Raw genomic sequence first — 107,685 nt, forward strand, 5'->3', positions numbered from 1 at the left:
ACGCCGCCTACGAACAACTGCCCCTCGGACACTTCAAAGCCGCGCATCGTCTCTCCAGCGTTGACGGTCAAACTTGCCATTCGGGTTGCGAGGTAAGGGCGAGGCCACCCACAGCACCTCCCTCGGCACCATGTAAGCGGGCACCTGCTGCCTGAAATGACTCAGTAAAGCAGCAGTCTGTGCACCGTTGTCGTCTGCACCACATTCACCGTGTACCACCAGCCGGATCACACTGCCCAAGGCCTCATCGGCCACCGGCACAGCCACGGCCTCACGGATGCCTGCGTGCGCCATCGCCACCTCTTCCACCTCGGTCGGGCTGACCCGGTAGCCCGACGTCTTGATCATCTCGTCACGGCGGCCCACGAAGTACAGAAAGCCCTCGGCGTCACGGCGTACCGTGTCACCCGAGAACACGACCATCTCCTGCGCCACAGCCACCGGCCTCATCCCGCTCAAGCCAATTGGCAAGGGCTTGAAGCGCTCGGCCGTGGCCTCGGGTCGCTGCCAATAGCCCAGGGCCACCAAGGGGCCACGCTGCACCAACTCGCCCGGCTCATCCACGTCGCACAGGCTGCCATCGTCTCTGAGCACCAGCACCTCGGCGTTGGGAATGGCCTTGCCAATCGAATCGGGCCGACGCAACACCTCTTGTGGCGGCAAGAAGGTCGCGCGAAACGCCTCGGTCAAACCGAACATCAAATACGGCGATGCCGAGGGAGCGCGCGCCTGCATGGCCGACAAGACCGAGCGCGGTAAACGCCCCCCGGTGTTGGCCCAATAACGCAGTCGCTGCACAGCCTCTGGAGGCCAATCGACGGAGCTCAGTTGGGCATACAAAGGCGGCACCGCCGTCAAGCCAGTCACGCGGTAGCGCGCCATCGCGCGCACCACATCCATGGGCAGGAGGTAGTTCAAGAGCACGACCTGCGCCCCCACCAGGAAAGCCGTGGTGAGTTGACTGAAGCCCGCGTCGAAGGACAAAGGCAAAGCCGCCAGCAAGACGTCATCCGCATGGTTGCCCAGGTAAGCGGCCACGCTGCCGGCACCGGCCAGCAGATTGCGGTGCGACAGCATCACACCCTTGGGCAGACCGGTACTGCCCGAGGTGTAGAAGATCGCTGCCAGATCGGTTTCCAGGGCCCGGCCGGTCGCCTCGTCATCGGCGACCTGATGGGTGGTGCACGCGGTGTCGGCCGAGGTATGCGCCACATGCCGCAGAGCAGGACAGCATTCGCGCAAGGCCGCCCAGCTTGACTGACGATGGGCCGGGCCGATCAGAACTGCCACACCACAGTCGCTCAAAATATGCTGAACTTGGGCTAGCTTGAGCAAGGGATTGACGGGCACCAGCACCCCCTGAACCCGGCTCACCGCAAACATCGCCGCCACCGTTTCGGGGTGTTTGTCGGCCACCACGGCCACCCGTTCACCAGCTTTCAAACCCCAAGCGCGCAAGCCCTGCGCCCAGGACGCAATGCGGGCCTGCAGGGCAGCATATTCCCAGCGGGTATCTCCGGATGCCAGCGCCACCTGCGCAGGCCAGCATTGAGCGGCACGCGCCGGCAAATCATGCAGCAAAACCGGAGGAAGCCCCCCCCTGAAATCGGGCGCCAAAGTCATGAATTGATGTTACGGCAGAAACTCTAGAATGCAGGCATGGATCTCTTGAAACACGTACTCAGGGTGCTCGACGAAGCCTTGCATTTGCAGGGTCAGGCATTGGCCTTTGATGTCAATACCCCCTTATTGGGGAGTTTGCCGGAATTGGATTCCATGGCGGCCGTGGCCCTGATCACCGGTTTGGAAAATCATTTTGGTGTCACATTTGACGAGGCCGATCTGAATGCGGACACCTTTGCCACGGTCGGCAGTTTGTGCCGCCTGGTTCAGGCTTATGTGAGTCCACCCTGAACATGGCCGACCTGCCCGACGCCTTCTTCCTGCCCACGCGCAACGGATCGCTGTTTTGCCTGTACCACGCCCCTCAGGGGCCTGTGCGGCGCGGGCAGGTGCTGCACCTGCATCCGTTTGCAGAAGAGCTCAACACCTGCCGGCGCATCAGCGCGCAGTTCGCGCGGGCGCTGGCTTCGGCCGGCTTCGCCGTGTTGCAGTTCGATATGTTCGGATGCGGCGACAGCGAAGGCGATTTTGGCGACGCAACCTGGACCACCTGGCTGAGCAATGCCCACGAGGCCCTGGCTGAACTGCACCGACGCGCAGGCGAACCCACCGAAGCGGCCCCTTTGTGGCAGTGGGGCGTGCGCAGCGGTTGCTTGCTGTCAGCCGACCTGCTCAAAGGCATGGGGGCGCCTTGCCACATGCTGTGGTGGCAGCCGGTGGTGAGTGGGCAACAGGTGTTGCAGCAGTGGCTGCGCCTGGATGCGGCCAAAGAGTGGTTGAGCAAAGACAAGGAGCGCCCCGAAGCCACCCTGCCCCTGAGTGAACAACTCAAACGTGGACAAGATGTGCATGTGGGCGGCTATCGCATCTCGCCCGAACTGGCACACGAACTGAACGCGCTGCACTTGACGCCCCCCAGTCCGCAATCAGCCCAACACGGCAAGCTCGTGAGCATGGACATCTCTACATCGTCCTCCACGCCGCCCCCCGGCATCACGCGCCAGACGCAGCTCTGGCAAGGTCAAGGCTGGCAAGTACATCTGCAGAGTGTGACTTGCGGCACCTTCTGGCAACAGCTGAGCAACACCGACCCTTCGGACCTGATCGACGCCAGCATGGCGTGCGTTCAATGAATGCGATCCATGCCAGCAACCGAAATGCCCCCCCTCAACGAAACCCCGGTTCAGATCCTGACCGAGGACTCCGCGGCCTGGGGCATCGTGTCTGCGCCTCAGGGCTCAGCCTTTGAGGCAGGCGTCATCATCGTCACAGGGGGCCTGCAATACCGTGCCGGCGCCCACCGTCAGTCCGTGCTGCTCGCCCGTCAACTCGCCTCAGCGGGCTTCACCACCTTGAGGTTTGATCTGGCAGGCCTCGGCGACGCAATCGGCACTGCCCATGATTTTGAGAACCTGGGGGCACAACTCACCGCAGCGATCAATGCCCTGATCGCGCAGAATGCCGGCGTGAAACGCGTGGTGCTCTGGGGCTTGTGCGATGGAGCCTCTGCAGCCCTGCTGCACTGGCGCACCACCACCGACCTGCGCATCGTCGGGCTCTGCCTGGTCAACCCGTGGGCGCGCTCCGACACAGGACTCGCGCGCACGCACATCAAACACTACTACGGTCACCGACTGACCGAGTGGTCGTTCTGGCGCAAACTCCTGACCGGCGGCGTGGGGCCCAGCGCCATTGGGCAATTGATGAGCAACCTGAAGACCAGCCTCCGCCGGCAGGACACCTCGCAGAGCTTCCAACAAAAAATGGCGACGGCTTGGCACAACTTCGCCGCCCCCATCCTGCTGTTGATCAGTGAACGAGACCTGACGGGGCAGGAATTCATGGATCACGCCCGCACCGACAAGGCCTGGCAGGGCTGCTTGCAGATGCCCAACGTGCAGCAACACATCATGCCGGGTGCCGACCACACCTGCTCCACCCAAGGCGGACATGAGCTGCTGGGGCAGCTCACCCTGCAATGGCTGCTGAGCCGGTTCAGAAACTGAGACTCACAGAGTGGCCTCACGGGCCACACACCGTCGGTAGAGCTTGCCCGCATGATGGCGCGCCCAGGCCAGCACACCGCGTGGGCGGGATGTGTCGAAAGCGATCAGCCCCACACGCTCGCGTCGATGCGACATCCAGTCCTTCTTGTAGTTGTCATCGCCGGTAAGGTAGTCGACCTCCCGCACCCCGTCCACATCCATCACGTGCTGCATGAGCGCTGCCGTCAACACGGAACCCACCGAGAAGCGCTCGAACCCTGATTGGTAGGCCAACTTGAAAATGTGCGCCTTGCCTGCGGTGACGACCCAGACTTGGGCGGCGACGGCCTCACCATCCAGCCATAGCAGCCCAAGGCGCAAGCTTCCCTGATCAGCAGCCATACGAATCAAGCCGGGCATGAAGGCCGGATTGGGCTCTGGTTCCTTCCAGCTTTGTGCATACACACGCTGGTAGGCGGCGATGCCCTGCTCCAGCGCCGGCGACGGGGCCCTGACGATGTCGATGCGCCACATGTGCGACCGGTCGAGTCTGCGCCGGGCACGCTCGACCGTGTTGCGCAACTGTGCGGGGCGCTGCCGCCAATAGGCCTCAAAGCCTCCAGGTTCGGTAGGCAGGTACCAGTTGCCGAAGCAGAAAAACCGGTCAACGCTGTACCCACAGGCGTGCAGGCCCGCTTGCATGCCGCGCATGAACACGCCTTCGACATCCAGAGGTTGCAGACGGATCACACTGGCACCCGGCAAACGCCTGATGCGCCCCGCCAACTCGCACCAATCAGCTTGCTCCGTGACACCATCAATCCATGTCGGGCCAAAAAGACTACTGTAATAGTTGCTCACCCCCAGCAGAGGCCCTTTGGCGTCCCACCTCATCAAATGCAGCCGCCCGACCGGCTCGCCCCCCCCGGCACGATACATCTCCATGACATGAAGCGCCTCGGGCGGTCTGGAGAGGCCGCGAAGCTGCAAATTCTCAAACCAAGCTGGAGTGTCAAACACTTGTTGGGTTTACCGTGGATATGGACGGATTGTGCAGCAGAGTGTGCTTGCCTATTTCAGCGGGGCAAGCGGCCTTATCTGACCGCCCCCCACCAGAGGGGGGTGCCTCCCCCCTCGAAAACCCCCTACAGTGAGGGAGAATGGTGCTGATAGAGCTCATTGAGGATGGGCACGCAATTCAGGCATCCGCATGCAACCCACAAACGGTTTCAGACTTGACATCAACGGACTGCGCGCTTGGGCCGTTCTTGCCGTCATCCTGTACCACTTCGAAATACCGGGCTTCGACGGTGGATTTGTGGGTGTCGATGTGTTTTTCGTCATCTCTGGCTTCCTGATGACGAGCATTATTCAGAGAGGCCTGCAAAAAGGCTCATTCAATTTTATTGATTTTTTGACAGCAAGAGCGCGTCGCATCATTCCCGCCTTGCTGGTTTTATGCGCCGTTTTGCTGACACTCGGATGGTTCACCCTTCCACCGACCGACTACAAGTCCCTGGCCAGCCATGCGGTCTACAGCCTCATATTCTCATCCAATATAGAGTACTGGCTTAGCGCGGGATATTTCGACACAACCTCTCATGAAAAGTGGCTTCTGCACACATGGTCGCTTTCGGTGGAGTGGCAGTTTTACCTGATCCTGCCATGCATCATGTGGGCATCGTGGAAGATTCGCCCATCAATGCCATTTCAAGAATGGACACTGAGTATTTTCATACTCATTTCCTTCTTGGCCGCATTGATCCTGAGCCCTCGCGACCCGGCCGCATCATTTTACCTGCTGCACACACGTGCATGGGAGTTAATGGCCGGCGGGATTTTATCCTACGTCAGCCTGAATCATATATCTAACGCGCTCAAGAAAATCCTGACCCTCACGGGTCTGGCTTTGATCTCCGGATCCATTTTGTTTTTTTCACCAGAGACAACGTGGCCGCATTGGGAAACACTTGTGCCAGTGGTCGGCGCCATGCTGGTCATTGCCAGCGACCAGTCAACAGCGCTCACGCATCACCGCTTGGTCCAGTGGGTTGGTGAACGCTCATATTCTTTGTATCTTTGGCATTGGCCCGCCTATGTCGTCTTGGTCACGCTGGAATGGCGACACCATCCGTGGGCCATTCCCTCCGGTCTGATGGCATCCGCCATACTGGCCACGCTGTCCTATCGTTTCGTCGAGCTGCCTAGCAGGAAGTTCCTGACCGACCGCAGTGTCAGGTCCAATCTGCTTCACATTTCTACTGCGACGATGTGCGTCAGCCTGATGGGCGTCATGGTATGGAAAGCGCAAGGCGCTCCCGGGCGGCTGCCTGCCGCAGCGCTGGCGATCATGGCAGAGCAGCAAAAGGAAGCAATCCGCGCCGAAGAGTGCCAAGGCACGTCTGGTGTGGTATCACCGATGTGTGAATTCGGTCAGTCCCCAGCGAAAATCCTGGTCATAGGAGACTCCCACGTCCAACCCTTGATGTCTGCCGCAACCAAAGCACTGCCAGACTTGACTTGGGTTGCCATCAGTTATGTCGGCTGCCCCTTGATAAAGGGCCTCAAGTCAAACACGTACGCCGTTCTGAAGCGGCCCCCTGACTACAACTGTGAGGCCCATAACCAGTGGGTTCACAGCACAGTCTCCAAGCTGCCATCGCATTACCCTGTTCTGCTCGTGGGACGGTACGCCATCCAGGCACTGGGGTTGAATGAGTCAGGACGGCACAAAGACGCGCCTCTTGGCTATATCACTCAGCCGAGCCTACAGGCCACGCCAGAATCCATACATGAAATGGCGAACGCCCTGACCCACACAGCCTGCGAGTTGGCCCGCCACCGTAAAGTCTTCATGCTCCGACCCATCCCGGAAATGCACGCAGATGTCCCAGAGACGGCCATACGCCGCATGATGTTCGGTGCGCCATTTGACATACAGACATCCCTGACTGAGTACATGGCACGTAACGAGTGGGTCTGGCGCGCCCAGCAGGAAGCCCAAGAAAAATGTAATGTTGTGATTCTGGACGCAACCCCAGATTTTTGCCCGAATGGACAATGCCAAGGAATGGTCAAAGGCCTTCCCATTTATCGAGATACCAATCATCTCAGCGAACACGGGAATCAACTGCTCATTCCTACCCTGCAGCGCATTGCCAGCCACCTCCACCGACCGGGCATGCCCCACTGACCCCCAATGCCGAGCACACACACAAAACGCAGGCGCATGCCCAAAGCCTGGTTGACCTTGGCCATGTTGCTGGTTCTGCTGGGGATCAGCGCACTCATTCTGATGCGTGAGTCCAAGACCGGATATTCCGTATGGGAAGAGCTCAACTATCGCACCCCTGGCGAATTGATCCGGTACACGCTTGAGCGCCTGGAGGGGCATCCAACGCTGGAGAATGTGGCAAACCCCATCCTTCATGCAGCACAACGGCGGATCGAGCGACCGGAAGTGACCCCTCGCTCGCTCATTGACACCCTGGGCAAAGGGCAACAGGCTCAAGCTTTGCCTCGGCAGATGTACGACGGTAGCGGCCACCCTCTACCTCTTGATGCTGCCAGCCTCCGTCTTCACAAGCAGGCTCAGACAGTGACACCTGCGACTGGCGAAACGCATTGGGTGCGTGATGCAGCGGAATTGAAGGCTGCGGCGGCACGCGCACGCGCTGGTGATGTGATCCTTCTCACGCCGGGCCGCTACCTGTTGAGTGGCTGGTTGCAACCCAAGAACGACGGCACGGCAGAGCATCCAATCATTGCCCGAGCAGAGACACCGGGAACTGTCGTCATCGAAATCAACTCCGGCGCGATTCACCAAGACCGCGCTCACTGGATTTACGAGAACCTGGTCCTCGAAGGTCACTGCGGCGGAAGAGATGTGCCATGTGAGCATGCATTCCACGTCGTAGGTGGGGCACACGACGTGGTCATCCGCAACAACCTCATTCGCAACTTCGCGGCGCACATCAAGGTGAACGGCGAACACGGTCAGTTTCCAGACAGTGGCCTACTGCAGTTCAACACGCTGACCAACGACAACGTCTATGGGCATGGCTCTTTGACGCCATTTGACCTGGTCGGCGCCAGCCACTGGATCGTCTCCGACAATCATGTCAGCCACTTTGTCAAGGAATGGGGCAAGAATGCATCCTATGGCGTGTTCATGAAAGGTGGCGGCGAAGGTGGTCGCATCGAACGCAACGTTCTGATCTGCACCACCGATGGGGATATTTCGCACTTCGGCTCGCGCGTTGGCATCTCCCTTGGAGGCGGGCTGACCGAGAAACCCTTCTGCCCGGACAAGGAGTGCATTTATGAGCACAGGGGAGGTGTCGTCATCAACAACGTGGTCATGAACTGCAATGATTTCGGCATCGATAACAACCGCTCGATCAGGTCCCTGATTGCCCACAACACCGTGATCAACACCTACGGCATCGGTGTGCGCGGCATCCCATCTGATGCGGAGGTCTATGGCAATGCGGTCGACGGCGCCATCAATGCACGTCGCGGCGGCACGCTGGTCAGCAGCCGCAATCTTCGTCACGGTGTGCCAGAGCGTTTGCAAGACCCTTATCGCCTTGATTTCACCTGGCGTCACACGCCGGACCTGATACCCACACACCCGCTGGTCCATGATGACTTCTGCGGGGTGCCGCGCGCCGCCCAATCTTTGCCCGGCGCATTTGGCGGTCCCGACGCCTGTAGCGTCCCCGCGCCCGCGAGACATCAGTAAACATGAACCCGCTACTTCATCGACTTTTCATCACGGCATCCGTGCCGCAGCGCATTGCCCTCTTTCGCCTGATGCAGTCCAGGACCGGCTGGACTCCAGAGCAGATTCGCGCCTTTCAGGAGCAACACCTTCGGGAGATCATCGGATACTGCTGGCAGCACGTCCCGTTTTATAAAGATCACTGGCGCGGTGCGATTGACGACCCCAGAGAGATTCAAACCATCGAGGATCTACGGAAGCTTCCCATCCTCACCAAAGATCACGTGCGTGAGCACCTGAGCACCTTGGTCACAACCGATGCCCGGGTAAAGAGCACCGAAGCGCGCACAGGCGGCAGCACGGGACGTCCCATCATTTTCCGGATGACCTATCGCGATGAGCAGCTGGCATGGGCTCATATGTACATGGGCTGGTCTTGGGCGGGCTATCGCGTGGGAGACCCGTTCCTGATCGTGGGCGGCGAGTCCGTCGGCATTGGCTTGGGTGACAAGCGCACGCTGGCAGACAAGGTCATGAATCGTTGGGTGACCAGCGGCTCGAACCTGACGCTGGAGCGCACTCGCGCGCTGACTCAACAGCCCCACTTTCATCAGATCCGGCTCATCTACGGCTACCCGAACTCCATCAAGGAGTTGTGTGAATACCTGGTTCAGCTGAACATTCGGCCCCGGTCGCTCCGGGGCGTGGTCTGCACGGCCGAGGTCATGCTGCCCGAGGTAAGGCAACGCATCCAGGAGGTGCTGGGTGTCAAGGTGCTGGACCAGTATGGCCTCAACGATGGGGGACTGCACGCCTGCGAAGGGCCTGAGCAAGATGGACTGCATCTGTCCTTCCACCGTGGGATTCTCGAAATTCTGGATGACGCTGATCAGCAGATTCGCACTTTGAAAACCAGCGGTCGCGCGGTGGCAACCTTGTTCTCCAACCCGGCCATGCCCTTCATCCGCTATGAAACGGGTGACCGGGTGCATTGGCACAGCTTCGAGCCATCACCGTCGGGCGTGCACTGGCCACGCATTGGCCCGGTGGATGGCCGCACGGGTGACGTGCTGCATTTCCCCAGCGGGCGCAAGGTGCCAATGCCCGGGCTGACCCTGGTGATGCGCTGGCTGGACGGCGTCAGCAGCTATCAGTTCATCCAGTCCGCGGCCGATGTGATCGTCGTGAGGCTGGAGCGCGGCCCGTCCTTCACCCTGAGCGAAGACGATGTGCGCCACTTTCTCAACGAGAAAATCGGCGCCGAAGTCACCTGGCAGATTGAATGGGGCAAGCCCGAACTCACCCAGAACGGCAAGCTGCTGATCATTCGCAATGACTGGCTGAAGCGTCAATCCCAACCAAACGAAGCCCTTTGAGATGTACCGCCCCTTCGTTGTTCTCAAGCGCCCTGCCGCATCCGTGAGCATGCCGTGCCTGCCTCCCCTGTCACGCTCGAATAGGTTGATGGCCGACAGAAGGCGAACGCCATGAGCGCTCCGCCCCCCGCTGTCGTCAAGGACGCCAAGGCATCCCTGATCAAGGGTGCCCTGTGGTCACTGGGCATGCGCTGGTCCATCAAGATGATCGGACTGCTCAGCACATTCATCATGGCGCGCTTTCTGGCGCCTCAAGACTATGGGGTCGTGGCGCTGGCTTTTCTGGTCGTGGGTCTGGTCGAGGCCTTCCTCAACGCGGGCTGCAACGAGGCATTGGTGCGCATTGGCAACCCCAACCACGCTCAGATCAACTCGGCCTGGACCTTGCGTGCGCTCCAGGGTCTGCTGATGGCCATCGCGCTATCGGCACTCGCACCCTTTGCCGCGCAGTACTTCCACGAACCCAGGGTGCAAAACGTTCTGTGGATCGTCGCGGCAGGGATGGCCTTCATGGGATTCTCCAATATCGGCATGGCCCTCGCCTACCGCGACTTGCAGTTCGGGGTCGAATACCGCTCGGCCGTCACGACCAAGCTAGTATCGGCACTGGTGACGCTGGCCTCGGCCTTGTTTTTTGGTGACTATCGCGCCTTGGTCGCCGGCATCATGGCTGGATATGTGTGTGAGTTCATCTTGAGCTACCGACTCCACCCCTATCGACCACGCTGGCGCACCTCTCACATTCCTGAAATATGGGCAATCTCAAAGTGGCTGCTGACCGCCGGGATTGGCAACTTTGTGCTCCGGCGCACCGACCAGATTGTTGCGGGACGCGTCGGCACCACCCGGGAGTACGGGCTTTACACCGTGGGGGCCGACATTGGTCAGCTCCCGACAGGGGAACTCGGTCCGACCCTGACGCGTCCACTCTTCCCGATCCTGACGTCCATGAAGGATGATCTGGAGCGCGCAAAGAGTGCCACCTTGCGTACGCTATCCACGGTGAACGCCGTCACCATTCCGCTGGGTTTTGGTCTGGCAGCCGTAAGCCATGAGGCCACACTCGTCCTTTTGGGTCAGCAATGGCGGGAGGCTGCACCGTTTGTGGCCGGCTTCGCCATGATTGGCGTCGTGCAGTATCTGACTGGGCCGCTCAGCACCCTGATGAATGTCGTGGGCCACGTGAAGGTGCACAGCAAGGTGATCTGGTTGGAGTTCGTCGCCTTTGCGCTGCTCGCTGCGGCATTGACACCTGAGTACAAGCTGATGGGCCTGGTCGCCGCTCGACTGCTCAGCGGTCTCCTCCATGCACTCATGGTGATCGTGACCACAAAAAAATACCTTGCCCTGCCTATGCGTGCAGCGCTATCGACCTACGTGCGCCCTGTCATTGGCAGCGTCGCCATGTACTTCATGCTGATGTCATTCAGCGTAAGCAGCATCGCGGCCATTGACCTGATGGTCAAGGTTGTCATCGGCGGCATCTTTTATGTGGGCTGGATGCTGTCCACCTGGACGTTGACTGGCAAACCGGATGGCCTCGAAACCATGGCCACCGCCCTGCTCTCCCACGTCTTGGGCAAGTGGAGGACACAATGAACACCTACGGTTTCATGCTGGTCAAGAACGAGGCGGACATCATCGGCCAAACCCTGGAGTCGTTGTGTCGCTTCGGAGGATTCACACACATCTTTGTCTTCGATAACGGCTCAAGCGACGACACCTTGGCCATTGCCCGCGGCTTCATCGGCCCAGACCTGAGCGTTGAATCCCTGCCCACGCCGTTCAGCGACAACCTGAAGTTTGAAACGGTGTACCGGCATCGCCACCTGATGCAAGACGGCGACTGGTTTGCCATCCTGGATGCCGACGAGGTTTATGCCGAGGCGCTTCAGCCTGTTCTGGACGCCGCCGTCCGCGAAGGCGCCAACTACGTCGAGTGCAAGTCAGCGCAGTTCTACTTTACCGACGCCGAGGAAAGCTACGGCTTCGACCCCGCCAAACCAGCCATCGCACAGCGCCGGCATTACCTGGTCAACTACGGCGAGCCTCGCGTGTTCCGCTATGCATCGAACACGACACTCACGGCTGACGCCATCAAACAGCGCGCCCCCGGTCTGATCAAAGCATCGCGCCAGTTCTTGATTCACCATTTCCAGTTTCGGTCTGATCAGCAGACCCAAAAGCGCATCGACATCCGCAGGCAGAACAACGCGCACTCAAACAACTGGGGACACATCAACTCCGACCAATGGCGAGATTACCTGGTGCCGCATCAGCACCTGCACCGCTACGACGGAGAGATTCGCCATGGTCTGCCAGCCGGCGCGGACCTCTACAAGATCAAGGACAACGCTGCGTACACCATGGCCAACCTGAAATGGTTGCAGCGACATGCCTATCTGACTCCCGCTCAGCAAGGCTTCATGTCTGCCGGCCTGTTCAAAAGGATCATTCACAAGATATGGTGAACACACAGCGCAAACGGGTCTGCATCAGCATCCTGAACTGGAACAATGCGCCGGAAACGATGGAATGCATCCAGTCTCTTGGCACGTTCGCTGACATCGACGCCGAGGTCATCGTGCTGGACAACGGCTCAAGCGATGACTCGGTCGAGGTTCTGTCACGCACCGCCGGCATCACCTTGATGACGTCAGATGTGAACCTGGGCTTTGCCGGGGGGCACAACCTCGTGATGCGCCACGCCCTTCAGCACGATTTTGACTACGTCTGGCTGTTGAACAATGACGCGTGTGTCGATCCCGGCTGCCTGCCTCGCCTGCTGGCGGCCATGGAGTCGGACCCCAGCATCGGTGCAGCCAGCCCCGTGATCCGGGACAAGGCCGCACCTCATCAGGTGCAGCACGCCCTGAGCCTGCTCAATGACACCGGCACCGGGGTGCTCGAGTACCCCGATCTCGACCGGGCAGCCGTCATGCAACAGAACCATCCGGACAGGATCATTCTGTGGGGCACTGCGCTGCTGCTCAAACGCAGCACCATCGCGCAGGTGGGTCTTCTGGACGACAAGCTCTTCGCCTATTCTGAAGACACCGATTACTCCTTGCGCTGCATCCGCCACAAGCTGAAGAATCATGTCGTGCTGGAGGCGAGCATTCGGCACGACGCGCCGCCGCATCCCCGCAAGCCTCATTACTACTACTACACGCAGCGCAATGCCATCCTGATGTGGCGAAAGTACGTTGGCCTGGCTCAACTGGCTCGCGTGATTCGCTGGAACGCCAAGCTCGCGCATGACCAACTGCAAGGTCTGCAAGGCAACCCTGCCGCGCAGACAGCCATCAAGCTGGGCATCTGGGATGGGCTGACAGGCCAAGGCGGCGCTTTCCGACCCCAGCGGGCGCTGCGCCCTCACCAGCATTTGGTGATTCAAACCTTGTTGACGCTCGCATGACCAAAGTACTGATCAGCATCCTGAACTGGAAAGCCGCCGACAAGACGCTGGACTGCGTGCAATCGGTACGACGCTCCATCCTGCCGGACACGCTGCAATGTGACATCCGCGTGGTCGACAACGGCTCCGGGTCTGCGCAGGTCGACATCTTGAAAGCGGGCCTCCCGCCTGACGTGGCCTTGATCGTGAATCCGGAAAACACCGGCTTCACCGGTGGGCAGAACCTCAACATTGGCCATGCCCTGAACCACGGCTACGACTACGTTTTTCTGCTCAACAACGACACCGTGGTGGACCCCAGGGCCATTGCCAAAGTCATACATGAGATGAGTAGCGATCCCCGCTGCGGTGCTGCATCACCCGTGATTGCCCGCCTGGGCAACCGCGACATCGTCGACTTCTGCGGCGCCATTCATGAGTGGCGCAACATCGACACACTGCGACCGGCCTCCTTGGCCGAGGCGCCCCGTTTCCTGACAGATCACGCCGATCAGGTCTGGGCTGTGGGCACCGCCTTGATGCTCAAGGTCACCGCGCTGCGTGAGGTGGGCGTACTGGATGAGCGCATGTTCGCCTACTACGAAGACGACGACATGGGCGCGCGGCTCATCGCGGGCGGATGGCACACGCGCATCGTCTTGAGTGCGGTCGTGGAACACGCCTGTTTCGACGGGGACATGTACCAGCGTCAACCGTACTTCTTCTACCTGATGACGCGAAATGCGATCTTCTTTGCCCTCAAACATGTGCCGCGTGGCTACCGGAAGGGGCTACGACTTCGCTACATCGACCGCTCTCTGGTGATGGCGGAGAAGCTCTTTGCCCAAGGACAAGCAGACAAGGCTCGTGCATGCATGCTGGGCCTGGCCGATGGCCTGGCCGGACGTGGCGGCGCCCCGGTGCTGGACCGGCCCGTTCCGCTGTGGGTGCGTGCGCTGAGGCCGCTCAGTCGCGCGTGGAACGCACGTCGCTGAGGGAACACCATGCTCGTATCTGTGGTTGTCGCCACCCGTAACCGGCCGGAGCTGCTCCGTTCAACGCTGCTCGCCCTGAAGGCGCAAACGCATCAGGCGCTGGAGGTGGTCGTGCTGGATGACGGCTCCTCATCGGCCACGCGTGCGCAGTACGCCCAGTTGTGGCGGGAGCTCGATGATCGCTTCCTCCTGGTGGTCCAAGGGCAGGATGGGCAACGTGGCCAGGGGCCTTCGGCCTCGCGCAACCAGGCCATTCAGGCGACGCACGGCGAGCTCGTGGCATTTTGCGATGACGACGACCTCTGGATTGACGCCGAGCATCTGAGTCGCGCCGTGGGCGCCTTTGGGGCACACGCCGACTTGGATCTGTATATCAGCAACCAGCGCGCCGTCTATCCCGACGGCTCCGTGTGTGAAGACTGGCTACCCCCGTTGACCAAGCAGTGGGCCGCCATGCCCGCGCTCACCACAGACTGCCACCGCGTCAGCCTTGCACAGCTGAGCCAATGCGGGGGCTTTGCACACCTCAACATGCTGGTGTTGCGCCGCAAGCTCCTGCTGGACGCGGGCGGATTCTGGGAAGGCGTCAACTACGAAGAAGACCGGGACCTGTTCTGGCGATGCGTGGACCGCGCCCGTGGGTTGGCTTACACCCCGAAGGTGACCGCGCAGCACCATGTTCCCGACCGTGCCAAACAGAACAACGTGTCCATGACCGTGCCCCCCACCGATCGGTGGTTGATGGCAGCCATGGTCTGCCGTCACATTGCCATGTCGGTGTCCAGCCCTTACATTGTCAAACTGTGCCTGCGGCATGAGGGCGACCTGCTGCGTCACCTCTCTGAGCACAGCAGTCAGCAGGGGCGTTATCCCACCGCGAGACGTCTGGCGTGGCAGGCTCTGGGAGCGAAGTTCACCTGGAAATGGGCGCTTTATTGTGTCTGGTTGCAAGCAAGGTCCCTGATGTCCCTCTCCCTCCCGTCCCGGTAAACGCATGGCGCAAGCAGCAAAGAAAGTATTGGTCATCGGCGATGACACGCGAAGTTTCCTGGCCTGTGTGCGCTCACTGGGGCGCCAAGGCCTGGAGGTTCACGTCGCCCCCAATACGCTGACGTCACCGGCCCTGGCCTCGCGCTACATCAAGCAGGTTCACATCCTGCCCTACTACCTGGGCGACGGCCAGGAGTGGCTGGCGGCCACGCGCACGCTATTCGAGCGGGAGCAGTTCGCCCTTGTCCTGCCCTGCGAAGAGCGCAGCCTGCTGCCCCTGATTCGGCATCAGCACGAGTTCCCGCCTGAAACGCGTCTCGCCGTGCCGGACGAACGGGCCCTGGATGCCTTTTTCGACAAGGTTCAAACGCGTGAGTTGGCGACGCGGTGCGACGTGCCGGTGGCGCAATCGCATCTGTACCAGGCCCAGGGACCGCTGCCACAGCACTTCCCCCTCGTGGCGAAATACCGCAAGTCGTACAGTTGGCCAGACCTGTATGTGCGCACGCAGGTCAAGGTCGTGAAGTCGCCGAACGAGTTGACGCAGTGGCTGCACGTCCACCAGCCAGCCGACCAGGAGGTGTTCTTCGAGCACCTCGTTCCCGGCGTTGGGGTTGGGGTGTCGGTGCTCTGTGACCGCGGCGAGGTGCTACAGGCCTTTGAGCATCAGCGCGCGCACGAGGTGTCGGGCAGCAGCTTCTATCGCAAAAGCATGCCTTTGCACCCCGAGCGCCTGGCGGCCGTGCAACGCATGGTGGCTGCCATTGAGTACACAGGCCTCGCCATGTTCGAGTTCAAGGTCGATCAGCCTACTGGGCAATGGCATCTGCTGGAGGTCAACGCGCGCCCCTGGGGCTCCCTGCCTTTGCCCGTGGCCTGGGGCGTCGACTTCCCCCATCGCCTTTACCAGTTGCTGGTCCTGGGTCAACGCACACCCTCCGTGACCTACCCGGCACCGCGCTATGCCCGCAACTTCATGTCAGATCTCTGGCAGTTCAGGATGACGAGCAGCGCACTGCGCTCTCAGCCCTTGACGTTGATCCGGCACACCGCGGGGTGGATGGGCGGCTTGCTGCGCATTCTGATCAATCGGGAACGCCAGGACACCTGGGTGTGGGACGACACGGGTCCCGCTCGACTTGAATTTCAGCAACTGCTGGCAACGGTCAAGCAAAAGCTGCAAGGCACCCAGGCACACGCGCCATCTGAACGGCCCTCCCTCCCCAAGGAGCGCCGACCTCGCCTGCTCTTCCTGTGCCAAGGCAATATTTGCCGCAGCTCCTATGCCGAGAGAAAGGCGCGCCAACTGATTGAGCACGCCAAGTTGAAGGTGGACATTGACTCCGCTGGCATGCTGCCGCGCAACCCTCGGCCAGCGCCTGTGGTCGCGCAAGATGCCGCACACCAGATGGGTGTTGATCTCAGCACCCACACGTCGAAGCATGCCTTTGAACCCTTGCTGCGCCACAGTGACTGGATCGTGATTTTTGACGACATCAATCGGCAAGCCGTGATCGAGCGCTACCCGGATCTGGAAAGCCGACTGGTGTATCTGGGCGACTGTGCGTCCGCCCCAGACAGGCTGATTCCAGATCCCGACGGCAAGAGTCTGGACACCTTCCTGCAGACCTATCGCCGCATTGATGCCTGTCTGCCCCCTCTGTTGCAACAGGCACATCAGGCCTCCTCTGAACGCGACTCAGCATGCTGAACCTCCAGTCCCGCCAAGCCATCTCGCCGCCGCCCTCCACTCGCCCGGTGCTGACCGTGGTGGTGGACACGGAGGAAGAGTTCGATTGGTCCCAGCCCTTTGATCGTCGCAACGTGGGCGTGAACTCGATCGCAGCCCAGCCTTTGGCACACGAACGGGTTTTCGACAAACATGGGGTCGTGCCCACCTATGTCATCGACTGGCCTGTGGCAACCACCCCATCGTCAATTGCGGTGCTGAAGAAGTTGATGGATGAAGGGCGTTGCGAGATTGGCACCCACTTGCACCCCTGGGTATCACCTCCCTACACCGAGGAGGTGAACAACTTCAACTCCTATGCTGGCAATCTGCCCAGAGAGTTGGAGTTCGAGAAGCTGCGCCTGCTGACCGAGGCGATCACAGCCAACTTTGGCCGCGCTCCCAAGGTTTTCAAGGCCGGCCGCTACGGGGTCGGCCCCCATACAGCCGAGATCATTGCGGAGTTAGGCTACACGGTGGACGCGAGTGTGGTGCCGCACACAGACATGTCAGCAGACGATGGCCCCGACTTTTCGGCGCATGGTCGTGACCCGTACTGGTTTGAGGTCAGCGGCCAGCGCCTGATGGAGCAACCTGCCACGGCGACCTATGCGGGACTGCTGCACAAGCAAGGCCCCTGGCTGCACCCGATGCTGCTCACCGCACCGGCAAAGGCGATGCGACTGCCGGGCATCGCCTCCAGACTGGGCATGCTGGAGCGCGTCAAGATCACGCCGGAAGGCTACAGCCTCGAAGAATTGAAGCGTGCGACCCGATGCCTTGTAAGCAGTGGGGGGCGATTCGTTGGCTTGACATACCACAGCCCATCCTTACAGCCCGGCAACACGCCGTATGTGCACCATCCAAATCACTTGGACCAATTTCTTCAAACACTCGACAAATACATTCATTTCTTCAAAAACGAAATGAATGGGGTGGTGATGTCATCAACAACCTACATTTCACACATCAAGACGCTCTCGCTTGAAGCAAACATGCGTTGATATCTTCAATCGAAACCAAATCAGCCTCACCCCCGCAAATGATCGCAAATGCATAGCGACGGTTGTCACCCATAGATCAGACCCATCAAACAAATCACTCAGGAAGTCAATCCATGAAGAAAATTTCTGTCATCACGAGAACCAAGGATCGAGCAGTTTTTCTGCGTCGCTGCGCAGACGACCTCATCAATCAAAGGTTCCCCGACATGCAATGGGTGATCGTTAACGATGGGGGCAATCCAAAACCGGTAGATGAAATATCGGCCTACGCACGCGGCCAAGGCTTGGACTGCTTGGTGGTGCACTTGAAAGATAACGTTGGCCTGCCCGAAGGGTCCAATACAGGCATCAGAGAGTCCGCATCCCAATACATCCACCTTCATGACGATGACGACAGCCTCGAACCGGGCTTCTATGAAAACATGTGCGGATTCCTTGACAAAGACGTCAAAGGCCATTTCGGTGGGGTTGTCTGCTCGACCAACAGGATTGACGAAAGAGTAACAGAATCCCGAATTGAGCAGCTATCAAAACGCCCCATACATCACAGCAAGAATGCGACACATATTGCTGACATCCTCACAAAGAATCAGTTCAGCCCTATTTCATTCGTTTACCGACGCTCCTGCCTGGCGTCAGTCGGCCACTATGACACCAATCTCCCCGTGCTAGATGACTGGGATTTCAACATTCGATTTCTGATGCAATTCGACATTGCATCCGTATACGACTACCTTGCCAACTATCACTTCAGAAGCATCAAAACTGGCCCCCTGGCACAAACCGTCCAGAGCTCCCTTCAACACGAGCTATTTGCAGCCGTTTTGAGAAACAAATACTTCAGGGAGGGCACTGCCTCCATTGGCAATGCAATGCCCGGACTGCTCATGAATGTGGGTCGAAACTTCCAGATCCAACATGGCCGCACACTTGAAATCCAAGATCATCAGCGATCCGAATGGACCCTCAAGCGGGCGCTGAAAGCAATTGCCAGCAAGCTAAACATGACTTGAAAATGCGAATGCAATATTAACGCCCCTGACTCAAGGTCAAACAAAACGGCGGACCAGATCGCATTCATCAACGCCTGCACCGTCATGCTCTGAAGCAAGGCCGGCATACAAGACATGGATTCGTCTGCCGCCTTTAAAGGTCATGTCCTTGACATTCAGCGATCGCATTAATAGCATGAAGCACCAACATCATAAAATCAGGCAAGCATGAAAATCGTTGAATCCCTGCACACAGTCGGTCGCGAACTTCTGTGGAAGTACCCCAGCATTGAGCGGGGGCTTAGACGACTCCCAACCCCCTGGGGTTCGAAGATGTCGTCATTGACACTGTCATCGGGTCAAAACATCACACTCGCCCATCGGGAAGTGCACATTTCTGACATCGGATCGAGAACCTTCCACTACCGCCCAAACAGTGTCGGCGATGTGGGCGTGATGAAACAGATTTTTGAGCAGAAAGACTACGCTCTACACCACTGGCCACAAGGCAAAGACATCATTGATTTGCTAGGCTTGCTGAACAAAAAACAGCGTTTAAGTCTGATCATGGACATGGGCGCCAACATCGGCGCATCGTCCGTTTTCTTTTGCGAGAGCTTCCCTGGGGCAAAGGTGATCTGCGTTGAACCAGACCCCAGTAATGCAGACATTCTCACCAAGAACATGGTCGGCCTGAAATACTCACTCTTTCGAGGCGCGATATCAAACCGCCGAGGACAGCTGTCGCTTTTAGACCCAGGCCATGGTGACTGGGGATTTCGAACCGCCCCCCTTGGACTGCAAGACGGTGCATCCAAGTGCATTGAAGCTGAGACGGTTCAAAATCTGCTGGCTCGTTTCGGAGAAGATGGCATCCCAGTGATCGCCAAAATTGACATCGAAGGCGGAGAATCCGACCTTTTTTCCGATGACTGCGAATGGATGGACATGTTCCCCTGCGTCATCATCGAATTGCACGACTGGATGCTGCCAAGCAAGGGCACCTCTCGAAACTTCCTCAAACAAGTCGCTGCCCGAGAATTGGATTTCGTCCATCGCGGCGAAAACATATTCATCTTCAACACAATGCTGACAAGAAAGCTCATTAAAGAGTACGCCCTCCTCTCCTGAGATCGCTCTTGCCAAAGCTTTCTAGAAGAGATGCCTCATTCTTTCTCAGTTGTGCATACCACCCACGATTGCAGTCACATTTGAGAGGCGCACCGCAAGTTGGCGAGCGCCTTCAACGGTAAGATGCCCTCCATCGTAGGACAACAGGCGCCCGTCCACCCCGAAAATGCGACAATAACCTGAATCGCCACACATAAGAGCCGACAAATCAACAAAGCGACCAGAATCTACCTTTTCGGCAATTTGACGATTGATACCCAGACTGACTTCAGAAACTTTATTTTCTGTCTCAACCCGCCTCTGAGGGGAAATATTGATCAGCTTCTTGATGCTGATCGAGCCAAAATTCTTGGTACCAAAAACTAAAAATTTATCCCCAAAATCACGACGCAAATTACCCAGACTTTCTGGAAGCAAGGCGGCGTCCCAAGTCTGCCAAGCGGATGCAATCCACACCCGATCGCTCTGTCGGATCAACTCCTTGACCCTGGGCGAGTTGTACCAGTCATCTTGACGACACAGTACCGGCTGAGGGTTGGTCACTTCTGACTCAATGCTGCGCGACAAGTACAAGTTCCCACACCCCACAGAAATCTGATGTGTCGAGACTTGAATACGCTCAGCGAGGGGACCTTCGTGAATGGCATTGACCAAGTCTTTGGCAAAGCTATCCCCGATGACCAATACCTTGAGTCGCGGATCTTGATCTGAGAACGAAGTGTGATGTAGCGCATCAAATCTCTTGCGCACGTATTCGCCCTGTACCCCAGGAGATATGGATGCCAAATACCGGTCCTCCGGTTTAAGCCGGTCCACGAACCCGTTCATGACATGCCCCGACACGCCTGAAAGCAGCATCAACAGTGACCCGACGCCAGCTGCGAGAAAAATGAACTTTCGGGAAAGCGTACGGTTGTGACGTATGGGCGTTTCCACATACCGCCAACTGAGGTACCCCAACACCACAGACAAGATGGCCAGTGCGATCAAGGGCAGTGCATCGGCCTGCTCCAAGCCCAGGTGTCGCGCAAAGGCAAAAATTGGCTGATGCCACAGGTAAGTGCTGTAGCTGATCAAGCCAATCGATACCATGGCTGGGTGGCCGAGTAGGCGCCCGACCAGGGTTTCAGGCCTCGCTCCCATGATCATCAAGGCGGCCCCCAGCGTGGGGACTAGCGCATGGAAGCCTGGGAAGGTGGTCTGCGCGTCAAAGCTGTAGATGGCGTAAGCCACAGCCAATAACCCGATCATTGCCGCCAGATTGCTCCACCCCAGAGGCACCTGTCGATGTGTCGCCCGGCCGAGGCAAAGTGCAACCAAAGCGCCTAGCAATAGCTCCCATGCCCGAGTGGGCAAAAGAAAAAAAGCTGCAATGGGCTTGTTCAGCGCGCCCCACTCAGCCAAAACCAAACTGGCCAACCCGGCTGTCGCCACAAGCGTAACAACCCACCTCTTTCCCCATGTTCTTGTCGCGACCAGAATGAGTGGAAAGAACAAGTAAAACTGCTCTTCTACCGACAAACTCCATGTGTGCAACAGCGGTTTCAACTCTGCTGCCCCCTCAAAGTAGCCGCTCTGGGACCAAAACAACACGTTTGAGGAGAAGGTGGCCACGGCGATCAGGCTCTGACTGAACTCCTTCATTTCCGAGGGAAGCAAGAACAGGTAAGCCAGGGGCGTACAGACCGCCACGACAAGAAACAATGCCGGCAGGATTCGTCGGATGCGTCTCTCGTAGAAGTCGGAGAGTGAGAAGGTGCCTCGATCAACATCGGCCATCACGATCCCCGTGATCAAGTAACCACTGATCACGAAGAACACGTCCACACCCACATAGCCGCCAGCAAACAGGCCAAAGCCGGCATGAAAAAGAATCACCGGGATGACAGCCAGCGCCCTCAGGCCGTCGATCTCTCGTCTGTAGTTCATCATGCGCCCACTTATGAACGTTCAAGCTGCATGGACCGGGTCTCAGCCGACTCGGCCGCCAAAACGGAAGGCAAGACCGACAACATCACAATCAGAAAGTAGACCAGTTCAAAATAAGCAAGACTGACGCCACCACCGGCGGCCATGAAGGCGACCAACGCCAGACATCCTGCATTGCTGAGATCTAACGCCCACCACCCGCGTCCAGCCTTCACGACGATGGACTTGACACGAGCGCGCGCATAAAAGGCTGAGGCCAACAATGCCAGAAAGATGGACAACCCGACGTAACCAAGGTCCCCCAACACCTGAAAATAGATGCTGTGAGCCGCTTTGGGCGTGTATCTGCTCATGTCGATGGTAAAAGGGCTGGGACGCTCCTTGTACTCATCCCAGATCCAGAAGTTTTGCACCGCATTGAACCCTCCGCCCAAGACTGGGTGATCATTGGCGATCGACATGCTGACGCGCCAAGCTGCGACGCGGTTCATGAAAGAGTCATCTTCGCTTGCAGTCTGGATGGACTCAATGCGATCAAACCAACGGTCTGGCGCGACCTGCATGGCCCCAAACGCCAAGGCAGCCACCAGCAGCAGCGAAACCAGCTTCCGAGGACTGATCATCCAATACCAGAAGCCCACCACCGCCAAGGCCAGAAAGCCACCCCGGGAGTTCGTCCCGATGATGGTCAAGATCGTCAGGACAACCCCCGCGGCGGCAGCCCACTTGGCATACTTGACGGAGCTATACCGATACAGGTACATCAGGAGTGGCAACAGCATGGCCATGCCTAAGGCGTAGAGATTGTTATCGGTCAAGCTCGAGTTCGGGACGCCGATCACGTTGTGAGCACCGCCTGAGGCCAGCACTTTCAGTCCATCCACCACGGCATGCAAACCCAACCCTAAGGCCAACACCACCAGCGTCAGGTGAATTCGCCAACGTGAACTGAGGAAAAACGGGGCCATCAACGCCAGCGCCATGCCCTTCCAGAACGTCTCCACGCGGATCTCGAGCAGTGGATTGGGCTGCAATGCAAATGCGGCAGACAGCATCCCGTGCATGACAAACAAGAAAAGCAATACGGTGCTGGCGTTCCATTGAAACTTGCCACGGTCCTTCACGCGCCCCAGCATCAGCAGCAGTACGGCGATCCCGGCAAAAACAAACACATACCGGAAGCTCAGCATGAAGCCGTACAGGTAGTTGCCCGGCGACATCACCGTCGTGAAGATCCACAGCAAAAAGGCGACGAAGCCGTCCATGAACGCCATGGGCACCAGCCCCAGCGTGATGACGAACATGAAAAGGTCTCTCACTTCTTGCCCTTGTCGTTTTCTTCTTCGTAGGCAAACAGCCCCAGGTCGGCCGGGGTTCTGCCTGGCTTCTTGTTGAAGCGCACGATCACCCAGCAGCAATACGTCAGCAAGAGCACGTCCAGCGCGAACAGCAAAGACTCCATCGTCAGTTCACCCCTTGTTTGTCTGTGGCCATGCTGCGGAACACCTCCACCAGCACCTGCACCCGATGCGGCCAGGCATTCTCCTGAGCGTATTGCCGAATACGTTCGGCGTGCCACGGCGCCGTCAAGGCCGCCTGCAGGGCCTGTACCAATGCCTGCGCATCACCAAAGGGCACCACCTCGCCCAATTCTGGCTGGCACACCACCTCGCGGTTCCCCCCCACATCCGTGGTCACCACGGGCAGCCCGCAGGCCATCGCCTCCAGAAAGACATTTGCCCAGCCTTCGGCACGGGTCGCCAGCACGAAGACATCGGCCGCGCTCAAAACTTCGGCCAACGCCTCATGGGGCTTCGGGCCCATAAACCTCACATGGGACCCCAAGCCCAGATCGGCCACCATCTTCTCCAACTCGGCCCGGTTGTTGCCCTCGGCACTGGCGCCTCCCACGATGAGGTAGACCAGATCGGGGTAGGTCTTCAACAACTCCGGCAGCAACGGAAGCACGCGATGAAAGCCCTTGCGTTCGACAAGCCCCCCCACCGAAATCAGCACCCGTGCATGAGGTGCAATGCCCAGCTTGGCGCGAGCCTGGTCTTTGGGGTGCGGCTGAAACTTGCTGATGTCCACACCATTGCCCACCACCATCGCACGCGCCGGGTCAGCGCCCAGTTGCAAGGCCAAGCTCTTCAATTCGGACGACACTGCGATGAGGCGCGTGGCACCTCGCAGCGCCTTTCTCAAGAGCCCAGCCAAGGCCGGGGTACGTGCATGCCGTGCCTCGGTGCCCCGCAGGGTGATCGTCACAGGCAACTTCAGCCACCGGCCCAGCAAGGTCGCGGCATAGCCGTCCGGGTACGCGAAATGCGCATCGATGATGTCGGCCCGGCCAGCCTGCTTCAGGCGCCTGACCATCGCATACGTGCTCAGCGCCATGAACAGGCCGTCCCACTGCTTGAAAACACCCGGGATGGAAAAGTAACGCGGGTAGCAGACGTCCACGCCGTCTTGTTGCTGATGCGCAGGGGGCATCGGTCGGAAGTGCGGTTTGAACAGCCGCAGGAGCGACTGGAACGGGAACCAGGGCGTGGGCGCGACCACCACGATGGGCAGGTGTGCTCCCACCCTGAACATCCGCTCGCGCACAAAGACACCCGCATTCGGTTGCACAGGGCTGGGGAACAGGCTCGAGTACACCAGCAAGGCTGGCTTCTGGCCCTGGCTGGACATCAACGCCACACGCCCTTCGTGTCGATCACCACCTTGTCCTTGATCAGCTCACGATCCAGGTCCATGAATTCCTCATGGTCGACCAGCAACAAGAGAATGTCGGCCTTCTGGAGCGCCGACTTCAGGTCGGTCAGGGGGAAAGGCGCCTTCGCCGGATCCACATTGGGATCACAAGCGAGGATCTCGCCAATCTGCGCTTCACGCAGGTGCTGCACGATCTCCAAGGAGGGCGACTCTCGCATGTCGTCGATGTTGGCCTTGAAGGTCAGGCCCAGGCAGGCGATGACAGGCTCCTTGAAGCGCGCAGCCTTGGCGCGCACCCGGTCGATCACCCAATGCGGTTTGTCGTCATTGACTTCGCGCGCGGTGCGAATGAGGCGCGCCTCTTGCGGGGCGCTGGACACGATGAACCAGGGGTCCACCGCAATGCAGTGCCCACCCACGCCAGGGCCGGGCTGCAAGATGTTGACACGCGGGTGGCGGTTGGCCAGCGAGATGGTTTCCCACACATTGATGCCCAGCTTGTCGCAGATCACGGACAGCTCGTTGGCGAAGGCAATGTTGACGTCGCGGAAGGAGTTCTCCACCAGCTTTGACAGTTCTGCCGTCTTGCTGTCGGTCTCCAGGATCGCGCCGTTGCAGAAGGTCTTGTACAGCGCCTTGGCCTTGGCGACTGCGGCCTTGGTGGTGCCGCCAATGATGCGGTCGTTGTCCACCAACTCGCGCAAGATGTGACCAGGCAGCACCCGCTCGGGACAATGGGCCGCATGCACCTTGCCCGCCAACTCGGGGCGCGACTCGCGCACGATGCGCTCGATCAGCTCGGTGGTGCCCACGGGCGAGGTGGACTCCAGGATGATCAGATTGTCTTCACGCAGATACGGCACGATCGCGCGCGTCGCCGCCTCCACATATGACAGATCGGGCGCCTTGGGATTACCGTCCTCGACTTTGAAGGGCGTCGGCACCGCGATGATGAAGGTGTCGCCCTCTTCCGGCACCAGCGAGGCGCGCAGGTTGCCGCTGTTGACCGCCGAACGCACGAGGATGTCCAAGTCCGGCTCGATGATGTGGATGCGGCCTGAATTGATGGTGTTGACCGCCGCCTCGTTGACGTCCACTCCCACCACGGTGTGCCCCTTGGTGGCCAGCATCGAGGCCGTGGGCAGGCCGATGTAGCCCAGGCCCATGACGATGATCTTTTGCAGTTCGCGTGCCATTCAAACTCTCCCTTGCATGCTCTGTAATGTGTTCACGATGCGTGCCACGGCCTGCCCGTCCCCATAGGGGTTGTGTGCACGTGACATGCTCTGATAAGCCTCTGTGTCGGTCAGCAGGCGCTCGCATTCGTGCACGATGGCTTCGCGCGACGTACCCACCAGCTTCACGGTGCCGGCGGCCACCGCCTCCGGTCGTTCGGTGGTGTCTCGCATCACCAGCACCGGCTTGCCCAGCGAGGGCGCCTCTTCCTGCACCCCGCCCGAGTCCGTGATGATCAGGTGGCTGCGGTTCATCAGATAAACGAAGGGCAGATAGTCGACCGGCTCGATGAGATGAACGTTCGACAAGCCCCGTGCCGCCAGGATGTCGTTGACGGGTTGGCGCACATTCGGATTCAGGTGCACCGGGTAGAGGATCTCGACGTCGGCATGGCGCTCCGCCACGTCAGCCAGGGCATGACAGATGTTCTGAAAGCCATCGCCAAAGTTCTCGCGCCGATGCCCGGTGACAAGAATCAGCTTCTTGGCAGCATCCAGAAACCGGAAGCGGTCGGCCAGCTCCGACTGGAGCTGCGCACTGTTGTTCAACTTGTCGACCACGGCCAGCAGCGCGTCGATGACGGTGTTGCCTGTCACGTGGATACTCGCCGCAGGCACCCCTTCTGCCAACAGGTTGGCTTGGGAGGCAGAAGTGGGCGCAAAGTGCAGGTCCGCCACCGCGCCGGTGATCTTGCGGTTGATTTCTTCCGGAAAGGGCGCGTACTTGTCGCCCGTGCGCAGACCGGCCTCAATGTGCGCGACGGGGATGCGCGCGTAGTAGGCGGCCAGTGTGGTGGCCAGCGTGGTGGTCGTGTCGCCGTGCACCAGCACCCAGTCCGGCCGCTCTGCGGCCAACACCGGGCGCAGTCCCAGCAAGATGTTGCTGGTGATGTCATAAAGGTCCTGACCGGGCTTCATCACATCCAGGTCATGCTCGGGCGTGATCTCGAAGAGGCGCAAGACCTGGTCCAGCATCTGGCGATGCTGCGCGGTCACGCACACCACAGTCTGCAGACCAGCTGCAACTTGCAAGGCTTTGACCAGCGGCGCCATCTTGATCGCCTCAGGTCGCGTGCCAAATACCACCATCACCTTCATGCGTGGCCCCCGTTCAGAACGTGCTCATACGCGGAGCGGTAGTTGGCAACGCTGTTGCGCCAGTTGCGCACCGACTCGACGAACTCACGACCGTTGGCCTTCATGAGCGGCCAACGCTCAGGGTGGGCGAGCATCTCCACGATCGCCTGCGACAACGCAGCCCGGTCATCTGCTTTGAACAGCCAACCGGTCTTGCCGTGTTCGATGAGCTCCTTGTGACCGCCCACGTCGGACGCCACAAAAAGGTGCCCCTGGGCCATGGCCTCCAGTGGCTTGAGCGGGGTGACCAGCTCGGTCAGCCTCATGGAGTGGCGTGGATAGGCCAATACGTCGATCAGGTCGTAATAGCGGTTGACCTCGGCATGCGGCACCCTCCCGGTGAAGATCACGTGCTGCGACAGGCCCAGGGACTGCACCTGCGCCTTCAGCGCCGCCTCTTGAGGACCGCCACCGACCAGCAACAGGCAGGCGTTGGGGTGCGCTTTGATCACCTCGGGCAAGGCGGCCACCAACAGGTCCAACCCTTCGTAGGCATAGAACGAGCCGATGAATCCGATCACCGTTCGGCCTTTCACGCCCCACTTCTCCTGCAATGCCGGATCAGCAGGCTGCGCCAGCTGAAAGGTCTCCACGTCCACCGCGTTGGGAATCACCGTCACCTTATCTGCCGCCACGCCTCGCGCCACGATGTCCGCCCGCAGGCCTTCGCAAATGGTGAACACATGGTTGGCCCGGCGGATGGCCGAGGTCTCCAATCCGCGTGTCAGGCGGTAGCGCAGGCTGCCCTCGCGTGTGGTGCCATGGTCAACTGCTGCGTCTTCCCAGAAGGCCCGGATCTCATACACCACTGGAATTTCCAGCTTGCCGCCCACGCTCAAGGCGGGCATGGCGTTCAGCACGGGCGAATGCGCGTGGATGATGTCGGGTTTGATCTGTTCTGCCACCTCTTCGATGCGCGCCTCCAGCGCCCGCATCAGTTGCCACTCACCCATCACGGGCCAGTTTGAGCCTCGCCCGTGAGCGGGTTGCGTGCGGTAAAAGGTCAGGCCATCGATCGTTTCCTCGGCCACCGTGGCCGCGCCCTGCTTGGGCGAGGTGACGTGGAAGGTCTCCCACCCCAGGGCACGCTGCTCGCGCAGCAAGGCGGCCGTCCGGAAGGTATAGCCGCTGTGCAAGGGAATGGAATGATCGAGGACGTGAAGGATGCGCATGGTCAACTGCTTTTGAACAATCTGTCGTAATGGCCGACCATGGCATCCATGCCAAAGTCGCGCTGCGCCTGAGCGCGTGCCGCCAGCCCATGCTGTCGAGCTTGGGGCGGGTTCAGCATATAGTGCATCAAGGCCTGCGCCATCGCCTCGACGTCACCCGACGGCACCAAACGACCGGTCAGGCCTTCGGTCAACAGGTCAGGTGTGCCACCCACCGCGGTGGCCACCGAAGGCAAGCCGCAGGACATGGCTTCCTGCAAGGTGCATGAGGTGCCTTCCGTTTCGGAGGGCAGGACAAAGCAATCCAGCGACTGCAGCAACGTGGCCACATCGGCACGCGCGCCCGGCAGCCAGGCCAGATGGCTGACACCCGCCTCCGACAGGATGCGCTCGACCTCGGTACGCAAGGGCCCTTCACCGACGATGACCAGGCGCGCCTGCTCGCGTGCGGCCGGGTAGAGCGCCAACAAGCGCACAAAGGCACGCGCCAGCAGCGGCTGATTCTTCACCGTCTGCAAACGACCCACCGTACCGATCAGCCAGTGTTGCCCCGGCTCGAAGGGACAGCCATCCGGCCTCACCTTGCCGTCGGCAGGCAGTGAAAACTGCGCGGTGTCCACCCCGTTGGCAATGAGCGTGCGACGCGCTGCGGGCACCCCGATGCGCTGATCCAGATACTGATCCAGATCCTGTGACACCGACACATAGTGGCTCACGAACGGCCGGTACAGCTTGCGCAGGCGCTGGAGCTTGACGTTCAGTCCCTTGGGGTCACAGGCATCCCAGCCATGCTCGGCATGGATGCGCACCGGCACACGCGCCAACCACGCCAGCGGCACCACCTCCAGAGCGGCCAGGTTGCAGGTGTGCAGCACATCGGGCCGGTAACGGCGAAACAGGCGGTACAGGACCGGATACAGCGGAATCGCGTGTCCAGGCGGCTTGTGCAGAGACACGCGCTCGACGCCCGGCGTCTGGATGCGGTCCACGAAGTCGCCCATGTCGGTCAGCGACACGAGGCAATGCTGGTACCGATCAGCGGGTAGCCGGTTGATCAACTGGATGACGACGTTTTCCAGCCCACCCATGTGGAAGCTGTAGACGAAGTGCATCAGACGGATGGGGGAAGACGTGGGTTGCGCGCGCATGATTCAACCCACCGTGCGCGCTTGACGACCGGGCCGCACAAAGGTCAACAGCCAATACGCCCAAAGCTTCGGGTGCCAGAACGAATGAGACAAAGCCTGTGCGAAGGCGCGCCGAGCATGAACCGCCTGTCCATGCCAGAAGTGCAGGTAGCCATGCCCGAACGCAATCCCGTAAAGGCGACGCTGGATTTCGAGCTCGGACACCGAACGCCCATCGGCCCCGCGCGCGCCGTACTGTGCCAGCGTGCGCAGCAAAATCGTGTACTCGGCGTTGTGTGGCCAAGGTTGACGGGTGATGCTCTGCGCATGGATGCGATACCAAGCTACACAGTCATCGAGTTGGTCAATGCGATGCGCGCGAGACAGGCGCAACCAGAAATCGTAGTCTTCGCCTGTGTTCAGTCGGGCATCGAAGCCATGGACCTCGTCCACGGCCGAACGCCGCACCAAAGCCGTGATGATATGCACCACGCTATCGAGCAGCAGGTCGGCATACAGATTGCCTTGCAAGGCGGTGGTCCGGAACGGCTCTGGCTGCTCTCGCCAGCGGGCCGCTGCCTGCGCATAAGCGGTCTGATCGGGCGGCACGGAAAATCGGCGCTCGCCTGGCAGGGTCTCCCAACGTCTGAAGCGGCCAAACACGGCCGATACATCTGGATGGGCTTGCAGGTAAGCGACCTGCCTCAGCAGCTTGCCAGGCAACCACACGTCATCGGCGTCCACAAAGGCGATGTACTCTCCTCGGGCGTGTTGCAGGGCAAGGTTGCGCGCGGCAGCCGGACCTTGCTTGCTTTGATGGAGCACGCGCACAGCGTCACCATAGGTCGCCAGTTTCTGGCGTGAGTCATCGGTGGAGCCATCGTCCACCGCGATGATCTCGATGGCCCCATAGCCCTGCCAGAGCACGCTGTTGAGCGCCTGCGCCAAAGTGGCCGAGGCGTTGAACACCGGCATGATGACCGTGACCAGGGGTGACGCCGACATGTGCTGCCTCACGCGCTCTGGTGGCTGACGCGCAGGAACGCATCAAACATGATCAAGGCCCACAGCGCGTCCGAATGGTCGGCCTGACCCTTGAGATGCCCCTGCACCATGCGCTCCAGGGCGTCACGCTGGAAATAGCCGCTGTCGAGCATGCGATCGCTCAGTACCGACTCGCGCATGCGCTGCGCCAGAGGACCGCGAAGCCAGCGCGCCAAGGGCACCGAGAACCCCATCTTCGGACGGTACAGCACGTCGTGGGGCAGCAAGGGCTCAAACGCCTTCTTGAACACGTACTTGCCCTCCCCGCCCTGGATCTTGAGCGAACTGGGCAAGGTCGCCAGCCATTCGATCAGCTTGTGGTCCATCAAGGGCTCACGCACCTCCAGCGAATGCGCCATGCCGGCCCGGTCCACCTTGGTGTTGATGTCGCCCACCAACCAGGTCTTGTAGTCCAGGTACTGGATCAGGGCCAGCGGGTCATCCGTGTTCGCTTGGGTCGCATGCTGGCGGAACAGGTCAACCGTCTGGTAGCCGCCCAGACTCTGCTGAAATGACTCGCTGAACAACACGCTGCGCTGCTCCGTGCGCAGGCGCGACATGCTGTGCTGATACGCCTCAGCCGAGTCCATCGCCAAGGCCTGGAAGGTGGTCTTGGCGCGCAAAGGACGCGGAGCCCAGTCAGCCTTCGGATACCAGCGCCCCAGGGGGCCGAACACCGATTGACGCACCCCCAGTGGCAAAGACTGGCGTGCCCGCTCTTCGCCCAGGTGCATGCGGTAGCGGCGATAGCCGCCCATACTCTCGTCACCCCCGTCACCAGACAGCGCCACCGTCACGTGCTTGCGCGCCATCTGGCACACGCGGTAGGTGGGCAAGGCCGAGCTGTCAGCGAAGGGCTCGTCGTACAGGCGCGCCAGGGTGTCGATCAGATCGAAGTCGTCGCTCTGCACAATCTCCAGCCGGTGGTCGGTGTGATAGCGGTCGGCCACCATCTGCGCGAAGGCTGACTCGTTGAACTGCGGATCGTCAAAGCCGATGGCGCAGGTGCGCACCGGCAGCTTCGACAAGCCCGCCATGGTCGCCACCACCGCGCTGGAATCGACCCCGCCCGACAGGAATGCCCCCAGCGGCACATCCGCGATCATCCGCAGACGCACCGATTCGCGCACCCGTTCTCGCAGCTCGGCTTGGGCATCGGCCAGCGAGATGGGGTTGTCCAGCGTGAAGTGCACGTCCCAATAAGGCTGCGGCGTGGGCAGACCAGTCTGGCCGCGGCGCCACGTGAGCGTGTGGGCCGACGGCAGCTTGTGGGCTTGGCGGTAGATACAACGCGGATCGGGGACATAGCCCAAGGCGAAATAGTCTTCGACGGCCCGGGGATCTATCTGGCGCTCAAAGCCCGGATGTGCCGTGATGACCTTCAATTCCGAGCCGAACACCAAGGTGTCGTCGGGCAGCAGCGCGTAATGCAGGGGCTTGACGCCCATGCGATCACGCGCCATGAACAGCGTCTGCTGCTTCTGGTCCCAGATGGCGAAGGCGAACATGCCGCGCAGGCGGTCCACGCAGGCGGGCCCCCAGGCCATCCAGGCCTGTACGATGACCTCGGTGTCGCTGCGGGTGCGGAACACATGCCCCAGGGCTTCGAGCTCGGTGCGCAAGGACTGGAAGTTGTAGATCTCGCCGTTGAAGACGATGCCCACCGTGCCATCGGCGTTGAACAAGGGCTGCTGGCCAGTGGCCAGGTCGATCACCGACAGGCGGCGATGTCCCAACATCAACCCCGGCTCGAAATACAGATCGGCCTCGTCCGGACCGCGATGGGCCTGCACATCGTTGATGCGCTGTGCCAGCGCAGGGTCGAACGACCGTCGCCCCTGAGTGTCAAACAGGCCTGAAATACCGCACATGGTTCACTGTCGAGATTGGGTGGCGCGCAAACTGCTCAGCAAAGCGGCGCCTTGGTCGCGAACGAAAGACTGGAGCACCGCATCGGCAACATCGGCACGCTGACTCGCCGGGGTGTAGAGCACCACGATGGCACCATCATCCCCCAGCCCTCTGATTTTCTGCCAGGCGCCCCACAGCTTGGCCTTGGTGGGGCTGGCTGTCACACGGCCGTCAACCCAGAAAAACTGCCAGGCCGCAAGACGCTGCAAATCGGCGTCCAAGACCGAGCCCTGCGCACGCAACTCCGCGCGCTGTACGGTGAGCGGCTCCGATCCCAGTTGGGTGCTCGCTGCCCCACCCGACACCTGCACCCAGGTTTCATCCGTGCTTCGCACCAGTACGTTGGTGGAACTGACCAGCTTGCGCTCGTAGTTCTGAGCACGGTAGTACGCCACGTGCATCCCGACGCGCTCGCCCGACGGGCCCACCCAGCCCGCATGCGACATCGCATTGGCGGCTTCGTAAGCTGGCACCCAGTTGGCCGGCGGCGGCGTGGACTGCCAGCCGGCTTGCGCTGCCACTGGCTGCAACTGCACCACGCCTTGGTGGACCTGCCCTTGCAACTGCCAGTTCAGCGCATGAGGCACCCCCAGCACGACGAGGGCCAGCACGACGCTCACAGCCCAGCGCGCACCGGCAGTACCGATAGCGGGGGGCTGCATCCAGGGTGTCGCGGGCGCACGATCGGCCCAGCGGGCGCCAATCATGAACATGATCGTGATGACCAAGCCAAAAAACACCCAGCCGTAGACCAGGTGATCCACACCCGTGGCCAGCGTGTTGCCCGACAGGTGGCCGAGCATGACGATCATGTAAGCGCGCAGCCAGTTGGCCACCAAGGGCACGAGAATGGCCACACCCACGAACAGCAGCCGCTTGCGCAGGCTCTGGTAGTTGATGTACGCAAACAGGCACCCCACCGTGAAGGACGCCACCAGGTAGCGGATACCGCTGCAGGCCTCGACAACCGACCAACTCCCGCTGGGGATGATGAACTGCAAGCCTTCCCGGTAAACGGGGATGCCGCTCAGGCGCAGTGCCGCCACCGTGAAGTCGGCCGTCCATTCCATCAAATGGGGCAGCATGAAGTCGCCCACCGGCACGGCCAGGAACAGATAGAGCAGCGGAAACAGCAGCAACCGCGTGACCTGCCAGCCCAGCAAAGCGGGCACCGCGCACACGATGAGAGCCATGAAGGCAAACTGCGTGACCGCATTGACCGCCACCAGATCACCGGCCAACCACAGCAAGGCCGCACCCAGCATGCCCAACAGGCCCAACACCGTCGGGCTGGGCGTCACGGTTGCCAACTGCGCGCGTTTGCGCCACATCAGCCACAAGGCGGCGGGTGGCACCACCAGACCATGCGCATACGTGTCCGAGCGCCACCAGATGGCTGCCATGGCCGACGCCGTGGGCCAGTAGAGCACCAGCACGAGCCCCCACACTACCAGCAGCGTCAGCAAGGGCACTCGCCACACCGGGTTCTTCATCATGCGCTCACCCTCCTGTCGGAGCCTTGCGGAGACAACCAGGCATCCAGGGCCGACAGATGTGCCTCCCAGCTGAAGTGCTTGAGCACAAACTGCCGGGCAGCGCGCCCCATCTCGGCGGACTGCTCGGGAGACTGCAAAAGCAAGTCGAGTGCCTGCACGAACTCGGGCGCGGACGCGGCCCGCACCACACCGAATTCAAATCCGGCGCCAATGGCATCCGCACACGACGGCACGGTGACCACAGGCTTTTCCATGGCCATGGCCTCCAGGATCTTGTTCTGGATGCCGCGCGCCACACGCAGCGGCGCCACGACGGCGGCAGCGTGCTGCAGGTATCCGCGCACATCCGGAACCGTGCCCGTGACCACCACGTGCGCCCCGGCCAAAGCCTTGACCTGCGCCGTAGGATTGCGCCCTACGATGTGGAAACGCAGTCGCGGCCAGCGCTGCACCAACTCGGGCAACATCTGCTCGACAAACCAGCACACGCCGTCGATGTTGGGCCAGTAGTCCATCGCCCCGGTGAACACCACCGGCACCTCGTCAGGCTCGAACGGCGACACACTGCCTGCCTGCGGGCTGAAGTAATCGGCGTTGACACCGTTGCCGATGGCTTGAACGCGATCGGCCACCTCGGGTGCCAGCGACTGGAACAAGGCCGTCTCGTTCGGGGTCACGAAAAACGACTGGCGGGCCTGACAGGCCACCTCGCGCTCATAGGCCAGCAAGCGGGCGCCTTCGCGGCGGTAGAGCCAGGACAAGGGCCAGCGGTGATTAGGGGCGTACTGTGCCCACTTGGACGAGTCGACATCGACGAAGTCCACCAACATGGGCACCTGGGGCAACAAGGGGGTGGCGAACTGCGCCATGACCCCCGAGAACACCACGGTGGCATCGAGCTTGTGCTCGGCCTGCACCTGGCGCACCCAGCGATGCAGCCCCGCATGGCGGTAATAGGTTTCTGACAAGGATCGGCCCGTCAACAGCCCCCGAGCGCTGAGCACCTTCGTGCTGCGGGGATTCAACTCGTCGATGTACAGATCGGGGCACAAGGCCTGCAGTGCCGGCACGTGCGCAACATCGTCCGGATCGTCGATGAACGTGCCCAGGAACACCCGGTGATCGCGCTGCAAGTGGCGCAGCAAATGGTAGGACCGCACCTTGTCGCCCTTGTTGGGCGGGTACGGCATCCGGTGCACCAGGTACAGAATGTTCGCCATGTCAGCCCAGGTTGCGCACGATGAACGGGCCCAGCCAGTTGGCCAAGCCCAGGGGCATGCGCCGCCAGGTCTCGATCAGGAGCTTATACTTGGCGTTGGACGGGTTGTTCTGCGGAATGCTGTGACGCTTGTAGAGCTTGTACTCATAGCACAGCGGCGTGGGCTCGAAACCCCAGTTCTTCTTGAACGCATAGGGCCCGGTGCCCTGTTTGCTGCGCCCGTAGTCGAACACCTTCAGGCCCCGCTCACAGGCCCGGCGCATCAACTCCCAGTACTTGAAGTCATTGGCTGCCAGATCGCGGGCCGCCAGGTCGTCGCCCGCATAGTAAGGCAGCGCCTCGTCACGAAAGTAGAAGGTCAGCACGCTGCTGAGGGGCTTGCCCTCGGCACTGGACACCGTCAGCACCTCGCAATCTGGCCCGAACACGTCCATCAAACGCTGAAAGTAGCGTTTGGACAGCGCGGGCGTGCCGTGACGGTGCACGTTGTCGGCATATAGGTCAAAGAACCGGTCGACATGCGGGTCGACCTGGGCCGTCAGCCCATTCTTGATACCCTTGCGCACCATGGCGCGCTGCTTGCGCGGGATGGCCAGCATGTTCTCCTCTTCTGTGGGGAGAATCTCCTTGCGGAAAGTGACGTACAGGTCTTGCGCCGGCCAGTCGGGGTGACGCCCGGACTGCAGGTAGCGCATCTCCAGGTGGTCCACGTCGAGGCTTTGCGCCAGTCGCATGGCCTCGGCTTCCAGCGCCTCGGCGGCTGCATCGGACTGGGCCACAACGCCGCCATACACCGCAAAGGGCAGACTGGTCAGCGCATTGCCGAACAAGCGACTTTTGACCTGTGCCAGCGGCAACACACCTTCGATGACATCGCCCCGGTGGGCGTACAGGAAATGGGTCGGGTGGCGAAACACCTCGGCCATGATCTGCTGCCAGCCAGCCCGGTGAAAGAACGTGGCCTTCGGGTGCGCAAACACGAACGCATCCCAACGCTTCACCCAGTCGGCCTGTCGCGCATCCAGGCGCGACACCTGCAAGCTTTTCAACTCAGACACGCTGAACCCCGCCGTGACCCTGCTTCAGGAAAATGTGGTCCATGCGCCCCCATTGAAAATCTTGCAAGAGGCGCTGCAGACGCTGCTCCATGCGCGGGATATTCACGTAATGGCGGAAACGGGTGCGCGCATCGATGCCTGCCACACGCGGCTGCGCGGCGTCGATCTCCCACGGATGAAAATAGAAGATGGCTGACTGCTGGTCATTCTGGTTGACCTGGCGCAGCATCCAGCGCGACAGCGCATACGGAAACAGGCGGAAGTAACCGCCCCCGCTGGAGGGCAAGTTCCGGTTGAACATGCGCAAGGTGGTCGGGGGCACCTCGATCAGGTCCGGGCGAATGCGGTGCGCGAAGCGGGGCGCATCGGGCATGCCGTAGTGGTCATGTTGAATCGGGTAGATGCTGGAGCTGTAGCGATAACCTTCTTGTTGCAACACATCGAGCGCCCACAAGTTACCCTGCCCGATCGAAAAACTGGGCGCCCGGTAACCCATGACGGCCACCCCGGCGATGTCCTCCAGCAGGTGCTTGGCCGTGCGGATGTCGCGAGCGAAGGCCTCAGGCGTCAGGTCGCTGACCCGCTCGTGGCCATAGCCATGGCTGGCCACCTCATGGCCACTGTCGGCGATGCGGCGCACCAGATGGGGATAGCGCTGCGCGATCCAACCCAGCGTGAAAAACGTGGCCGAGGTGTTCTGCGCGGCCAGCATGTCCAGGATGCGGCCGACATTGCGCTCGACCCGGCATTCCCGCGCATCCCAATCAGAGCGCCGTATGTAGGGCGCAAAGGCGGACACCTGGAAGTAGTCTTCCACGTCGATGGTCAAGGCATTGACCAGAGAAGCGGCCGGCATGCTCACGATTGCCCCTTGCCTGTGGCGATTCTTTGCAACGCCGCCAGCATCTCGATGCTCAGGCGCTCCTGACGCAGCACACTGCGCTCGATGCGCAAAAGATGGGCACTGAGCTGACTGGCCGTCAAACGAGCAAGCTGCTCTTCCAGTGCCTGCAGATCGCTGCTGTCGAGGTCCAGGTCCACATCGACAGATTCCTTGTGCAGCGCCGGCACCGCCTGCAGCACTGCGGCCGCCGACACCTGCTCCAGCGGCGGGGCAGTCAACTCCTCCTGGATCTCGGCCAACACCTCGTTGAGCACCGGCACGGTGAAATGCGTGACCTCGGACAGGAAGCCGTGCAGCATCAGGCGGTCACACAGGGCATTGATGCGACGCGGGATGCCGCCCGTTTGCTCGTAAATCGACTCGAACACCTCTGCATCGAAGGTGGGCCGGTCGGTCGCCCCAGCACAACGCAGGCGGTGTTCGATGTAGCCACGTGTCTCTTCGCCGTTCATCGGCCCCAGGTGGCAACTGGCCGTCACACGCTGGCGCAACTGCAGCATGTCGGGGCTTTGCAGGATGTTGCGAAACTCGGGCTGACCGATCAGGAAAGTCTGCAGCAAGGCCTGCTTGCCATGCTGAAAATTGGACAGCATGCGCAGCTCTTCGACAGCCTGCTGGCGCAGGTTCTGCGCCTCATCGACGATGAGCAGGCAGCGCCTGCCCTGGGTGAGCTGAGTGATGAAGAAGGCCTCAAGGGCCATCAGCAACTCGGCCTTGGAAGCATCGCGCACCTGCACGCCAAAGGCCGCGCCCACCAGACGCAAGGTGTCTTCGGCGCCCAGTTGGGTGCTGACCAGTTGCGCGGCCACCATGGTTTGAGGGTCGATGCTGTCGAGCAGCCCACGCACGATGGTGGTCTTGCCCGCGCCGACTTCGCCGGTGATGACAATGAACCCCTCTGCGCGCATCACCCCGTATTCGAGATAGGCGCGCGCGCGGCGGTGGGGTTTGCTGCCGAAGTAAAAACTGGGATCGGGGTTGAGCTGAAAAGGCTTGCTGTTCAACCCGTAAAAAGCTTCGTACATGGTCAGAAGCGGTGAAGGATGTTGCCGACCAGCGCGTTCTCGGTGTACGGGTTCAGTCCACTGGTGGAGTGCAGGCGGCGCAACTGGACACTGCCGGAGGTACGACGCCCCAGTTGGGTGCTCATACCCAGGGTGAGGGTGTACTGGGAGTTGCGTTGGGTGTCGAGGTCACCCTCGCTGCGTTGCAGTGCCAAGGCAGCATTGGCCGAGGTCACTGGGGTCAGGCGATGGGCGTACAGGAAGCTCAGGGTGTCTGTCTTGATCCGCGAGGTCGAGTCGAAGTCGTCGCCCAGGGTGAGGTTGTTCAGCAGACGATTGCTTTGGCCGCGGGCGTAACTCACGGTGAAGGTGCCACGACGCGCCGTCATCAGCACCGACAATTGTTGTTGGCGCTGCAAGGTAGCTTGTGACACAAGGAACGACTGACTAACCAACAGGTTCCCCGGCAAGCCACGACTGATCAACTCGGCCTGCACCAATTGTGCCCGCTTGACCGGATCCGGCTCCAGCGTGACATAGAGAGCATCCAGCAGGTCGTACAACGTGCCGAGCGTGGCGTTGACATTCGAGTTCGGCGAGGTCGACACATCGCGAACATCGGACACCCGCACCACCACACGCGCCGCACGGTGCTCAAACGCCAGGTTGTGTCCCCGACCGAAGTAGCGGTCATTCACGCCCGCCGACAAGGTGGTGCGGTCAGAGGGTCGCCAAGTCAGGTCCACACCGTAATTGGAATAGCTCTTCTTGTCGGGCGTGAGGACATCGTTGGTTTCCTGCCCGACGGTCAGACCGGTGATCCACTGTGGCGACCAGGCATAAGAGAACCGCCCCGTCACAGCGTTGGACTCAATCGAACGGCCCTGGTCGTAATCGACCTCCTGCTGGTCAGCTGACAGCGACCAACCGGCCGCCCCCACCTGACGCGCGAGGCGCCCTGACCACCCTTGTGTGTCAGAGTCACTGCGCGCATTGGACTTGCTCTTGGTTCCCTGCACGCTGTAACGTGCTTCGTAGTTCACGCTACCCGGGAACTGCCCTCGCACATACGGCGAGACGCTGTAGGTGGCGGTCTGGGTCTGGTTGGCGTTCGTCGTCGATGAACCGGCCACCGGGCCGAAGGCCGAGATGAGTTGCTGCGACACCGTCCCGGTCACATCCACAAACGCCCAGTTGTCGATGGCGTTGATCTGCGCATTGGTGTTGAGCCGATGCTGCAGGTCGTCCCCCCCTGTGTTCTGCAGACGGTACAGGCCACTGAGTGCGTAATCTAAAAAACCTCTGACCCGCGCGTGGTTGGTGACCACGCGGATCCCGGGGCTGACCTCCAGGGTCTGCTCACTTTGCGACTGCCCAGCCTGCAAACGCGCATTGTCCGTGGCCGTGAGGCGCATGTCGACACGCGGCTCAACCCAGATAGAAGCTTGCTGTGGCGCGTCAGACTGAGCCCACGCAGGGCTCAGTGCGGCGACCGCGGCACCGCAACACCAGCGGTGCCAGCGCTTCATGATGACACCTCGGCTTCAGTTGCGGGCTCGCGCTGACCTTGTCCATAGCCATAACCGTAGCCATAACCGTAACCGTAGGCCTCCTGGTCCGAACTGCGAGCCTGGTTGAGCACCATCAGTTTGACTGGGCAAGACTCGATGGTGGAGAGCGCGTGTTTGACCTGGGACTGCAGGGTCTTCTCTGCCTGCACGACCATGACAATCTGCCCCATGTGGGTGGCCAGCACACGAGATTCGGTGGTCAGCAACAGGGGGGGAGAATCAAAAATGATGATGCGATCGCTGTAGCGCTTGCCCATGTCGTCGACCAGGTCGGTCATGGCTGCGCTGGCCAGCAATTCGGTGGCCTGTGCATGAGGCGAGCCACTGGGCAACAGGGTCAGGTTCTCGATGTTGGTACGCAGCAGGACCTGCGACATCTCCAGCTTGTCATCGACCAGCAAGTCCAACAGACCTGGGCCCGGTGGCAAGCCCAACACTTTCATGATCGAGGGGCGCGCAACGTCGGCGTCCACCAACATCACCGTGTAGTCCATTTCCATGGCCATGCTCAAGGCCAGGTTGACCGCCGTGAAGCTCTTGCCTTCCCCCGGCATGGAGCTGGTGATCATGATCAGGTTGCCATTCTGGACCACCGATGCACCCTTGCCCGTGGCGTTGTCGATCAGCGGGCGCTTGATGACGCGGAACTGGTCGGCCACCATCGATCGAGGGGCGCTGGGGGTGACGAAACCCGCTGCGGTGAGTCGGTCAAAGTCAAGCTTGACCACCTTGCTGCCCGCTGTCGTTGCAGTGTGCGGCCGGTCGGGTGCCACAGCCTCGGCTTCCGCTTGAACACGGACAGGTTCGGGGGGCGGTGCCGGCTCGGGGTGGAACGCCCGGGCTGGCGTGGTCACAGGAGCCGAGGGCATCTGGGCGCCGGCTTGTCGGAGTTGTTCGAGCCGCTGGGCTGCTTTTTCAATGGAATTGGACATGGTCAATCAACTGAAGGAGCCCGTTTGGTAAGCCAAGGTGGCCATGCCCACGGCAAACAATGCGACCAACGCCAGCAAGGCGCCCGCAAAGCGCTTGATGCTGCGTCGTTCAGCTTGGCGGTATTCGTGGCCTGCGACCAGGGAGACCACACCCAACAAGGGTAGCTCCGTGGCAGACCGCAAGGCCGAGGCTTCAAAGAAGACCGGACGCAACTGACTGAGCAGGAACGTGAGGCCCAAGCCCGCAGCCAAGCCAGCCAACAGCGCCAGCGGCAACAGCAGCAGGCGATTGGGCGCCACCGGCTTGCTCGCCGCGCGGGGGGGGTCGATCACGCGGAAGTCAGCAAAATTGGAAGCGTTTTCCAACTGCCCGGAGAGGTTGGCCGACTCGCGGCGCGCCACCAGGTCGTTGTAGTTCTTGCGGTGGATTTCGTAGTCGCGATTGAGCTGAGACAGTTCGGCCTCGACCTGCGGCGCCACCTTCATCTGCTCCTTGGCGCGGTCAGCACGGGCGGCGTACTCGCTCACGCGAGCCCGCAAGGAAGCCACTTGCAGTTCGGCGGCAGCCAGGATGCTTTTGTACTCCATCACCGCAGGTGATGTGTCCATGTACACGGCCCTGGGCGACGAAGCGGCGGCCTGACGCAAGGCGGCAATCTCGCGGCGCTTTTGCTCTTCCAGATCGCGGATCAGTCGGCGGGTGTTGGCCACATCCGGGTGCTGGTCGGTGAAGCGCTGCAGCAGGTCATCCAGGTTGCGTTTCTGGGCCTCGATCCGGGCATCAAGCTCGGGCGTGGCGACGGGCGTGGTTGGATCGGACAGCTTAGGACGAACCATCTCCAGTTGTCGCCGTGCAGCGTCGCGGGCACTCTCTGCTTCACGCAACTCCAGGCGCGCCGCATTGAGTGAACTGGCGATGTCGGACACCCTCCCGGCAGCATCCATCTCCCCCTGCGTCTGCATGGCGATGTACTTCAACTTGAACTCTTTGAGGCGGGTTTCGGCCTCGATCAGCTTGCCCTCGTAGGCCTTGATCTGCTCGTCCAGAAAGCGCCGCGCTGTGTCGGAGTCGGTGCGCGACGCACCCATGCTGGACTCGACGAAGATGGTCATCAACGCCTGCACCACCCGCTGAGCACGCTCAGGGGTGTCATCGCGATAGGCCAGCGTGTAGAGGTTGTCGCGACCCGCCATGCGAATCTGGATGCTCTTTATCACCTCGTCAACAAGCGCTTCCTGCTCGGCCTTGCTACGCGTACCCAGATCGAGATCGGCAGTGCGGATCAGCTTTTCCACCGTCGGGCGGCTGATCAACGTGCGGCTGAGCATGGCCACCTGCTGCTCGACGTCGGGTTGCACGGCCAGCCCCGACATCAACGGGCGCAAGATGGTCTGCGTGTCGACATACACCCGAGCGGAGGCTTCGTAGCGGTCCTGCATCATGAAGACCAGAACGGCCCCGACCAGCGCCACCACCCAGCAAGCGGCAACCCCAAGGCGCCGATACTTCCACATCCCTCTGAGAATGGTGGAGAGTTGTTTTATGAGTTCATCCATGCAGACAACGCAGACGGTAAAGGATCAGGACACTGCTTGAGTCAACATGCACTCAGAACCAACTCTGCGGGATGATGAGAATGTCTCCGGGCAACATCTCGACATTGGCGGAAATGTCGCCACGTTTGAGCAAATCGTTCAAGCGCACGGTGTAGCGCTTATTGCCTTCTGCTGCGCGCACGATGGTGGCCTTATTGCCGTCAGCAAAGTCCGTGAGACCGCCGGCGGCAATCATCACATCCAGTGCCGTCATCTTTTGCTTGAAGGGCAGGAACTGCGGTTTGGCTGCCTCACCCACCACGCGAATCTGCTCGCTGTAGGGGCCCACGAAACCGGTGACGATGACGGTCACGACCGGATCGCGCACAAACTTGCTCAGCGCCTGCTCGACATCGCGTGCGATCTGGGTCGAGGTCTTGCCCTGGGCGACCAGTTCATCAACCAGGGGCGTGGTCACCTTGCCGTCCGGGCGCACGGGAACGGAGCCCGACAACTCAGGGTTGCGCCAAACGTTGATGGTCAGCGTGTCACCCGGGCCGACGATGTAGTTGTAGTCGGGCGACGCGGCAGCAGCTGGCGCGGCAGCTTGCTCGCCAAGGCTGGCACAACCGGCCAGAACGGCCGAACCCAAGACCATGGACACAGAGCCCAACAAGGCCCAGCTTCTGGATGTCAACAGCTTCAAGGCAAGCTCCCGCAATTTGTAGATACCGATAACCGATTTACCGGAATGTAGCGCAGACCGGGGCTGACATAAAGAAACTTGGCCACCCATCCTGGTATTTGCCCTGAGACATCCCTCATAAGGGGGAGGCGAATGAGCCGATGAATCGCATGTGACAAAAGTATTACAGGCATCACACCAAGATGAGTCACGCGGAAATACAGCACAAAGCGCGTCGAATAAATAAATAGCCAATCAAATCAACCCCTCGTATCGGGGGTTTAACCGTGCTGAGAGATCACTGCAGGAGCCCTTCACTCAGCCGTCCAAGAGGGTCGATAGAATCGATGGCCTATGTACCGCATCCTTCTGGTCTGTCTGGGCAATATCTGTCGCTCCCCCATGGCCGAAGCCGTGTTCCACGACGTGCTGGTGCGCCGCGGCCTGGCGTCGATGTTGCAGGTGGACTCGGCCGCCATCGGGCGCAGCCACCTGAAGGAGAAACCGGATCGGCGCGCCATTGCCTGCGCCTTGCGCCATGGCTACCGGCACATTGAGCAAATCCGCTCGCGCCAGGTCAGGGCACAGGATTTTTTGGAGTGCGACCTGATCCTGGCAATGGATGAGAGTGTGCTGCGGGCCCTGCAGCGGCAGTGCCCGCAGGACGCTCAGCACAAACTGGACCTGTTTTTGCGCTTCGCCGGACACGACGGTTCACTGGATGTACCGGATCCGTATTACGGCAGCCCGGAAGGCTTCGTCAAGGTAATGGGCCTGTGCGAGGCCGGCGTGACCGCCATCGTGAAGCGGCTCGAGTTGGAGCGACCCGTGCGCGCAGGGGACTGAGGTGCCTCGCCCATGCATATCTGATTTTCGCATGAAGAAATGCGCAATCATTACTTTCATTGCATATGCCCTGCAGCTACAGTGGGCGCATGAATCCATCCTCGCCCTCCTCCTTGCTGCCGCTCGCACAAAGACATCAGGTGCGTGTGCTCATCATTCCCGGCTTGCGCGACAGCGGTCCCACACATTGGCAGAGCTGGCTGCAGAGCCAGTACCGTGGTGCGGTGCGGGTGCAGCAACGGGACTGGTTTGCCCCTGAGCTGGATGAATGGGCGCAAAGGATCACGGACACCCTCGCTCGGTTCGGGCCGCACACGCAATGGATTGCCGTGGCACACAGTTTCGGCTGCCTGGCGCTGGCGCGGCATCTGGCCTTGCGCGTCGAGCCACAGTACGGCCTGGGTGGCATCCGCGCCGCGCTGATGGTGGCACCCGCCGACCCGGTCAAGTTTGATGTCGCGCACCGTCTGCCCACCGATGGTCTGCACATCCCGGCCACCGTGATCGGCAGTGAGGACGACCCGTGGATGCCGCTGGAGCGAGCGCGGACTTGGGCGCAGACCTGGGGGGCACGCTTTCAGAATATGGGCGCTGTCGGCCACATCAACACGGAGTCCGGCTTCGGGCCCTGGCCGCTCGCACGCTACAAGGTGGATCAGATGATCCGTGACCAGCAACGGGCGCGACGGCTGGATCGGGTGCACCCGATGGAGTTGAGTTACGCGGTGTGAGCGATGGCCTCAGTGGCCAGTGGCGCGCAGGCCCAGCAGCAGCAACACCAGGCCCGCCAAGATCACGGACAGGGTCTGCCAGAAAACGACGGGGTTGCGCTCGATCAGGGCCGACCCTCGGTCGCTCTGGTAGCGGGCGCTGGGTGCGCACAGATCCTGGACAAACTCCGAGAGGGCTTCCTGTCGCCGATGGGGCTGAGGGTGCAAGGCACGCTGCAGGACGGCGTCCAGCCAGGCGGGCAAGTCAGGACGGCGGCTGCGCAAAGGCACGTAGCGCAAACGCGCCAGATCGGCCGAGGTGCGCAACTGCGTGACCTGTAGCCCGTAGGGCAGATGGCCACTCAGCATCTGGTAGGTCAGCACCGCCAAGGCAAACAGCTCAGAGGCCGGACTGCCCTGCCCGCCCACGAAATACTCGGGCGCGGTGTACTGCAGCGAGCCGAGAATGGCACGGGGGCGGGCCTCGGCCGTGACCTCGGTCAAGCCGGCGACATGGGTGGCGCCAAAATCAATGATCTTGACGGTGCCGGCGCGGTCGATCATCAGGTTCTCGGGGCGCAGGTCCTGGTGCAGCATCTCCTTGCGGTGGAAGGCCTGAAGCCCTTTGGCGACCTGGGCAATGAGCTCTCGCACCGTGTTCAGGTCGGGCTCGGGATGGTCGATCATCCACTGCGCCAGGGTCTGGCCTTCGATGTATTCGAATGCGACGAACAGATGTTGCCGTGGACGATCGGCCGTGATGGCCTTGACCACATGGACGCTGTCGAGGCGGCGAGCGATCCACTCCTCAAGCAGCAACCGGTCCAGGTAGCTGGCTTGTTCACGCAGGTCGACCGAGGGGGTTTTCAGCACCACAGGCTGTCCACTGCCGTGGTCCAGGGCGAGGTGCACGTGGCTGCGTGAACTGGCATGCAGCTCACGTACGATGGTGTAGCCCTCGAAGAGGTCCCGAGCCTGGAGTGCGGGGGGCAGCCTCAGGCCTTCACGTGGGAGGTGCTGCGGCGTGACGGCCCCGTCCGGCAGGGCATCGATGCGCACCAACTGGACGGTCAGATTGTCCTGGCTGCCGCGCTGCAGGGCCAGATCGGTCAATGCCTCGGCCGCCTGATCCAGCTCAACCGGATGTCGTGCCAATGCGGCATGCACCGCGCTGGCATCGAGGTGTTCGTACGCTCCGTCGGTGGCCAGCAAGTAGACCTCGCCCACCTCCAGACGCCAGTGGCGGTAATCGATCTCGACGGCGGGGCCCGCCCCCAGTGCCCGACCGAGATAGGCTTCGGTGGCGGACACCCGCACGCGGTGGTCGTCGGTGAGTTGCTCCAGCGCGTGCGGGTGCAGACGGTAGACGCGCGTGTCCCCGACATGGAACAGGTGGGCGCAGCAGCCTTTCATGACCAAGGCACTGAAGGTGCAGACATAGCCCCGGTCCTTGTCGAAACGGGCATCGCTGCGCTGGGTCTGGGCGTGCAGCCACGAGTTGCAAGCGTTGAGCACCCGCTGCGCGGACCTCCTCACAGACCAGGCTTCGGACGTGCCGTAGTAGTCGTCGAGAAAGCCTCTCACGGCCGCGGCGCTGGCCACGTGGCTGACGGCGCTGCTGCTGATGCCGTCAGCCACGGCGATGGCCAGTCCTTTGGTGTGGAGATGCGTGGCCGTGGGGGTGGCCGCCCCATGGAAATCCTGGTTGATGGCCTTGCGCCCGGCCTGCGAGTGCTGGCCCAGCGTGACGCGCAGCGTAGAACTCATGTTGCAGTCAGGCGCCGCATCTGGATCAGGCAGCCACGCGCTTGGGCTGTGTCTTGTAGTGGGTGGCGTACAAGGTCGCGCCCACAAAGGTCAGACCACCGACCAGGTTGCCGATCACAGTCGGGATCTCGTTCCAGATCAGGTAGTCCATGATGGTGAAGTTGCCACCCAGCATGAGGCCTGAGGGGAAAAGGAACATGTTGACGATGGAGTGCTCGAAGCCCATGTAGAAGAAGACGAGGATGGGCATCCACATGCCGATGACCTTGCCGGACACGGAGGTGGACATCATGGCGGCCACGACCCCCGTGGAGACCATCCAGTTGCACATCACGCCGCGGATGAACAGGGTGAGCATGCCGGCGGCGCCATGTTCGGCGTAGCCCAGGGTGCGGCCCTCGCCGATGTGACCGATCTTCTGCCCGATGGCGTTGGGGGCTTCGCTGAAGCCGAAAGTGAAGATGATGGCCATGAAGAAGGCCACGGTGAGCGCGCCGGCAAAGTTGCCAGCGAACACCAGGCCCCAGTTGCGCATCACGCCGCCCCAGGTGGCGCCTGGTCGCTTGTCGAACACGGCAAGCGGGGCCAGGGTGAAGACCCCGGTCAGCAGGTCAAAGCCCATGAGGTAGAGCATGCAAAAGCCCACCGGGAACAGCAAGGCGCCGAGCAGCGGGTTGCCGGTGTTGACGCTCACCGACACGGCAAAGGCCGCCGCGAGCGAGAGGATGGCCCCCGCCATGAAAGCGCGGATCAGGGTGTCACGAGTGGACATGAGCAGTTTGGATTCGCCAGCGTCGACCATCTTGGTCACGAACTCGGCAGGGGCAAGGTAGGCCATGGTGCGTCCTTGAAACGGAAAAGACAAAAAAGAAGACGGCGTCCGACACCGCACCGGCCGCAGGCAGGTACAGGGTCAGGACGCCGTCATCCAGACAGGCAAGCCATCTTCAGCTTGATGCCTTTGAGAACGCAGGTTCTGTGCCAGCCCGCGTGCGGGGGCCGGGCCCCGCGACACCGCCAAACTGGTGCGTAGCCGATCAGTTTTGGTGCGTATCGGGGCGAGGCCCGAAGACCAGATCGGGCAGGGCCAGTGCAGCCTCGGCCACATCCACGAGTTTGCGGTTGTGGTCCATGGAGGTTTTCTGCAAGGCGCGGAAGGCTGCGTCCTCGGTCAGGCCCATGCGCGCCATCAGCGCCCCTTTGGCGCGCTCGATGAGCTTGCGCTCGTGCAGCGCGCGCCGTGCCGTCTCCAGCTCGGCCTCCATGCTGGCGAGGCGAGCTGTTTGCGCTTGCAGCAGGTCCTCCAAGGAGGAGACCTTGGCGGCATCGGGACCGGCGCTGGGTGTGGGTTCGCCTGCGCTGTCAGGACCGGATCCCAACACCGGCACCGCATCGGGATACTCGGCGGTGTTGAAGAAGCGGCTGACGGCGTGGGTGTGCGGCGGCGGGTTGTCGCGCAGCTGCCTGAGCAGCCCCTCGGAGTCCCGCAGATCCTGCTGGGTGGCCTCAAGCTGGGCGGCACAGGCTTGCCGCAGGCTTTCGACGAGCTCAACCTCGCACTGCCACAGCGCGGCAATGCGCACGCTCGCAGCCTCGAACCAGCTGTCGCTCAGGCGAGCGTCGAGCACGGTGCCGTGGCGGGCGGTGCACAAGGAGCGACGCAGGCGCTCCAGCATGGCCACGTTGGGCGTCAGCTGATGCTGGTGCCACAGGGCTTGGAGGGCAGGCTGCGCAAAATCTTCGAACACCTTGAGGCTGTGTTCCTGGGCCTCGATGAGCTTGACGATGCGCAGTTGCTGCGCCTCGCTACAGGCACCCGAGGCGAAGAGTGCGGCGCCCACGGCACGCTCCTGCCCGGCCGCCTCCTTGCCCTGGATCAGGTGAACCAAGGCCACCAACTGGCGTGAGATGCCCGGATGGGGCGCCGCGTCGGCCAGTTGGTAGACCAGCTCAACGAGGCCGGCGATCACGCGGCTGTACGCCGCCACGGCTTCGTGTGCAGTCGGGATGCGCTGATCAATTTGCAGGCGCAGCGCGGCCAGGGCCCGCAGGTCCAGCAGCACCCAGGCCATCAGGGACAGCGCTCGTGCGGTGGCGCCTTGTGTGAGCAGACCTTGCTCGTGGAACAGGGTGAGCAAGCTGGCTTCAATGGGGCGAACTGCCGCGAGTGCCGCCTGCCGTTCAGCCTGAAACCGCTGCCCGCCTGACGCGAGGTAAATGCTGGTGGCGCCACGTTCGCGCTGCAAGGCATCGATCAGCTGCCCAACCACCCCGGCGAGCTCGACCCGCTCGGCCAGATGCCGCACGGTATCGAGCTCCAGTTGTTTGGCACGCAGAACGAGGTGAGAAGCGGAAAGGGTCATGAGCGAGCAAAAGGTTCTGGAAAACGAGCGCGGCAGGAAGACTCGGCGCTCAGGCCAAGGCCACCCTCACCTGCCCTTCCTGGATGCTGACACGGTGAGCCTGCACCGAGTATGCGGGGGACTCCAGGCATTCGCCGCTGCTCAGCTCGATATGCTGTTTGTACAACGGTGAGGCGACGACGATGCGCCCGCCCAGGCTGCCGATCAGACCCCGTGACAGCACGCTGGCACCGGTTTTGGGGTCGACATTGTCAATGGCATAAAACTGGTCTTCCCCCACACGGAAGACCGCGACGTGGCGCCCTGCCACCAAGGCGCACACGCCGGTGTTGGGCACAATGTCATCCACCGCGCACACGGGGATCCACGACTCCGATCGGGTCGAGGCGTCCGTGGCGGGGGTGAAACTCAAGATGGCTGCGTTCATGTTCTGCTCCTTCCGATGACGGGGCTCAGGCGGTGATCTCGTCGGTCTGCATGGCGTGCTCTTCGGGTCGGGCCGGACGGATCTGGCCGCGCTCCTTGACGAAGACAATGCGTTCGTCCTTGGCATCGCTGTTGACGAAGGAGCGGAAGCGCTTGCGCACTTCGGGATTGGTGACCGCCGTCTTCCATTCGCATTGGTAGGTGTCGACCACGTTCTGCATCTGGGCTTCCAGCTCGGCCCCCAGGCCCAGGCTGTCGTTCAGGATCACGTCCTTGAGGTAGTCCAGGCCGCCTTCCAGGTTGTCACGCCAGGTGCTGGTGCGCTGCAGGCGGTCGGCGGTGCGCACATAGAACATCAACACGCGGTCGATCATGCGCACCAGATCGGCCTTGCTCAGATCGGACGCCAGCAGCTCGGCGTGGCGCGGCTTCATGCCACCGTTGCCACACACGTAGAGGTTCCAGCCCTTTTCGGTGGCAATCACACCGATGTCCTTACCCTGCGCTTCGGCGCACTCACGCGTGCAGCCCGAGACGCCGAACTTGATCTTGTGCGGAGCGCGCAAGCCCTTGTAACGGTTCTCCAGCTCGACGGCCAGACCCACGCTGTCACCCACACCGTAGCGGCACCAGGTCGATCCCACGCAGCTCTTGACCGTGCGCAGGGACTTGCCATAGGCGTGGCCCGACTCGAAGCCGGCGGCGATCAACTCCTCCCAGATCAGGGGCAGTTGCTCCACGCGCGCGCCAAACATGTCCACCCGTGCCCCCCCGGTGACCTTGGTGTACAGGCCGTACTTCTTGGCGATCTGGCCCACCGCGATGAGGCCGTCAGGCGTGACCTCGCCACCGGGCATGCGTGGAACGACCGAATAGCTGCCGTCTTTCTGGATGTTGCCCAGGTAATAGTCGTTGCTGTCCTGCAGGCTGGCCAGGTCCTTCTTCAGGACGAAGTCGTTCCAGACCGAGGCGAGGATGTTGGCCGCCGTGGGCTTGCAGATGTCGCAGCCCAGGCCTTGGCCGTGCTTGGCCAACAGGTCGTCAAAGGTGCGGATGCTGCCCACGCGGATCAGGTGGTAGAGCTCCTGGCGTGAGTAGGCGAAGTGCTCGCAGACGTGGTTGTTGACCGCCATGCCCCGCTTGCTCATCTCGGCCTTCATCACCTGCGTGACGAGGGGCACGCAGCCGCCACAGGTGGCCCCCGCCTTGGTGCAGGCCTTCAGGTCGGCGATGGTGGTCACGCCCTCCCCCACGGCTGCACAGATCTGTCCCTTGCTGACGCTGTTGCATGAGCAGATCTGGGCCGTGTCGGGCAAGGCATCTACGCCCAGGCCCGGCTTGGCCTGCCCATCGCTGGACGGCAGGATCAGGAACTCGGGCTTGTCAGGCAGCGCGATGCCGTTGAGGGCCATCTGCAGCAAGGTGCCGTATTCATCGGCATTGCCGACCAGCACGGCACCCAGCAGCTTCTTGCCATCGGCGCTGACGACGATCTTCTTGTAGACCTGATGGATGTCGTCGTTGTAGTGAAAGCTGCGGCTGTACGGCGTCTTGCCATGCGCGTCGCCAATGCTGGCCACGTCCACGCCCATCAGCTTGAGCTTGGTGCTCATGTCGGCACCGGTGAATGCAGCCTGTTCGTCGCCCGCGATGTGTTTGGCCGCCACGCGGGCCATGTCATATCCGGGTGCCACCAGGCCGAAGGTTTGTTCGCTCCACGAGGCACACTCGCCAATGGCGTAGACGTTGTGATCGCTGGTGCGGCAATGGTCGTCGATGACCACGCCGCCGCGCGGACCGATGGCCAGCACACATTGGCGGGCCAGCTCGTCGCGCGGGCGAATGCCAGCCGAAAACACGATCATGTCGGTCTCATGGTAGCTGCCGTCTTCAAAGACCATGCGATGGCGGTGCTCGGCCCCATCCACGATTTTCACCGTGCTGCGGCTGGTGAGCACGTTCACGCCCAGGGCCTCGATCTTGTGGCGCAGGATACGGCCCCCTCCCTCGTCCACCTGCACGGCCATCAGGCGCGGCGCGAACTCGACCACATGGGTTTGCAGGCCCATGTCACGCAGAGCTTTGGCGCATTCCAGGCCCAACAGGCCCCCGCCCACCACCACACCGGTGCGGGACTTGGCGCCCGCCACCTGCATGGCTTTCAGGTCTTCGATGGTGCGGTAGACGAAGCACTTGTCGCGGTCGCGCCCAGGGATGGGCGGCACGAACGGCGTGGAGCCGGTGGCCAGCACCAGCTTGTCGTAAGGCAGCACCTCGCCGTCAGCGGTGGTGACGGTGCGGTCGCGGCGTTCGATGGCCACGGCGCGAGCAGCCAGACGCAGCGTGAAGCCAGTGCGCTCGAAAAAGCCGGGCTCGACCACGGACAGGTCTTCGGCCGACTTGCCGGCGAAGAATTCAGAGAGGTGCACCCGGTCATAGGCCGGGCGAGGCTCTTCGCACAACACGGTGACTTCGGCGTTCTGCAGGCCCGCCTCAGACAGGCTTTCCAGAAACTTGTGTCCCACCATGCCGTGGCCAACGACGACGATTTTCATATGCACTCCTGCGACGCTTGAAAGACAGTGGATAGACAGCTCGGCTGCCAACTTGGGTTCCTTGCATCCAGGGGATGCCCGCCGCCGTCAGCGGAAACCACGTCTGTGCATCAAGCCTCATCACCTGCGCGCACGGGCAAGAATGAGCAAAACGCATGCCATCGGATTCGCCCGGTGGTGCACGGTATCGGTGCAAGTGGGTGCGATTACCATGTGGCATGGTCTACGGCATCACTGATCTCACCACTTTCGTCATCGGCACCATCGTCATCGTGCTCTTGCCCGGACCGAACTCCCTGTATGTCATGACGGTCGCGTCGCAACAGGGCCTGGGGGCAGGCTACCGAGGGGCGCTGGGCATTTTCACGGGGGACCTGATCCTGATGACCCTGGCCGCCACGGGCGTGGCCTCGCTGTTTCAGGCTCATCCGGCCCTGTTTGTGGGCCTGAAGTACGCGGGGGCGGCCTACCTGGGGTTTCTGGGCTGGGGGTTGTTGCGCGCCGGACTCGCTCGGTGGCGCGCCCCGGTCACCAGCAACGTGGCGTCGACACCGGCCTCATCGGCACCAGGGCAGCCCTTCCGGGTGGCATTGTTCATCAGCCTCATGAACCCGAAGGCCATCTTGTTCTTCGTGTCCTTCTTCATCCAGTTCGTCTCGCCCACCTACCCTCATCCCTGGCTGTCTTTCCTGGTGTTGGGTGTGATCGTTCAGGCGTGCAGCATGGTGTACCTGTCGGCCCTGATCCTGGGAGGCAGTTATCTGGCCGAGGTCTTCCGTCGCCGCAGCAAGCTGGCCGCGCTGTGCACTGGCAGCGTCGGGGGGCTGTTCATCGGGTTTGGCGTCAGATTGGCGGGCGCCGGGCTCGGGTAAGAAGCCGCAGCGCCAAATAAAAACCCCAAGTGACGGGATCACTTGGGGTCATGTTTTGGCGGAGAGGGCGGGATTCGAACCCGCGGTGGGGATTAACCCACACACGCTTTCCAGGCGTGCGACTTAAACCGCTCATCCACCTCTCCGAAGCCCTCAACTATAGCAAGTTTTTGGCTCACGGATTCAGTTCACCGCGACTTTCTTGCCATCTTTGTAGACGTACAGCGTCAAGGCCGGGTTCTTCAGGTCGCCTTGCGGCTCAAACACCACCTTGGCGGTCACACCCTGGTACTGGGTGGCGGCCAGCTTGGGCCCATACACCTTCGGGTCGACCGAGTTGGCGCGCTTCATGGCGTCGACCAGCACCATCGTCGCGTCATAGGTGTAGGGCGAATACACCTGGAACTGCATGGGGAACTTGGCTTCGTAGCGCGCACGCCAGTCCTTGCCATTGGGCATCTTGTCAATGGCCGCCCCACCGACCGCGCACACCACGTTGTTCAAGGTGCGCGCGCCGCTGGCCAGGTCCTTCAACTTGTCCGTGCAGATGCCGTCGCCCCCGAACAGGTAGGCCTTGCTCAAGCCCAACTGCTGCATCTGCCGCAGCATGGGGCCGGCTTGCGGGTCCATGCCACCGAAGAAGATGCCATCGGGCTTGCGACTCTTGATGGACGTCAGGATGGCCATGAAGTCCACGGCCTTGTCATTGGTGTATTGCTGGCTGACGACCTCGATGCCCAGGCTCTTGGCCGTCTTGGCAAACACGTCGGCAACGCCCTTGCCGTAGGCGGTGCGGTCGTCAATGACCGCGACTTTCTTGACCTTCAGCACCTGGGCCGCGTACTGTGCCAGGCCCGCGCCAAGGGCATTGTCATTGGCCAGCAGGCGGTACACGTTCTTGTAGCCCAGCTGGGTCAGCTCGGGGTTCGTGGCCGAAGGCGTCACCATCGGCAAGCCGCACTGGCTGTACACCTTGGCCGCCGGAATGGTGGTGCCCGAGTTCAGGTGGCCGACCACGCCGTTGACCTTGGCATCGCACAGCTTTTGTGCCGCGGCGGTGCCCTGCTTCGGGTCGGCGGCATCGTCTTCGGCAACCAGCTCGAAGCGCACCTTCTTGCCGGCAATCGTGACGCCTTGCGCATTGAGCTCTTCCACCGCCATGCGGGCGCCGTTTTCGTTGTCACGCCCGTAGTGCGCCTGGGGGCCTGACACCGGCCCTACGTGACCGATGCGCACCACCGTTTGCGCCTGTGCCGCATGCGACACCACTGCTGCCATCACGGCAGACACTGCCAGAACCGAACAACCCACCTTGGGGAAACACGCCATGGAGAACTCCTGAAAAAGGAAACAACCGTCAGACGAACACGACTCCGAACACTTCAGCGCGGGCGCAACTTGGCGAGCTCCTGCGCCACCGAACGCGTCACGACATCGCGCATCGTGAGGCTCAGCTCATCGCGCATGTCGCGGATCAGGGCCTCGGTGTGACGCGCCAGAATGGGGGTCAGGGCCTCCCGCAGCCGGAACTCCAGCATGCTGTCAACGCGACGCTGCACATCCACCATCACGCGCTGGACGATCTGCTCGTGGGACAACTCGGGCGTCTTCACCGGCATGGAAGCCACGACCTCAGACGTCAGCACGGGCTCACTGAGCAAAGGCACATCGCTCAGGTCCAGCGGTGCCTGGCCAAACTCCGATGTGGGCACCTCCCCCTCCTGGTGGGGCGGCAAGACCAGGGTCTTGAGGGGCACCCAGTCCTGAGTGCCCGCCTTCTCCGGCAGATTGCGGGTCACGATCATGTGCGGCGCTTCATCTGCCACAGCTGGTGGGGACACGGGGGCCGCCTCGGTGTCCAGATGAATGGGCTCGATGACCTCGGTCAAGGTCGGCACATGCGGCAGATGGGGGCGATCAGTCTCGTTCATTCTTTGACCTCGTGAGGGTTCACCTGCCAGCCCTTGGCAGCATAAGATTTCCAGCGCAGGCGGCCTTGCTGGCGGTCGTTGGCCTCGTTGGAGACGATCTCAAACAGGCGCGCAAAACGCTCACAGCCAGGTGGCAGCGTCTGCCCGATGTTGACCAGCACGCCCCGCTCACCGGGCGCCGTGACCGGATCGGCCGTCAGCCAGATGGGCGTGCTGTGCTGACGCACCGGCACCGATCCTTCGGACTGGGCCAGCACATGCGGCACGAACTCGCGGTCGTCAAACACCCAGAGCTGGCGATCGAGCGCCTTCAGCGCCGCCGCATCGCCGGTCACCACCACCTGGGCGCCCGCGCGGTAGGCCTTGCGCAACAGACGGCAGGCATAAGCCAGCTTGTCGGAGACGCCGTGGTGAAACTCGACGATGCTCATGTCCGCCCGACCCCGATGCTCAAGCGCGACCCGCCGCAGGACGGCGCGCCGACTTGACCGCGACCTTCTTGACCGCTGGCCGGGTCACCGCCTTGGTGGCTGCCTGCTTCGAGGCCACTTTCTTGGCGGGCTTGGCCGGCAAAGGCTGAATGGCCGCCGGGCCTGCGCTGGCCTGATTCAGGATGAATTGCGTCAACAGCCCGACCGGACGACCCGTGCCGCCCTTGGCCGCGCCCGACTTCCAGGCCGAGCCGGCGATGTCCAGGTGGGCCCAGCGGTAGGCCTGGGTGAACTTGCTCAGGAAGACGGCGGCCGTGATCGCCCCGCCCTCACGCCCGCCCACATTACCCAGATCGGCAAAGTTGCTCTTGAGCGACTCGCCATACTCTTCGTCCAGCGGCATGCGCCAGGCGGTGTCCAAGGCTTCCTGGCCTGCACCCAACAGGGCTTGGGCCAGTTCGTCGTCGGCCGAGAACAGACCACTGTGCTGATGGCCCAGGGCGATCACGCAAGCGCCTGTCAGGGTGGCGATGTCCACCACGGCGGCCGGCTTGAAGCGCTCGGCATAGGTCAGCGCATCGCACAGGATCAGACGGCCCTCGGCATCGGTGTTGAGCACCTCGATGGTCTGGCCCGACATGCTGGTAACCACGTCACCGGGCTTGGTGGCGGTGCCGCTGGGCATGTTCTCGCAGGTGGGAATCAGGCCCACCAGGTTGACCTTGGGCTGCAGTGCGGCAATTGTACGGAAGGTGCCCAGCACGCTGGCCGCGCCGCCCATGTCGTACTTCATCTCGTCCATGCCAGCGCCCGGCTTGAGCGAGATGCCACCCGTGTCAAACGTGATGCCCTTGCCCACCAGCACCAGCGGGGCCTGCGAAGCGGCCGCCCCCTGGTAGCGCAACACGATGAACTTGGGCGGCTGGGCCGAGCCGTTGGTCACCGAGAGGAAAGAGCCCATCTTGAGCTTTTCCAGCGCGGGGCGCTCCAGCACCTCGACCTTGAGGTGCTTGTGGGCCTTGGCCAGCTGACGCGCCTCGTGCGCCAAGTGCGACGGCGTGCAGTAGTTGGCCGGCAGATTACCCAACTCGCGCGCCAGGGTCACGCCCTGGGCCAGCGCTTCGCCGCGTGTCAGGCCTTGCTTGACGGCGGCCAGTTCGGCGTCGGCACACAGCAGGGACGCTTTCTTGAGCGCACCCGCCTTGGGCGCGCTGGGCTTGGTGTGGCGGAACACATAGGTGGCGTCGGCCGCGGCCAGCGCCAGTGCCTGGGCGTGCGGCGCGGTCAGGACAAAGCCTTGTGCCACAGTCACGGCGGTGTGGGCTGCACCCAGGTCCTTGAGCGCCGCCAGCCCCTTGGCCACGGCAGCCTTGAAGGCCTTGGGCTCGGCGTTGGCGGCGGCGCTCAACACCAGGCGCGACGCTTTCACGCCCGCAGGCCGGTGCACGTACAGCGTTTTGCCGGCTTTGAGGGCGAAGTCTTGCGCCTTCACGGCGTCGTCAACCAAGCGGTCGAGGGCGGCGTCGCCCGTGCGGGCCAAATCGGGGGTGAGCACCACCACCAGAGCGTCGGCATTCACCTGAGACAAAGCGGGCCCTTGGGCCGAGATAGCGCGGAAGTCCATGCTGTGCAAGTCCATAATGGACAGTTGAAAACAGATCCGAACAATGTTATTCGATTCCTCCGTACGCCGAGAACTCTGGCGCAGCTTTATCGGCACCCTGGTCGTGCTGCTCACCGTGGTGCTGACCATGTTGCTCATCCGCATCCTGAGTCAGGCCACGAAGGGCGCTTTTGCGCCTGCCGACCTGAGCCTGGTGCTGAGCTACACCCTCATCGGCCAGTTGCCCGTCATGGTGGCCCTGGCCTTGTTCGTGGCCGTGGTCACCGTGCTCAGCCGGCTGTGGCGCGACAGCGAGATGGTCGTCTGGCAGGTCAGTGGGGCCAGCCAGTTTGCCTTCATCAAGCCGCTGCTGAAAATGGCCTGGCCGGCCATCGTGCTGGTGGCCCTGTGCACCCTGGTGGCCCGCCCCTGGGCCCAGAACCAGACCGAGGTGCTCAAACAGCGCTACGAACAGCGCTCCGACATGGCGCGGGTGGCGCCCGGCCAGTTCCAGACCTCGGCCGACGGCAAGCGCGTTTTCTTCATTGACAGCCACAGCGACGGCCAGGAAACCGCCCGCAACGTCTTCATGGTGATGACGGACAAAGGCCAGGAGTCGGTGGTCACGGCGCGCGAGGGCCTGCTGCAGCTCGACCAGGGCCTGCGCTATCTGGTGCTGAGCCAGGGTGAGCGCACCCAGACCGACCTCACCACGGGTGAGAAGACGCTCTCCCACTTCGGCACCGCCCGCATTGCGGTCGGTGACGCGCCCAATGTGGCGCTCAAGGTGCCCGAGCCCCGCAGCATGTCCACGCTGGACCTGCTGTCGATCCCCACACGCCAGGCGCAGGCTGAACTCATCTGGCGGCTGGGCCTGGTCTGGGCCACCTTCAACATGGTGCTGGCCGGGCTAAGCCTGGCGGCGGGCAATGCCCGGCGTAACAGCAGCTGGAATCTGGTGTATGCCCTGCTGGTGTTCGTGGTGTATTTCAACCTGCTGAGCCTGAGCCAGTCCTGGGTAAGCAAGGGCAAGCTGGACTGGATCGCGGGCTTGCTGCTCATCCATGGTGGCTTGACCCTGGGCGCCTTGTTCATGATCTGGTGGCGTGACGGGGCCGTGCTGCCTGGGCGCCATGTGTCCCGGCGCGCCTTGCCCGCCACCCACGCGGAGGGCGTGTGATGCACACCGTTCGCAAGCTCATTTACAACTCGGTCATCAAGCACGTGTTCGGCGTGACGCTGGCCTTTTCGGCGCTGTTCTTCTTCATCGATTTCGTCGATGAGATCCGCAAGTACAGCGCGACCGACTCGCTGATCACCTGCCTGTACATGCAGGGGCAGCATTTTTATGACATCTTCCCGATCGGCCTGCTGATTGGCGCGATTCTGGCGCTGGCCGGCATGGCCCGCACCAGCGAGTTCACCATCTTGCGCACGGGGGGCCTCGGCCCAGGACGCGCACTGAGCCTGCTGGGCGTGCTGGGGCTGTCGGCCGCCGTGCTGATGGTGGTGGTGGGCAACTCGGTCGTGCCCTGGGCTGAGCAGCAGTTGACCCTGCACAAGGCCCAGATCGGGCAGCGCGGCCTGCTGAAAGCCGGCGGCACGGGCACCTGGTTGCGCGAGCGTCGGGAAGCGCCGGGCGATGCGTCTCGCACCATCACGGTCAACGTGGGCTCGGCTGTCAGCGACGTGGAGTTTGGCGCGGTGCGCATTTTCGAGTTCGATGGGCAAGGCCGACTGCAGCGCCGCCTGTTCGCCCAGGAAGCGCGCATTCAGCCGCTGGGCAGTGAGGCCGCGGCACAAGGCTCCATCTGGCAGCTCAAGGGCGTGCAGGAAACCGTCTGGCTGTCGCATGAGCGGCAGATTGACGAGCAGGCCGTGCGCACCGGGGCGCGTTTGGTGCGGGAGTCGCAACTGGCCTCGCTCGACTGGCAGAGCAGCCTGACGCCCCTGGTGGTGTCGGCCTCGGTGCTGCCACCCGAAACCATGTCCACCTTCGCCCTGTGGCGCTACACCGAGCACCTGGCCAGCAATGCCCAGGCGGCCCAGCGCTACGAGATCGAATTCTGGAAGAAGAGCTTCTACCCCCTGGTGTGCCTGGTGATGGTGGCGCTGGCCCTGCCCTACGCCTACCTGCACGCGCGCAGCGGCGGCATGAGCCTGAAAATCTTCGGCGGGGTGATGGTGGGCATCAGCTTTGTGCTGGCCAACCACATTTCCAACCATCTGGGCCTGCTGAACAACTGGGAGCCCTGGCTGGCGGCTGCGGCCCCGAGCGTGCTCTACCTCCTGCTGTCCATGAGCGCCTTTGCGTGGCTCGTTCGCTACCGTTGATCTCTTATGAACAAAGACGGCATCTTGTTGTTTGCCCATGGCGCCCGTGACCCGGCCTGGGCCCTGCCCTTCGAGGCGACCGAGCGCGCCTTGCATGCCCGTGCACAGGCGCAAGGCACCGAAGTGACCCTGGCCTTTCTGGAGTTCATGAGCCCCACCCTGCCGGAGGCCGGCGCGCAACTGGCTGCGCGGGGCTGCACGCACGTGACCGTGGTGCCGCTCTTCCTGGGGGCCGGCGGACATGTGCGCAAAGACCTGCCGCGGCTGATGGCCGAGCTGGCCGAACACCACCCTCAGGTCCAATGGCGCCTGAGTGCCGCCGTGGGCGAAACCGACATCCTGATCCAGGCCCTGTCGGAAGCCGCCTGGTCATTGGCCCATTCCGCCTGAAGCACCATGAACCTGCACCAGTTCAAGTTCGTCCACGAGGCGGCCCGCCGCAACCTCAACCTGACGGAAACCGCCAAGGCCCTGCACACCTCGCAGCCCGGCATCTCCAAGGCCATTCTGGAACTGGAGGAAGAGCTGGGGGTGGACATCTTCGTGCGACACGGCAAGCGCCTCAAGCGGGTGACCGAGCCGGGCCAGCAGGTGCTCAAATCGATCGACGTGATCCTGCGCGAACTGGGCAACCTCAAGCGCATTGGCGAGGAGTACGCCATGCAGGATGCGGGCACCTTGTCGATTGCCACCACGCACACGCAGGCGCGCTATGTGCTGCCAGAACCCGTGGCCGCGCTGCGCAAGAAGTACCCCAAGGTGTCGGTGAGCCTGCACCAGGGCACGCCCGAGCAGGTGGCGCAGATGGTGCTCGACGAGGTGGCTGACATTGGCCTGGCCACCGAGTCTCTCAATGACTTTGCCGAGCTGGTCACCCTGCCCTGCTACGAGTGGCAGCACGTGGCGGTGATGCCGGCCAGCCACCCGCTGGCCTCGGTGCCCCGCCTGACGCTGGAGCACCTGGCGGCCGAGCCGCTGATTTCGTATCACCCGTCCTTCACCGGACGCCGTCGCATCGACCTGGCCTTTGCGCAACGCGGGCTCAAGCCCAATGTGGTGCTGGACGCCATCGACGCGGACGTGATCAAGACCTACACCCGTCTGGGCCTGGGCATTGGCCTGGTGGCCGAGATGGCGGTGAAAGACGACCCGGCCATGAATGCGCCGGGCAGTGAGCTGGTATCTCGCCCGGTGGGCCACCTGTTCGGGCCCAACGTGGCGCGCCTGGCGTTCAAACGCGGCGCCTACATGCGGCAGTTCGTGTTGGCGTTTGCCGAGCTGATCTCGGACCGACTGACCCGCGCCTTGATCATGCAGGCGATCTCGCCGCAAGCCGGCCAGACACCCAGCATCGATTACGGTTTGTGAGCGCCGCTGCCGCTGCGCAGGTCGACGTCCAGCGCTGAGAGGTCGGGCAGGTCGATGTGCTCGACGTCCTGCTCATTGGCCGCCACGCCCTTGTCCGACACCATCACGTCACCGTAAGACGAGCGCGGCTTGTCGGCAGGGGGCAGGTCGTCAAGGTGCAGATCCAGGCTGAGCGTGGGCTGCACGGCAGGGACGGCCTTGATCGGCCGTGTGGCCATCAAGGGCTCCACCGCCTCCTCATGTGCCGCCAGATCGAAGGGAGCAGGTTCCTTGTGGGTACGCAACCCGCTGGCCAGCAGGTCAACGCTGGGCCGCTCACCGACCTCGCGCTCGGACAGGTCACGGGCCACGGCATAGAGGAACAGCAGTTCACGGTAGGCCGGCAACTCGAAGGTGTCGGCTTCGTTCTCCGGATGGGTCAGGGACTTCTCCAGAACCTCCATCGCCTTGGCCGGCACCGGCCACAGCGTCTGCAGACGCTCGACCACCCCAGGGTAGTCGACCAGCTCATGCCCATGCTGCAGGTCGGCATCCCAGGCGGGGGCGTGGGCGTTGAAGCGCTGGTTGAAGGCAGCCTGGATGCGTTCGTAATCCGCCCGTTTGCCCAGGCGCTGGTAAATCTCGAGCAGTTTCAGGAAGGGCAGGGGACTGGCCGACACCGCATGAACGTGCGACTCCAGCAGGTCCAGCGCCGCGTCGTCCTGACCGAGCACCACGAAGAAATCGGCCTGCTGCTCCAGGTCAATCAACTCTTCCACCGAAACTTCACGCGTCGCCTCCAACGCGGTTTGGCGCGCCGGTGTCGCTGGCGGCGCCGGCGGTGTCACAGCCTTCGTGGCCAGACGTGGAGACGCGGCTGCGGCGGGGGCGCCAGCCGCAGCGTGCACCGAGGCGCGTTCGATGTCGGACTTCGGCGGCTCGGCCTTCACCGGTTGGGGTGGAACCGCGACAACGGGCGCGGGAGAGGGCGTTGCCGGTGGTGACACCGCTGCGGGCGCCTCGCCTTGAGGCTCCTGCATCTGCGACTGCCACCAGGCCGCTTCTTCCTGTTGGCGGCGGCGCAGCTTCATGAACAGCGCCACGCACAGGCCGAGACCCACCAGGGCCAAGGCCCCCACGAGGTACAGCAGCCACGAGCCCTCACGTTGCACAGCCGCCTGGGCACGCTGCGCGGGCGAGTTAGATGCGTCGGTGCGGGGCTGGGACGCCTGCAACTGCAGTTGCGCCAGCATTTGCTCTTGCGCGATCAGCTTTTGGCGGTCACGCGCGATGTCCTCGGGCGAGAGGTTCATGGCCTGCCACAGCGCCGCGGCCGCCGCGCGACGCGCTTGCACCTCGGGCGAGGCCGGCTCGTCGGTGCCGCCCACACTCGACACGGTGCCCAGCGAGCCAGACATGCGCAAATCGGGGCGTGTGGCTGCGTCGGCCTCGACCGGGTCGAGCACCAGGCGCTCGGCTGCCGCCGCCTTTGGCGTCAGGGACAGGCTGGTGCGAGGCGATGCCACCGCATCGGCCTCGGTGACAGGGCGAACCGCGGGCGCCTGCACAACGCCCCGAGACTTCTTCTGGGTGGAGCCGGTCGTGCTGGCCTTGCGCTTGGCCGTCTCGCGGCTGGGGGGCGTCGAGGCCGCATCACCAGCGCGCGAGCCACTCCCCTCCAGGGAGGCGGGTGAGTGACCAACCAGGGGGATGATGACGGGCGGGGTGACCGGACTGACCGGCTGTGTCATGCCCGGCGGATCGGCCAGCGCCACAAACTGGCGGTTGATCTTGGCCTGGCAACCTGCCGTCAGCTCGTAGGTGACGATGGGCTCGGTGATGGGGGTTGTGGTGCGCACCTGCACCGTGGCCTCGCGGCTGCTGCCACCGACCAGAGAGACCTGAACCTGAGAGGGCGAGAGCCTGCTTTCGCCGTAGTGCACCTCGACCTGGACACAGTCGGCCTCGAGCGTTTCGCCAGCTTCGAGGCGAAGCGGCACGCTGACCCGCAATGGTTCGCCAAGGATCGCGCGACTGACTGGACGCCCGAAGCCCATGCCGTGGGAGTTCCCAGACGCCAAGACGAGCGTCGCACCAGCAAGTGCTGCGGCCGATACCCGCTTAATGTTGTTCATCTCGGTGCATCATGAGGCCTAAGAATTCACTCTAGCATGAACATCCTGTGACACTCATCACGGGAAGCCCTTTAGTGGGGCGCCCCCCACACCCGAAACCTGCGGGGTATTTACCCCGATGACCGCCCTTCTCAAAGAATCCCATGAGCACTGAACTGCAAACCGAGCGCCACAGCGACACCCTGGTGATGACCTTGTCGGGGCCGGCCACGCGCAATGCCCTGTCGCCCCAGGTATATGCCGCGGGGGTGGAGATCCTCAGCATGGCCGAGTCCAGCCCGGATGTGCGCGCGGTGGTGATCACCGGCGCGGGCGGTCACTTCTGCGGTGGCGGGGATCTGCAGCGCCTGGCGCACAACCGGGCGCACGATCTGGCGGCACAGGCCGGCAACATGGACGCGTTTCACCAGTGGATCGAGGCGCTGCGTGCCTTCCCCAAGCCGGTGATCGCTGCCGTGGAGGGCGTGGCCGCTGGCGGCGGGGTGTCGGTGGCGCTGGCCTGTGACCTGATTGTGGCGGGCGAGAACAGCCGCTTTCTGACGGCGTACAGCAAGGTTGCGCTGTCACCGGACGGCGGCGCAAGCTGGCACCTGGCGCGCGCCCTGGGCCGCAGCCGCGCCTTGGCCCTGCTGTGGCTGGGTGACACACAGACGGCCCAACAGTGGGCTCAGTACGGTCTGGTACACCAGGTCGTGCCGGCAGGCACGGTGCTGGACGAGGCGCTGAAGCTGGCCGACCGGCTGGGCGAATTGGCGCCCGATGTGCTGGCCAGCATCAAGGAATTGGTGAACGATGCGTCACAGCCTTTGCGTCCGCACCTCGACCAGGAAAAGCACCATTTCCTGATCAACCTCAGCAAACCGGCGGCCGGTCAGGCCATGGAGGCGTTTCTGAGCGGCCGTCAGCGCAAGGGCTGAGTGGCCACTCAGGCCACCAGGCGCGCCACCACCTTCAGGCGCGCCGCCAGCTTGGCGAACAGGGCACTGACCAGGGCCAACTGGGCTTTCTCAATGGGTTGCCCGCCCATGCGCGCCGTCAAGATGCCGCGATTGAGGGTGAGCACCAGCACGAGGGCGTCCGACCACCAGGAGGTGGCGGCCTCTTCCAGCGCCTGCACGGTCTCCGCATCCAACCAGTGGGTCATCACCGTTTCGGCGTTGGCAAACAGGGCAAAACGCCGCGACAAGACCGAGTCATCGGGCAGGCGCACATGCGGGTGCATGGCCAGCCAGCGCATTTCGTCGGGCAGCGTGTTGTCAATCTGCGTCTGCATGGCGTTGGTGAAACGGCTGAAGACGTCCGACTCCAGCGTCTGGGCCAGCACCTTGGTGACCAGGATCATCTGCACGTCACCGGGGATGCCGGTGTCGGCGCGAAAGCGCAGTTCCTTGCCGATGATGTAGGGGCGTTGCGAGTTGCCCCACTCGGCCCGCCAGCCCGCAGCCGCCTCGACGACATGCCCGCCACCGGTCTTGCCCTTGACGTGCTTGAAGGCGTGCCCTTCGGCCTTGGCCCATGCGAGGAGCACACGGGCATCTTCCGATTCGACGTGATCGGGATCGATCAAACGCTTGAGGGCATCAAACATGGAGTCAGATCCTGATGTGGGGTGAAGGGATCTGGCCTGCCAGGAGGGAGTCGAACCCCCGACCGCCCGCTTAGAAGGCGGGTGCTCTATCCAACTGAGCTACTGGCAGCCTGAACCCGCGAGTTTACGTCATGCACGCCAGCGCGACAGCAGCAAGGCGTTGCTCACGACACTGACGCTGCTCAAGGCCATGGCGGCCCCGGCCAGCATGGGGTTGAGGCCACCGAACGCCGCCAGCGGAATGCCGATGATGTTGTAGCCAAAGGCCCACGCCAGGTTTTGCCAGATCTTGGCGGAGGTCCGGCGCGAGATGTCGAGGGCGGCGGGCACCAGGGTCGGGTCGCCGCGCATCAAGGTGATGCCTGCGGCGTTCAAGGCCACGTCGGCGCCGCCCTGCGGGTTGGCCATGGCCATGCCGACATCGGCCGCGGCCAGCGCAGGTGCATCGTTGATGCCATCGCCCACCATGGCCACCACCTGACGTTCACCGCCCTGCCCGGCTTGCAGGCGCGCGATGTGATCGGCCTTGTCGCCAGGCAAGACTTCGGCAATGACCTGCTGGATGCCCAACTGACGGCCGATGTGCTCCGCAGCGCTGCGGTTGTCGCCCGAGATCATCACGGTGCGCACGCCGAGTTCGTGCAGCCGCTGGACCGCCACGGCGGCTTCGGGCTTGAGTTCGTCACCAAAGGCCATGAGGGCCACGACCTGCCAGGACGCGTCGGCGCTGGCAGCGGTTTGGGCGCGCCCTTCAGATGCCTGGCCTTGCCGCAGCAACCACGACACGGTGTGACCCTGTCCGTGCCAGGCGTCCAGCTTGTCCGACCACGGGCTCAGGCTCGCGTTGGGGCACAACTCGCTCATCCAGCGGGTGCTGCCCAGGGCCCAGGCGTGGGTAGTGCCTTCACTGGGAGCGATCACACCCTGGATGCCGCGCCCCGCGACGGTCTGCAGTGCGCTCACCGCCGGCAAGCCCAGGCTCAGACGCTGCGCCTCATCCAGCACGGCTCGGGCCAGAGGGTGTTCGCTGCCGGTCTGCAGGGCCGCTGCCACTTGCAGGGCCCGCGTGCGGTCCAGACCGATGGCTTCGGCCACCTGCCAATCGACCAGCCTCGGGCGCCCTTGCGTGAGCGTGCCGGTTTTGTCGAACGCGACCACCTGCACGCGGTGCGCCACTTCCAGCGCCTCGGGGTCTTTGATGAGGATGCCATGACGGGCTGCCGCGCCGGTGCCCGCCATGATGGCCGCGGGCGTGGCCAGGCCAAGTGCACAGGGGCAGGCGATGACCAGCACGGCCACCGCGCGGATCAGTGCCACTTCGCCACCCAGGCCTGCCCACCACCAACCCAGGCCGGTCAGCAAGGCGATGAGCAGCACGGTGGGCACGAACACCGCCGATACGCGATCGACCACGCGCTGGATGGGTGCCTTGACGGCCTGCGCCTCGACCACACGGCGGATGATGTGTGCCAGCATGGTCTGACCACCGACGGCGGTGACACGCATCAGCAGGCGCGACTCGGTATTGATGGCGCCACCGGTGAGCGGTGAGCCCGGGGCCTTGCTCACCGGCAGGGGCTCCCCCGTCAGCAGGGATTCGTCCACGTGACCGCTGCCCTCGATCACCACGCCATCGGTGGGGATGCGCTCGCCGGGGCGCACGATCAGGATGTCGCCGACCAGCACCTGTTTGAGCGGGACCTCGACCTCGCCCTGGGGCCCCTGGCGGTGCACGGTGTCGGGTCGCAGGGACTGGAGGGCGCGGATCGCGGCGGTGGTCTGGCGCTTGGCGCGTGCCTCCAGGGCCTTGCCCAGCAGCACCAGGGTGATCACGACAGCGGCCGACTCGAAATACAGATCGGGTGCGGTGTGCGCGGCATGTGGGTCGGTGCTGTGGCTGTGGCGCCACCACAACCACATCGACAGGCCCCAGGCGGCCGAGGTGCCGAGCGCGACCAACTGGTCCATGTTGCCGCTGCCCGCCTTGAGGGCCGCCCAGCCGGCCTTGTAGAAACGCGCGCCCAGCAGGAACTGAACCGGGGTGGCCAGGGCGAACTGCACCCAGGCCGGCCAGAAGTGATGGGCGCCCCACAGCATGGGCAGCACCAGCGGCAAGCTGGCCACAGAACCCAGCAGCACCGCCCCCCAGACGCCCCACCAAGGCACGACCTCTTCCACCACTGCGTCGTCGGCGTGCTGGACCTGGGCGTGATACCCCGCGCGCTCGATGGCGGCGAGCAGGGTGTCGGTCTGGGCCGCCGCTTGGGCTTGGTCCAGCGGCTCCACCCACTGAACGGTGGCCATCTCGGTGGCGAAGTTGACCTGGGCTTGGGCCACGCCCGGCACTTTATTGAGTGCACGCTCGACCCGTGCCACGCAGGCGGCGCAGGTCATGCCGCGCACGGCCAGCTGCACCGCGTGGTCAGGAGAGGTCGCCGCCCCCTCTGGCGGCACGGGCGGAGAAACTTCGGAGGCAGGCATGGCGCAGAGATCGGCTTCACTTCACAATGGCATCAGTATCACCTCTTGAAAGGATCACGGCCATGACAACCCCTGCCACCTATCAACTGCATGTCACCGGCATGAGCTGTCAGCACTGTGTCAAGGCCATCACGCAAGCGGTGCAAGACCAGGATGGCGAAGCCCAGGTGACGGTGGACTTGCCACAGGGGCTGGTGACCGTGCAGACCGTGCTCGGCGAGGAGGCGGTGCGCGAGATCATCCGCGAAGAAGGCTACGGCGTTGCCTGATGGACGCGCCGCTGCACGCCTCTGAGCTGAACGCCTGCGGCATCCGCACCCGCGTGTTGCAAGGTGGCGGGAACCTGCGCGCCACCGAGGCGGTGGTATTCGTCCATGGCAACCCCGGCTCTGGCGAAGACTGGTCTGAGCTGATGCGCCGCGTGGCGCCGCATGGGCGGGTGGTGGCGGTGGACATGCCCGGCTTTGGCAAGGCCGACAAGCCGGCGAACTACCCCTATTCGGTCGAGGGCGGCGCCACCTTTCTGGGCGAGGCCTTGAAGCAGCTCGGCGTCAGTCGGGCCCATCTGGTGCTGCACGATTTCGGGGGGCCTTGGGGGCTGATGTGGGCGGCCATGTCGCCGCTGTCGGTGGGCAGCCTCACGCTGATCAACACGGGTGTGCTGCTGGGCTACCGCTGGCACACGATGGCCCGCATCTGGCGCACCCCCATTCTGGGCGAGTTGCAGCAGTGGCTGACGAACCGCGCCGGCTTCAAATGGGCCTTGCGCAGGGGCTCACCGCGTGGTTTGCCTGATGCGTTTTTGGACCGGATGTACGACGATCTTGACGCGGGCACGCGCCGCGCAATCCTCAAGCTGTATCGCGCGACGTCCGAGCCGGGCCAACGCGCCGAGTTGCTGGCGCGGTTGCTGCGGCCGCATGGCTGGCCCACGCTGGTGGTCTGGGGCGCGGCCGACCCGTATCTGCCCGTGACACTGGCCGAGCAGCAAAAGGACGTGTTTGCTCAAGCCGAAGTGGCGCTGTTGCCAGACAGTGGTCACTTCCCGTTTGCCGACAACCCGGAAGGGGTGGCGCAGGCGGTGGTGCCCTTTCTGGCGCGACAGCTCCAAGGCGCGCAGACCGCCTTCTCCCCCTCAAGGAACGAACACGCATGAGCAAGGACCGAGACAGTCAGTGGCAGCAGCAGAAAACCGATGAGGTCTCGACCTTCGAGGCGTCTGGCTTCACGCACTCGAGCACCTTGGACTCGCGCTCGCATGAGAGCCCGCGGCGTCAGCGACGGTCTTCGCGTCGCGCTCAGCCCCGAGCGTCGTGGGTGCTGGTGTTGATCCTGATGGTGCTGTTGGCGGGCGTGGCGGTGTTGAAAGTCATCACCTACCTGACCTGAGGCAGGCTGCGTTTTAACCCCATCCAGGGATCACTTTTTCGCTCGTACAGCGCGCTTGGGCTTGCTGTCTTTCAGCGCCGTTTGCTGGTTGATCTGATCCAGCCAGAGCAAGGTGTCCATCTGCGCGAGAAAATGGCCCAGGTAATCGGGTGAGAGGCTGCGCATGAGGGCGAGCGAGCGCAGCATGAGCCGGTGGGAATTGAGCGGGCCGGCGTTGTCCGGGCCGCGGTCGATGGCCTGCGCCACCTGCTGGTCTGCTGCGATCTTGGTCCAGACGTTGCTGAAGCCACGCACGCTTTTCAGGTCGTTGGCGTTGCCGCCGTCTTCCGGGTCGACATCGGGCGCCTGCGTGCGATCGTGGATGTAGCGGTTCAGCCGGGTCAGCGGTGCGGCGTGTGCCGAGGGCATCCTGGGTGTGGCTGCGGGTCCGCCTGAAACCGCCCCACCGGATGACGTGACCTGGGCCACACGCTGAGCGTAATCGTGCAGCGCGGCTTGCAAACGCTCGCTCAACAACTGGCGCACGGCCTCGGGCTGGGTGGCCAAGCGGCGTTCCAGCACTTCCAGGTAATGGAAGCGGGCCGGGTCGTGGTGATCGGCTCCTGCTTCGCGCAGCGCGGCCAGGGTGGGATCGCTCATGGCTTGGCAGACGAGGTGGTGACTGCTTGGGATGCCGTTGGGGGCGTGGCTTGGGGCGCCGTTTGCGGCACCGGTGCCATTTCGACGCGCCGGTTGAGTGCCCTGCCCTTTTCATCGGTGTTGGGCGCCACGGGCTGTTCGGCGCCGAAGGCGGCCGCAAAGACCTGGGACGAGGGCATACCGGCGTCGATCAGGGCGCGGGTCACCGTCAAGGCGCGCTGGGCCGACAGCTCCAGGTTGTCGGCAAAGCGGCGGTTGCCGTCGCGCAGCAGGGTGTCGTCGGTGAAGCCGCTGACCATCAGCATTTCCTGGCGTTCGCCCAGGTAGACGCGCAGGGGCTGCACGAGGCTTTGGAGCAACTGGCGACCGTCGGCACGCAACTGGTCCGAGCCGGTGTCAAACAGGACGCTGCCGCTGATGCCGATGCGGCCGTCGTTGAGGGTGACGCGGCCGCTGGCCAGCGGGCCGGCCAGGGCGTGCTCCAGGGCGATGCGACGCTGCTCTTCCTGCTGGCGCTTTTCGACCTCCTGCTTGAGGCTGCTCACCAGGTCCATCTGCACCACGAGCATGCCCACCAGGATCAGGACGAAGGCGCCCAGCAGGCCAGACATGAGGTCACCGAACACGGCCCAGACTGGGGCCGTCTGCTCGATGGCGTCGTCCCGGTCTTCCGGGTCCATCATCGGGCGCCCCCTTCAGCGGATGCCAGGGCCTTGCCGTGCAGGCGGCGCAGGTCTTCGACGATGCCCTGCTGCGAGCTGATGCTGAGATCGATCACCTCACGGGCCTGCGCCACGTAGTAGGCAAGCTGCTCGTCGCTGCGAGTGAGGGACTGGCCGATGGCGCTTTCGATGCCCTGCAGGCTGCTCACCAGCTTGTCGCTGGTCTCGCTGAACAGGTTGACGCCATGCGCGAAAGACTCGCCCAGGCTGGACAGCTCGACGGCGCTGGCGGCCACGCGGGCGGCTACCTCGTCGACCTGACCGGCTTGCTGGCTGAGGGCGTTCGTGAACTGGGCCCCGGCCTCGTGCAGCACGGTGGTGGCCGATTGGACCATGGACTCGATGGCCGCGCGCTGCTGACCGGTGGCGTCGTTGACGGACTGCAGCAAGGTGCCGAGCTGGGCCATCATGGCGGTGCGTTCGGACAGGGCGAGGTTGTCGCGCTCGCTGATCTGCGCCATGTCGCGACGCAGTTGCACGATGACCTCGGCGGCGGCCTGCGGCACTTCGGAGGCGGTTTGCAGCAGGCGGTTGAGCGGCGCTTCCAGCGCGGTGCCCAGGGTGGCGAGGTGCTGGCCCACGGCGGCTTGGAGGGTGTCCAGGCGCTCGACGGCGGCGCGGCCGCGTTGCGCTTCTTCGTCGCGCAAGGCCTGCAGCTCGGTGCGCCAGAGGGTGCTCAGCTGGTCCATGCGCTCGCCTTGCGAGGCGATCCACGCTTGCTCGGAGGCCAGGCGGGCGCGCACCAGCTCTTCCGACTGGCTCAGCAGCTGGGTCACGCTGGCCAGGGTCTGGCTGACGTGCTGGCTGGCGCGCTCGGTGATCTGGCCGGCGGCGCTCTCCAGCGTCTGGCAGACAGTCTGCTGTTGGACCAGCGTCTGGCTGCCGACGCGTTGCCATTCGGCGGCCAGCGTGGCGGCGGTGCTGTCCATGGTCTGCTGCCATGCGGCCAGGCGTTGCTGGTCGGCCGTGGTTTGCGCCGCTTGTGCTTGCGCAGCACTGTCCTGCAGCGAGGTCAACACTTCGCGGGCACGCTGTGCAAAGGTGTCGGTGAAGCCCTGCAGGGCGCGGTCGAGGCCACCCACCAGGTTCTCGTTGGCCTGGGTCTGGCTGTGCTGAGCGGTCGTCCAGCTGGCGGCCACCTGCGCGGCCTGTTCGCGGATCTGCGCTGAAGCCGCTTCCAGCGCCTGGCACACGGCCTGTTGCTGGCGCACCGTCTGAGCGCCCGCCTGCTGCCATTCGGCGGCGAGCGTTGTCGCCAGGGTGGCCATCGTGCCTTGCCATTCGCTCAGGCGCTGCTGGTCGGCGGCCGCCTGGGTGGCCTGAGCCTGCGTAGTGGCGTCTTGCTGCGCCAGCAGCACAGCGGCGGCGCGCTGCTCGAAGGCATGGGCGAAGGCTTGCAGGGCGCCATCGAGCCCGGTCAGCAGTTGCTGCTGGGTGTGGTTCTGGGTCTGCAGGGACGAGGTCCAGGTGTCGGCCACCTGGCGGGCGGTGCCCTCCCACTGCGCGCTCAGGCCGTTGAGCTGAGCCTGGGTGGCGTCGATCAGGCGCAGGTGCGTCCGCTGCGATTCCTGCGCGATCTCGCTCATGGCGGTCTCGACCACGGGCTTGAGCGTTTCCCCGGCGACGCGGGCGCTGGCGGTGAGACTGTCTTGCAAGGCGGTGCCCACGCGCTGGGCCAGGTCGGTGTAGGCGGTGGCGGCTTCGCGATGGAAGGCCTGCTGCTGGGCCAGCAGTTGAGCGTCGAGCTGTTCGCTGCGGCGCTCCAGGCTCGTCATCAGCGCCTGCAAGCGGTCGACGAGCACCGGCATGGCGTCGGCCTGGGCCTGCAGGGCTTTGAAGGTCGCGTCACGCTGGTGTGCGCCAGACAGCGGGCGCAGGGTGGTGGCAATGTGGGCGTCGAGCTGGCGCACGACCTCAATGCGCTCACGGCGGGTCATGGCCGACAGGAGGCCCAGCAAGGCGGACGCGGCCACGCCGGCCACCGAGGTGCCGAAGGCCAGGCCCAGGCCCTTGATCGGCGCGGCCAGGGCGGCACGGATGGCTTCGAGGTTGGCGGAGCCTTCGAGCGCGAACACCGCCCCCTTGAAGGTAACGACCATGCCCAGGAAGGTGCCCAGCATGCCGAGCATGACCAGCAGGCCAACCAGATACGGTGTGAGCGCCGGGCCGGGCATGGCCACGCGCTGGCCTTCGATGCGCAGGCGCACGGGGTGCTGCAGGCTGGGGTGCAGGCGGCCGAGCCAGGCGCTCAGGTCGGTCAGCTCAGACGGGATCTGGGACAGCGCCTCGCGCAAGCTGGTGGTGGCCGCACGGAAACGTCGCAACTCCAGGGCCCCCAGGATGTAAACGCCGCCGATCACGGCGGTCATGGTCAGGGCCATCCAGCTCGCCCCGACAAAGCCCCAGCCCACCCAGCCGACGGCCACGAGTCCGATGATGAAGATGACGGTCATCATGAATTTGTTCATTGTGATTCGCTGTTCTCGCTGTGTTCTGCTTGTTCTGGGGGGGCGGCTTGCGGGCTTGGCGCATCGGTGGCGTTCTGGGCGGCCTCCATCAGGCCCACCACGGGCTGCAGGCGTTGCTGTAACTCGGCCAGCATCATGTCGCGCATGTCGTGCTCGAAGGCGGCGATCCAGCCGCCGGCCTGACGCCAGCGGATGGGGTCGTCGTCAACCCCCTGCCCCGCGATGGCCTGCTGATGGTGCTGGCGCCAGTGCTCCAGGCGCCGCTCCAGGTACACCGGCACGCTGGCCCACAGCTTTTGCTCGCGGGGGCCCAGCATCTGCTCCATGACGGCATCCAGGGCCACCAGTTGGCGCAAGGCCGGCGAGCCTTTGGACAGCATCTGGCGCACCTGGGCACGCAGGGCCCCCACGGCGGTTTCCATCTGCTTTTGCAGGCCCAGGTAGCGCTGGTAATGCGGCGCGTACTTGGACTCGGTGCGGGCGTCGTCTTCTTCCAGCGTGTGCAGCAGGGTGCGGGGTGCGGCGGGCAGCGCGGGGCGCGCCGGTGTCACCTTGGCGGTGATCAGGGCGGTCAGATCGGCCTTGACCTGATTGACCTGCCGGGCCACCACGCTGGCGTCCACTGCCTGGCCGCGCAACTTGGTCTGAGCGGGATAGGACGCGATGGTCTGCAGCGCGCCATCGAGCTTGACGGCATCGAAGGCGCTCAGCCAATGGCCGAGCCGCTCTGCCACGTCATAGCGCGCCGACTCACCATCCACCTGCGCCCATTCCTGGAGCAAGCGGACCAGCCGTGAACTGCCGAGACGGTGCTGCAAATCCTGTCCTTCCATGCCACGCGCAGGGGTGGCGGCCTTGGTGTGAATCCATTTCCGTACGAGGCACCTGACAACAGGCCCCGCCGGCGGGCGAAACCGCGTATTTTCGTTCAGGACGGAGGCCGTGCCGCCCCATGAGTGTGCGGAGGCGCTGTGACAGCGCATTCGGGGCGGCATCTTCCATTAATTCAACAATCATTGTATAGTTGATGTATGGAACAACGCACTGCCATCACTGTCTTCGAATCCCTGTCCTCCGGGGTCCGCCTGGATGTGTTCCGCCTGCTGGTTCGCATGGGCCAGGAAGGCATGGTCGCAGGGGACATCGCCACCACGCTGGAGGTGCCCCCCACCAACCTGTCGTTTCATTTGAAGGCGCTGACCCACGCTGGGCTGGTCACGGCCACCCAGGAGGGGCGCTTTCAGCGCTACCGCGCCAACCTCACCCTCATGTCGGAGCTGATCGCCTACCTGACGGAAGAGTGCTGCGCAGGGCAAACCGAGTTGTGCCTACCGGTCGATCCGCAGGCGATCTGCAAGTCGTGCTGACAGATTCCCTCCTCAGAGAAGTTCGTCATTTTGCCCATCATTTTGATAATTCAAGGAGTTTGAAAATGAAGTCGATTCAAGTGTTTGACCCGGCCCTGTGCTGCAGCTCCGGTGTGTGCGGGGTCGAGGTCGATCAGGCGCTCGTGAGCTTCGCGGCCGACTTCGATTGGGCCCGTCAGAACGGCGCCCAGATCGAACGCTTCAATCTGGCCCAGCAGCCACTGACCTTTGCCGAGACGCAAGCCGTCAAGCAGTTTCTGGAACTGTCTGGCCAAGAAGGCCTGCCGCTGACCCTGGTCGATGGCCAGATCGCGCTGGCCGGCCGCTACCCCTCGCGCGACGACCTGGCCCGCTGGGCCGGCATCACGACCAACGCCGCGCCGGCGGCAGGCGGGTGCTGCGCAGGCAGCCGTTGCTGCTGAGTGAGACCGGAGCACGCCATGCAGTTTCTGGATCAGCCACCGCGCTTCCTCTTCTTCACGGGCAAGGGGGGCGTGGGCAAGACCTCGCTGGCCTGCGCCACGGCCGTGCGCCTGGCCGAGGCCGGGCACCGTGTGCTGCTGGTGAGCACCGACCCGGCGTCCAACATCGGCCAGGTGTTTGGTGTCCAGATTGGCAATCACATCACCGCCCTCCCCGCCGTGGCGCGGCTGTCGGCGTTGGAGATCGACCCGCAGGCCGCAGCGCAGCTTTACCGCGACCGCATCGTGGGACCGGTGCGCGGCGTGCTGCCAGATCCCGTGGTGAAAAGCATCGAAGAGCAACTCTCGGGCGCCTGCACCACCGAGATCGCTGCGTTTGACGAGTTCACCGGCCTGCTGGTGGCGTCGCCCCTGACCCAGGACTTCGATCACATCGTGTTTGACACGGCGCCGACCGGACACACGATCCGCCTGCTGCAACTGCCGGGGGCATGGAGCGGTTTTCTGGAAGCAGGCAAAGGGGACGCCTCGTGCCTGGGCCCGCTGGCCGGATTGGAGAAACAGCGCACGCTGTACAAGGCGGCGGTCGAGGCCCTGGCTGACCCCAGCCGGACGCGACTGGTGCTGGTGGCCCGCGCCCAAGGCGGCGCCTTGCGCGAAGCGGCCCGCACGCACGACGAACTGGCCGCCATCGGCCTGACACGGCAGCATCTGGTCATCAACGGCCTGATGCCCGCCGGCGAAGGTGAGTACGATGCGCTGGCCGCCGCGATCCAGGCGCGCGAGGCCGCAGCACTGGCGGAGCTGCCCCCATCGTTGCGCGACTTGCCGCGCGATGACATCGCGCTCCAGCCCTTCAATCTGGTCGGTCTGGACGCCCTGAAACGCCTGCTGTCCGACGCAGCCCCTGCCCCCGTCGACACCGCGTCCGTGGTCTTGCCAGAAGTTGACCAGGCTGCGCGCCTGTCATCCCTGGTGGACGACATCGCCCAGGACGGACACGGCCTGATCATGCTGATGGGCAAAGGCGGTGTGGGCAAGACCACGCTGGCGGCTACCGTGGCGGTCGAACTGGCCCACCGGGGATTGCCCGTACACCTGACCACCTCCGACCCGGCTGCGCACCTGACCGAAACCCTGCAAGGCAGCTTGGACAACCTGACCGTGAGCCGGATCGACCCGCACGAGGTCACCGAGCGCTATCGCCAGCAGGTGCTGGCCACCAAGGGCGTCAAGCTGGACGCGCAAGGCCGCGCCATGCTGGAGGAAGACCTGCGCTCGCCCTGCACCGAGGAGATCGCCGTCTTCCAGGCCTTCTCGCGCATCATCCGCGAGGCGGGCAAGAAGTTCGTGGTGATGGACACCGCGCCCACCGGGCACACCTTGTTGCTGCTGGACGCCACCGGCTCCTACCACCGCGACATCGTGCGCCAGATGGGCGACACGAACGTGCACTTCACCACGCCGATGATGCAGTTGCAGGACCCAAAGCAGACCAAGGTGCTGATCGTGACCCTGGCGGAAACCACCCCGGTGCGGGAAGCCGCCAACCTGCAGGCCGACCTGCGCCGCGCCGGCATCGTGCCCTGGGCCTGGGTCGTCAACAACTGCGTGGCCGCCACCCAGCCGCAATCGGCCCTACTCCAGCAGCGCGCCCACAACGAGCTGCGCGAGATCGACTTGATTCGCACCCAACACGCGCAGCGCCACGCCATCGTGCCCCTGCAACAGCAAGAGCCGGTGGGCGTACAGCGCCTGCTGGCCTTGTCTGAACTTTCTCCCCTTCCCGAACCCACCCCTTCCGGAGCCTGACATGGCTGACAAGATCTACAACGTGCTCTTCGTGTGCACGGGCAACTCCGCCCGCTCCATCATGGCCGAGAGCCTGCTCAACGGCCTGGCGCCCCACCGCTTCACCGCCTGGTCGGCCGGCAGCCAGCCCAAGGGCGAGGTGCACCCCCTGGCCCTGCAGGTGTTGACCCACCTGAACCTGCCGCACGAAGGTCTGCGCAGCAAGAGCTGGAACGAGTTCGCCGGCCCCGATGCCCCGCCGCTCGACTTCGTGTTCACCGTCTGCGACAACGCCGCCGGCGAAGTCTGCCCTGTGTGGCCCGGCCAGCCCATCACGGCCCACTGGGGCGTGTACGACCCCGCAGCGGTCACCGGCACCCCGGCACAGCAACAGCACGCGTTCGAAGAGGTCGCCCAGATCCTCAAACGCCGCATCGACTTGATGCTGTCACTGCCCGCTGAAAAGCTGGCCTCCCTGTCCATCCAGGCCGACCTCCAGGCCATCGGCAAACTCTGACGCGCACACGCCCCACCATGACCACCCACGTCCTGATCCTCTGCACCCACAACTCGGCCCGCAGCGTGCTGTCCGAAGGCATGCTCAACCACCTCGCCGCCCAGCTGGGCAAGGATGTGAAGGCGCACAGCGCTGGCAGCGCGCCCAGCGGTCGCCTCAACCCCTTCGCCATCGAAGCCCTGAACCGCGCCGGCATCGACACCTCGGCCTACCGCAGCAAGAGCTGGGACGAGTTCACCACGCCCGACGCGCCCCCGCTGTCCATCGTCATCACGGTGTGCGACAGCGCCGCGGCCGAAACCTGCCCGGTGTTTTTCGGCGGCCACGGCCACCCGGTCAAGGTGCACTGGGGCTACCCCGACCCGTCCAACGCCGAAGGTGGCGACGAAGGCAAGCGCCGCGCCTTCGAGCTGACCCGCCAGGCCATTGGCTACAAGATGCTGCAACTGCTGGCCCTGCCGCTGGATGCGATGCCCCGCGACGCCCTGCAAGCCGCGCTCGACGACATCGCACGCAGCTGAACCGCACACAACACGGAGTTTTCCAAAATGGGATTGTTTGAACGTTATCTGACCGTGTGGGTGGCCCTGGGCATCCTCGCGGGTGTGGGCCTGGGCCTCTTGAGCCCCGATGCCTTCCAGGCGATTGCGGCACTGGAATATGCCCAGGTCAACCTGGTCGTGGCCGTGTTCATCTGGGTGATGATCTACCCGATGATGATCCAGATCGACTGGGGTGCCGTCAAAGACGTGGGCAAGAAGCCGCAAGGTCTGATCCTGACACTGGTCGTCAACTGGCTGATCAAGCCCTTCACGATGGCCGCCCTGGGCGTGCTGTTCTTCCAGTACGTCTTTGCGCCCTGGGTCGATCCGCAATCGGCCAGCGAGTACATCGCCGGCATGATCCTGCTGGGCGTGGCCCCCTGCACCGCCATGGTGTTCGTGTGGAGCCAGCTGGTCAAGGGCGATGCCAACTACACGCTGGTGCAGGTGTCGGTGAACGACCTGATCATGGTGGTGGCCTTTGCGCCGATTGCCGCCTTCCTGCTGGGCGTCACCAACGTGACCGTGCCTTGGGAAACGCTGGTGCTGTCCACCGTGCTGTATGTGGTGCTGCCCCTGATCGCCGGCATGGCCACCCGCCATGCGCTGGCCCGCCGCTCCAGCCACGCCGTGGCCGATTTCACAGCCAAGCTCAAGCCCTGGTCCATCGTGGGCCTGATCGCCACCGTGGTCCTGCTGTTCGGCTTTCAGGCAGGCACCATCGTGGCCAAGCCGGGCGTGATCCTGCTGATCGCCATTCCGCTCACCCTGCAGACCTACGGCATCTTCGCCATCAGCTACCTGGCCGCACGCTGGATGAAGCTGCCGCACAACGTGGGTGGCCCGGCCTGCCTGATCGGCACCTCCAACTTCTTCGAGCTGGCCGTGGCCGTGGCCATCTCGCTGTTCGGCCTGAACTCGGGCGCCGCGCTGGCCACGGTGGTGGGCGTCCTGGTGGAAGTGCCGGTGATGTTGTCACTGGTGGCCATGGTCAACCGCAGCAGGGGCTGGTACGAACAAGGACAATGCGCAGCATGAGCGACACCATCATCTATCACAACCCCAAGTGCGGCACCTCCCGCAACACCCTGGCCCTGATCCGCAATGCAGGCATCGAGCCGCAGGTGATCTTGTATCTGGAGACCCCGCCCAGCCGCGATCAACTGGTGAAGCTGATCGCCGACTGCGGCCTGAGCGTGCGCGAAGTGCTGCGCGCCAAGGGCGACCTGTATGAGGAACTCGGCCTGGCCGATCCGAAATGGACGGACGACGAGTTGCTGGACTTCATGGTGGCCCACCCCATCCTGATCAACCGCCCCATCGTGGTCACGCCCAAGGGCACCGCCCTGTGCCGCCCGTCCGAGAAGGTGCTCGACATCTTGCACCAGCCTCAGCAAGGCGCCTTCAGCAAGGAAGACGGCGAGGTGGTGATCGATGCACAGGGACAACGCCGTGTCTGAGCCGTCTGCCGCTCTGCCCGACCTGCCCCAGGTCGCAGCGGAACACTTCCGTGTGCCCGACCCGGCGCTGCTGCGCCCTGCCCAGCCGTCCACGCACGCGCCACGCATCCTGATGCTCTACGGCTCGCTGCGTGAGCGCGCCTTCAGCCGCCTGCTGACCGAAGAAGCGGCGCGCCTTCTGCGGGCGATGGGGGCCGAGGTCAAGATCTTCAACCCCAGCGGCCTGCCACTGCCCGATGACGCGCCCGAGTCCCACCCCAAAGTGGCCGAGTTGCGCGAGCTGAGCCAGTGGTGCGAAGGCATGGTCTGGTGCTCCCCCGAGCGCCACGGCGCCATGACCGGCATCATGAAGGCGCAGATCGACTGGATCCCGCTGAGCGTGGGCGCAGTGCGGCCCACCCAAGGCAAGACGCTTGCCGTGATGCAGGTTTGCGGCGGCTCGCAGTCCTTCAACGCCGTCAACCAGATGCGGGTGCTGGGCCGCTGGATGCGGATGATCACGATCCCCAACCAGTCCTCGGTGGCCAAGGCCTTCATGGAGTTCGATGACAACGATCGCATGAAGCCCTCCAGCTACCACGACCGGGTGGTGGATGTGATGGAGGAACTGGTCAAGTTCACCCTGCTCACGCGCGACATCAGCCCTTACCTGGTGGACCGCTACAGCGAGCGCAAGGAGAGTGCCGAAGCCCTGATGAAACGGGTGAACCTGCGCTCGATCTGAACGCCACCCCAGGGGGCACCGAGGACTAGAATGAAAGCTTCGGAGTTCCCTGTTCAGGGTGACACATGGAACTGTTGCTGACACTGCTCCACGGCGGCGCCGGAAGCCTGGCGTCCTACCTGGCGGCGCATGTGTTGCTGTGTCTGCTGCCGGCCTTCTTCATCGCCGGCGCCATGGCGGCGCTCATCCCGAAAGCCAGCATCACGCGCTGGCTGGGTCGGCATGCCCCCGCTTATGTTTCCTACCCCGCCGCGGCACTGGCGGGCTCTCTGATTGCAGTCTGTTCCTGCACCATCGTGCCGCTGTTCGCTGGCATCTACCGCAAGGGGGCTGGCATCGGTCCGGCGGTCACCTTCCTGTTCTTCGCGCCGGCGGGCAACATCATGGCGCTGGCCTACACCGGCAGCATCCTGGGCGTGGAGTTCGCGCTCGCCCGCTTGGTGCTGTGCCTGCTGTTCGGCATCGGCATCGGCCTGCTGATGGCGCAGATCTTCTGGCAAGACGATGCCCAGCACGACAGTGAAACAGACACGCTGTTCGCCGACCAGGCCACCATTGCCCCGGCGGCACTGGGTGTGCTGCTGTCCTTGGTGGCGCTGCTGATTGCGGGCACCCTCAAGCTGTGGCCGCTCACAGCCACGTTCGCCAGCATCGAACTGCCCGTGTCTGGGGCCCAAGCCTGGCAAGCCACGCTGTTCAACTGGCTGCCGTTTGATGCCAGCAAGGGCGAAGAAGGGGTGAGCCTGCAAGGCTCGATTCTGATCGGCTTGCTGATACTGATCAGCGCGACGTCCTGGCAGGGCCTGGAAGACATCATCGAAGGCGCCAACCGCTGGACGTGGACGGCACTGGGTTTGGCGGCCCTCACCTTGCTGGTGGCCTCGCTTCAATTGACCCCCACTGCGGGCGGCCTGCAGGTGGGCCTCACCGGGCGGGTCATCGGTGTGGCGCTGGCGATGGGCGCCACCTGGCACTTCGCACGGCAGTTGCCGGCCGACGACTGGCGGGGCTGGCTGTGGGAGGCCTGGCGCTTCGTCAAACAGATCTTCCTGTTGCTGGTCGTGGGGGTGTTCATCGTCGGCATGGTGCGCGAAATCATCCGCCCCGAGTGGATCGAGGCCCTGGCTGGCAGCAACACTGTGCTCGCCAATGCCGTCGCCGTCGGATTCGGCGTGTTCATGTACTTCCCCACGCTGGTGGAGGTGCCGGTGGCCCGGATGTTCCTGGACCTGGGCATGCACCCGGGCCCCCTGCTCGCCTACCTGATGGCCGACCCGGAACTCAGTCTGCAAAGCATGTTGATGGTGGCGGCCGTGATCGGACGCCGCAAGACCGCGGGCTACGTGAGTCTGGTGGCCCTGTTCAGCGTGTGCGCCGGCTTGACTTTTGGCACCTGGGTCGATGGCGCGCGCTGGACCGCCGCGGCCCTGGCCGCCGGCATCTTCCTCACCGTGCTGCTGATTTCGATGGCCTGGTTGCGTTGGCGTCCGCCCACGCCCAGCGAAAGCTGACCCCCTTCACGTTCAACCACAAGGAGCATCCATGCTGACCGTCAAAATTCTGGGATCGGGTTGCGCAAACTGCAAGAAACTCGAAGCCGTTGCGCGTGAAGCCGCAGCGCAGGCAGGCGTGAAGGCCGAGTTCCTCAAGGTGACCGACATGAACGACATCCTCTCCTTCAATGTCATGTCGACCCCAGCGCTGGTCATCAACGACAAAGTGGTCAGCAGCGGCCGCATCCCCAGTCTGGCCGACATCCAGAAGTGGCTGACGGCCTGACGCCTTCCGCGTAGCCATCCACAGCGATCGGCACTCGACCACGAGTGTGACGGACTGCGCACGTCAGCCGTCTGCCATCGACCCCGTGCATGTTAGGCTGAGGAGCGTTGCCCCCACCGACATCCCCACGCAGGAGACGAACATGCACAGCCCCCTCGTCCACCCCTCACAGCGCCAACGCGTCACCCTCCGCGGACTCTGTCTGGCGATCCCTGTGCTCCTCGCGGCCTGTGCTGCCCCGGACCCGGCCGACTACCAACCGCCGGTCCAACCCACCATCACCATCAACACCATCCCTGGCGGGGCGGACGTGTCGATCCAGGGCAATTACGTTGGGGTAAGCCCTCTGGCCGTGCCAGCGCCCAGTGACTACCGGAGCAACGAGCCCTGGCGCATTGAGGTGCGCCTGCCGGGCTACGAGCCCAAGACCGTGGCGCTGGGCAACTACCACCCGCCGGTCGATGAGGTGCTGACGCGGATGGTCGAATCTGCCACCATGATTTACCGCGCCCCGGTGGGCACCAAGACCATCCCGGCCTACTACACCCTGCCCGATCGCATCGACATCAAGCTCTACCCATTGCCTGGCACCAAGGTCCCGGCGGCCACACAGGCGCCGACGAGCACGGCCCCCCTGCCCGCAGGTGTGAGTGCGCAGCCCGGCGCAGCAGCCCCGGCCGCGGTCGCCCGACCGACCTCCACCTATCAGGCCAAACGCTCTTACAGCAATGGCGACACCTACGTTGGCGAGTTCCGCGGCGGGATGCTCAACGGCAAGGGCGTGTACCAGTTCGCCAATGGCAACCGCTACGAGGGTGAGTTCCGCGACAACCACATCCAGGGGAATGGCACGTTCAAGTGCGCCAATGGCAAGGTCATTCCCGGCCCCTTCGACAAGCTGCAGCCCCTGGGTCTGGTCATGAAGTGCGATTGACGGTTTGCCATGGCCCACCCTCATGCTCCTCATCCGTTGCCACAGACAGCAGCCGACCGTGAACCCACGCAGCCTGCGCGGCGCAGGTGTCTGAAGCAGGGCATCGGCACCGCTGCGTTGATCGGGCTGTCGTGGGCGACACCCGCCTGTGCCGACTGGGCGGATGACGTCACGACGATCACCAAGTACGCCACCCGTGGCAACTTCCTGGCAGCTGAAGAGTTCGCCACGCAGAGCCTGAACCGAGGGCCCGGCGGGTTGCTGTTTGCAGGCACCGGCACCCTGATCATTCACCATTGGCGAGGCCGACTGCGTCTGCTGGGTGGCGACACCCAAGGGGCCATCGCCGACGCCGACAAGATCATCCAGGCCGACTCCTCGTTTCTGTCGCCCGACGCCGGTTACGCCCTCCGAGCCATGGCCAAAGCCGTGGCACGCGATGCCAGCGGCTGCGAAGCAGACTTCCAGCAGGCGATGGACTTGGCCAGCAAGGCGTCATATGCGCGTTTCCGCGTCTTCGGTGCCAAGGGTGAGCGTGCCACTGCACGCCTGCTGCTCAACGACTTCGCTGGGGCCTTGCAAGACCTCGACGAGGCCATCGACGGTGACCACGACACCCGGATGATGGCCACGCAGGTGCAAATCAAGAAAACCGCCTGGACGCATCTGCGCCAAGCCATTCCTTCTCTGGAGACCGGCGATCTGGCGCAGGCCTCGATCCCGATTCGCGCCGCGGTGGACGTTTTGCAGCAAGCATCCGCACAGCATCTGGGCAGTGACTTCCTGACCCCACAATTGCTGCTGATGCAAATCGAACTGTGGGAGGCCGAGCGTCAAGCCACCCAGGCTGCGCCGGCCACGGCCCCCTGATGGCCTCGGCCTTCTTCCCACTCCGGAGTGAAAGACACCACCATGCCTTACCTGCTGCAAGTTGACTTCCCGTACCAAGGCCCCTGGGGCGAAGAGATGGCCACAGCCATGTCCGGCCTGGCCCAATCCATCGCCCAGGAACCCGGACTGATATGGAAAATCTGGACCGAGAATCAGGCGGCCCAGGAAGCCGGTGGCATCTACCTCTTTCAAGACCAGCCCAGTGCCGAAGGCTACCTGGCCATGCACACCCAGCGCCTGAAGAGCTTTGGGGTGCCCCAGGTCAACGGCAAGATCTTCGCCGTCAACGACACCCTTTCACGCATCGACCGTGCCCCCTTGTGAGCATGCCCGCTTCCTGGGCATCGCGTCTGCAATACGCTTGACACCCCTTCACGCCCCGGACAGCCTCACTTGAACATGTCGGCAGCCCTACGCATCAGCCTGATCTACCTGCTGTTGGCCAGCGCCTGGATCTGGCTGTCGGACTCGTTCGCCCACCTGCTGCCCATCCCCGCCGGCTGGTCGGCTGACGTTCAAACCCTCAAGGGGGAGCTGTTCGTGGTGCTCACGGCGGCGCTGCTGTTCTGGCTGATCCGCAAAGAAGAGCGCCGCCAGCACGAGCTGCAGATGGAGCTGCGCCAGACACGCGCCCGTCTGGAACACTTCGTGGACGTCAGCCCCGCGGTGATCTATGTGTTTGAAGCCCAGGACGCCGGCCCCAGGCTGAAACTGTCCTACCTCAGTGCGAACATCGAACGCCTGACCGGCTTCACCACCGCCGAGTTCTACCAGCAACCCGCGCTCGCACTCGACCGTCTGCACCCCGAGGACCAGGCCCCTTTGCGAGCGCAGCTGCGACGCGCCGTCAACGACGGCACCGAACTCTGTCTCCAGTACCGCTGGCGGCACCGCGACGGCCAGTACCGCTGGATCGAAGACCGCGCCACACTCAACCGCAACCCCGTGACCGGCAAGGCCGAGCTCGTGGGCAACTGGCGCGACATCAGCCAGGCCAAGCAAGACGAGCTGTTGCTGCAAGCCGCCGAAGAACGCTGGCGCTTCGCCATCGATGGCAGCGAGATCGGGCTGTGGGACTGGAACGTGCCCGACAAGACCGTGTTCTTCTCCACCCGCTGGAAAACCATGCTCGGCCATGAAGACAGCGAGGTCGGCAACGCACTGTCGGAATGGTCGTCACGCGTCCACCCGGACGACCTGCCCGCCGTTCAGGCCGATGTCCAGCGCTTGCTGACCACCCCAGACGCCCCATACAGCAACGAGCACCGCGTCCGTTGCAAGGACGGCAGCTACATCTGGATTCTGGACCGCGGCAAGGTGGTCGAGCGCAATGAACGCGGTGAAGCCGTGCGCGTGATCGGCACCCACACCGACCTGAGCGCCCTCAAGCAGCGCGAGGCCGCCCTCGACCTGCACGCCGGCATGTTCATGAACAGCCTGGAGGGCATCGTGATCTGCGGCCCGGATCAGCGCATCGAGTCCGTCAACCGCACCTTCAGCGACATCACCGGCTACACCGCCGAGGAAGCCGTCGGGCATCCGCCCTCCTTCCTCAGCTCAGGCCGCCATGACGCCGACTTCTACCGGCAGATGTGGCAGCAGATTGAACAAACCGGGCGCTGGCAAGGCGAAATCTGGAACCGCCGCAAGAGCGGCGAGCTCTACATCGAGTGGCTCACCATCAACGTCGACCACGCACCGGATGGCAGCGTGCGCCACTACTACGCCATCTTCAGCGACATCAGCGAGCGCAAGGCCACGGAAGAAAAGATCCGGCACATCAGCCAGCACGACACGCTGACCAACCTGCCCAACCAGTCGGTGCTGCGAGACCGGCTGGGCCTCGCGCTCGCGCATGCGCAGCGCAGCCAGGAGCCCCTCGCCGTCCTGTTCATGGACCTGGACCGCTTCAAGATCATCAACGACTCGCTCGGTCCCACCGCAGCCGACGCGCTGCTGGTCGAGGTGGCGCACCGCCTGACCCAGACCGTGCGGCACCAGGACACGGTGTCACGCCAGGGCGGCGACGAGTTCACCTTGCTGCTGCCCGAAGTGGATGCCGCCGATGCCGCCCACGTGGCCCAGAAGCTGCTCACGTGCTTTGCCGAGCCCTTCCATGTGTCTGGCCAGCAACTGGTGGTGACCCCGTCCATCGGCATTGCGGTCTACCCCACCGACGGCCACGAGGTCGACACCCTGCTGCAAGCCAGCGACATGGCGATGTACCGCGCCAAGAGCGACGGCGGCAACACCTTCCGCTTCCATACGGCCGACATGCACCAGCGCGTGAGCAAGACGCTGCGCCTGGAAAACGATCTGCGCAAGGCCTTGCGGCAGGGTGAGTTGCTGCTGCACTTCCAGCCCCAGGTGTCGTTCACCACAGGACGGGTGGTGGGCTGTGAGGCCCTGGTGCGCTGGCAGCATCCGGAAACCGGCCTGATGCCCCCGGCCGAGTTCATCCCGGTGGCCGAAGACAGCGGCCTCATCGTGCCCATTGGGGACTGGGTGCTGTACGCGGCCACCCGACAGTGCCGCGCCTGGCAGCTCGCGGGGCTGCAGGACCTGGTGGTGGCCATCAACGTCTCAACCGTGCAGTTCCGTCAGGAGGACTTTGCCCAGTCGGTGCAACACGCGCTCACGGCGGCCAACCTGGAGCCGCGCTTCCTGGAAGTCGAAATCACCGAAAGCGTGATGGCCGACAACCCGGAGCGTGCCATTCGCACGATCCGCCAGTTGCATGACCTCGGGGTTCAGCTGTCGATCGACGACTTTGGCACGGGCTACTCCTCGTTCTCCTACCTCAAGCGCTTCAAGATCCACAAGCTCAAGATCGACCAGAGCTTTGTGCGCGACCTGAACACCGACGGCAACAGCGCCTCCATCGCCCAGGCCATCATCTCCATGGCCCACAGCCTGGGCCTGTCCGTGATCGCCGAAGGCGTGGAAACACCCGACCAAGCGCAATGGCTGGCCACCCACCACTGCGACGAGGCCCAGGGCTACCTGTACGCCCGCCCCATGCCGGTCGATCAGTTCGAGACCTGGCTGGGGCAGTTCAAGGCGCGCTGAGGCCTGCGCCTCACACCCCGAACCGGGCGCCGGCACCCAGCAAGGTGGCCATACCCAGCACCGCAAAGATGCCTGCGGCAATGCTGTGCACCAGCTTCATCGGGATCTTGTTGGCCAGCTTGTCGCCCGCGAACACGGCGGGTAAGTCGGCAATCAGCATGCCCAGCGTCGTGCCGATCACGACCATCACCGGTGAAGCGTAATGCGCTGCCATGGCCACGGTCGCAATCTGGGTCTTGTCGCCCATTTCTGCGAGAAAGAAGGTCACCAAGGTGGCACCGAACACGCCCAGGCGCTGGGCGATCTGCGTTTCTTCCTCCTCGATCTTGTCGGGGATCATCGTCCAGATGGCCATGCCGATGAAGGAGGCGCCCAGCACCCAGCGCAGCACCTCGGGCGTGAGCGTGGCCGTGATCCAGGCACCCAGCGCCCCAGCAAGACCATGGTTGACGATGGTGGCGGCCAGGATGCCGGCAATGATGGGAAGGGGTTTCTTGAACCGCGCCGCGAGGATGAACGCGAGCAACTGCGTTTTGTCGCCGATTTCAGCCAGGGCGACCACGCCGGTCGAGACGAGAAGAGAGTCCACACATGCTCCAAGACCGGATCAGAGACGATTGACCACAACGCATCTCCGGCCTGAAGGGAGGCGTGGTGGTCAAAGGTCTTGCCAAGCTTGCAAACCGCTTGCGCCATGTCCTGCGGGACAAGTGTGTTGACGCAAGCCTCTTCGGGATCCGAAGAGAGGCTACTCCCCAATGACAGGCGGATCATATCAGCCCGCGCGACCATCACTGAGGCCGATGAGGCCATCCGGTAACATCGCGCCCTTGCGGCCGCTGCGCCGCCCGCGAACGATACCCACGGCCACCGATGAAACTCTCCTCCCTGCGCGCCGATGTCCTGGCAGGCGTCACCACGGCCTTTGCCCTGGCGCCTGAATGCATTGCCTTTGCGCTGGTCGCGCACATGCACCCTTTGATGGGGCTGTATGGCGCCTTCATCATCTGCACCATCACGGCCCTGTTTGGCGGCCGGCCCGGCATGATCTCCGGTGCAGCGGGCTCCATGGCGGTCGTCATCGTGGCGTTGGTGGTGCAGCACGGCGTGCAGTACCTGCTGGCCACGGTGCTGCTGTCGGGCCTGATCATGGCCTTGTTCGGCCTGTTCAAGCTGGGCAAGCTGGTGCGCATGGTGCCCCACCCCGTGATGCTGGGCTTCGTCAACGGCCTGGCCATCGTCATCGCATTGGCCCAGCTGGAGCATTTCAAGCACGACGGTGCCTGGCTCAGCGGCGCCCCGCTGCTGTGGATGATCGGCCTGGTGGCCCTGACCATGGCCATCGTCTACCTGCTGCCACGCCTCACCCGCGCCGTGCCCCCTGCCCTGGTGGCCATCGTCGGCGTGGGCGTGCTCGTGTCGGCACTGCAGCTGCCCACCCACACCCTGGGTGACATGGCCCACATCGCCGGCAGCCTGCCCGTGTTCCACTGGCCCGAGGTGCCCTGGAACCAGGAGACGCTGCACATCATCGCGCCCTATGCCGTGCTGATGGCCCTGGTCGGCCTGCTGGAAACCTTGCTGACGCTGAACCTGACCGACGAGATCACCGAAAGCCGGGGCTACCCCGACCGCGAGTGCGTAGCCCTGGGTGCCGCCAACATCGCCTCGGGACTGTTTGGGGGCATGGGCGGCTGCGCCATGATCGGGCAGACCGTGATCAACCTGAGCTCCGGCGGGCGTGGTCGCCTGTCTGGTGCGGTCGCGGGCGTGATGATCTTGCTGTTCGTGCTGCTGCTCTCGCCGCTGATCGAGCAGATTCCCCTGGCTGCGCTGGTGGGCGTGATGTTCGTGGTCGCCCAGCAAACCTTTGCCTGGGCCTCGCTGCGGGTGATCAACAAGGTGCCGGTGAACGACGTGCTGATGATCGTGTCGGTGACCGTCATCACGGTGCTGACGGACCTGGCCACCGCCGTGCTGTGCGGCATCGTGCTGGCCGCGCTGAACTTTGCCTGGGTGCAGGCCCGCGCCCTGTACGCCGACAGCCACATCGAGCCCGATGGCAGCAAGCTGTACCGCGTGCACGGCACCCTGTTCTTCGCCTCGGTCACGTCCTTCCTGCAGCAGTTTGACGCCGTCAAGGACCCGCAGCGCGTGACGCTGGACTGCGCCCACCTGAGCTTTGTGGATTACTCCGCCATCGCCGCCCTCAAGACCTTGCGTGAGCGCTATGCCAAAGCCGGTAAGCAATTGAAGGTGGTGCACCTGTCAGCGCGGTGCCGGCAATTGCTGAGGCGGGCGGGGGTGCCGGCCGTGACGCGGGGATGACAAGTCGTGGCGATTGTCGACAATTCTTACACATTGATGCAGATAGATGTCAAATCTTTCCGTAAGCCATTGATTTAAAAGGGATCAATCATCCTGGCATCAGTATTGCTTTTTGAAACAAACAGATCCTTTGTTGTTCAACCTTTTGTGAGCAGTACCCATGCGCAGTACCCACCTTCTCGCCCTGGCCACAGCCTCTTTGCTGTCCCTGTCGGCCCAAGCCGCCCCAGTTTTCTACACCACGGAGGGTGATTTTCTGGCGGCTACCTCTGGTTTGGCACTGTCGCTCGAAACGTTCGATGCGCACAGGCCTCCCACCAGAAAGGTGATCGACAACTTGACGTCGGGGTTGAACATCACGTCGAACACCAACCTCTTCGACGTCAACAACAGCAACTATTGTGCGGGCACCGGCAATTGCATCTCCTTCACGACGCCGTCAGGCGGTAGCCTGCAAACTTTCACGTTCGACTCAGGCTCGGTGAACGCATTTGGTGTCTTCCTGGGTGACCTCGCCGACACAGGTGGCACCGTCCTCACGCTGACGACCGACACCGGCGCAACTCAGTCCTACTCCTTGAATTTGTCGAACAACACCGAGCGTTACTTCGGCATCCTTGACCTGACGAGCCCATTCACATCGGTGTCGCTGCGCAACTCCGATTCTGGGGACGAGGTTTTCATTGACAACGTCCGCTGGGGCAAGAGTCCTGTGGTTCAGCAAAGCACCGCAGTGCCAGAGCCCGGCATGCTGGCCTTGCTGGGCGTGAGCTTGGCCGGGGTTGCCCTGGCACGTCGTCGCCAAGCCTGATACCGGTACACGGCGTCCTCCAACCCCGCCACGGCGGGGTTTTTCATGGGTACAAGATGTGCGTCGGCGGTGCTGGCCCCGCACATCCCCCCCACCGTTCAGGCTGGGCTCAAGCCTGCGTTAGGGCATGACTGCCGGGTTTGGCCGATCAGCGCATCAGGCAAGCCAGAGGGCGCCCACCAGCACCGACAAGGCCACAACCACCACCGGGGACACCCGCCCGAACACCAGCAGGCCATACGCTGCCAAGGCCAGGGCCACATCGGCCGTGGAATGGACGGCGCTGGTCCACACCGGGTCATACAGCGCCGCTCCCAGAATCCCCACCACTGCGGCGTTGACGCCGGCCATCACCCGCTGGATGCCATCGCGCTGGCGCAAGCTTTCCCAGAATGGCAAGGCACCGGCCACCAACAGGAAGGACGGCACAAAGATCGCAGCCAGCAAGATCAGCCCGCCAAACAAGCCGCCGAGTGGCGCAGGCATGACAGCCCCCAGGAAAGCCGCAAAGCTGAACAAAGGACCCGGCACCGCCTGCGCCGCCCCGTAACCCGCCAGGAAGGCATCGTTGCCCACCCAGCCCGCCGGCACGACACTGGCCTGCAGCATGGGCAAAACCACATGACCGCCGCCAAACACCAGCGCGCCCGCCTGGTAGAAACTCGCCAACGCTGACCAAAGGTAGGCGCCTGACCACGCTGCCATGGCTGGCAAGGCCAGCAAGAGCAGACCACACAGCGTCAACAAGACTGCCCCGATGGTGCGGCTCACACCGCAGTCCTGATGCTGCGCCGCCGGCAGGTGTGGCAGAGACAGCGCTCGCCAACCGATCAAACCGCCCAGCACCAGCACGATGACCTGGATGAACGGCGATGGCAGCAGCCACACCATCAAAGCTGCGCCAATGGCCACGCCGCCGCGCAAGCGGTCAGGACACAGGGACTTGGACATGCCCCACACCGCCTGGGCCACCACCGCCACCGCCATGACCTTCAGGCCGTGCACGACGCCGGAGGCCTCCCACCCTGCCCCGCTGAGCACGCCAAACGCGAACAGAATCAATGCAACGGCTGAGGGCGCCGTGAATCCGATCCAGGCGGCCAACGCGCCCAGCCAACCCGCGCGCCGCAAGCCCAGCGCCATGCCCACCTGGCTGCTGGCCGGCCCGGGCAAGAACTGGCACAGGGCCACCAGGTCGGTGTAGCCCTGCTCATCGAGCCAATGACGGCGCACCACGAACTCGTCACGGAAGTAGCCCAGGTGAGCCACCGGACCGCCGAACGAGGTCAGCCCCAGCTTGAAAAAAGCGAGCAAAACTTCGAGCACAGAGCCCTGAGGGCGCGTCAAGGCGTCCGGCCGGGAATCAAGTGGATGGGACATGGTGCCTCACAGATCGGGGCATGGTAGCGCCCTCGCGTGACAGTTCCTCAGCCGCCTGAGTGGGGCTGCAGCGCGATCACGGCCATGCCCATCAGCGCCAGCCCTGCACCCAATGCATCCCAACGGGTCAGCGCAACACCATCAACCCAGTGCAGCCACAGCAGCGCTACCGCGATGTACATGCCGCCATATGCCGCATAGGTTCGCCCTGCCGCGCTGGGATGCAGGGTCAACAGCCAGGCGAACAACCCGAGCGAGATGGCAGCCGGAGCCAACAGCCACAGGCTTCGCCCTTCTTTGACCACCAACCAGGGCAGGTAGCAGCCGACGATCTCGGCCAGCGCTGTCAAGGCGAACAACAAGGTCAGACGCAGGAGTTCCATGGCTCTTCAACAGATGAGAGAACGCCAAACAAAACGGGCCAGCACCTCACGATGCTGACCCGTTGGATTCAATGGTCGGGGCGGTGGGATTCGAACTCACGACCCTCTGCTCCCAAAGCTGCAAAACTATCCAGATCTCATCGGCTCTGCCGCTCGATTCTTCTAACAATTTCGCGGCCACCACGCCCAATGTGCATTGGGTGTCTGACTCGGTCGTTAGAAGATTTACACCATGCGACTACCCCGCAAAATGCGGCGCTGATGACTGCGCTATCGGCTCCAGCCATGGTCTGGGCCGCCCAGGCAGAAGACCTGCCCCGATCACGCCCGGGGCCCCCGCTTGGCCTTCGCGGGCGTGGCGGTTGTGCATCACTTACCGGCAGAACCCCTAGCCAGCAGGTGCGTTTTGTTCTCGCTCTGGCGTGTGGTGCCCACCCAGAAGGCGAGGCAAGCAGCAAAGGCGGCTGCCAGCTGGCCGCACATGTACACGATGGTGTCGCCGTTATCCTTTGGGATCGGGAGCCAGAACAGCGCCGCCAGCGTGGCCAGGAAGCCCAGGCCCACACCAGCAGTCAAGATGGCCGGCATGCGTGAAGGCTGCTCTGTCTGCATCAGCCGAGCGCTGGCCCGGTCTGCTGCTTCGGCCTGGATCTCGACCTTGGCCTGATCCGTCAGCAGCTCCTGAAGCCGCGTTGCCCGGTCGGACTCGATCTGCCGGAGCTTGATCAGCGCGTCCGGGTTGCTGGCGATAGCCGCCTCCACCGCGTCGGGTGTTGATGGCGTGCCAAGGGCTGACGCGATGATGCTGCCAACAGCTGCACCAGCTGGGCCACCGATCAAGGTCCCCAGCATGGGGGCCACTTTGCCGACTGTGCCGGCCACGTCTTTCCATTCCATGGTCATGCCTCCTTGAGGTTGCTGGCGACCCGCTTGGCCCAGCCCTTGCCGAACACAGACCAGGTCTTGAGGTCGGTCATGAAGTCCAGGCGGTGGCCATTGAAGCGCGCCACCAGGCGGGGGGCTGGTGCGCCACTCAACGCTCGCAGGGTGATGGGCCCGAGCAGCCCGTCAGGCGTCACGCCGGCAGAGCGTTGCAGCGTCTTGATGGCCGTCACAGGCCCCGAGTTCACAGCCATGTCGAACAGATCGAACCTCATGGCATCTGGCACGGCATCACAGCCAGCCGCGCCCCAGAAGTCGCGCCTGTAGATCGCCTTGGCCCGCTCGAGCGTCAGCCCCTTGATGTCCTCGGCTGGGTAGCTGCGCTTGCTGATCCCGAACTTGGTCTCTCCACCAGGGTCACGCGGGTCGTTGACATACCCGCCTTCGTGGCCGATGAGTCGCTCGAATGCCTTGTCGAAGTTCATTTGATGAGCCCCTTTCCCTGCGCCCATAAATAGCCGCCAGCGCACAAGACGCCGACGATCCAGAAGAGCTTTTCAACGACCGACTTGCCAACTGCTCGGTAGGCATGGTCGGTCAACTTCTCGACTGCCCGAGCCGCCGCACGCTCTGCGATCTCCTCGATCAGCTCATCAGTGAGATGAGGCGATCGACGGCGCTCAGGGCCCTTGTACTCATGTTCGGATGTTTCGTTCATGCGTGTCAGGCATCAATCGTGGCGGTACTGACGAAAAGCGCGTCAACGTCAGCATCACCCAGGCCCAGCGCTTGAGCCATCGAGGCGATGGTCGGGCTGCTGCGCTTGAACTCTTGAGCGTCAGACCACGCAAGCCGAGCCAGGGTGGGCGTGGATGGATCAACCATCAACACCTCTACCTGATCAAGCAATCCGGCCAGGTGCAGCGCAGCTCGGGCCTGGAATCGGCTCACGGACTGAGGGACTGGAGTCGGCTGCTCCGTCGAGTCCACCACCGACCAGTTTCCGCCCAAGAAGAAGGCGCTTTGATGTTCTGCGTCATACATCGGCGGCTCCTGAGTCGTGCGGCCCATCCATTCGGCAGGCGTATTCGTTTCGATGTGCTCAAAGGTGTGGGGGCTGTAGAAGTATTCGCTCATGTTGTTCGCCTCATACATGTTTCAGGTGGTCACCAGAAGCCCGCAACGCAACGGACCAGTCAGAGCTCCACGCAACGAAGTTCGAGCCGGACGCCCGAGAGCCGGAGTTCGCGGCACCGTCGCGTGCGCCACCCAGCAGCGTCACGGATAAATTGCCGTAGCCGTAGCCTCGGTTTGGGCCTGCGATGAACGCCGAGCCGGCATTCGAACTATTGCCTCTTGCAAAAACAGACTCATGCCCGGTTGCCTGCTCGATGCCGAGGCGGCTGGTGTATCCGGGTTGCCGAGTGGTGAGCGGGATGGTGGACGCTGCCCCGCCCAGTGACTGACCCTCCGTCACGCCGAACATCGCGCTGCGGAACTCATCCGGCGCCGGCAGACGCAGGCCGAAGCTGGCGGCAATTTCTTCACACTCGTACTGGCTCAGGCGACCGTAGTTGGTCGAACCATTGCCCCCGTATGCCAGAGGGATGCGCGGCAGCACAGTGCCGCTCGCCACGTCGGTGTTGTAGCGGCTGATGCCGTTGGTGATGTGATGCACGGAACAGAAGTAGATGGCGTGCCACGTCTCTGTCTGAGGGTCCAGCGTCATGCCGCGCTGCTGTCCCTTGCAGCGCCATGCCAAGTCCCACAGACTGAACTCGTTGATGCCGGCAATGCGATCGACAGCGGCCTGCGTCCAGATCATCGAGCCACCCTGGTTGGTGAAGCCAGATGTGGCGAACCCGCCTGATGCCGGCGTGGTGCCTGGGGCAACCAGGCCGTAGTGAAACCCGCCGATCTTGCGGGAGCCGGCCACGGGCGCGCTGGCTGGCGAGCTGAACGGGTCTGCGTTGCAAACCAGGGCACCAGCCGGTGTGCACCAGATGGCGTAATCCTCGCCAGCAGTCAGCGTAGGCATCGTGACGGGAGCGCTGCTGCTGAACTCAATCCAGGCGCCGCCCACGTTGATCTTGGTGCCACCTTTGATGCTGATCGCCCCCGGCCCGGTCTTCAAGAATGCGCACGTGCTTCGGTCTGCTTTGTAGAAGCCCCCAAATCCGCCCGGCATGGCCGGAGTCGTGGCGAACACCCTGACACCCGGGGTTGCTTCATCGGCAGTCCACCCAATCAGGTGCCCATCAGCCTGTGGAGTCGCCAGCCCGATCAGCCAAGAGCTGAACGTACCGGCGCCATCGAAACCACTGACCAGGACAGACATCGCGCCAGTTTCCGCGTCATACGACACCACCTGGCCGACCATGTAGTTCTGGATGTCGGGCGAGGCGACGATGTACAGCCACGCTCCAACGAACCAGGCCTTGCCGGGCTCGGCGATCAGGGATACGGAGCCAAGCCCAACCGTCAGCTCTGACGTGCTGCTGCCAGTGGTTGCCGCACGTTGCAGGGACTGCTCCAGGCTATTGGCCTCGGTGACGAACTGCGGCAGCGCGCCCAGCAGTGCATCGGCCCGCTCGGAAAAATTGGCCGGGTCATTGCGAGACGGTACCGGCGGAAGTGGTGTCATAGGCATATCAGGTCAACCCTTCGATAGTCAGACTGCAGTAGCTTTTCGACGCATACGCCACGTCGATAGACCAGTCCTTGAAAAATCCATAGATGACCGACTGGTCAATGCGATCGCCGCCGATCCAAACGGCCGGCGTCGCTCGGGTGGCTGCCAGCTGGCGGTGGACCTCGTCAACCCGCGTGGTGTCGAGTACGACCTGGGCAGTCATGCGCTTGGCCCATGCGCGCTCCACCACCGCCGTCACACCGAACGAGTCGGTAGACTTGACGGAGTAGTCGATGATCCCAAGGCTCATTCCATGAACGGTCACCCCGAGATTGAAAATCGACCCAACCGCAACCGTGCCGATGGACACCGGCCCGGTGCCATTCAGGGTGATCGTCACTTGGCCATTGAGGTATGGCGGCAGGTCCGTCAGCGTCATCACCGTCTTGCGCACCAGGAAGTCGCCGAAGAAGTAGGACTCCCAGTCGATGACGTTGCTCTCGTCTCGCATGTCAACGGTGCGCGAGTACACCGTCTCGGCGCCATCCGTCATGGTGACGATGGCCTCAGCTGCCGCCACATCGACCAGCGCCAAGGCGCGGACGATGCCGGGCTCCAGCGTCACGGTCATGGTGTCGGTGGCCGAGCTCAGCGAGCCAACCGCGCGATCGAACATTGCCCAGCGATTGGTGGGGCCAACGCGCTGCCAGTTCTCTGGATCAACGTCTGGTGATGCTGCCGTGGTGCCGGCCACCAGCCGTTGGTAGATGCTGTGGGTGGACACCAGAATGACTCGGTCTCCCTTCGCGTAGGCTGTGGCGGCGCTCCAGACTGGGTGGTCGTTCTCAGGGATGCTGGACGAGACCAGCTTGGCGTCGGTGATGACGGTGGGCTTGATGATTTTCATGATGTCAGGCCCCAGCAGTCACGGCCAGCGAGTTACCGTCCGGCGTCACGCGCTCCAGGATGGCGGCCGCCTTGGTGGTGCCGCGCGCCACAGTGGCCAGGCCAGCTCGCTGGTCTTCGCGCAGGCCGCGCAGCTCGGCAACCACCTCGCGCAGATGCTTCAGCTCGGCAGCCATCTCGGTGTAGGCCCTGCCGCCGCTCACATTGCTCAGCATGCGGGCGGTCTGGTCAGCATTGAAGATGCGCGATGCACCGGTCAGCTCGAGCTCGGGGCCGCGCTCACCAACAATGCGCAGACCGCCAGCGAAGTCGCCACCGGTGGCAAAGCCGGGGATCTTGCCCAGGCGCTTGGTCGGGTCGCTGATCAGGTCCAGCGTGGCCTGCAGGCTGGCTGCTGTGGTGGCGCGGGCAATGGCCACATCCAGCGCGGTGCCGGCCATGGTCTCCGAAGCCTTGAGCAGCGCCTGACTGATCTGCGGCAGCGCATCGATGGCGGCCTGATCGCCGGAGCGGGCCTGTGCCGTCTTGATCGCGAAGTTGGCCTGCAACTCAGCCAGGCTGGCCTGCGTGCCTGTGGTGGTCAGGCCGCGGATGCGGGCGATCTCGTCGGCAATGCCACTGCCAACGTCCTTGATGGACTGCAGCAGCTCACCAAAGCCGTCGCTCAGCGACAGCACGCTGCCCAACAGCAGTTGGCCTGCGTCGGTGCTGGTGTCAATTCCGCTGACCAGCGAGATGAACGCGTCAGCAGAGGATGGCAGCGACAGCCCCAGGCGGTCAAACGACGTTGCCAGGCGCTCGGCCTGCATGTTGATCTGCGTGTTGCTGGAGACGAAGTTCTCCTCGAACGAAGCCACCGCGTCCTGCAGCTCCTGCAGCCCTCCGGCTCCGTCGATCAGACCGTACCCCACAGCCGAGCCTTCCAGGCCCAGCAGGCGCAGGCTCATGCGCACGTCAGTCAAGGCGCGGTAGGTGGAGCCAATTTCTGCGCCGGTTCCGTCCAGGTTCTTCAGGATCTCGGCCACGCCGCCAATCCCCTCGACCGCCAGGGCACTCTGGCGCACCAGCTCGGCGCTCACGTCGCCCTGCTTGTTCGTGATGTCGGCAAGGCTCACCATGGTGATGCCCAGGCGGCGCAGGGTCGTGCGGGCCTCCTCGGTGCCGCTGGCCACACGCACAATGGTCTCGAAGTAGCCCTCTCCGATGTTCTGGAACTTCTCGAACCCGCCCAAGGCGGCCTGGGCAAGCCTGTCGCCCTGGGCAGAGAACACGGCGGTCAGGCGCTCCTGCAGCTGCTCACCGCTCAGGCCCTGCGTGGCGATGCGGCCGATGTCGACCACAAACGATCCCAGGCGCTGGCGCACCAGGTCAAGGTTTGCGCCCAAAGGGACAGCGGCCTGCTGGATGGCGCTGTAGAAGCCCGCAAAGATCGTGCCGATCTGCTGCTCGAACTCGGCATCCGCTGCGGTGTACTGCGTCCGGTTCTTCTTGCTGGTGGTGATCCCGAACGCCTTCTTCTTTGTCTGAACGTCGGTGTAGTACTGCGCGTCGAAGCCGCCGGCCAGAATGCCGCCGAGAGACTGAGCGCCGCCGTAGATGCCCTGGCCCGTGATCTTGGTGGAGCTGCCGAACAGGTTGCCCACGAAGTTGCCAATTGCGCCCGTGATGCCGCTCAAGATTCCGCCAACCAAAGGCACACTGTCCAGGATCTTGGTGTATGCCCCAAAACCGGTGATCATGCCGTTGGCCAGGTTACCCAGGCCGTCGCGCTTAAACCCTGTCTGGATGCCTGCAGCCGATCCCTCGATGGCGCCGCTGCGGACCAGCAGCGTAGCCAACCCGCCAATGTTCGCCTCGATGTTGCGCAGGCTGCCCAGCATGCCGGCGCTGTAGCGCATGGTCAGCGTGTCCACCTCGCGCAGCGCATCGATGGCGCGGGTGATGGACTCGCTTTGCGCCGAGGCGTCGCCCAGCACAGTGCCGGTGCCGGTATTGGTCGGGGCGAAGCCGCCGGAGCCGCCGCCACCAAAGCCGCCCACTACGAAGCCCAGCGCAGCCATGATGCCGGCCATGGCGGCCATGCGAGGCACGGCGCTGTAAGGGTCTCCGCTGGCTTGATTGGCCACGCCAACTGCAGCCACAGCGGTACCCTCGGCCATCTTGGCAGCGATGCGCTGCACAGACGATGCCAGCTCGATGGCACGTAGGGTCTGCTCAGCCAGCATCAGGGCCTTGTAGCCCGCCGTCTTCTCCGAGAAGAAGCCCTTGGCCGCGCCGGCCATGCTGGCGTAGCTGCTGATCTGGGCTCGGGCGTATTTCTGGTCCAGCTCGGCCAGTTGTTGGGCGCTCTTGCTCGTGTCCGATCGCGCCAGGTTGTACTTCTCCTGGGCGTCGATCAACTTGGTGAAGGTTTGCACGAAGGTGCCCAGCGACTTGCTGGCGTCATCGAAGCCCGCGGCGAAGTCGGTGCCGAAGTCGGCCTTCATGAAGTCCTTGAAGGCGTCAGCGGCCTCGTCTCGCTTGGACTTACGTTGGTTCAGCTCGCCCAGCTCACGGCGGGCGTCGATTTCGCGCTGCAGGGCGTCGACCATCTCCTGGTTGCCTGCGGCCTTGGCAGTGGCTTGCGCCTCTTCCAGGCGGGCCACCCGCACGCTCTCGATGGCCTCGAACAGGCTCAGGTTTTGCTCACGGGCCACGATCACGGCGGCCTCTTCGTCCTTCAATGCAGTGACGCGGTCGAGCACGCTGGCGGCACTGCGATCAGCGGCTTTCACCTCGTCTTCATACTGCTTTTGAACGTCCTGGTAGCGCTTCTCGCGCTCCTTGAGCCACTCGCGCTCAGCCTTGACCTGCTCCACCAGCGCATCGCGCTGCTTGAGGATGCCGGACAGGGCCTGCGCCGTGGCGAGCTGCTGCTCCTTGAGCGAGCGGGTGCGGGCATCCATGGTGCCCTTCAGCTCTTGCTGGATCTCCAGCGCCTTCTTGTCGCCCTCGTTGAGCTGGGATGTGGAGACGCCACGCTCGCGCATGAGCTGGAGGTCCAACTCAGCGGCCTGGCGCTTGACCTGCAGGGCTTCCAGTTCTGACTGGGCTGCTTTGATGGCCGAGTCGGCCGGGTTGCGGGTCTTGCGCTCTTTGTACTTCTCGCGGATGTTGGCCTCATCAGCGTCGATTTGCTTCTGATCCAGCAGCTCACTTTTGGGGTTTGATGCGCGAATTGCATTGATGTTGTCGCGGTACTTTTGAAGCTCCGCCTGCATCCTGTCTGCATTGGACGCGAAAGCCAGGCGCTGCCGCTTCAGTGCATCGATAGCAGCGGCACCTTCGTTTTCAACGGTCTGCTGGGCAGACTGACGGCGCGCCGCAGCGTCCATCTGCAACATCTTGGTGCGCTGGTTGATGATTGCCTGTTCAAGATCCCGCTCTCGGACACTCTTTGGCGCCTCCTCCCCCGTGAGGGTAGAAATTGGGTTCGCCCACTTCTTGAAGCCTCTGATGCTCGCGAGCTCATCCTCCAAACCCTTGAGCTTCTCATCCTCCGTAGATGGTCGGCCAACATCGGCCATCCAATCCCACGCTGACTTTGCCGCATCCCCAACTGCATTCCATGAGCGCTCCAGAATGCCCAGGGTGTCCTGCACGGACTTGGCCCTGTCTGACAGCATGTTGGTGTAGGTCTGCTGGGCAAGGGCCGCTGCCTCTTCGGACCTCCCTTGCTGTTCAAGAGCCACCACCTGCTCGTAGGTGGCGGCAGTTAAGAAGTTGTACTTCTCGTTCAGCTTGGCAAGGTTCTCGGCCGGCTCTTTGCCCAGCGATGCGAAGTCAGCCACCATAGACTCGACAGAAGCCCCGGTGGCCTTGCTCATTGCCACAACAGCCTGAGCAGAGCCCTTGAGCTGATCGCCGGCCACGCGACCAGTGCCAACCAGTTTGGCAAGCACATCAGCGGCCTGGCCTTGCGTTCCCACGTTTTGCGAGATGCCAGCCGCCATCTGCGACAACTGGTCAGCCGTGGTGCCGGCCGCGTTGCCCGTCAGGATGAGCTGCTTGTTGAACTCGGTGGCCTCGGCGGCGCCCTTGAAGTACGCGATGGCCAGTGCGCCACCCGCAGCGGCAGCCAGAGTGAACGGGTTCACCAGGCCAGCAACGTACCCCCCCAAGGCGCGGGTCGCATTGCCCACGCCACCAAACATGTCTTTGAGCTGTCCGCCCTGCTGCAGCAACACTGTCAGCGGGGCCTGCCCAGAGGCCAAGCCCGTCACAATGTCGGTCATCTGCGCCGGCAGCATGCGCAAGTTGTTGGCCATCTGGGCAGATGACATGCCCATCTGGTTGACGCTACCCGTCACCCGGCGAATGTCGGCCTCAGCCTGCTGAGCGCCGTCCAGCGAGATCTTGATTCCGATGTTGGCAGCAGTGCTCATGTGGTCACCAGTTCAGGGCGCCGGTGGGCGCGCTGCGTTGTTGCGTGCTTGATCTCGCTCGCGCTGTTCGGCCCACACATCCAGGGTCGCGCGCTCGCAAGCCTGAATGCCGGAAAACACCTCGAGGCGCTCGTCGCCAAGGTCCTGCTCGTCCAGAAAAGCGCGCACGCCCGCGTAGTCCAGGCCCGTGGCTCCGGCCATGCCAACGCGCCACTGGGTTTGCACGCCCATCCAGCACTCCCAGGCACGCACGCAGTCCGGCCAGAGGTAGGCAACCACCTCTGCAGGCTCATGCTCGTGCACGCCAAGCTGCGCAAGGGCCGCAGCCCAAGCGTTGTTGGCGTCAGGGAGTTGCTGCTGTGGAACATGGCCAGACTCGGCTACCTCGCGGGCCAGCGCACTCAGTTTTTTTCCTTGGCCCCGCTCTCACGCATGTAGGTGAGCCAGGCCAGCTGGGCAACGCCCTGCACCTTCGCCAGAGCGCGCCAGTTATCGGCGGTGTAGGGCAGGTTCTCGTCGTTGCCGTCCTTCACGCCAGACCAGTCCTGAATGACCGCTTCCATGAAGTCCACATAGACGATGTTGCCGTTCTCGTCCTTCAGCGCGGCCTGCTGATCGGCATCGAGCCGCTTGCAGGTGAGCGAGAAGTCGAACGGCTGGTCGATGCCATTGCCGTCCTTGATGGTGCCTTTGACCTTGAACTTGACCGTGTCCGAAACGATGATCTTGATTGCCATGGTGTGCCCGATGTGTGCGCCCGAAAGAGAAGAAGCACGGCGTGGCAGATTCGGGGCCGATCTGCCCGGCAGGCCTGCGCCCACCGTGCCGTGCTAAACCGTTGATCAGGAGCCGTAGCTGATGAAGCGGCCCAGGAAGGTGATGGCGGCATTGACCTGGTTGGCCTGGCCCTTGCTCATCTGCGGCACCTCCGACACCGACATGTAGCCGTAGCCGTAGGCGGTGGCGCCGCCGCTCAGCACCAGCTTGAAAGCCACCTTGGACAGCGTGCGCGAGATGTCCACCATGGTCTGGTAGTTCGCGTTGTCGGGGTCATGGCCCATCGTGATGGTCAGGCTCATGGCGTTAAAGCCAGTGGGCACGTTGATGTCGTTGCGCTTCGCCAGGGGGCTAATGGTGGTGAAGCGGGCGTCTCCGCCGCTGGGGGAGATACCCAAAACCTGGGGCATTTCCGTCCAGTTGGACACCTTGGCGAGCGTGCCGGTGCCGGTTCCGGCCGGGAAGAACGACTGGTTCAGCGTGTTCAGGCCAAGCAGGCCCAGCGTGTCAGCCGTCAGCTGGTCGGCCTTGAAGACGCTGTCGGTGGCGTCTTCCCAGCCGGATGTGAACAGCAGCTCATCGCCGTCGGCGAAGCCGTGAGCCACAGAGGTGGCCACAGCGGGGTGGGCGTTCGAGACGCCGGTCACCGTCTTGGGGGATGCGAAGGTGTTCGAGAAGAACAGCTTCGAGCCTTCGGGGAAGTAGTAAGACATGAGGAACTCCTACAGAGTTGGCCCAACCTGGCGTTGGCGGGCAATGAAGGTGAAGGTTGCGCAGACGGTTTGCTCGCCGTCCGCATCAAAGTCATAGGTCAGGCCCTGCGGCACCAGCACGATCACGCTGCCGCCCAGGGTTGGGTCGCTCATCAGGCGGCTATAGACATCGGCCAGCAGCGCATCCACCGAGGCATCGGGCGCCTGGGTGGAGGTGGAGCGCGCGTAGCACTCCACGGCGATCAGGGTGTTCCAGGCGTAGGGGTAGCCGGCCAGGTCGGGCGCATCGAACACATCCGACGAAACCGGCCGCACCACCACTGCGGTCAACGTGGTTGAAGAGAGCGGCCGCAGTCGCACACGACTCACCACCGGTGCAGCGCCTTGCAGCGCGGCCATGGCGGCAGTGATCGCCGTGTTGACGATGGTCATGCCAGCTCCAGGATCAACCGAACCATCCCCGCCCCGTCCGGCTCAGCTGCAGCGATGACGTAGGACACGCCACCGCAAGCCAGGCTGAGGCCCTCCGGTTCAGGCGGGACAAACTGCGCGGCCGTGGTAAAGCAGGGCTGGGAACCGGCCATGCCAACACCGACGGACCCGACCGCATACGGGCTGTCGAAGATGCCCGCCACAGGATCACCGCCGCCTACGGATGCCGTCGCGTTCGACAGCGTCCGCATCACGGCCGCATTGGCGCGTGCTTCAAGGGCGGCGAATAGTGCAGTCATGGCCTTCCTACGCTCAGCGGATGCAGTTGATGAGCGCGGTGGTTACCGTGGCACCGGCAACCTTGGCCACGGTGGCCACGCCGGCCTTGATGTTCGTGCTGGCGGTGGTGGTCAGCTGCTTGGCGGTGTTGTCCCAGTACAGGATGGCGCCCTGAGCGGGCGTGTCTGTGCTCAGCGTCTTGATGTCATAGACGCCTTCCAGGCTCAGCTCCAGCGGCGCGCCGCTGACAGCATCGTGGCAAGCAACGCCAAAGATGGCGGCGCCGACCTGCACACCGTCACCAGCAGTGACGTTGTAGGGGGCGACAACGGTGATCACGTCGCCTTCTTGAACTTTGTTCTTCATGAGAATCTCCGATGAAAGGTGCGGTCACCAGGGGTGCGCCCCTGGCTCAACGATCAAGACGATCAGGCGGCGCCGGTGGCCTTGTACAGACCACGGAAGTCGATGGCCTTGGCGGCGAAGTCCTCGCGGCACTTGTACGAAATGCCGTCCACTTCGAAGCCGACTTCGGTCTCGATGACCGGGCCCTCTGCGCCGTCCAGGAAGGCGTACTCGACGGTGTCAACCTGGCCGTTGTTCGCGGCCAAGTACCAGGCCGATGCGCTGGAGTCGTCCAGCAGGGGCTCCACCACGGGCTCAACGCTGGTACGGCCGCCTTGGCGGAACTCGTTCACGTCGCTCGTCGCGGCCGGCACGTAGTTGGAGCTGGTCAGCTGGTAAGCGGTCTGCTCCAGAGCGGCCGGCACGATCAGGTACGACGGCGAGATGTTCAGCAACTCGCCGGCCAAGCCCTTTTGCTTGCGCATGGCGGTGCGGCCGGCGCCCAGCGTGGCAAGAGCCAGCGCGGTACCGGAGGTGCCCAGGTTGCCGTGGTCGGCGTGGAACAGAGCCTTGCCGTCCGACAGGGCTGCGTTGGCGGTCAGCTGGGCGTACACCAGGCGGTTTTCCAGGCGGCGGGCGCTGGCACCGAAGGCGCTGACCAGGCGGTCAAAGGCGCGCAGGTCATCGTTGATGATGGCCTGACGTGTCAGCGACACGATCCGGCCGTAGGTGACCACAGCGTAGGTTTCCTTGCCGTCCGACAGGGTGCCGTACTTGAACTCGCCGTGCTCGTTGGTCTGCAGCAGCTCAGGCGCACCAGACAAGCTGGTGACCTGGATGTTCTTGAAGTCGGGCGCGTTGGGCGCACGGCGAGCCCACAGAGCGTAGGTGCCGGGGTTCTCGTCGTAGGCGCCGCGCAGGCGCTTGTTGGCCACGTTGGCGAACAGGCTGGGGAAGTCGCTGGTGCCGTGGGCGCCGCCAGAGCGGAAGTGCAGCATGCGCGTGGCCAGGGTGAGGCGGTCCATGCCGCGGGTGCTCACGCCGTGGGCTTCCAGGAAGTCGCGGCCCATTTCCAGCAGGCTCATGCCACGGTACTGCTGGCCGTTTTCGTCCAACTTGGCGCGGGCCGACACGCGGTGCATGATGGCCTGCTCGATGCCGGCCATGCGAGTCTGCATCTCGTCGCGAACGGTCTCGACGCGCACATTGCGCTGACCGCCTGCTGCGGCGTCGCGCGTTGCCAGCGTTTCCAGAATGGCGGCGCGAACTTCGTCAACGGTCTTGCCCTGGCGGATCATGTCCGATGCGGCGACTGGGTTGCCGTGGCGGGCGCACAGGTCGATGATTTCAGCAGCGCGCGTGGCGGCATCAGCGGCAGCGCGAGCCGCCACATCGTTCACATCAGGGGTCGAAGGGGCGGCGGCCACAGTGGTGCCGCCGGTGGTAGCTTGGGCCTGAGGCATTTCTCGGTTTCCTTGGCTGGTTGATGGATCGGCGGTGACGCCCACCGTGGGCGATGCGTTGACAGCAGCGGCAGGAGCCGCGCTGCGGTATTCGACGAATTCGCAGGGGAAGGTGCGCAGTTGGTGCTGCTGCTCGCCACCTGCCGGGTCTGCCGGGCTGGCGGAGCGGATCTGGCTGTCCATGTCGGCCGGGATCGGCACAAGGGAGACCTCATACGGCTCCCAGTCGGTGACGCGGTAGCGCCACAGCCCACCTTCTTCGGCAGGCGGCACCATCTCGACACGGTGGCGGACATAGCCCACCGACACATTGCGGATGATCTTGTCGGCCACGTCCTGGACGTAGCCGGCCACCGACTCACGACGGCTGAACGTGGCGCGGCAAGTGCCTTGGCCATTGCTGATGGCCGGAGCCTCTACCACGCCGAGCTGATCCTCCAGATCCCACGAGCTGTGCGTGTTAAGCAGAGGCGCGCCACGCTGCAGGCGATCAAGGCGGATTGCACCCTCTTCCACCACCAGCTCTTCCAGGTACGGGCGCTCCCGGTACCAGTCGTAGCGGCGCACAGAAGCGCCCGTGGTGAAGACGATCTCGGCAGTGGCCAGCGGTGCCAGCTCACTGTCATCCGTTGCGCGGATGAAGTTGCGCAGCTCCATGGAGCGCCCGGCAATTGGCAGCTCGTCGCGACGCGTTTGGATGGTGTTGGCTTGAGGCATGCACTGATCGTGGTGCCTCAACTGTCTCAATTCCAGGAAAACTGAGACAGTTTTTGCAGCGTCACTTCTTGGCCGCCGCAGCCGCAGGTGAAAGCTGGGCCTGCGCCATCTCCATGGTCCGGCCGCGCATCATCATCATCATCACGTCCAATGTGCCGTCCTTCTGCAGGCGGTCATAGTCGGACTTCATCTCCTGAAAGACCAGCTCCGGGTTGTACCCACGGCGCCGCAGCTTCTCGCTGATGGTGCCCAGGCCGCCGGCGATCTCGTCCAAATCGGCGGCTACATCCTGCACCGGGTTGACGTAGTCCCACTTGGGAGTAGACCAGTCCACGGCGGCATCGCGGGCGGCGCTGATGTCCCCGACCAGCTCGGCGGCGCGGATGAACGCATCCCAGATGGGCTGGCACAGCTTGGGCACCAGCAGCAGCCACTGGATCTGCTCGGCGTTGCGACGGAACTCCATCGCACCAAGGCGGCCAGAGCTGAAGTTCACCTCGCTCACGTCGCCAGTCAGCATCTCGTAGGTGATGCCCATGCCGGCCGCGATCAGGTGCAGCTGGTACTTGACGTACTCCACGTACCCCGGGGCGACCTTTGGTTCCACCACGGTCAGGTTCAATCCTGCCGGAAGCATGTTGATACCCCCGCCCGAGAGGCTACCCAGGCTCCCGTCCTTGCGGGCCTGGCCTGGCGCCGCTCCGGGTTCGTCGTTCCCGAATTGGCTCATGGCTTGCGGGTCGCCAGTGGCGAGCACGCTCAGGCGGGTCTCCAGGTTCTTGCGCTGCAGCTCGGCGTCTTCGTACACCGTCAGGTCACGCACGCGGGCAATGACCGGCGCCAGGCGGGTGAAGCCCCGGCCCTGGCCAGGGCGCTCCGGGTTGTAAAGGTGGATGATGCTGGATGCCGACACAGGGCTGCTTCCGCTGCGACGGCGGCGCAGGCTGACCATCTCACCCGGGTGCTCATCGAACAGCCAGTAGTTGACGACGCGGCCGATGGAGTCGTACTCGATGCCGTTGATGATGGTGTTGCCGCCTACCGTGCCGCTCTTGCCACTGTCGAGCCAGTCAATCTCCAGCAGCTGCAGCTGCAACGGCACCGCCAGGCCATCTTGGGGGCGGCGATTGCGCAGGCGGATCAACACTTCTCCGTCTTGCTCCATGGCACGATAGGCTGCGGCCTGGATCCCGTACAGGTCAAGCCGGCCATCAGCGTCGGCCTGCCGCACGAACTGCGCCCAGAGGCCGTCAACCACAGCGCCATTCTTCGCCAAGCTGCGCGGAGTGATGCCGGTGCCCACCACGTTGGCAACCAGGCTGCCCATCCCGCGGGCGATGTACGGGCTGTTCTGCACCAACGCACGGGCGCGCACACGCAGCGTCGCCGCATCGGCGGCATGGTCTGCGTTGGCACTTGCGCCGGGGCGGCGTGGGCGCCAGCCGTCGCGCTTGCTTGCGCCCTCGTAGGCGCGCTGCAGCATCTCGCGCGCAGCAAAGCGACGCAAGCCGGCCATTGGGTTGATGGCACCGATGAATTTGTCGATGAAGTTGGCCGCCATGTCAGTCCCGGATGGTGGTGAAGTTGAAGTGGAAGCTGCTGCGGCGAGGCTGACCGCCTCCCGCATTGGCCTGGATCACACTCGCCACGTGCTCACGTGCCGACTTCAGCTCGGCAATGCTGCGGTACTTGACACGGCGCCCGTTGAATTCGACCTCCAGCTCTCCCGTGGCAATGGCGGCGTCGATGTTGTCAAGGTCGGTCTGGGTCAGAGCCATGGCGGTATCTCATGTGTTCGCGGTGTTGCTCGCGACACTACACATGTGCCAGTCTCAATTCCAGGAAAACTGAGACTGGTTTCATCGCCTACCGCCCGCCTGACTGCTTGAGCAGGCGGTACACCGTGGCGCGACTGATGCCCAGGCGGCGCCCAACCTCAGACGCATTGCGGCCATTGAACAAGGCCAGCACCTGCTGCACCTCCTTCTGGCGCTCGGTCAGCGGGCGGCGCGAGATGTAGCACTCCTGACCGGCGAACTCGGCCCGGGTCTTCTCCTTCAACTTCAGAGCCAGGGCGTCGATGCCAGGAATCTCAGACGCAAGGTAGTCAAAGATGCGATCGACCAAGTCCGGCTCTGCGCCGATGGCGGCCCCGAAGATCTCTTTCTGTGTCTTTGGCTCATTCTGCTTTGCCATGTGCATCCTTGTCTCGTTACCAGTCGCGCTTGAATCGTGTTGCCTCGGGTGCCTGGGGTGTTTCAGCCCGTGCCCACCGCCTCAGTGAAGGCGGCACCCGCTGCGGGTCTCGCTTGCGGCGCACTCTTGGCTGCTGGGCCTCACCAGTCTCGGCAGAAGGCGATCCTGGAGCCGCCGGTGTCCTCTGGTTCGTAGTCGTCATGGTCATCGTCCTGGTGGCTATGCTGCAGGTGGTTGGCCTGGGCTGGGTGCTGCGTGGGCTCTGGGGTTGGTGCGCTGAACAGGTCTGGCGGCGGCTGCACCGAGGCCTCCAGCTGCTGCCACTTGCGGTCAGTGAAGGTATGCAGCCCCAGGCTCATGGCCGCGTGCAGGGCGTAGTTGCGGCAGTCAAGCACCTCGTTGCGAGGTCGGCGCTTGACCCAGCGGTAGGCATCGCGCCCGGCCACCTTGGTCAAGATACGCTGCTCGGCGGTGAGCTGCTCGAACCACTCGCGCGGGAGGCTTTGGCTGAAGTGCACGCAGCCGGGGCCGGCCTCGGTGATGGCCAGCTGGCCCAGCAGCAAGTCCTTGGCCGTGTCCACGCCTACCGTCCACAGCTTCACGCCGTTGGGGTACTTCACGCCCCGCCAGTTCACCTCCTGGCTGGAGCTGGGGCCCAGCACCGGCTTGTGCTCTTCGCTGGAGCCCTTGACGGCGCGCAGCACGGGCAGGCGGTGCTGGGTATTGCGCACCCAGTTGTAGACGGCCTGCGTCTGGTCCGATGAGTCAATGCTGATGGCCGACAGGCCCAGCGATCCGCCGTGCCAGGTCTGCACGTAGCGGCGCTGCAGGTAGGCGGTGACCTGCTCCCAGTCTTCCTCGCTGGCCGGGTTGCCCTCGATGACGTGGTGCTCCACAGCCCAGCTCTCCAGACCACGCCCCCAGGCCCACACGGCAATCTCCCAGCGGTTGCGCTGCAGGTCGATGCCAGCCGTCAGCACCAGGCCGCCCACTGGCACCACGCCAAGGGCATAGGGCTCGGCGCGGAGCTGCAGGGCATGCTCGTCGGTGCGCTCGCCGGCCAGCTCCCAGGTCTGGCCCAGGGTCTCGTTGACGAAGCCCTGCATGGGCCCCACGTCGCCGGCCTTGAGCGAAGCGTGCGCGGCCTCGAACTCGCGAACGATGTCTGACCAGGTACGCTGCGGGCTGTACGCCGTCCAGACCTGGAAGGCCACGTGGCGGGGAGGGCGGGTCGGCTGGCCCGAGGTGTCGCGCCACACCTGGTCGGAACCGTAGCGGATGCCTGTCTTGGTGCACACCCAGGCGCCCACCCAGTTGCGTAGGTAGTCTCCCTGCTGGATGCCTTCGCCGCAGTGCGGGCAGTAGTGACGCACCGTGTCCGGCTGGCCCTTGGTCCATTTGAAGCCGTAGGCCTTGTCTTTGCCTCCCCAATCCAGTGGGTGCTCCTGGTCGCAGCTGGGGCAGCGGATGTTGTAGCGCATGTCAGCATCGGCATTGAGGCGGCTGCGCTCGACGTGGCACAGGCCCTTGACGCGCGGTGTCGAGCCGCCCACGAACTTGGGGAACGGTGCCCCCTCCAGCCGCCCCTTGGCCAGGGTGCCTGGGTCGGAGGACTTCTCGATGATCCAGTCGAAGCCAGACCACTCGTCCAGCATGGCCACGGCCACCGTGATCCGGCGGTAAGCCCGTGCCGCCTTGCCGCCCAGGAAGTGGGCCACGCTGTCACGGAAGCTCTTGAGCTTGATGGTGTCCTCGACACCCTTGGCCTTGCGGCGGGCTGCCTTGACGGACGGCACGGTGTCGATGACCGGATCCACCTCAGACTTGACGAAGCTGTCTCGGTCATCGTCTGTGGGCTGCCACACGGCCTGCTTGCGGCGTCGGTGGGCGATGTTGTAGGCGATGAAGGCGGTGACCGTCTTGGTGTAGCCAACCCGCTTGGACTTCTGCACGTCCACGTGCTCGATGTCGTCGTTGCTGAACGCGTCCATCCAGCCGATCTGGAAGGGCCACGCCTCCCAGTCGCCCTTCTGGTGGCTCGACTCACCGGCCAGCTTGAAGTGGTCGCGCGCCCAGTCGCTCAGGCGCTGGGGCGGCTCGGCCTTGAGGCTGTCCAGGCCCAGGCGCACCGCTGCCTTGATCCCGGCGCGGGTTTCGGTTGGCAAGGACACCAGGACGGCAGTCACGCGAAGGCTTCCTCCAACTCGCTGCCGTCCTCGTCGTCGGGCATCTCGTCAATGGCCTCATCGATGAGGCTGGCCGTGGAGCGCACCCACTGGTTGCGTGCCGAGGTG

The 107,685-nt window shown here is 63.4% G+C and carries 100 protein-coding genes, 2 tRNA genes and 1 riboswitch; of the genes, 42 read left to right on the forward strand and 60 right to left on the reverse strand.

The genetic code is table 11. The features are described from left to right. Positions 1-33: 33 nt before the first annotated feature. Positions 34-1,623 carry an acyl-CoA ligase (AMP-forming), exosortase A system-associated gene (locus RBT42_RS08755; protein WP_320364198.1) on the reverse strand — a complete coding sequence of 530 codons (1,590 nt, stop codon included), beginning with the start codon at positions 1,621-1,623 and terminating at the stop codon, positions 34-36. 36 nt (positions 1,624-1,659) lie between these two features. Between RBT42_RS08755 and RBT42_RS08760 the strand changes: the two genes are divergently transcribed. Genes RBT42_RS08760 through RBT42_RS08770 form a run of 3 tightly spaced genes read left to right on the forward strand, consistent with a single transcriptional unit; the run spans position 1,660 to position 3,629 of the window. After that, on the forward strand, positions 1,660-1,914 hold the full coding sequence (locus RBT42_RS08760) for an acyl carrier protein (RefSeq protein ID WP_320364200.1): 255 nt from the start codon (positions 1,660-1,662) through the stop codon (positions 1,912-1,914). 2 nt (positions 1,915-1,916) lie between these two features. Next, positions 1,917-2,756: a hydrolase 2, exosortase A system-associated gene (locus RBT42_RS08765; protein WP_320364201.1), complete on the forward strand. Its 840-nt coding sequence runs from the start codon at positions 1,917-1,919 to the stop codon at positions 2,754-2,756. Between the two features lie 24 nt (positions 2,757-2,780). Then, on the forward strand, positions 2,781-3,629 hold the full coding sequence (locus RBT42_RS08770; protein WP_320364381.1) for a hydrolase 1, exosortase A system-associated: 849 nt from the start codon (positions 2,781-2,783) through the stop codon (positions 3,627-3,629). 3 nt (positions 3,630-3,632) lie between these two features. Here the strand turns inward: RBT42_RS08770 and RBT42_RS08775 are convergent, their stop codons facing one another. Continuing rightward, a complete protein-coding gene (locus RBT42_RS08775; protein ID WP_320364202.1) occupies positions 3,633-4,628 on the reverse strand; it encodes a GNAT family N-acetyltransferase in 996 nt (331 codons plus the stop codon). A 190-nt stretch (positions 4,629-4,818) separates the two neighbouring features. Between RBT42_RS08775 and RBT42_RS08780 the strand changes: the two genes are divergently transcribed. The 12 genes from RBT42_RS08780 (at position 4,819) to RBT42_RS08835 (ending at position 19,945) form a co-directional block, all read left to right on the forward strand. Beyond that, entirely contained in the window at positions 4,819-6,801 is a 1,983-nt protein-coding gene (locus RBT42_RS08780; protein ID WP_320364204.1) for an acyltransferase family protein, read from the forward strand. A gap of 63 nt (positions 6,802-6,864) precedes the next feature. Next, positions 6,865-8,352, forward strand: coding sequence for a hypothetical protein (locus RBT42_RS08785; RefSeq protein WP_320364206.1), 1,488 nt, complete (start codon positions 6,865-6,867; stop codon positions 8,350-8,352). Positions 8,353-8,354: 2 nt separating this feature from the next. After that, complete coding sequence (locus RBT42_RS08790; protein ID WP_320364208.1) at positions 8,355-9,707, forward strand: hypothetical protein; 1,353 nt, start codon at positions 8,355-8,357, stop codon at positions 9,705-9,707. A gap of 111 nt (positions 9,708-9,818) precedes the next feature. Then, on the forward strand, positions 9,819-11,306 hold the full coding sequence (locus RBT42_RS08795) for a lipopolysaccharide biosynthesis protein (RefSeq protein WP_320364210.1): 1,488 nt from the start codon (positions 9,819-9,821) through the stop codon (positions 11,304-11,306). Then, entirely contained in the window at positions 11,303-12,178 is an 876-nt protein-coding gene (locus RBT42_RS08800; RefSeq protein ID WP_320364212.1) for a glycosyltransferase family 2 protein, read from the forward strand. The genes RBT42_RS08795 and RBT42_RS08800 overlap by 4 nt, the downstream gene beginning before the upstream one ends. Continuing rightward, positions 12,172-13,125, forward strand: coding sequence for a glycosyltransferase family 2 protein (locus tag RBT42_RS08805; protein WP_320364214.1), 954 nt, complete (start codon positions 12,172-12,174; stop codon positions 13,123-13,125). The genes RBT42_RS08800 and RBT42_RS08805 overlap by 7 nt, the downstream gene beginning before the upstream one ends. Further along, positions 13,122-14,099, forward strand: coding sequence for a glycosyltransferase family 2 protein (locus RBT42_RS08810; RefSeq protein WP_320364217.1), 978 nt, complete (start codon positions 13,122-13,124; stop codon positions 14,097-14,099). Before RBT42_RS08805 ends, RBT42_RS08810 begins: the two co-directional genes overlap by 4 nt. Positions 14,100-14,108: 9 nt before the next feature. Continuing rightward, positions 14,109-15,089: a glycosyltransferase family A protein gene (locus tag RBT42_RS08815; RefSeq protein WP_320364220.1), complete on the forward strand. Its 981-nt coding sequence runs from the start codon at positions 14,109-14,111 to the stop codon at positions 15,087-15,089. Positions 15,090-15,093: 4 nt separating this feature from the next. After that, entirely contained in the window at positions 15,094-16,800 is a 1,707-nt protein-coding gene (locus tag RBT42_RS08820) for an ATP-grasp domain-containing protein (protein ID WP_320364222.1), read from the forward strand. Continuing rightward, positions 16,794-17,822 (forward strand): polysaccharide deacetylase family protein, encoded by a 1,029-nt coding sequence (locus tag RBT42_RS08825; protein WP_320364224.1) that lies wholly within the window; start codon positions 16,794-16,796, stop codon positions 17,820-17,822. Before RBT42_RS08820 ends, RBT42_RS08825 begins: the two co-directional genes overlap by 7 nt. Positions 17,823-17,935: 113 nt before the next feature. Then, positions 17,936-18,835: a glycosyltransferase family A protein gene (locus RBT42_RS08830; RefSeq protein WP_320364226.1), complete on the forward strand. Its 900-nt coding sequence runs from the start codon at positions 17,936-17,938 to the stop codon at positions 18,833-18,835. A gap of 207 nt (positions 18,836-19,042) precedes the next feature. After that, a complete protein-coding gene (locus RBT42_RS08835; RefSeq protein WP_320364228.1) occupies positions 19,043-19,945 on the forward strand; it encodes an FkbM family methyltransferase in 903 nt (300 codons plus the stop codon). A 45-nt stretch (positions 19,946-19,990) separates the two neighbouring features. On the opposite strand, the gene RBT42_RS08840 is transcribed toward RBT42_RS08835, so the two are convergent. The 19 genes from RBT42_RS08840 to RBT42_RS08930 are packed head-to-tail and all read right to left on the reverse strand — an operon-like array spanning position 19,991 to position 42,593. Next, complete coding sequence (locus tag RBT42_RS08840; protein ID WP_320364230.1) at positions 19,991-21,877, reverse strand: acyltransferase family protein; 1,887 nt, start codon at positions 21,875-21,877, stop codon at positions 19,991-19,993. A gap of 8 nt (positions 21,878-21,885) precedes the next feature. Continuing rightward, positions 21,886-23,178 carry a putative O-glycosylation ligase, exosortase A system-associated gene (locus RBT42_RS08845; RefSeq protein WP_320364232.1) on the reverse strand — a complete coding sequence of 431 codons (1,293 nt, stop codon included), beginning with the start codon at positions 23,176-23,178 and terminating at the stop codon, positions 21,886-21,888. An 11-nt stretch (positions 23,179-23,189) separates the two neighbouring features. Continuing rightward, positions 23,190-23,336: a hypothetical protein gene (locus tag RBT42_RS08850; RefSeq protein ID WP_320364234.1), complete on the reverse strand. Its 147-nt coding sequence runs from the start codon at positions 23,334-23,336 to the stop codon at positions 23,190-23,192. 2 nt (positions 23,337-23,338) lie between these two features. Beyond that, the gene (locus RBT42_RS08855) at positions 23,339-24,565 is read right to left on the reverse strand and encodes a glycosyltransferase (protein WP_320364383.1); all 1,227 of its coding nucleotides are present in this window, start codon (positions 24,563-24,565) and stop codon (positions 23,339-23,341) included. Continuing rightward, positions 24,565-25,785, reverse strand: coding sequence for a UDP-N-acetyl-D-mannosamine dehydrogenase (gene wecC / locus RBT42_RS08860; protein ID WP_320364236.1), 1,221 nt, complete (start codon positions 25,783-25,785; stop codon positions 24,565-24,567). Before wecC ends, RBT42_RS08855 begins: the two co-directional genes overlap by 1 nt. Beyond that, positions 25,786-26,922, reverse strand: coding sequence for a non-hydrolyzing UDP-N-acetylglucosamine 2-epimerase (wecB, locus tag RBT42_RS08865; RefSeq protein ID WP_320364238.1), 1,137 nt, complete (start codon positions 26,920-26,922; stop codon positions 25,786-25,788). Beyond that, a complete protein-coding gene (locus RBT42_RS08870; protein ID WP_320364240.1) occupies positions 26,919-28,133 on the reverse strand; it encodes a TIGR04063 family PEP-CTERM/XrtA system glycosyltransferase in 1,215 nt (404 codons plus the stop codon). Before RBT42_RS08870 ends, wecB begins: the two co-directional genes overlap by 4 nt. Before the next feature lie 2 nt (positions 28,134-28,135). Beyond that, positions 28,136-29,281 (reverse strand): TIGR03088 family PEP-CTERM/XrtA system glycosyltransferase, encoded by a 1,146-nt coding sequence (locus RBT42_RS08875; RefSeq protein ID WP_320364242.1) that lies wholly within the window; start codon positions 29,279-29,281, stop codon positions 28,136-28,138. 3 nt (positions 29,282-29,284) lie between these two features. Beyond that, positions 29,285-30,265 (reverse strand): glycosyltransferase family 2 protein, encoded by a 981-nt coding sequence (locus RBT42_RS08880; RefSeq protein ID WP_320364244.1) that lies wholly within the window; start codon positions 30,263-30,265, stop codon positions 29,285-29,287. An 8-nt stretch (positions 30,266-30,273) separates the two neighbouring features. Then, positions 30,274-32,175: an XrtA/PEP-CTERM system amidotransferase gene (locus tag RBT42_RS08885; protein ID WP_320364245.1), complete on the reverse strand. Its 1,902-nt coding sequence runs from the start codon at positions 32,173-32,175 to the stop codon at positions 30,274-30,276. A gap of 3 nt (positions 32,176-32,178) precedes the next feature. Beyond that, positions 32,179-33,711 (reverse strand): exosortase A, encoded by a 1,533-nt coding sequence (xrtA, locus tag RBT42_RS08890; protein ID WP_320364246.1) that lies wholly within the window; start codon positions 33,709-33,711, stop codon positions 32,179-32,181. Continuing rightward, positions 33,708-34,931, reverse strand: a complete 1,224-nt coding sequence (locus tag RBT42_RS08895) for a TIGR03087 family PEP-CTERM/XrtA system glycosyltransferase (RefSeq protein ID WP_320364248.1) — start codon at positions 34,929-34,931, stop codon at positions 33,708-33,710. The genes xrtA and RBT42_RS08895 overlap by 4 nt, the downstream gene beginning before the upstream one ends. Position 34,932: 1 nt before the next feature. Beyond that, entirely contained in the window at positions 34,933-35,988 is a 1,056-nt protein-coding gene (locus RBT42_RS08900; protein WP_413785876.1) for a FemAB family XrtA/PEP-CTERM system-associated protein, read from the reverse strand. Continuing rightward, entirely contained in the window at positions 35,981-36,844 is an 864-nt protein-coding gene (locus RBT42_RS08905) for an XrtA system polysaccharide deacetylase (protein ID WP_320364250.1), read from the reverse strand. Before RBT42_RS08905 ends, RBT42_RS08900 begins: the two co-directional genes overlap by 8 nt. Before the next feature lie 2 nt (positions 36,845-36,846). Further along, entirely contained in the window at positions 36,847-37,917 is a 1,071-nt protein-coding gene (locus tag RBT42_RS08910; protein WP_320364251.1) for an XrtA/PEP-CTERM system-associated ATPase, read from the reverse strand. Between the two features lie 2 nt (positions 37,918-37,919). After that, positions 37,920-39,425, reverse strand: a complete 1,506-nt coding sequence (locus RBT42_RS08915; protein WP_320364253.1) for a TIGR03016 family PEP-CTERM system-associated outer membrane protein — start codon at positions 39,423-39,425, stop codon at positions 37,920-37,922. Beyond that, positions 39,422-40,399: an XrtA-associated tyrosine autokinase gene (locus RBT42_RS08920; protein WP_320364255.1), complete on the reverse strand. Its 978-nt coding sequence runs from the start codon at positions 40,397-40,399 to the stop codon at positions 39,422-39,424. The genes RBT42_RS08915 and RBT42_RS08920 overlap by 4 nt, the downstream gene beginning before the upstream one ends. Before the next feature lie 6 nt (positions 40,400-40,405). Next, entirely contained in the window at positions 40,406-41,956 is a 1,551-nt protein-coding gene (locus tag RBT42_RS08925) for an XrtA system polysaccharide chain length determinant (protein ID WP_320364256.1), read from the reverse strand. A 52-nt stretch (positions 41,957-42,008) separates the two neighbouring features. Beyond that, positions 42,009-42,593, reverse strand: coding sequence for an XrtA/PEP-CTERM system exopolysaccharide export protein (locus RBT42_RS08930; RefSeq protein WP_320364387.1), 585 nt, complete (start codon positions 42,591-42,593; stop codon positions 42,009-42,011). A gap of 381 nt (positions 42,594-42,974) precedes the next feature. Here RBT42_RS08930 and RBT42_RS08935 point away from each other — a divergent pair, with 381 nt between their 5' ends. Further along, positions 42,975-43,466 (forward strand): low molecular weight protein-tyrosine-phosphatase, encoded by a 492-nt coding sequence (locus tag RBT42_RS08935; protein ID WP_320364258.1) that lies wholly within the window; start codon positions 42,975-42,977, stop codon positions 43,464-43,466. 89 nt (positions 43,467-43,555) lie between these two features. Beyond that, a complete protein-coding gene (locus RBT42_RS08940) occupies positions 43,556-44,197 on the forward strand; it encodes an alpha/beta hydrolase (RefSeq protein ID WP_320364260.1) in 642 nt (213 codons plus the stop codon). A gap of 9 nt (positions 44,198-44,206) precedes the next feature. Here RBT42_RS08940 and RBT42_RS08945 read toward each other — a convergent pair whose 3' ends face one another. The 5 genes from RBT42_RS08945 to nirB all read right to left on the reverse strand — a co-directional run bounded on the left by RBT42_RS08945 (position 44,207) and on the right by nirB (position 51,287). Then, the gene (locus tag RBT42_RS08945; RefSeq protein ID WP_320364262.1) at positions 44,207-45,943 is read right to left on the reverse strand and encodes a protein kinase domain-containing protein; all 1,737 of its coding nucleotides are present in this window, start codon (positions 45,941-45,943) and stop codon (positions 44,207-44,209) included. 25 nt (positions 45,944-45,968) lie between these two features. Continuing rightward, the gene (locus RBT42_RS08950) at positions 45,969-46,781 is read right to left on the reverse strand and encodes a formate/nitrite transporter family protein (protein ID WP_320364264.1); all 813 of its coding nucleotides are present in this window, start codon (positions 46,779-46,781) and stop codon (positions 45,969-45,971) included. Positions 46,782-46,980: 199 nt separating this feature from the next. Next, positions 46,981-48,306 carry a nitrate- and nitrite sensing domain-containing protein gene (locus tag RBT42_RS08955; protein ID WP_320364266.1) on the reverse strand — a complete coding sequence of 442 codons (1,326 nt, stop codon included), beginning with the start codon at positions 48,304-48,306 and terminating at the stop codon, positions 46,981-46,983. A gap of 49 nt (positions 48,307-48,355) precedes the next feature. Continuing rightward, positions 48,356-48,733, reverse strand: a complete 378-nt coding sequence (nirD, locus tag RBT42_RS08960) for a nitrite reductase small subunit NirD (protein ID WP_320364268.1) — start codon at positions 48,731-48,733, stop codon at positions 48,356-48,358. A gap of 25 nt (positions 48,734-48,758) precedes the next feature. After that, positions 48,759-51,287, reverse strand: coding sequence for a nitrite reductase large subunit NirB (nirB, locus tag RBT42_RS08965; RefSeq protein ID WP_320364270.1), 2,529 nt, complete (start codon positions 51,285-51,287; stop codon positions 48,759-48,761). Positions 51,288-51,505: 218 nt separating this feature from the next. Here nirB and leuE point away from each other — a divergent pair, with 218 nt between their 5' ends. Next, entirely contained in the window at positions 51,506-52,159 is a 654-nt protein-coding gene (gene leuE / locus RBT42_RS08970; RefSeq protein WP_320364388.1) for a leucine efflux protein LeuE, read from the forward strand. A 56-nt stretch (positions 52,160-52,215) separates the two neighbouring features. On the opposite strand, the gene RBT42_RS08975 is transcribed toward leuE, so the two are convergent. The 5 genes from RBT42_RS08975 to RBT42_RS08995 all read right to left on the reverse strand — a co-directional run bounded on the left by RBT42_RS08975 (position 52,216) and on the right by RBT42_RS08995 (position 56,145). Then, positions 52,216-52,305 (reverse strand) — tRNA-Ser (locus tag RBT42_RS08975). Between the two features lie 37 nt (positions 52,306-52,342). After that, positions 52,343-53,488, reverse strand: a complete 1,146-nt coding sequence (locus RBT42_RS08980) for a branched-chain amino acid ABC transporter substrate-binding protein (RefSeq protein ID WP_413785877.1) — start codon at positions 53,486-53,488, stop codon at positions 52,343-52,345. A 53-nt stretch (positions 53,489-53,541) separates the two neighbouring features. Beyond that, on the reverse strand, positions 53,542-54,090 hold the full coding sequence (locus tag RBT42_RS08985; RefSeq protein ID WP_320364272.1) for a hypothetical protein: 549 nt from the start codon (positions 54,088-54,090) through the stop codon (positions 53,542-53,544). After that, on the reverse strand, positions 54,087-54,521 hold the full coding sequence (locus tag RBT42_RS08990) for a DNA polymerase III subunit chi (protein WP_320364274.1): 435 nt from the start codon (positions 54,519-54,521) through the stop codon (positions 54,087-54,089). Before RBT42_RS08990 ends, RBT42_RS08985 begins: the two co-directional genes overlap by 4 nt. Positions 54,522-54,540: 19 nt before the next feature. Beyond that, positions 54,541-56,145 carry a leucyl aminopeptidase gene (locus tag RBT42_RS08995; protein WP_320364276.1) on the reverse strand — a complete coding sequence of 535 codons (1,605 nt, stop codon included), beginning with the start codon at positions 56,143-56,145 and terminating at the stop codon, positions 54,541-54,543. Between the two features lie 43 nt (positions 56,146-56,188). On the opposite strand from RBT42_RS08995, the gene lptF reads away from it, so the two are divergent. From lptF to RBT42_RS09015, 4 genes are read left to right on the forward strand one after another with little or no spacing between them, the layout of a single operon-like run. Beyond that, positions 56,189-57,304, forward strand: a complete 1,116-nt coding sequence (lptF, locus tag RBT42_RS09000) for an LPS export ABC transporter permease LptF (RefSeq protein ID WP_320364278.1) — start codon at positions 56,189-56,191, stop codon at positions 57,302-57,304. Then, complete coding sequence (gene lptG, locus RBT42_RS09005) at positions 57,304-58,458, forward strand: LPS export ABC transporter permease LptG (protein WP_320364281.1); 1,155 nt, start codon at positions 57,304-57,306, stop codon at positions 58,456-58,458. Before lptF ends, lptG begins: the two co-directional genes overlap by 1 nt. A gap of 6 nt (positions 58,459-58,464) precedes the next feature. Beyond that, positions 58,465-58,848: a CbiX/SirB N-terminal domain-containing protein gene (locus RBT42_RS09010; protein ID WP_320364283.1), complete on the forward strand. Its 384-nt coding sequence runs from the start codon at positions 58,465-58,467 to the stop codon at positions 58,846-58,848. Positions 58,849-58,854: 6 nt separating this feature from the next. Beyond that, positions 58,855-59,826 carry a CysB family HTH-type transcriptional regulator gene (locus RBT42_RS09015; RefSeq protein ID WP_320364285.1) on the forward strand — a complete coding sequence of 324 codons (972 nt, stop codon included), beginning with the start codon at positions 58,855-58,857 and terminating at the stop codon, positions 59,824-59,826. Here RBT42_RS09015 and RBT42_RS09020 read toward each other — a convergent pair. Then, the gene (locus RBT42_RS09020; RefSeq protein WP_320364287.1) at positions 59,814-61,805 is read right to left on the reverse strand and encodes a hypothetical protein; all 1,992 of its coding nucleotides are present in this window, start codon (positions 61,803-61,805) and stop codon (positions 59,814-59,816) included. The two genes, RBT42_RS09015 and RBT42_RS09020, sit on opposite strands and share 13 nt — an antisense overlap. Before the next feature lie 278 nt (positions 61,806-62,083). Here RBT42_RS09020 and RBT42_RS09025 point away from each other — a divergent pair, with 278 nt between their 5' ends. After that, positions 62,084-62,857: an oxepin-CoA hydrolase, alternative type gene (locus RBT42_RS09025; protein ID WP_320364289.1), complete on the forward strand. Its 774-nt coding sequence runs from the start codon at positions 62,084-62,086 to the stop codon at positions 62,855-62,857. 8 nt (positions 62,858-62,865) lie between these two features. On the opposite strand, the gene RBT42_RS09030 is transcribed toward RBT42_RS09025, so the two are convergent. The 3 genes from RBT42_RS09030 to RBT42_RS09040 form a co-directional block, all read right to left on the reverse strand. Continuing rightward, a complete protein-coding gene (locus RBT42_RS09030) occupies positions 62,866-63,528 on the reverse strand; it encodes a hypothetical protein (protein WP_320364290.1) in 663 nt (220 codons plus the stop codon). A gap of 32 nt (positions 63,529-63,560) precedes the next feature. Continuing rightward, positions 63,561-63,637, reverse strand: a tRNA-Arg gene (locus RBT42_RS09035). A gap of 20 nt (positions 63,638-63,657) precedes the next feature. Continuing rightward, positions 63,658-66,009, reverse strand: a complete 2,352-nt coding sequence (locus RBT42_RS09040) for a heavy metal translocating P-type ATPase (protein ID WP_320364292.1) — start codon at positions 66,007-66,009, stop codon at positions 63,658-63,660. Positions 66,010-66,071: 62 nt separating this feature from the next. Between RBT42_RS09040 and RBT42_RS09045 the strand changes: the two genes are divergently transcribed. Genes RBT42_RS09045 through RBT42_RS09055 form a run of 3 tightly spaced genes read left to right on the forward strand, consistent with a single transcriptional unit; the run spans position 66,072 to position 67,398 of the window. Then, on the forward strand, positions 66,072-66,278 hold the full coding sequence (locus RBT42_RS09045) for a heavy-metal-associated domain-containing protein (RefSeq protein WP_320364294.1): 207 nt from the start codon (positions 66,072-66,074) through the stop codon (positions 66,276-66,278). After that, positions 66,278-67,165: an alpha/beta hydrolase gene (locus tag RBT42_RS09050; RefSeq protein WP_320364296.1), complete on the forward strand. Its 888-nt coding sequence runs from the start codon at positions 66,278-66,280 to the stop codon at positions 67,163-67,165. The genes RBT42_RS09045 and RBT42_RS09050 overlap by 1 nt, the downstream gene beginning before the upstream one ends. Continuing rightward, complete coding sequence (locus tag RBT42_RS09055) at positions 67,162-67,398, forward strand: hypothetical protein (protein WP_320364298.1); 237 nt, start codon at positions 67,162-67,164, stop codon at positions 67,396-67,398. Before RBT42_RS09050 ends, RBT42_RS09055 begins: the two co-directional genes overlap by 4 nt. A 30-nt stretch (positions 67,399-67,428) precedes the next feature. Here the strand turns inward: RBT42_RS09055 and RBT42_RS09060 are convergent, their stop codons facing one another. From RBT42_RS09060 to RBT42_RS09075, 4 genes are read right to left on the reverse strand one after another with little or no spacing between them, the layout of a single operon-like run. Continuing rightward, positions 67,429-68,037 (reverse strand): DUF2894 domain-containing protein, encoded by a 609-nt coding sequence (locus RBT42_RS09060; RefSeq protein ID WP_320364300.1) that lies wholly within the window; start codon positions 68,035-68,037, stop codon positions 67,429-67,431. Beyond that, a complete protein-coding gene (locus RBT42_RS09065) occupies positions 68,034-68,720 on the reverse strand; it encodes an OmpA family protein (RefSeq protein ID WP_320364302.1) in 687 nt (228 codons plus the stop codon). Before RBT42_RS09065 ends, RBT42_RS09060 begins: the two co-directional genes overlap by 4 nt. After that, a complete protein-coding gene (locus RBT42_RS09070; protein WP_320364304.1) occupies positions 68,717-71,227 on the reverse strand; it encodes a DUF802 domain-containing protein in 2,511 nt (836 codons plus the stop codon). Before RBT42_RS09070 ends, RBT42_RS09065 begins: the two co-directional genes overlap by 4 nt. Then, complete coding sequence (locus RBT42_RS09075) at positions 71,224-72,060, reverse strand: DUF3348 family protein (protein WP_320364306.1); 837 nt, start codon at positions 72,058-72,060, stop codon at positions 71,224-71,226. The genes RBT42_RS09070 and RBT42_RS09075 overlap by 4 nt, the downstream gene beginning before the upstream one ends. A 198-nt stretch (positions 72,061-72,258) precedes the next feature. Here RBT42_RS09075 and RBT42_RS09080 point away from each other — a divergent pair, with 198 nt between their 5' ends. The 14 genes from RBT42_RS09080 (at position 72,259) to RBT42_RS09145 (ending at position 84,723) form a co-directional block, all read left to right on the forward strand. After that, positions 72,259-72,594, forward strand: a complete 336-nt coding sequence (locus RBT42_RS09080; RefSeq protein ID WP_320364308.1) for a metalloregulator ArsR/SmtB family transcription factor — start codon at positions 72,259-72,261, stop codon at positions 72,592-72,594. Between the two features lie 65 nt (positions 72,595-72,659). After that, positions 72,660-73,016, forward strand: a complete 357-nt coding sequence (arsD, locus tag RBT42_RS09085) for an arsenite efflux transporter metallochaperone ArsD (protein WP_320364310.1) — start codon at positions 72,660-72,662, stop codon at positions 73,014-73,016. 18 nt (positions 73,017-73,034) lie between these two features. Beyond that, entirely contained in the window at positions 73,035-74,828 is a 1,794-nt protein-coding gene (arsA, locus tag RBT42_RS09090) for an arsenical pump-driving ATPase (RefSeq protein WP_320364312.1), read from the forward strand. Position 74,829: 1 nt separating this feature from the next. Further along, positions 74,830-75,324: an arsenate reductase ArsC gene (locus tag RBT42_RS09095; RefSeq protein WP_320364314.1), complete on the forward strand. Its 495-nt coding sequence runs from the start codon at positions 74,830-74,832 to the stop codon at positions 75,322-75,324. 17 nt (positions 75,325-75,341) lie between these two features. Next, a complete protein-coding gene (locus RBT42_RS09100; protein ID WP_320364316.1) occupies positions 75,342-75,845 on the forward strand; it encodes an arsenate reductase ArsC in 504 nt (167 codons plus the stop codon). 27 nt (positions 75,846-75,872) lie between these two features. Then, positions 75,873-76,904, forward strand: a complete 1,032-nt coding sequence (gene arsB / locus RBT42_RS09105) for an ACR3 family arsenite efflux transporter (RefSeq protein ID WP_320364318.1) — start codon at positions 75,873-75,875, stop codon at positions 76,902-76,904. After that, positions 76,901-77,326, forward strand: a complete 426-nt coding sequence (arsC, locus tag RBT42_RS09110) for an arsenate reductase (glutaredoxin) (protein ID WP_320364320.1) — start codon at positions 76,901-76,903, stop codon at positions 77,324-77,326. Before arsB ends, arsC begins: the two co-directional genes overlap by 4 nt. Next, entirely contained in the window at positions 77,319-78,050 is a 732-nt protein-coding gene (arsH, locus tag RBT42_RS09115; RefSeq protein WP_413785878.1) for an arsenical resistance protein ArsH, read from the forward strand. The genes arsC and arsH overlap by 8 nt, the downstream gene beginning before the upstream one ends. 65 nt (positions 78,051-78,115) lie before the next feature. Continuing rightward, positions 78,116-79,561 (forward strand): permease, encoded by a 1,446-nt coding sequence (locus RBT42_RS09120; RefSeq protein ID WP_320364324.1) that lies wholly within the window; start codon positions 78,116-78,118, stop codon positions 79,559-79,561. Between the two features lie 31 nt (positions 79,562-79,592). Further along, positions 79,593-79,829, forward strand: a complete 237-nt coding sequence (locus tag RBT42_RS09125; protein WP_320364326.1) for a thioredoxin family protein — start codon at positions 79,593-79,595, stop codon at positions 79,827-79,829. 142 nt (positions 79,830-79,971) lie between these two features. Further along, positions 79,972-80,763: a PEGA domain-containing protein gene (locus RBT42_RS09130; protein WP_320364328.1), complete on the forward strand. Its 792-nt coding sequence runs from the start codon at positions 79,972-79,974 to the stop codon at positions 80,761-80,763. Between the two features lie 9 nt (positions 80,764-80,772). Further along, positions 80,773-81,633 carry a hypothetical protein gene (locus tag RBT42_RS09135; RefSeq protein ID WP_320364330.1) on the forward strand — a complete coding sequence of 287 codons (861 nt, stop codon included), beginning with the start codon at positions 80,773-80,775 and terminating at the stop codon, positions 81,631-81,633. 42 nt (positions 81,634-81,675) lie between these two features. After that, on the forward strand, positions 81,676-81,978 hold the full coding sequence (locus RBT42_RS09140) for a monooxygenase (protein ID WP_320364331.1): 303 nt from the start codon (positions 81,676-81,678) through the stop codon (positions 81,976-81,978). Positions 81,979-82,053: 75 nt separating this feature from the next. Next, positions 82,054-84,723 carry an EAL domain-containing protein gene (locus RBT42_RS09145; RefSeq protein ID WP_320364333.1) on the forward strand — a complete coding sequence of 890 codons (2,670 nt, stop codon included), beginning with the start codon at positions 82,054-82,056 and terminating at the stop codon, positions 84,721-84,723. A gap of 10 nt (positions 84,724-84,733) precedes the next feature. Here the strand turns inward: RBT42_RS09145 and RBT42_RS09150 are convergent, their stop codons facing one another. Beyond that, complete coding sequence (locus RBT42_RS09150) at positions 84,734-85,312, reverse strand: TMEM165/GDT1 family protein (RefSeq protein ID WP_320364335.1); 579 nt, start codon at positions 85,310-85,312, stop codon at positions 84,734-84,736. Further along, positions 85,313-85,492: riboswitch (yybP-ykoY riboswitch) on the reverse strand. Positions 85,493-85,596: 104 nt separating this feature from the next. Between RBT42_RS09150 and RBT42_RS09155 the strand changes: the two genes are divergently transcribed. Further along, positions 85,597-87,051, forward strand: coding sequence for a SulP family inorganic anion transporter (locus tag RBT42_RS09155; RefSeq protein WP_320364337.1), 1,455 nt, complete (start codon positions 85,597-85,599; stop codon positions 87,049-87,051). 160 nt (positions 87,052-87,211) lie between these two features. Next, the gene (locus tag RBT42_RS09160; RefSeq protein ID WP_320364339.1) at positions 87,212-87,862 is read left to right on the forward strand and encodes a PEP-CTERM sorting domain-containing protein; all 651 of its coding nucleotides are present in this window, start codon (positions 87,212-87,214) and stop codon (positions 87,860-87,862) included. 156 nt (positions 87,863-88,018) lie between these two features. Here RBT42_RS09160 and chrA read toward each other — a convergent pair whose 3' ends face one another. The 20 genes from chrA to RBT42_RS09260 form a co-directional block, all read right to left on the reverse strand. Beyond that, positions 88,019-89,242 (reverse strand): chromate efflux transporter, encoded by a 1,224-nt coding sequence (gene chrA / locus RBT42_RS09165; protein ID WP_320364341.1) that lies wholly within the window; start codon positions 89,240-89,242, stop codon positions 88,019-88,021. Between the two features lie 47 nt (positions 89,243-89,289). Then, positions 89,290-89,625 carry a YnfA family protein gene (locus RBT42_RS09170; RefSeq protein WP_320364343.1) on the reverse strand — a complete coding sequence of 112 codons (336 nt, stop codon included), beginning with the start codon at positions 89,623-89,625 and terminating at the stop codon, positions 89,290-89,292. A 369-nt stretch (positions 89,626-89,994) separates the two neighbouring features. Beyond that, a complete protein-coding gene (locus RBT42_RS09175) occupies positions 89,995-90,522 on the reverse strand; it encodes a hypothetical protein (protein ID WP_320364345.1) in 528 nt (175 codons plus the stop codon). 2 nt (positions 90,523-90,524) lie between these two features. Beyond that, a complete protein-coding gene (locus RBT42_RS09180) occupies positions 90,525-90,992 on the reverse strand; it encodes a glycoside hydrolase family 108 protein (RefSeq protein WP_320364347.1) in 468 nt (155 codons plus the stop codon). After that, on the reverse strand, positions 90,989-91,225 hold the full coding sequence (locus tag RBT42_RS09185) for a hypothetical protein (protein WP_320364349.1): 237 nt from the start codon (positions 91,223-91,225) through the stop codon (positions 90,989-90,991). Before RBT42_RS09185 ends, RBT42_RS09180 begins: the two co-directional genes overlap by 4 nt. Before the next feature lie 5 nt (positions 91,226-91,230). Further along, the gene (locus tag RBT42_RS09190) at positions 91,231-91,644 is read right to left on the reverse strand and encodes a hypothetical protein (protein WP_320364351.1); all 414 of its coding nucleotides are present in this window, start codon (positions 91,642-91,644) and stop codon (positions 91,231-91,233) included. Positions 91,645-91,654: 10 nt separating this feature from the next. Continuing rightward, a complete protein-coding gene (locus RBT42_RS09195) occupies positions 91,655-93,157 on the reverse strand; it encodes a hypothetical protein (protein ID WP_320364353.1) in 1,503 nt (500 codons plus the stop codon). A gap of 1 nt (position 93,158) precedes the next feature. Continuing rightward, the gene (locus RBT42_RS09200; RefSeq protein ID WP_320364355.1) at positions 93,159-94,046 is read right to left on the reverse strand and encodes a hypothetical protein; all 888 of its coding nucleotides are present in this window, start codon (positions 94,044-94,046) and stop codon (positions 93,159-93,161) included. A gap of 4 nt (positions 94,047-94,050) precedes the next feature. After that, entirely contained in the window at positions 94,051-98,469 is a 4,419-nt protein-coding gene (locus tag RBT42_RS09205; protein ID WP_320364357.1) for a phage tail length tape measure family protein, read from the reverse strand. A 12-nt stretch (positions 98,470-98,481) separates the two neighbouring features. Then, positions 98,482-98,748, reverse strand: a complete 267-nt coding sequence (locus RBT42_RS09210; RefSeq protein ID WP_320364359.1) for a DUF1799 domain-containing protein — start codon at positions 98,746-98,748, stop codon at positions 98,482-98,484. A 122-nt stretch (positions 98,749-98,870) separates the two neighbouring features. Continuing rightward, on the reverse strand, positions 98,871-99,206 hold the full coding sequence (locus RBT42_RS09215; protein ID WP_320364361.1) for a hypothetical protein: 336 nt from the start codon (positions 99,204-99,206) through the stop codon (positions 98,871-98,873). Positions 99,207-99,311: 105 nt separating this feature from the next. After that, complete coding sequence (locus tag RBT42_RS09220; protein WP_320364363.1) at positions 99,312-99,959, reverse strand: phage tail tube protein; 648 nt, start codon at positions 99,957-99,959, stop codon at positions 99,312-99,314. Positions 99,960-99,968: 9 nt separating this feature from the next. Further along, positions 99,969-100,391, reverse strand: a complete 423-nt coding sequence (locus RBT42_RS09225) for a hypothetical protein (RefSeq protein WP_320364365.1) — start codon at positions 100,389-100,391, stop codon at positions 99,969-99,971. Then, positions 100,388-100,690: a hypothetical protein gene (locus tag RBT42_RS09230; RefSeq protein WP_320364367.1), complete on the reverse strand. Its 303-nt coding sequence runs from the start codon at positions 100,688-100,690 to the stop codon at positions 100,388-100,390. Before RBT42_RS09230 ends, RBT42_RS09225 begins: the two co-directional genes overlap by 4 nt. A 13-nt stretch (positions 100,691-100,703) precedes the next feature. Continuing rightward, complete coding sequence (locus RBT42_RS09235) at positions 100,704-101,036, reverse strand: DUF2190 family protein (RefSeq protein WP_320364369.1); 333 nt, start codon at positions 101,034-101,036, stop codon at positions 100,704-100,706. A 62-nt stretch (positions 101,037-101,098) separates the two neighbouring features. After that, positions 101,099-103,195 carry a prohead protease/major capsid protein fusion protein gene (locus RBT42_RS09240; protein WP_320364371.1) on the reverse strand — a complete coding sequence of 699 codons (2,097 nt, stop codon included), beginning with the start codon at positions 103,193-103,195 and terminating at the stop codon, positions 101,099-101,101. Positions 103,196-103,256: 61 nt separating this feature from the next. Beyond that, positions 103,257-104,756 carry a phage portal protein gene (locus RBT42_RS09245; RefSeq protein ID WP_320364373.1) on the reverse strand — a complete coding sequence of 500 codons (1,500 nt, stop codon included), beginning with the start codon at positions 104,754-104,756 and terminating at the stop codon, positions 103,257-103,259. 1 nt (position 104,757) lies between these two features. Beyond that, the gene (locus RBT42_RS09250; protein WP_320364375.1) at positions 104,758-104,973 is read right to left on the reverse strand and encodes a phage head-tail joining protein; all 216 of its coding nucleotides are present in this window, start codon (positions 104,971-104,973) and stop codon (positions 104,758-104,760) included. Between the two features lie 88 nt (positions 104,974-105,061). Then, a complete protein-coding gene (locus RBT42_RS09255; protein WP_320364377.1) occupies positions 105,062-105,391 on the reverse strand; it encodes a helix-turn-helix domain-containing protein in 330 nt (109 codons plus the stop codon). A 140-nt stretch (positions 105,392-105,531) separates the two neighbouring features. Then, entirely contained in the window at positions 105,532-107,577 is a 2,046-nt protein-coding gene (locus RBT42_RS09260) for a phage terminase large subunit family protein (protein WP_320364379.1), read from the reverse strand. Positions 107,578-107,685: the final 108 nt, after the last annotated feature.

Source organism: Aquabacterium sp., from assembly GCF_034003525.1.
GTDB lineage: Bacteria > Pseudomonadota > Gammaproteobacteria > Burkholderiales > Burkholderiaceae_C > Aquabacterium.

Excerpts from the sequence above, each read along its gene's own strand:
- wecC (WP_320364236.1), bottom strand. The coding sequence starts at position 25,785 with ATGGCACGCGAACTGCAAAAGATCATCGTCATGGGCCTGGGCTACATC.
- RBT42_RS09155 (WP_320364337.1), top strand. The coding sequence starts at position 85,597 with ATGAAACTCTCCTCCCTGCGCGCCGATGTCCTGGCAGGCGTCACCACG.
- RBT42_RS08940 (WP_320364260.1), top strand. The coding sequence starts at position 43,556 with ATGAATCCATCCTCGCCCTCCTCCTTGCTGCCGCTCGCACAAAGACAT.
- RBT42_RS08825 (WP_320364224.1), top strand. The coding sequence starts at position 16,794 with ATGCTGAACCTCCAGTCCCGCCAAGCCATCTCGCCGCCGCCCTCCACT.
- arsA (WP_320364312.1), top strand. The coding sequence starts at position 73,035 with ATGCAGTTTCTGGATCAGCCACCGCGCTTCCTCTTCTTCACGGGCAAG.
- RBT42_RS08755 (WP_320364198.1), bottom strand. The coding sequence starts at position 1,623 with ATGACTTTGGCGCCCGATTTCAGGGGGGGGCTTCCTCCGGTTTTGCTG.
- RBT42_RS08815 (WP_320364220.1), top strand. The coding sequence starts at position 14,109 with ATGCTCGTATCTGTGGTTGTCGCCACCCGTAACCGGCCGGAGCTGCTC.
- RBT42_RS08935 (WP_320364258.1), top strand. The coding sequence starts at position 42,975 with ATGTACCGCATCCTTCTGGTCTGTCTGGGCAATATCTGTCGCTCCCCC.
- RBT42_RS09025 (WP_320364289.1), top strand. The coding sequence starts at position 62,084 with ATGAGCACTGAACTGCAAACCGAGCGCCACAGCGACACCCTGGTGATG.
- RBT42_RS08945 (WP_320364262.1), bottom strand. The coding sequence starts at position 45,943 with ATGAGTTCTACGCTGCGCGTCACGCTGGGCCAGCACTCGCAGGCCGGG.
- RBT42_RS09245 (WP_320364373.1), bottom strand. The coding sequence starts at position 104,756 with ATGGCGGCCAACTTCATCGACAAATTCATCGGTGCCATCAACCCAATG.
- RBT42_RS09225 (WP_320364365.1), bottom strand. The coding sequence starts at position 100,391 with ATGACCATCGTCAACACGGCGATCACTGCCGCCATGGCCGCGCTGCAA.
- RBT42_RS08805 (WP_320364214.1), top strand. The coding sequence starts at position 12,172 with ATGGTGAACACACAGCGCAAACGGGTCTGCATCAGCATCCTGAACTGG.
- RBT42_RS09205 (WP_320364357.1), bottom strand. The coding sequence starts at position 98,469 with ATGAGCACTGCTGCCAACATCGGAATCAAGATCTCGCTGGACGGCGCT.
- RBT42_RS09220 (WP_320364363.1), bottom strand. The coding sequence starts at position 99,959 with ATGTCTTACTACTTCCCCGAAGGCTCGAAGCTGTTCTTCTCGAACACC.
- RBT42_RS08785 (WP_320364206.1), top strand. The coding sequence starts at position 6,865 with ATGTTGCTGGTTCTGCTGGGGATCAGCGCACTCATTCTGATGCGTGAG.
- RBT42_RS08830 (WP_320364226.1), top strand. The coding sequence starts at position 17,936 with ATGAAGAAAATTTCTGTCATCACGAGAACCAAGGATCGAGCAGTTTTT.
- RBT42_RS08820 (WP_320364222.1), top strand. The coding sequence starts at position 15,094 with ATGGCGCAAGCAGCAAAGAAAGTATTGGTCATCGGCGATGACACGCGA.
- RBT42_RS09180 (WP_320364347.1), bottom strand. The coding sequence starts at position 90,992 with ATGAACTTCGACAAGGCATTCGAGCGACTCATCGGCCACGAAGGCGGG.
- RBT42_RS09200 (WP_320364355.1), bottom strand. The coding sequence starts at position 94,046 with ATGAAAATCATCAAGCCCACCGTCATCACCGACGCCAAGCTGGTCTCG.
- lptG (WP_320364281.1), top strand. The coding sequence starts at position 57,304 with ATGCACACCGTTCGCAAGCTCATTTACAACTCGGTCATCAAGCACGTG.
- nirD (WP_320364268.1), bottom strand. The coding sequence starts at position 48,733 with ATGAACGCAGCCATCTTGAGTTTCACCCCCGCCACGGACGCCTCGACC.
- RBT42_RS08870 (WP_320364240.1), bottom strand. The coding sequence starts at position 28,133 with ATGCGCATCCTTCACGTCCTCGATCATTCCATTCCCTTGCACAGCGGC.
- RBT42_RS09250 (WP_320364375.1), bottom strand. The coding sequence starts at position 104,973 with ATGGCTCTGACCCAGACCGACCTTGACAACATCGACGCCGCCATTGCC.
- RBT42_RS09170 (WP_320364343.1), bottom strand. The coding sequence starts at position 89,625 with ATGGAACTCCTGCGTCTGACCTTGTTGTTCGCCTTGACAGCGCTGGCC.
- RBT42_RS09095 (WP_320364314.1), top strand. The coding sequence starts at position 74,830 with ATGGCTGACAAGATCTACAACGTGCTCTTCGTGTGCACGGGCAACTCC.
- RBT42_RS09145 (WP_320364333.1), top strand. The coding sequence starts at position 82,054 with ATGTCGGCAGCCCTACGCATCAGCCTGATCTACCTGCTGTTGGCCAGC.
- RBT42_RS09195 (WP_320364353.1), bottom strand. The coding sequence starts at position 93,157 with ATGCCTATGACACCACTTCCGCCGGTACCGTCTCGCAATGACCCGGCC.
- RBT42_RS09015 (WP_320364285.1), top strand. The coding sequence starts at position 58,855 with ATGAACCTGCACCAGTTCAAGTTCGTCCACGAGGCGGCCCGCCGCAAC.
- RBT42_RS08790 (WP_320364208.1), top strand. The coding sequence starts at position 8,355 with ATGAACCCGCTACTTCATCGACTTTTCATCACGGCATCCGTGCCGCAG.
- RBT42_RS08950 (WP_320364264.1), bottom strand. The coding sequence starts at position 46,781 with ATGGCCTACCTTGCCCCTGCCGAGTTCGTGACCAAGATGGTCGACGCT.
- RBT42_RS08800 (WP_320364212.1), top strand. The coding sequence starts at position 11,303 with ATGAACACCTACGGTTTCATGCTGGTCAAGAACGAGGCGGACATCATC.
- RBT42_RS09185 (WP_320364349.1), bottom strand. The coding sequence starts at position 91,225 with ATGAACGAAACATCCGAACATGAGTACAAGGGCCCTGAGCGCCGTCGA.
- RBT42_RS08930 (WP_320364387.1), bottom strand. The coding sequence starts at position 42,593 with ATGGTCTTGGGTTCGGCCGTTCTGGCCGGTTGTGCCAGCCTTGGCGAG.
- RBT42_RS09065 (WP_320364302.1), bottom strand. The coding sequence starts at position 68,720 with ATGATGGACCCGGAAGACCGGGACGACGCCATCGAGCAGACGGCCCCA.
- RBT42_RS09125 (WP_320364326.1), top strand. The coding sequence starts at position 79,593 with ATGCTGACCGTCAAAATTCTGGGATCGGGTTGCGCAAACTGCAAGAAA.
- xrtA (WP_320364246.1), bottom strand. The coding sequence starts at position 33,711 with ATGATGAAGAACCCGGTGTGGCGAGTGCCCTTGCTGACGCTGCTGGTA.
- RBT42_RS08990 (WP_320364274.1), bottom strand. The coding sequence starts at position 54,521 with ATGAGCATCGTCGAGTTTCACCACGGCGTCTCCGACAAGCTGGCTTAT.
- RBT42_RS09060 (WP_320364300.1), bottom strand. The coding sequence starts at position 68,037 with ATGAGCGATCCCACCCTGGCCGCGCTGCGCGAAGCAGGAGCCGATCAC.
- RBT42_RS09100 (WP_320364316.1), top strand. The coding sequence starts at position 75,342 with ATGACCACCCACGTCCTGATCCTCTGCACCCACAACTCGGCCCGCAGC.
- RBT42_RS09130 (WP_320364328.1), top strand. The coding sequence starts at position 79,972 with ATGCACAGCCCCCTCGTCCACCCCTCACAGCGCCAACGCGTCACCCTC.
- RBT42_RS08835 (WP_320364228.1), top strand. The coding sequence starts at position 19,043 with ATGAAAATCGTTGAATCCCTGCACACAGTCGGTCGCGAACTTCTGTGG.
- arsD (WP_320364310.1), top strand. The coding sequence starts at position 72,660 with ATGAAGTCGATTCAAGTGTTTGACCCGGCCCTGTGCTGCAGCTCCGGT.
- RBT42_RS08850 (WP_320364234.1), bottom strand. The coding sequence starts at position 23,336 with ATGGAGTCTTTGCTGTTCGCGCTGGACGTGCTCTTGCTGACGTATTGC.
- RBT42_RS09070 (WP_320364304.1), bottom strand. The coding sequence starts at position 71,227 with ATGAACAAATTCATGATGACCGTCATCTTCATCATCGGACTCGTGGCC.
- RBT42_RS09160 (WP_320364339.1), top strand. The coding sequence starts at position 87,212 with ATGCGCAGTACCCACCTTCTCGCCCTGGCCACAGCCTCTTTGCTGTCC.
- RBT42_RS08905 (WP_320364250.1), bottom strand. The coding sequence starts at position 36,844 with ATGCCGGCCGCTTCTCTGGTCAATGCCTTGACCATCGACGTGGAAGAC.
- RBT42_RS09075 (WP_320364306.1), bottom strand. The coding sequence starts at position 72,060 with ATGGAAGGACAGGATTTGCAGCACCGTCTCGGCAGTTCACGGCTGGTC.
- arsB (WP_320364318.1), top strand. The coding sequence starts at position 75,873 with ATGGGATTGTTTGAACGTTATCTGACCGTGTGGGTGGCCCTGGGCATC.
- RBT42_RS08795 (WP_320364210.1), top strand. The coding sequence starts at position 9,819 with ATGAGCGCTCCGCCCCCCGCTGTCGTCAAGGACGCCAAGGCATCCCTG.
- RBT42_RS08855 (WP_320364383.1), bottom strand. The coding sequence starts at position 24,565 with ATGTCCAGCCAGGGCCAGAAGCCAGCCTTGCTGGTGTACTCGAGCCTG.
- RBT42_RS08765 (WP_320364201.1), top strand. The coding sequence starts at position 1,917 with ATGGCCGACCTGCCCGACGCCTTCTTCCTGCCCACGCGCAACGGATCG.
- RBT42_RS09120 (WP_320364324.1), top strand. The coding sequence starts at position 78,116 with ATGGAACTGTTGCTGACACTGCTCCACGGCGGCGCCGGAAGCCTGGCG.
- RBT42_RS09235 (WP_320364369.1), bottom strand. The coding sequence starts at position 101,036 with ATGAAGAACAAAGTTCAAGAAGGCGACGTGATCACCGTTGTCGCCCCC.
- RBT42_RS09175 (WP_320364345.1), bottom strand. The coding sequence starts at position 90,522 with ATGGAATGGAAAGACGTGGCCGGCACAGTCGGCAAAGTGGCCCCCATG.
- RBT42_RS09050 (WP_320364296.1), top strand. The coding sequence starts at position 66,278 with ATGGACGCGCCGCTGCACGCCTCTGAGCTGAACGCCTGCGGCATCCGC.
- arsC (WP_320364320.1), top strand. The coding sequence starts at position 76,901 with ATGAGCGACACCATCATCTATCACAACCCCAAGTGCGGCACCTCCCGC.
- RBT42_RS08875 (WP_320364242.1), bottom strand. The coding sequence starts at position 29,281 with ATGCGCGCGCAACCCACGTCTTCCCCCATCCGTCTGATGCACTTCGTC.
- RBT42_RS09010 (WP_320364283.1), top strand. The coding sequence starts at position 58,465 with ATGAACAAAGACGGCATCTTGTTGTTTGCCCATGGCGCCCGTGACCCG.
- RBT42_RS08810 (WP_320364217.1), top strand. The coding sequence starts at position 13,122 with ATGACCAAAGTACTGATCAGCATCCTGAACTGGAAAGCCGCCGACAAG.
- RBT42_RS08780 (WP_320364204.1), top strand. The coding sequence starts at position 4,819 with ATGCAACCCACAAACGGTTTCAGACTTGACATCAACGGACTGCGCGCT.
- RBT42_RS08915 (WP_320364253.1), bottom strand. The coding sequence starts at position 39,425 with ATGAAGCGCTGGCACCGCTGGTGTTGCGGTGCCGCGGTCGCCGCACTG.
- RBT42_RS09030 (WP_320364290.1), bottom strand. The coding sequence starts at position 63,528 with ATGTTTGATGCCCTCAAGCGTTTGATCGATCCCGATCACGTCGAATCG.
- RBT42_RS08880 (WP_320364244.1), bottom strand. The coding sequence starts at position 30,265 with ATGTCGGCGTCACCCCTGGTCACGGTCATCATGCCGGTGTTCAACGCC.
- leuE (WP_320364388.1), top strand. The coding sequence starts at position 51,506 with ATGGTCTACGGCATCACTGATCTCACCACTTTCGTCATCGGCACCATC.
- RBT42_RS08985 (WP_320364272.1), bottom strand. The coding sequence starts at position 54,090 with ATGAACGAGACTGATCGCCCCCATCTGCCGCATGTGCCGACCTTGACC.
- RBT42_RS09080 (WP_320364308.1), top strand. The coding sequence starts at position 72,259 with ATGGAACAACGCACTGCCATCACTGTCTTCGAATCCCTGTCCTCCGGG.
- RBT42_RS09140 (WP_320364331.1), top strand. The coding sequence starts at position 81,676 with ATGCCTTACCTGCTGCAAGTTGACTTCCCGTACCAAGGCCCCTGGGGC.
- lptF (WP_320364278.1), top strand. The coding sequence starts at position 56,189 with ATGTTATTCGATTCCTCCGTACGCCGAGAACTCTGGCGCAGCTTTATC.
- RBT42_RS09045 (WP_320364294.1), top strand. The coding sequence starts at position 66,072 with ATGACAACCCCTGCCACCTATCAACTGCATGTCACCGGCATGAGCTGT.
- RBT42_RS09055 (WP_320364298.1), top strand. The coding sequence starts at position 67,162 with ATGAGCAAGGACCGAGACAGTCAGTGGCAGCAGCAGAAAACCGATGAG.
- RBT42_RS08995 (WP_320364276.1), bottom strand. The coding sequence starts at position 56,145 with ATGGACTTCCGCGCTATCTCGGCCCAAGGGCCCGCTTTGTCTCAGGTG.
- RBT42_RS09255 (WP_320364377.1), bottom strand. The coding sequence starts at position 105,391 with ATGGCAAAGCAGAATGAGCCAAAGACACAGAAAGAGATCTTCGGGGCC.
- RBT42_RS08920 (WP_320364255.1), bottom strand. The coding sequence starts at position 40,399 with ATGTCCAATTCCATTGAAAAAGCAGCCCAGCGGCTCGAACAACTCCGA.
- chrA (WP_320364341.1), bottom strand. The coding sequence starts at position 89,242 with ATGTCCCATCCACTTGATTCCCGGCCGGACGCCTTGACGCGCCCTCAG.
- RBT42_RS08925 (WP_320364256.1), bottom strand. The coding sequence starts at position 41,956 with ATGGATGAACTCATAAAACAACTCTCCACCATTCTCAGAGGGATGTGG.
- nirB (WP_320364270.1), bottom strand. The coding sequence starts at position 51,287 with ATGAAAATCGTCGTCGTTGGCCACGGCATGGTGGGACACAAGTTTCTG.
- RBT42_RS08895 (WP_320364248.1), bottom strand. The coding sequence starts at position 34,931 with ATGGCGAACATTCTGTACCTGGTGCACCGGATGCCGTACCCGCCCAAC.
- RBT42_RS08910 (WP_320364251.1), bottom strand. The coding sequence starts at position 37,917 with ATGTACGAAGCTTTTTACGGGTTGAACAGCAAGCCTTTTCAGCTCAAC.
- RBT42_RS08885 (WP_320364245.1), bottom strand. The coding sequence starts at position 32,175 with ATGTGCGGTATTTCAGGCCTGTTTGACACTCAGGGGCGACGGTCGTTC.
- RBT42_RS08845 (WP_320364232.1), bottom strand. The coding sequence starts at position 23,178 with ATGTTCGTCATCACGCTGGGGCTGGTGCCCATGGCGTTCATGGACGGC.
- RBT42_RS08770 (WP_320364381.1), top strand. The coding sequence starts at position 2,781 with ATGCCCCCCCTCAACGAAACCCCGGTTCAGATCCTGACCGAGGACTCC.
- RBT42_RS08760 (WP_320364200.1), top strand. The coding sequence starts at position 1,660 with ATGGATCTCTTGAAACACGTACTCAGGGTGCTCGACGAAGCCTTGCAT.
- RBT42_RS09230 (WP_320364367.1), bottom strand. The coding sequence starts at position 100,690 with ATGACTGCACTATTCGCCGCCCTTGAAGCACGCGCCAATGCGGCCGTG.
- RBT42_RS09215 (WP_320364361.1), bottom strand. The coding sequence starts at position 99,206 with ATGGCAATCAAGATCATCGTTTCGGACACGGTCAAGTTCAAGGTCAAA.
- RBT42_RS08840 (WP_320364230.1), bottom strand. The coding sequence starts at position 21,877 with ATGATGAACTACAGACGAGAGATCGACGGCCTGAGGGCGCTGGCTGTC.
- RBT42_RS09135 (WP_320364330.1), top strand. The coding sequence starts at position 80,773 with ATGGCCCACCCTCATGCTCCTCATCCGTTGCCACAGACAGCAGCCGAC.
- RBT42_RS08955 (WP_320364266.1), bottom strand. The coding sequence starts at position 48,306 with ATGACCCTTTCCGCTTCTCACCTCGTTCTGCGTGCCAAACAACTGGAG.
- RBT42_RS08980 (WP_413785877.1), bottom strand. The coding sequence starts at position 53,488 with ATGGCGTGTTTCCCCAAGGTGGGTTGTTCGGTTCTGGCAGTGTCTGCC.
- wecB (WP_320364238.1), bottom strand. The coding sequence starts at position 26,922 with ATGAAGGTGATGGTGGTATTTGGCACGCGACCTGAGGCGATCAAGATG.
- RBT42_RS09190 (WP_320364351.1), bottom strand. The coding sequence starts at position 91,644 with ATGAGCGAATACTTCTACAGCCCCCACACCTTTGAGCACATCGAAACG.
- RBT42_RS09240 (WP_320364371.1), bottom strand. The coding sequence starts at position 103,195 with ATGCCTCAAGCCAACACCATCCAAACGCGTCGCGACGAGCTGCCAATT.
- RBT42_RS09040 (WP_320364292.1), bottom strand. The coding sequence starts at position 66,009 with ATGCCTGCCTCCGAAGTTTCTCCGCCCGTGCCGCCAGAGGGGGCGGCG.